This window comes from Azospirillum sp. A1-3 (assembly GCF_023806445.1).
Lineage (GTDB): Bacteria > Pseudomonadota > Alphaproteobacteria > Azospirillales > Azospirillaceae > Azospirillum.
Genome location: NZ_JAMSLU010000001.1, coordinates 277,501 through 391,444, shown reverse-complemented (window position 1 = coordinate 391,444; position 113,944 = coordinate 277,501). Strand labels below are relative to the sequence as shown.

Annotated in this window: 98 protein-coding genes, 5 tRNA genes, 2 rRNA genes and 1 riboswitch (2 of these 106 running past the window's edge); of the genes, 35 read left to right on the top strand and 70 right to left on the bottom strand. The window is 67.5% G+C overall.

Going from position 1 to position 113,944, the window contains the following annotated elements:
* The 20 genes from M5E06_RS01810 to M5E06_RS01715 form a co-directional block, all read right to left on the bottom strand.
* Positions 1-110, bottom strand: the beginning of a protein-coding gene (locus tag M5E06_RS01810; RefSeq protein ID WP_012973207.1) for a 50S ribosomal protein L23. The gene continues 208 nt to the left of window position 1, outside the view; 110 of the gene's 318 nt are visible here — the first part of the coding sequence; it begins with the start codon at positions 108-110; the stop codon falls past the left edge of the window.
* Positions 107-727: a 50S ribosomal protein L4 gene (gene rplD / locus M5E06_RS01805; protein ID WP_109154401.1), complete on the bottom strand. Its 621-nt coding sequence runs from the start codon at positions 725-727 to the stop codon at positions 107-109. Before rplD ends, M5E06_RS01810 begins: the two co-directional genes overlap by 4 nt.
* 5 nt (positions 728-732) lie before the next feature.
* A complete protein-coding gene (gene rplC / locus M5E06_RS01800; protein WP_044549480.1) occupies positions 733-1,443 on the bottom strand; it encodes a 50S ribosomal protein L3 in 711 nt (236 codons plus the stop codon).
* 60 nt (positions 1,444-1,503) lie between these two features.
* Complete coding sequence (gene rpsJ, locus M5E06_RS01795) at positions 1,504-1,812, bottom strand: 30S ribosomal protein S10 (protein WP_012973204.1); 309 nt, start codon at positions 1,810-1,812, stop codon at positions 1,504-1,506.
* Positions 1,813-2,348: 536 nt separating this feature from the next.
* Positions 2,349-3,539 (bottom strand): elongation factor Tu, encoded by a 1,191-nt coding sequence (gene tuf, locus M5E06_RS01790; protein ID WP_136705163.1) that lies wholly within the window; start codon positions 3,537-3,539, stop codon positions 2,349-2,351.
* 38 nt (positions 3,540-3,577) lie between these two features.
* Positions 3,578-5,650: an elongation factor G gene (gene fusA, locus M5E06_RS01785; protein ID WP_252136945.1), complete on the bottom strand. Its 2,073-nt coding sequence runs from the start codon at positions 5,648-5,650 to the stop codon at positions 3,578-3,580.
* A gap of 27 nt (positions 5,651-5,677) precedes the next feature.
* Positions 5,678-6,148, bottom strand: coding sequence for a 30S ribosomal protein S7 (gene rpsG / locus M5E06_RS01780; protein ID WP_012973202.1), 471 nt, complete (start codon positions 6,146-6,148; stop codon positions 5,678-5,680).
* 12 nt (positions 6,149-6,160) lie between these two features.
* The gene (gene rpsL, locus M5E06_RS01775) at positions 6,161-6,532 is read right to left on the bottom strand and encodes a 30S ribosomal protein S12 (RefSeq protein WP_012973201.1); all 372 of its coding nucleotides are present in this window, start codon (positions 6,530-6,532) and stop codon (positions 6,161-6,163) included.
* 323 nt (positions 6,533-6,855) lie between these two features.
* Positions 6,856-11,028: a DNA-directed RNA polymerase subunit beta' gene (rpoC, locus tag M5E06_RS01770; RefSeq protein ID WP_252136944.1), complete on the bottom strand. Its 4,173-nt coding sequence runs from the start codon at positions 11,026-11,028 to the stop codon at positions 6,856-6,858.
* Between the two features lie 100 nt (positions 11,029-11,128).
* A complete protein-coding gene (rpoB, locus tag M5E06_RS01765; protein ID WP_109150176.1) occupies positions 11,129-15,322 on the bottom strand; it encodes a DNA-directed RNA polymerase subunit beta in 4,194 nt (1,397 codons plus the stop codon).
* 248 nt (positions 15,323-15,570) lie between these two features.
* Positions 15,571-15,948 carry a 50S ribosomal protein L7/L12 gene (rplL, locus tag M5E06_RS01760; protein ID WP_014246882.1) on the bottom strand — a complete coding sequence of 126 codons (378 nt, stop codon included), beginning with the start codon at positions 15,946-15,948 and terminating at the stop codon, positions 15,571-15,573.
* Between the two features lie 73 nt (positions 15,949-16,021).
* The gene (rplJ, locus tag M5E06_RS01755) at positions 16,022-16,543 is read right to left on the bottom strand and encodes a 50S ribosomal protein L10 (RefSeq protein ID WP_109150177.1); all 522 of its coding nucleotides are present in this window, start codon (positions 16,541-16,543) and stop codon (positions 16,022-16,024) included.
* A gap of 306 nt (positions 16,544-16,849) precedes the next feature.
* Positions 16,850-17,563: a 50S ribosomal protein L1 gene (rplA, locus tag M5E06_RS01750; protein WP_109150178.1), complete on the bottom strand. Its 714-nt coding sequence runs from the start codon at positions 17,561-17,563 to the stop codon at positions 16,850-16,852.
* A gap of 4 nt (positions 17,564-17,567) precedes the next feature.
* Positions 17,568-18,002: a 50S ribosomal protein L11 gene (rplK, locus tag M5E06_RS01745; RefSeq protein ID WP_109150179.1), complete on the bottom strand. Its 435-nt coding sequence runs from the start codon at positions 18,000-18,002 to the stop codon at positions 17,568-17,570.
* Between the two features lie 160 nt (positions 18,003-18,162).
* Entirely contained in the window at positions 18,163-18,693 is a 531-nt protein-coding gene (gene nusG, locus M5E06_RS01740; protein ID WP_014246877.1) for a transcription termination/antitermination protein NusG, read from the bottom strand.
* A 3-nt stretch (positions 18,694-18,696) separates the two neighbouring features.
* The gene (gene secE, locus M5E06_RS01735) at positions 18,697-18,894 is read right to left on the bottom strand and encodes a preprotein translocase subunit SecE (RefSeq protein ID WP_014246876.1); all 198 of its coding nucleotides are present in this window, start codon (positions 18,892-18,894) and stop codon (positions 18,697-18,699) included.
* A gap of 72 nt (positions 18,895-18,966) precedes the next feature.
* Positions 18,967-19,042 (bottom strand) — tRNA-Trp (locus M5E06_RS01730).
* Positions 19,043-19,234: 192 nt separating this feature from the next.
* Positions 19,235-20,425 (bottom strand): elongation factor Tu, encoded by a 1,191-nt coding sequence (tuf, locus tag M5E06_RS01725; protein ID WP_136705163.1) that lies wholly within the window; start codon positions 20,423-20,425, stop codon positions 19,235-19,237.
* Between the two features lie 80 nt (positions 20,426-20,505).
* Positions 20,506-20,579: transfer RNA gene (locus tag M5E06_RS01720), tRNA-Gly, on the bottom strand.
* 64 nt (positions 20,580-20,643) lie between these two features.
* Positions 20,644-20,729 (bottom strand) — tRNA-Tyr (locus M5E06_RS01715).
* 132 nt (positions 20,730-20,861) lie between these two features.
* Between M5E06_RS01715 and rlmB the strand changes: the two genes are divergently transcribed.
* The 3 genes from rlmB (at position 20,862) to M5E06_RS01700 (ending at position 22,956) form a co-directional block, all read left to right on the top strand.
* Positions 20,862-21,797, top strand: a complete 936-nt coding sequence (gene rlmB / locus M5E06_RS01710; RefSeq protein ID WP_502801955.1) for a 23S rRNA (guanosine(2251)-2'-O)-methyltransferase RlmB — start codon at positions 20,862-20,864, stop codon at positions 21,795-21,797.
* Between the two features lie 83 nt (positions 21,798-21,880).
* Positions 21,881-21,956 (top strand) — tRNA-Thr (locus M5E06_RS01705).
* Between the two features lie 580 nt (positions 21,957-22,536).
* Complete coding sequence (locus M5E06_RS01700; protein WP_252136942.1) at positions 22,537-22,956, top strand: hypothetical protein; 420 nt, start codon at positions 22,537-22,539, stop codon at positions 22,954-22,956.
* A 174-nt stretch (positions 22,957-23,130) separates the two neighbouring features.
* On the opposite strand, the gene M5E06_RS01695 is transcribed toward M5E06_RS01700, so the two are convergent.
* Positions 23,131-24,330: an IS256 family transposase gene (locus M5E06_RS01695; protein WP_252136941.1), complete on the bottom strand. Its 1,200-nt coding sequence runs from the start codon at positions 24,328-24,330 to the stop codon at positions 23,131-23,133.
* Between the two features lie 401 nt (positions 24,331-24,731).
* Between M5E06_RS01695 and M5E06_RS01690 the strand changes: the two genes are divergently transcribed.
* On the top strand, positions 24,732-24,926 hold the full coding sequence (locus M5E06_RS01690; RefSeq protein WP_167393295.1) for a hypothetical protein: 195 nt from the start codon (positions 24,732-24,734) through the stop codon (positions 24,924-24,926).
* A 104-nt stretch (positions 24,927-25,030) separates the two neighbouring features.
* On the opposite strand, the gene M5E06_RS01685 is transcribed toward M5E06_RS01690, so the two are convergent.
* Positions 25,031-25,612, bottom strand: coding sequence for a polysaccharide biosynthesis/export family protein (locus tag M5E06_RS01685; protein WP_247870556.1), 582 nt, complete (start codon positions 25,610-25,612; stop codon positions 25,031-25,033).
* A gap of 372 nt (positions 25,613-25,984) precedes the next feature.
* Positions 25,985-27,253: an outer membrane beta-barrel protein gene (locus tag M5E06_RS01680; protein WP_252136940.1), complete on the bottom strand. Its 1,269-nt coding sequence runs from the start codon at positions 27,251-27,253 to the stop codon at positions 25,985-25,987.
* A gap of 416 nt (positions 27,254-27,669) precedes the next feature.
* Between M5E06_RS01680 and M5E06_RS01675 the strand changes: the two genes are divergently transcribed.
* The 6 genes from M5E06_RS01675 (at position 27,670) to M5E06_RS01650 (ending at position 33,549) form a co-directional block, all read left to right on the top strand.
* The gene (locus M5E06_RS01675; RefSeq protein WP_158281995.1) at positions 27,670-27,843 is read left to right on the top strand and encodes a hypothetical protein; all 174 of its coding nucleotides are present in this window, start codon (positions 27,670-27,672) and stop codon (positions 27,841-27,843) included.
* A gap of 368 nt (positions 27,844-28,211) precedes the next feature.
* Positions 28,212-28,652 (top strand): MarR family winged helix-turn-helix transcriptional regulator, encoded by a 441-nt coding sequence (locus M5E06_RS01670; RefSeq protein WP_109150105.1) that lies wholly within the window; start codon positions 28,212-28,214, stop codon positions 28,650-28,652.
* Between the two features lie 150 nt (positions 28,653-28,802).
* A complete protein-coding gene (locus M5E06_RS01665; protein WP_252136939.1) occupies positions 28,803-30,074 on the top strand; it encodes an ABC transporter substrate-binding protein in 1,272 nt (423 codons plus the stop codon).
* A gap of 147 nt (positions 30,075-30,221) precedes the next feature.
* Positions 30,222-32,069 carry an ABC transporter permease gene (locus M5E06_RS01660; protein ID WP_252136938.1) on the top strand — a complete coding sequence of 616 codons (1,848 nt, stop codon included), beginning with the start codon at positions 30,222-30,224 and terminating at the stop codon, positions 32,067-32,069.
* A complete protein-coding gene (locus tag M5E06_RS01655; RefSeq protein ID WP_502801954.1) occupies positions 32,066-32,839 on the top strand; it encodes an ABC transporter ATP-binding protein in 774 nt (257 codons plus the stop codon). The genes M5E06_RS01660 and M5E06_RS01655 overlap by 4 nt, the downstream gene beginning before the upstream one ends.
* Entirely contained in the window at positions 32,836-33,549 is a 714-nt protein-coding gene (locus tag M5E06_RS01650) for an ABC transporter ATP-binding protein (protein WP_252136937.1), read from the top strand. The genes M5E06_RS01655 and M5E06_RS01650 overlap by 4 nt, the downstream gene beginning before the upstream one ends.
* Before the next feature lie 19 nt (positions 33,550-33,568).
* Here the strand turns inward: M5E06_RS01650 and M5E06_RS01645 are convergent, their stop codons facing one another.
* From M5E06_RS01645 to M5E06_RS01615, 7 genes are all read right to left on the bottom strand, one after another.
* Positions 33,569-34,606, bottom strand: a complete 1,038-nt coding sequence (locus M5E06_RS01645; protein WP_252136936.1) for an ABC transporter substrate-binding protein — start codon at positions 34,604-34,606, stop codon at positions 33,569-33,571.
* Positions 34,607-34,657: 51 nt separating this feature from the next.
* Positions 34,658-35,482, bottom strand: a complete 825-nt coding sequence (locus M5E06_RS01640; protein WP_252136935.1) for an ABC transporter permease — start codon at positions 35,480-35,482, stop codon at positions 34,658-34,660.
* Positions 35,475-36,248 carry an ABC transporter ATP-binding protein gene (locus M5E06_RS01635; RefSeq protein ID WP_252136934.1) on the bottom strand — a complete coding sequence of 258 codons (774 nt, stop codon included), beginning with the start codon at positions 36,246-36,248 and terminating at the stop codon, positions 35,475-35,477. Before M5E06_RS01635 ends, M5E06_RS01640 begins: the two co-directional genes overlap by 8 nt.
* Positions 36,249-36,423: 175 nt before the next feature.
* Complete coding sequence (locus M5E06_RS01630; RefSeq protein WP_252136933.1) at positions 36,424-36,756, bottom strand: hypothetical protein; 333 nt, start codon at positions 36,754-36,756, stop codon at positions 36,424-36,426.
* A 68-nt stretch (positions 36,757-36,824) separates the two neighbouring features.
* Entirely contained in the window at positions 36,825-37,961 is a 1,137-nt protein-coding gene (locus tag M5E06_RS01625; RefSeq protein ID WP_252136932.1) for an ABC transporter permease, read from the bottom strand.
* A gap of 8 nt (positions 37,962-37,969) precedes the next feature.
* Complete coding sequence (locus tag M5E06_RS01620; RefSeq protein ID WP_252136931.1) at positions 37,970-38,833, bottom strand: ABC transporter permease; 864 nt, start codon at positions 38,831-38,833, stop codon at positions 37,970-37,972.
* A complete protein-coding gene (locus M5E06_RS01615; RefSeq protein WP_252138498.1) occupies positions 38,826-39,602 on the bottom strand; it encodes an ABC transporter ATP-binding protein in 777 nt (258 codons plus the stop codon). Before M5E06_RS01615 ends, M5E06_RS01620 begins: the two co-directional genes overlap by 8 nt.
* A gap of 671 nt (positions 39,603-40,273) precedes the next feature.
* Here M5E06_RS01615 and M5E06_RS01610 point away from each other — a divergent pair.
* On the top strand, positions 40,274-40,903 hold the full coding sequence (locus M5E06_RS01610; RefSeq protein ID WP_252136930.1) for a hypothetical protein: 630 nt from the start codon (positions 40,274-40,276) through the stop codon (positions 40,901-40,903).
* 24 nt (positions 40,904-40,927) lie between these two features.
* Here M5E06_RS01610 and M5E06_RS01605 read toward each other — a convergent pair whose 3' ends face one another.
* Positions 40,928-41,191 carry a DUF3126 family protein gene (locus M5E06_RS01605; RefSeq protein ID WP_085088058.1) on the bottom strand — a complete coding sequence of 88 codons (264 nt, stop codon included), beginning with the start codon at positions 41,189-41,191 and terminating at the stop codon, positions 40,928-40,930.
* Between the two features lie 293 nt (positions 41,192-41,484).
* Between M5E06_RS01605 and M5E06_RS01600 the strand changes: the two genes are divergently transcribed.
* Positions 41,485-43,164, top strand: a complete 1,680-nt coding sequence (locus M5E06_RS01600) for a caspase family protein (protein WP_252138497.1) — start codon at positions 41,485-41,487, stop codon at positions 43,162-43,164.
* 19 nt (positions 43,165-43,183) lie between these two features.
* On the opposite strand, the gene M5E06_RS01595 is transcribed toward M5E06_RS01600, so the two are convergent.
* Positions 43,184-45,658 carry an ankyrin repeat domain-containing protein gene (locus M5E06_RS01595; RefSeq protein ID WP_252136929.1) on the bottom strand — a complete coding sequence of 825 codons (2,475 nt, stop codon included), beginning with the start codon at positions 45,656-45,658 and terminating at the stop codon, positions 43,184-43,186.
* Positions 45,659-45,876: 218 nt separating this feature from the next.
* Between M5E06_RS01595 and M5E06_RS01590 the strand changes: the two genes are divergently transcribed.
* From M5E06_RS01590 to M5E06_RS01575, 4 genes are all read left to right on the top strand, one after another.
* Entirely contained in the window at positions 45,877-46,767 is an 891-nt protein-coding gene (locus tag M5E06_RS01590; RefSeq protein ID WP_252136928.1) for an ROK family protein, read from the top strand.
* Between the two features lie 193 nt (positions 46,768-46,960).
* Positions 46,961-47,185 carry a hypothetical protein gene (locus M5E06_RS01585; RefSeq protein WP_252136927.1) on the top strand — a complete coding sequence of 75 codons (225 nt, stop codon included), beginning with the start codon at positions 46,961-46,963 and terminating at the stop codon, positions 47,183-47,185.
* Between the two features lie 870 nt (positions 47,186-48,055).
* Positions 48,056-48,844, top strand: a complete 789-nt coding sequence (otsB, locus tag M5E06_RS01580) for a trehalose-phosphatase (RefSeq protein ID WP_252136926.1) — start codon at positions 48,056-48,058, stop codon at positions 48,842-48,844.
* Positions 48,845-49,048: 204 nt separating this feature from the next.
* A complete protein-coding gene (locus tag M5E06_RS01575) occupies positions 49,049-49,285 on the top strand; it encodes a hypothetical protein (RefSeq protein WP_252136925.1) in 237 nt (78 codons plus the stop codon).
* Between the two features lie 15 nt (positions 49,286-49,300).
* Here M5E06_RS01575 and M5E06_RS01570 read toward each other — a convergent pair whose 3' ends face one another.
* Both M5E06_RS01570 and prfB read right to left on the bottom strand, forming a co-directional pair.
* Positions 49,301-49,612 (bottom strand): peptidoglycan-binding domain-containing protein, encoded by a 312-nt coding sequence (locus tag M5E06_RS01570; protein ID WP_109150120.1) that lies wholly within the window; start codon positions 49,610-49,612, stop codon positions 49,301-49,303.
* Between the two features lie 127 nt (positions 49,613-49,739).
* Positions 49,740-50,871 (bottom strand): peptide chain release factor 2 gene (prfB, locus tag M5E06_RS01565; protein ID WP_108546617.1). Its coding sequence is split into 2 segments (ribosomal slippage): positions 49,740-50,801 and positions 50,803-50,871, totalling 1,131 coding nucleotides; the frame shifts between segments, so codons are not numbered across the junction.
* 360 nt (positions 50,872-51,231) lie between these two features.
* On the opposite strand from prfB, the gene M5E06_RS01560 reads away from it, so the two are divergent.
* Positions 51,232-52,668: an MBOAT family O-acyltransferase gene (locus tag M5E06_RS01560; protein ID WP_252136924.1), complete on the top strand. Its 1,437-nt coding sequence runs from the start codon at positions 51,232-51,234 to the stop codon at positions 52,666-52,668.
* A gap of 19 nt (positions 52,669-52,687) precedes the next feature.
* Complete coding sequence (locus M5E06_RS01555; protein ID WP_252136923.1) at positions 52,688-53,740, top strand: SGNH/GDSL hydrolase family protein; 1,053 nt, start codon at positions 52,688-52,690, stop codon at positions 53,738-53,740.
* Positions 53,741-53,810: 70 nt separating this feature from the next.
* On the opposite strand, the gene M5E06_RS01550 is transcribed toward M5E06_RS01555, so the two are convergent.
* Positions 53,811-56,348 carry a penicillin-binding protein 1A gene (locus M5E06_RS01550; RefSeq protein ID WP_252136922.1) on the bottom strand — a complete coding sequence of 846 codons (2,538 nt, stop codon included), beginning with the start codon at positions 56,346-56,348 and terminating at the stop codon, positions 53,811-53,813.
* A gap of 227 nt (positions 56,349-56,575) precedes the next feature.
* Positions 56,576-58,057, bottom strand: a complete 1,482-nt coding sequence (locus M5E06_RS01545) for an N-acetylmuramoyl-L-alanine amidase (protein WP_252136921.1) — start codon at positions 58,055-58,057, stop codon at positions 56,576-56,578.
* 677 nt (positions 58,058-58,734) lie between these two features.
* On the opposite strand from M5E06_RS01545, the gene M5E06_RS01540 reads away from it, so the two are divergent.
* Both M5E06_RS01540 and greB read left to right on the top strand, forming a co-directional pair.
* Complete coding sequence (locus tag M5E06_RS01540; RefSeq protein ID WP_252136920.1) at positions 58,735-61,770, top strand: Rne/Rng family ribonuclease; 3,036 nt, start codon at positions 58,735-58,737, stop codon at positions 61,768-61,770.
* A 102-nt stretch (positions 61,771-61,872) separates the two neighbouring features.
* Positions 61,873-62,424: a transcription elongation factor GreB gene (greB, locus tag M5E06_RS01535; RefSeq protein WP_252136919.1), complete on the top strand. Its 552-nt coding sequence runs from the start codon at positions 61,873-61,875 to the stop codon at positions 62,422-62,424.
* Between the two features lie 158 nt (positions 62,425-62,582).
* Here greB and thiC read toward each other — a convergent pair whose 3' ends face one another.
* The 15 genes from thiC to ffh all read right to left on the bottom strand — a co-directional run bounded on the left by thiC (position 62,583) and on the right by ffh (position 75,529).
* Positions 62,583-64,310 carry a phosphomethylpyrimidine synthase ThiC gene (thiC, locus tag M5E06_RS01530; RefSeq protein WP_252136918.1) on the bottom strand — a complete coding sequence of 576 codons (1,728 nt, stop codon included), beginning with the start codon at positions 64,308-64,310 and terminating at the stop codon, positions 62,583-62,585.
* 119 nt (positions 64,311-64,429) lie between these two features.
* A riboswitch (TPP riboswitch) is annotated at positions 64,430-64,563 on the bottom strand.
* 76 nt (positions 64,564-64,639) lie between these two features.
* Positions 64,640-65,626, bottom strand: coding sequence for a CorA family divalent cation transporter (locus tag M5E06_RS01525; protein WP_252136917.1), 987 nt, complete (start codon positions 65,624-65,626; stop codon positions 64,640-64,642).
* A 38-nt stretch (positions 65,627-65,664) separates the two neighbouring features.
* Positions 65,665-65,952 carry a hypothetical protein gene (locus M5E06_RS01520; protein WP_252136916.1) on the bottom strand — a complete coding sequence of 96 codons (288 nt, stop codon included), beginning with the start codon at positions 65,950-65,952 and terminating at the stop codon, positions 65,665-65,667.
* Between the two features lie 20 nt (positions 65,953-65,972).
* Entirely contained in the window at positions 65,973-66,872 is a 900-nt protein-coding gene (argB, locus tag M5E06_RS01515; RefSeq protein WP_085088015.1) for an acetylglutamate kinase, read from the bottom strand.
* Between the two features lie 82 nt (positions 66,873-66,954).
* Positions 66,955-68,241: a cation:proton antiporter domain-containing protein gene (locus tag M5E06_RS01510; protein WP_252136915.1), complete on the bottom strand. Its 1,287-nt coding sequence runs from the start codon at positions 68,239-68,241 to the stop codon at positions 66,955-66,957.
* A gap of 12 nt (positions 68,242-68,253) precedes the next feature.
* Positions 68,254-68,937: a ribosome biogenesis GTP-binding protein YihA/YsxC gene (gene yihA / locus M5E06_RS01505; protein WP_199230789.1), complete on the bottom strand. Its 684-nt coding sequence runs from the start codon at positions 68,935-68,937 to the stop codon at positions 68,254-68,256.
* Positions 68,938-69,050: 113 nt separating this feature from the next.
* Entirely contained in the window at positions 69,051-70,793 is a 1,743-nt protein-coding gene (gene yidC, locus M5E06_RS01500; RefSeq protein ID WP_252136914.1) for a membrane protein insertase YidC, read from the bottom strand.
* A 55-nt stretch (positions 70,794-70,848) separates the two neighbouring features.
* Positions 70,849-71,178, bottom strand: coding sequence for a membrane protein insertion efficiency factor YidD (gene yidD, locus M5E06_RS01495; protein WP_136705134.1), 330 nt, complete (start codon positions 71,176-71,178; stop codon positions 70,849-70,851).
* A 15-nt stretch (positions 71,179-71,193) separates the two neighbouring features.
* A complete protein-coding gene (gene rnpA, locus M5E06_RS01490) occupies positions 71,194-71,580 on the bottom strand; it encodes a ribonuclease P protein component (RefSeq protein ID WP_252136913.1) in 387 nt (128 codons plus the stop codon).
* 8 nt (positions 71,581-71,588) lie between these two features.
* The gene (gene rpmH, locus M5E06_RS01485) at positions 71,589-71,723 is read right to left on the bottom strand and encodes a 50S ribosomal protein L34 (protein ID WP_098740538.1); all 135 of its coding nucleotides are present in this window, start codon (positions 71,721-71,723) and stop codon (positions 71,589-71,591) included.
* 101 nt (positions 71,724-71,824) lie between these two features.
* The gene (rplS, locus tag M5E06_RS01480) at positions 71,825-72,220 is read right to left on the bottom strand and encodes a 50S ribosomal protein L19 (RefSeq protein WP_012973145.1); all 396 of its coding nucleotides are present in this window, start codon (positions 72,218-72,220) and stop codon (positions 71,825-71,827) included.
* Between the two features lie 41 nt (positions 72,221-72,261).
* Positions 72,262-73,008 (bottom strand): tRNA (guanosine(37)-N1)-methyltransferase TrmD, encoded by a 747-nt coding sequence (gene trmD, locus M5E06_RS01475; RefSeq protein ID WP_247870563.1) that lies wholly within the window; start codon positions 73,006-73,008, stop codon positions 72,262-72,264.
* 59 nt (positions 73,009-73,067) lie between these two features.
* On the bottom strand, positions 73,068-73,649 hold the full coding sequence (gene rimM / locus M5E06_RS01470) for a ribosome maturation factor RimM (protein ID WP_252136912.1): 582 nt from the start codon (positions 73,647-73,649) through the stop codon (positions 73,068-73,070).
* Positions 73,650-73,725: 76 nt separating this feature from the next.
* Positions 73,726-74,082, bottom strand: a complete 357-nt coding sequence (gene rpsP / locus M5E06_RS01465) for a 30S ribosomal protein S16 (protein ID WP_063633821.1) — start codon at positions 74,080-74,082, stop codon at positions 73,726-73,728.
* A 61-nt stretch (positions 74,083-74,143) separates the two neighbouring features.
* A complete protein-coding gene (gene ffh / locus M5E06_RS01460; protein ID WP_109075295.1) occupies positions 74,144-75,529 on the bottom strand; it encodes a signal recognition particle protein in 1,386 nt (461 codons plus the stop codon).
* Positions 75,530-75,862: 333 nt separating this feature from the next.
* Between ffh and M5E06_RS01455 the strand changes: the two genes are divergently transcribed.
* Positions 75,863-77,215, top strand: a complete 1,353-nt coding sequence (locus M5E06_RS01455; RefSeq protein WP_252136911.1) for a pentapeptide repeat-containing protein — start codon at positions 75,863-75,865, stop codon at positions 77,213-77,215.
* Between the two features lie 33 nt (positions 77,216-77,248).
* Here the strand turns inward: M5E06_RS01455 and M5E06_RS01450 are convergent, their stop codons facing one another.
* The 4 genes from M5E06_RS01450 to M5E06_RS01435 all read right to left on the bottom strand — a co-directional run bounded on the left by M5E06_RS01450 (position 77,249) and on the right by M5E06_RS01435 (position 81,732).
* Positions 77,249-77,893, bottom strand: a complete 645-nt coding sequence (locus M5E06_RS01450; RefSeq protein ID WP_252136910.1) for a hypothetical protein — start codon at positions 77,891-77,893, stop codon at positions 77,249-77,251.
* Between the two features lie 134 nt (positions 77,894-78,027).
* A complete protein-coding gene (locus M5E06_RS01445) occupies positions 78,028-78,660 on the bottom strand; it encodes a hypothetical protein (RefSeq protein ID WP_252136909.1) in 633 nt (210 codons plus the stop codon).
* Positions 78,661-78,691: 31 nt separating this feature from the next.
* Positions 78,692-80,020: a DUF2336 domain-containing protein gene (locus M5E06_RS01440; protein WP_109150138.1), complete on the bottom strand. Its 1,329-nt coding sequence runs from the start codon at positions 80,018-80,020 to the stop codon at positions 78,692-78,694.
* Positions 80,017-81,732 carry a sensor domain-containing diguanylate cyclase gene (locus M5E06_RS01435; RefSeq protein ID WP_252136908.1) on the bottom strand — a complete coding sequence of 572 codons (1,716 nt, stop codon included), beginning with the start codon at positions 81,730-81,732 and terminating at the stop codon, positions 80,017-80,019. The genes M5E06_RS01440 and M5E06_RS01435 overlap by 4 nt, the downstream gene beginning before the upstream one ends.
* Positions 81,733-81,969: 237 nt before the next feature.
* Between M5E06_RS01435 and M5E06_RS01430 the strand changes: the two genes are divergently transcribed.
* The 4 genes from M5E06_RS01430 (at position 81,970) to M5E06_RS01415 (ending at position 85,525) form a co-directional block, all read left to right on the top strand.
* On the top strand, positions 81,970-82,701 hold the full coding sequence (locus M5E06_RS01430; protein ID WP_109150140.1) for a pyrimidine 5'-nucleotidase: 732 nt from the start codon (positions 81,970-81,972) through the stop codon (positions 82,699-82,701).
* Between the two features lie 92 nt (positions 82,702-82,793).
* The gene (dapD, locus tag M5E06_RS01425) at positions 82,794-83,636 is read left to right on the top strand and encodes a 2,3,4,5-tetrahydropyridine-2,6-dicarboxylate N-succinyltransferase (protein ID WP_109150141.1); all 843 of its coding nucleotides are present in this window, start codon (positions 82,794-82,796) and stop codon (positions 83,634-83,636) included.
* A gap of 148 nt (positions 83,637-83,784) precedes the next feature.
* Positions 83,785-84,933, top strand: a complete 1,149-nt coding sequence (gene dapE, locus M5E06_RS01420; RefSeq protein WP_252136907.1) for a succinyl-diaminopimelate desuccinylase — start codon at positions 83,785-83,787, stop codon at positions 84,931-84,933.
* A gap of 16 nt (positions 84,934-84,949) precedes the next feature.
* A complete protein-coding gene (locus M5E06_RS01415) occupies positions 84,950-85,525 on the top strand; it encodes a hypothetical protein (RefSeq protein ID WP_252136906.1) in 576 nt (191 codons plus the stop codon).
* 170 nt (positions 85,526-85,695) lie between these two features.
* Here M5E06_RS01415 and cobT read toward each other — a convergent pair whose 3' ends face one another.
* Together cobT and M5E06_RS01405 are read right to left on the bottom strand one after the other, a co-directional pair.
* Positions 85,696-86,721, bottom strand: coding sequence for a nicotinate-nucleotide--dimethylbenzimidazole phosphoribosyltransferase (gene cobT / locus M5E06_RS01410; RefSeq protein ID WP_109150145.1), 1,026 nt, complete (start codon positions 86,719-86,721; stop codon positions 85,696-85,698).
* 113 nt (positions 86,722-86,834) lie between these two features.
* Entirely contained in the window at positions 86,835-87,881 is a 1,047-nt protein-coding gene (locus M5E06_RS01405) for a lysozyme family protein (RefSeq protein WP_252136905.1), read from the bottom strand.
* Positions 87,882-88,087: 206 nt separating this feature from the next.
* Between M5E06_RS01405 and M5E06_RS01400 the strand changes: the two genes are divergently transcribed.
* Complete coding sequence (locus tag M5E06_RS01400) at positions 88,088-89,884, top strand: acyl-CoA dehydrogenase (protein ID WP_109150147.1); 1,797 nt, start codon at positions 88,088-88,090, stop codon at positions 89,882-89,884.
* A 199-nt stretch (positions 89,885-90,083) separates the two neighbouring features.
* Positions 90,084-90,545 (top strand): GFA family protein, encoded by a 462-nt coding sequence (locus M5E06_RS01395; RefSeq protein ID WP_252136904.1) that lies wholly within the window; start codon positions 90,084-90,086, stop codon positions 90,543-90,545.
* A 9-nt stretch (positions 90,546-90,554) separates the two neighbouring features.
* Here the strand turns inward: M5E06_RS01395 and M5E06_RS01390 are convergent, their stop codons facing one another.
* The 9 genes from M5E06_RS01390 to ykgO form a co-directional block, all read right to left on the bottom strand.
* Entirely contained in the window at positions 90,555-91,871 is a 1,317-nt protein-coding gene (locus M5E06_RS01390; RefSeq protein ID WP_252136903.1) for a hydroxyacid-oxoacid transhydrogenase, read from the bottom strand.
* A gap of 81 nt (positions 91,872-91,952) precedes the next feature.
* Positions 91,953-94,709: a DUF2339 domain-containing protein gene (locus tag M5E06_RS01385; RefSeq protein WP_252136902.1), complete on the bottom strand. Its 2,757-nt coding sequence runs from the start codon at positions 94,707-94,709 to the stop codon at positions 91,953-91,955.
* A gap of 138 nt (positions 94,710-94,847) precedes the next feature.
* Positions 94,848-95,597, bottom strand: a complete 750-nt coding sequence (locus tag M5E06_RS01380; protein WP_252136901.1) for a DUF72 domain-containing protein — start codon at positions 95,595-95,597, stop codon at positions 94,848-94,850.
* Positions 95,597-96,577: a cation diffusion facilitator family transporter gene (locus M5E06_RS01375; RefSeq protein WP_252136900.1), complete on the bottom strand. Its 981-nt coding sequence runs from the start codon at positions 96,575-96,577 to the stop codon at positions 95,597-95,599. Before M5E06_RS01375 ends, M5E06_RS01380 begins: the two co-directional genes overlap by 1 nt.
* Before the next feature lie 226 nt (positions 96,578-96,803).
* Positions 96,804-97,511, bottom strand: a complete 708-nt coding sequence (gene pcsA / locus M5E06_RS01370) for a phosphatidylcholine synthase (protein WP_109075280.1) — start codon at positions 97,509-97,511, stop codon at positions 96,804-96,806.
* A 195-nt stretch (positions 97,512-97,706) separates the two neighbouring features.
* Positions 97,707-99,032: a glycolate oxidase subunit GlcF gene (gene glcF / locus M5E06_RS01365; RefSeq protein ID WP_252136899.1), complete on the bottom strand. Its 1,326-nt coding sequence runs from the start codon at positions 99,030-99,032 to the stop codon at positions 97,707-97,709.
* Positions 99,033-99,049: 17 nt separating this feature from the next.
* Positions 99,050-100,348 carry an FAD-binding protein gene (locus tag M5E06_RS01360; protein ID WP_252136898.1) on the bottom strand — a complete coding sequence of 433 codons (1,299 nt, stop codon included), beginning with the start codon at positions 100,346-100,348 and terminating at the stop codon, positions 99,050-99,052.
* Positions 100,349-100,364: 16 nt separating this feature from the next.
* Positions 100,365-101,852 (bottom strand): FAD-linked oxidase C-terminal domain-containing protein, encoded by a 1,488-nt coding sequence (locus M5E06_RS01355; protein WP_109150155.1) that lies wholly within the window; start codon positions 101,850-101,852, stop codon positions 100,365-100,367.
* Between the two features lie 206 nt (positions 101,853-102,058).
* Entirely contained in the window at positions 102,059-102,184 is a 126-nt protein-coding gene (gene ykgO, locus M5E06_RS01350) for a type B 50S ribosomal protein L36 (RefSeq protein ID WP_012973122.1), read from the bottom strand.
* A gap of 675 nt (positions 102,185-102,859) precedes the next feature.
* On the opposite strand from ykgO, the gene M5E06_RS01345 reads away from it, so the two are divergent.
* From M5E06_RS01345 to tyrS, 8 genes are all read left to right on the top strand, one after another.
* Positions 102,860-103,828, top strand: coding sequence for a tripartite tricarboxylate transporter substrate binding protein (locus M5E06_RS01345; protein ID WP_252136897.1), 969 nt, complete (start codon positions 102,860-102,862; stop codon positions 103,826-103,828).
* A 115-nt stretch (positions 103,829-103,943) separates the two neighbouring features.
* Entirely contained in the window at positions 103,944-104,645 is a 702-nt protein-coding gene (locus M5E06_RS01340; RefSeq protein ID WP_252136896.1) for a response regulator transcription factor, read from the top strand.
* Positions 104,642-106,081, top strand: a complete 1,440-nt coding sequence (locus M5E06_RS01335) for a sensor histidine kinase (protein WP_252136895.1) — start codon at positions 104,642-104,644, stop codon at positions 106,079-106,081. Before M5E06_RS01340 ends, M5E06_RS01335 begins: the two co-directional genes overlap by 4 nt.
* A 119-nt stretch (positions 106,082-106,200) precedes the next feature.
* Positions 106,201-106,419: a hypothetical protein gene (locus tag M5E06_RS01330; RefSeq protein WP_252136894.1), complete on the top strand. Its 219-nt coding sequence runs from the start codon at positions 106,201-106,203 to the stop codon at positions 106,417-106,419.
* 43 nt (positions 106,420-106,462) lie between these two features.
* Positions 106,463-107,023: a cytochrome b gene (locus M5E06_RS01325; RefSeq protein WP_252136893.1), complete on the top strand. Its 561-nt coding sequence runs from the start codon at positions 106,463-106,465 to the stop codon at positions 107,021-107,023.
* A 105-nt stretch (positions 107,024-107,128) separates the two neighbouring features.
* Positions 107,129-108,034 (top strand): RadC family protein, encoded by a 906-nt coding sequence (gene radC / locus M5E06_RS01320; RefSeq protein ID WP_502801953.1) that lies wholly within the window; start codon positions 107,129-107,131, stop codon positions 108,032-108,034.
* Positions 108,035-108,232: 198 nt separating this feature from the next.
* On the top strand, positions 108,233-108,826 hold the full coding sequence (locus M5E06_RS01315; protein WP_252136891.1) for a YcbK family protein: 594 nt from the start codon (positions 108,233-108,235) through the stop codon (positions 108,824-108,826).
* 233 nt (positions 108,827-109,059) lie between these two features.
* On the top strand, positions 109,060-110,307 hold the full coding sequence (gene tyrS / locus M5E06_RS01310) for a tyrosine--tRNA ligase (RefSeq protein ID WP_502801952.1): 1,248 nt from the start codon (positions 109,060-109,062) through the stop codon (positions 110,305-110,307).
* A 14-nt stretch (positions 110,308-110,321) separates the two neighbouring features.
* Here tyrS and M5E06_RS01305 read toward each other — a convergent pair whose 3' ends face one another.
* The 4 genes from M5E06_RS01305 to M5E06_RS01290 all read right to left on the bottom strand — a co-directional run.
* Positions 110,322-111,272: an MBL fold metallo-hydrolase gene (locus M5E06_RS01305; protein ID WP_252136889.1), complete on the bottom strand. Its 951-nt coding sequence runs from the start codon at positions 111,270-111,272 to the stop codon at positions 110,322-110,324.
* Between the two features lie 195 nt (positions 111,273-111,467).
* Positions 111,468-111,544, bottom strand: a tRNA-Met gene (locus M5E06_RS01300).
* 78 nt (positions 111,545-111,622) lie between these two features.
* Positions 111,623-111,738: ribosomal RNA gene (rrf, locus tag M5E06_RS01295) — 5S ribosomal RNA — on the bottom strand.
* Between the two features lie 131 nt (positions 111,739-111,869).
* A 23S ribosomal RNA gene (locus M5E06_RS01290) occupies positions 111,870-113,944 on the bottom strand (it continues 670 nt past the right edge of the window).

The following is a 113,944-nucleotide window of genomic DNA, read 5'->3' as shown; positions in this document are numbered from 1 at the left end:
GTGACCTGGTTGTGCTCCGACACCAACGTCGACTTCTCGGTGATGACGGGAGCGAGGATCAGGTCGTACATCCGCTCCTGGCTCACCGCAGGTTTCGACTGCTTGCTCATTTCAGGCGAGCCTCCAGTTGCTCGACCGCGTTGCGGGTCAGGACCAGCGTGTCGCGGCGGAGAATGTCGTAGACGTTCGCACCCTGCTCCGGCAGCACGTCGATCAGCGGGATGTTGCGCGAAGCCTTGGCGAAGTTCTCGTCCAGGTTCGAGCCATCGATGATCAGCGCCGAAGTCAGGCCGAGGGTGGCGAGACGGGCCGCCAGCTCCTTGGTCTTGTGCGTCTCGGCGGCCGCAGCCTCCAGGACGATCAGCTTGCCCTCGGCGGCCTTGGCCGACAGGGCGGTCTTGAGCGCCAGCTTGCGGACCTTCTTGGTCAGGTCGTGGGCGTGCGAACGCACCACCGGCCCGAAGATGGTCGCACCGCCGCGGAACTGCGGCGAACGGATGGAGCCCTGACGAGCTCGGCCGGTGCCCTTCTGCCCGTAGGGCTTCTTGGTCGTGCCGCTGATCTCGCTGATGCCCTTGGTCTTGTGGTTGCCGGAGCGGCGCTTGGCCAGCTGCCAGTTCACCATGCGAGCCAGCAGGTCGGTGCGGGCCGGCAGACCGAACACGGCGTCCGACAGCTCGATCTCGCCGACGGCTTCGTTGTTCAGATTCTTGATCGTGGCCTTCATGGCGCTCACTCCTGCGTCTCGGCCGGGGCTTCCGCCGCCGGAGCAGACTTGATGCCGGCCGGGAAGGGCAGGCCTTCCGGAGCCTTCTTCTTGACGGCGTCACGGATGCGCAGCCAACCGCCCTCGGCGCCGGGGACGGCACCCTTGAGCATGATCAGACCACGGGCTTCGTCGACGGCGACGACCTGCAGGTTCAGGACCGTAACCCGCTCGTCACCGAGATGACCGGCCATCTTCTTGTTCTTGAAGACCTTGCCGGGGTCCTGACGGTTACCCGTCGAACCGTGCGAACGGTGCGACACCGACACGCCGTGCGTGGCGCGCAGACCACCGAAGTTCCAGCGCTTCATCGCACCGGCAAAGCCCTTGCCGATGGAGGTGCCGGTGACGTCGACGTACTGGCCGGCGACGAAGTGGGCGGCCGACAGCTCGGCACCGACCTCGATCAGGGCATCGGCATCGACGCGGAACTCGACCAGCTTGCGCTTCGGTTCCACGCGCGCCTTGGCGAAATGCCCACGCTCAGGCTTGTTGACGTTCTTGACCTTGATGGCGCCCGCGCCGAGCTGGACGGCAGTGTAGCCATCCTTTTCCTCGGTGCGAACGGCGACGACCTGGCAGCTGTCGACTTTCAGCACAGTGACCGGAACATGCTGGCCGTCGTCCGTGAAGACGCGGGTCATGCCGACTTTCTGCGCGATCAAACCGGATCGCATTGTTCTTTATCTCCTGACCAGGGACATCCGCTTACCGGAGAGGTCCCTTACCAACCAAAATCAGAGCTTGATCTCGACGTCGACGCCGGCGGCGAGGTCGAGCTTCATCAGAGCATCCACGGTCTGCGGCGTCGGATCGACGATGTCGAGCAGGCGCTTGTGGGTGCGGATCTCGAACTGTTCGCGCGACTTCTTGTCGATGTGCGGCGAGCGGTTCACGGTGAACTTTTCGATGTGCGTCGGCAGGGGGATCGGGCCCCGCACGCGCGCGCCGGTCCGCTTGGCGGTGTTGACGATCTCGCTGGTCGACTGGTCGAGCACGCGATGATCGAACGCCTTCAGACGGATGCGGATGTTCTGGCTGTCCATGTCCAAACGTCCCTTGCACCTTCTAGCGATGACGCGGACGCGTCACCGGAACTCCACGAGCTGCTTTGGGGCTTCGCCGACAGCGCAAGGCCGCGCGCCGAACCACCGAAGCGGGGCCGACGGGCGACACTGTGACCCATGCGACGAGCCGATACGAAAAAGAACATCCCCCGCGGCGGATGCGCGAAGGGGATGTTCCGTTCAGCAGACGGCGCGCCTCACTGGGAGGCGCGCCGTGCCGTTCGTCTCGGGCTGCGTCTAGGCCGAAGCTGCCTACCACCAACCCAAAATCCAGAGGGCGTAATCTCTAGGCGTTCAGCGCCCGCGTGTCAATCCTGAATCTCCCCCCAGTCGGAGGAAGCTGGATCGACAGGCTGACGGTCCCGAATGCCGACGCCCGATGGCTAGAACCGGGCGGGCCGCCACCCTGCTTGCGCGGAGAAGACGGCCCGTCTCTTACAACCGGCGGCGGGATATTTCCTCGCCGCCCTACCCTTCCCTCCGGCGGTCACCCTGCGGCGACCGTCGGATGGTCATCACTCGACGATCTTGGCAACGACGCCGGCGCCGACGGTGCGGCCGCCTTCGCGGATGGCGAAGCGCAGGCCTTCGTCCATGGCGATCGGAGCGATCAGAGCCACGTCCATGGCGACGTTGTCGCCCGGCATCACCATCTCGACGCCTTCCGGCAGCGAGACCATGCCCGTCACGTCCGTCGTACGGAAGTAGAACTGCGGACGGTAGTTGGTGAAGAACGGGGTGTGACGGCCGCCCTCTTCCTTCGTCAGGATGTAGGCTTCGGCCTTGAACTTGGTGTGCGGGGTGATCGAACCCGGCTTGGCCAGAACCTGGCCGCGCTCGACGTCCTCGCGCTTGGTGCCGCGCAGCAGCGCGCCGATGTTGTCGCCAGCCTCACCCGAGTCGAGCAGCTTGCGGAACATCTCGACGCCGGTGACCGTGGTCTTCACCGTCGCCTTCAGGCCGACGATCTCAACTTCGTCACCGACCTTCACGATGCCGCGCTCGACACGGCCGGTCACCACGGTGCCGCGGCCCGAGATCGAGAACACGTCTTCGATCGGCATCAGGAACGGACGGTCCTTCGGACGCTCCGGCTGCGGGATGTACTCGTCAACCGTCTTCATCAGAGCCAGAACGGCGTCACGGCCGATCTCCGGCTGACGATCTTCCAGCGCGCACAGAGCCGAACCCTTGGTGATCGGAATGTCGTCGCCCGGGAACTGGTAGGAGGACAGCAGCTCGCGAACTTCCAGCTCGACCAGCTCCAGCAGCTCCGGATCGTCGACCATGTCGACCTTGTTCAAGAACACGACCAGCGCCGGAACGCCAACCTGGCGGGCCAGCAGGATGTGCTCGCGGGTCTGCGGCATCGGGCCGTCAGCGGCCGACACGACCAGGATCGCGCCGTCCATCTGGGCAGCGCCCGTGATCATGTTCTTCACGTAGTCGGCGTGGCCCGGGCAGTCGACGTGCGCGTAGTGGCGGTTCTGCGTCTCGTACTCGACGTGGGCCGTCGAGATCGTGATGCCGCGCGCCTTCTCTTCCGGCGCCTTGTCGATCTGGTCGTAAGCGGTGAAGGTGGCGCCGCCGGACTCCGCCAGCACCTTCGTGATCGCCGCCGTCAGCGACGTCTTGCCGTGGTCGACGTGGCCGATCGTGCCAACGTTGCAGTGCGGCTTGTTCCGCTCGAACTTTGCCTTCGCCATGGGGTGGTCTCTCCGTTTCTCAATCGTTCCAGCGGTCTTCAGGCCACCTTGGCGCGGACGCCGTCCGCGATGGCCTGTGGCACCGGCTCATAATGGTCGAACTGCATGCTGTACTGCGCGCGGCCCTGACTCATGGAGCGCAGGGAGTTCACATAGCCGAACATGGCCGCCAAGGGAACCAGTCCCGTGACGATTCGCGCGTTCCCGCGCTGGTCCATGCCGGTGATCTGTCCGCGGCGACCGTTCAGATCGCCGATGACGTCGCCCATATAGTCGTCCGGCGTGATGATTTCGACCCGCATCAGCGGTTCCAACAGCGCCGGAGCGGCTTTTGTCATGGCCTCGCGGAAGGCGGTCCGCGCCGCCAGTTCGAAGGCAAGCGGCGAGGAGTCGACGTCGTGCGCCTCGCCGCCGGTCAGGGTCGCCTTGACGTCGACCACCGGGTAACCGGCGACGACGCCGGCGTCCTTCGCGGCCTCCAGCCCCTTCTGCACACCGGCGACGAACTCGCGAGGCAACCCGGCGGCACGGTTCTCGAACACGAATCCGGCGCCGCGGTCGAGGGCCTCCAGCTTCAAGGTCACACGCGCGAATTGGGCGCGGTCGCCGGTCTGGCGCGCATGGACATGGTCGATTTCGGCCGAACGCAGCACGGTCTCGCGGTAGGCGACCTTGGGCGCGCCAACAGCGGCATCGACGCGGAACTCGCGCTTCATGCGGTCGACGATGATGTCGAGATGCAGTTCGCCCATGCCGCGAATGACGGTCTGGCCGCTTTCACGGTCGACGGAGACCTGAAGCGAGGGATCCTCGTGGCCGAGGCGGTTCAGCGCCGCCGCCATCTTCTCGTGGTCTGCGTCGGTGCGCGGCTCCACCACGATCTCGATCACCGGCTCCGGGACGTCCAGACGCTCCAGCACGATGGGCTTGCCTGGATCGCAGAGGGTATCGCCGGTCGCGGTGTGCTCCAGCCCAGCGAAGGCCACAATGTCGCCGGTGTGGGCGTGCTCGATGTCTTCCCGGCTGTTTGCGTGCATCAACAGCATGCGGCCGATCTTCTCGCGCTCACCCTTCACCGGGTTGAGCAGCGAATCGCCGACGCTCGCGGTGCCGGAATAGATGCGGCAGAAGGTGAGCGTCCCGACATAGGGGTCGTTCATCACCTTGAAGGCGAGGCCCGAGAACGGCGCGCTGTCGTTGGCCGCGCGTTCCTCCGAGCGGTCGCCGCCGACGGCATGGCCCGTCACCGCACCGATGTCGTTCGGCGCCGGCAGATAGTGGACCACCGCGTCGAGCATCGGCTGGATGCCCTTGTTGCGGAAGGCCGATCCGCAGAGCACCGGGACAACGGCATTGGAGATCGTGCCCTTGCGGATCAGCGCGCGCAGGGCATCGGGCGCAGGCTCCTCGCCGCGCTCCAGGTAGGCGGACATTGCCGCCTCATCGAGATCGAGCACGGCCTCCAGCAGCGCCTGACGGGCACTTGCGGCCGGTCCGGCCAGAGTCTCGGGAATGTCGGTATGTTCGAACTCGGCGCCGAGCGTCTCGGCCTTCCAGATCGTGGCGCGCATCGCGACCAGATCGACGACGCCGGAAAAGCCGGCCTCAACGCCGATGGGAAGCTGCAGGACCAGCGGCTTGACGCCCAGCCGGTCGGCCATCATGCCGACACAGCGGTCGAAATCCGCGCCGACACGGTCCATCTTATTGACGAAGGCCATGCGCGGCACGCCGTACTTGTCGGCCTGCCGCCACACGGTCTCGGTCTGGGGCTCGACACCCGCAACCGCGTCGAAGATGGCAACGGCGCCATCCAGGACACGCAAGGACCGCTCGACCTCGATGGTGAAATCCACGTGGCCGGGCGTGTCGATGATGTTGATGCGGTGGTCGCGCCAGAAACAGGTCGTTGCCGCCGAGGTGATGGTGATGCCCCGTTCCTGCTCCTGCTCCATCCAGTCCATGACGGCAGTGCCGTCATTGACCTCGCCCATGCGATAGGACTTGCCGGTATAGAACAGGATGCGCTCGGTCGTCGTCGTCTTGCCAGCATCGATGTGAGCCATGATGCCGATGTTGCGGTAACGGTCGAGGGCGTGCGAACGGGGCATGCAAAATCACCAGGACAGGCGTGAACCTTACCAGCGGTAGTGCGAGAACGCCTTGTTGGCTTCCGCCATGCGGTGCGTATCTTCGCGCTTCTTCACGGCGGTGCCGCGCTGGCTGGCTGCATCGAGCAGCTCACCCGACAGACGCTCGGTCATGGTGTTTTCCGAGCGGGCGCGGGCGGCGCTGATCAGCCAACGGATGGCGAGAGCCTGGGCGCGGTCCGAACGGACCTCGACCGGAACCTGATAGGTCGCACCACCGACGCGGCGGCTGCGGACTTCCAGGTGCGGCTTCACGTTGGCGAGGGCGTCGTGGAAGACCTGAACGGGATCGTTCTTGGTCTTGACCTCGATACGGCCCAGCGCACCATAGACGATGCCTTCGGCGGCCGACTTCTTGCCGTCCAGCATCAGGCAGTTCATGAACTTCGTCAGGACGCGGTCGCCGTACTTGGCGTCCGGCAGGACTTCACGCTTCTCGGCGCGATGACGACGGGACATCGTGAGTTCTCCTTACTTCGGACGCTTCGCGCCGTACTTCGAACGGCGCTGCTTACGATCCTTGACGCCCTGGGTATCCAGCGTGCCGCGAATGATGTGATAGCGAACGCCGGGAAGATCCTTCACACGACCGCCGCGGATCATGACCACCGAGTGTTCCTGGAGGTTGTGGCCCTCACCAGGGATGTAGCTCGTCACCTCGAAGCCGTTCGTCAGACGAACGCGGGCGACCTTACGGAGCGCCGAGTTCGGCTTCTTCGGGGTGGTGGTGTAAACGCGAGTGCAGACGCCACGCTTCTGCGGGCAAGCCTCCATCGCGGGAACCTTGTTGCGCGCGGCCAACGGCTCGCGCGGCTTACGGATCAACTGGTTGATCGTCGGCATATCTGCCCTTCATCCCTTCAAGATCACTCGGCCGGACGAGCCGGACGAAGCAAAAGCCCGCCTGCGAAACGTTGCCGTTCCGAGCGGGCTGAATGAGCGAAAGCCGATCGGAGGACTCCGATCGGCGGGATCGGTGGATTCAAGCGGACACACGGAGAGCCCCGGTGTCCTTTGAAGTTCGCGGACTTTAGGGAAAGGCCAACGGAGAGTCAAGGACGGTCTTGCGCCTTCGGAACGCACCTCATGACGACCGGCAGTGCCTAAAGAAAAGGGCGCGTCCCTTCCGGAACGCGCCCCCTCCCCAACTCAGTCGACCCGACAGATCAGGCCGCGGAGCTTTCCTCGCCCGGGGTCGGCAGGGCCGGAGTTTCCTCCGGAGCGCCGGCCTCCAAGGCCGCCTCGCGGTCACGCTCGGCGGCGATCAGCTTCAGGCGGTTCACCACGGAGCCAGTGCCGGCCGGGATCAGACGGCCGACGATGACGTTCTCCTTCAGGCCCTCCAGGTTGTCGACCTTGCCGCCGACGGCCGCTTCCGTGAGAACGCGGGTGGTTTCCTGGAACGACGCGGCCGAGATGAAGGAGCGCGTCTGCAGGCTGGCCTTGGTGATGCCCTGGAGAACCGGATGGCCGTGGGCCGGCTGCAGCCCCTCGGCAACCGTCTTCTCGTTCTCCTCGTCGAACTCCTGACGGTCGACCTGCTCGCCCACCAGGAAGGTGGTCTCGCCGGCGTCGGTGATCTCGACCTTCTGCAGCATCTGGCGAACGATCACCTCGATGTGCTTGTCGTTGATCTTCACGCCCTGCAGTCGATAGACGTCCTGGATTTCGTTGATCAGGTAGTCGGCCAAGGCCTCCACACCCATCACCGCCAGGATGTCGTGCGGCACCGGGTTGCCGTCCATCAGCAGATCGCCGCGTTCGACATAGTCACCCTCCTGCACGGAGATGTGCTTGCCCTTCGGGATCAGATACTCCTTCTCGTCGCCGGTCTCGTCGTTGCGGACAACGATGCGGCGCTTGGTCTTGTAGTCCTTACCGAATTCGACGCGACCGCTCATTTCCGAGATGATGGCGAAGTCCTTCGGACGACGCGCCTCGAACAGCTCGGCCACGCGCGGCAGACCACCGGTGATGTCGCGGGTCTTGGACGACTCGCGCGGGATACGCGCCAGCACGTCGCCGGCCCGGACCTCTGCACCGTTCTCCACCGACAGGATGGCGTCCACCGACATGAAGTAGCGGGCTTCCAGGCCGTTCGGCAGCGTGATCAGCTCGCCCCGATCGTCCACCAGCGCGATACGCGGCTTCAGATCGGCACCGCGCGGCTGCTGGCGCCAGTCGACCACCACCTTGGAGCTGATGCCCGTCGCCTCGTCCATCACCTCGCGCATGGAGATGCCTTCCACGAGGTCGATGTAGCGGGCGGTACCGGCGCGCTCGGTGATGATCGGCAGGGTGTAGGGGTCCCACTCGGCCAGCTTAGCGCCGCGCTCGACCTTAACACCCTCGTCCGCCAGCAGCTTGGCACCGTACGGCACGCGGTGACGCGCCCGCTCGCGGCCCTGCTCGTCGAGCAGGATCACTTCGGTGCTTCGGCCCATGACGACCGGGATGCCCGAGGAGTTCATGACGACGTTGCGGTTGTTGATCCGCACCGTCGCGTCGAACGCCGCCTCGATCTGGCTCTGCTCCGCACCGCGCTGCGCCGCACCACCGATGTGGAAGGTACGCATCGTCAGCTGGGTGCCCGGCTCGCCGATCGACTGCGCCGCGATGACGCCGACCGCCTCGCCGGTGTTGACCAGCGTGCCGCGGGCCAGATCACGGCCGTAGCACTTGGCGCAGACGCCGTCGCGGGTCTCACAGGTCAAGACCGAGCGGATCTTGACCGAGTCGATGCCCGACCGCTCGATGCGGTCGACCGTCGGCTCGTCGATCAGGCCGCCGTCCTCGACGATCAGCTCGCCGTTCAACGGGTCGATCACCGCCCCGACGACGGTGCGGCCGAGGATGCGGTCGCCCAGCGGGGAGATGACCTCGCCGCCGTCGATCACCGCCTTCACGGTGATGCCGCGCTCGGTGCCGCAATCATGCTCGACGATGATGGCGTCCTGCGCCACGTCGACCAGACGGCGGGTCAGGTAACCGGAGTTGGCCGTCTTCAAGGCGGTGTCGGCCAGACCCTTGCGGGCGCCGTGGGTGGAGTTGAAGTACTCCAGCACGGTCAGGCCTTCCTTAAAGTTCGAGATGATCGGCGTCTCGATGATCTCGCCCGACGGCTTGGCCATCAGGCCGCGCATGCCGGCCAGCTGACGGATCTGCGCGGCGGAACCACGCGCACCGGAGTGGGCCATCATGTACACCGAGTTGACGGGCTTGCCGGCTTCGGTGGTCGAGATCGCCTTCATCATCTCGGACGCGACCTTTTCGGTGCATTCCGACCAAACGTCGACGACTTTGTTGTACTTCTCGCCTTGCGTGATCAGGCCGTCGAGATACTGCTGCTCGAACTCCTTCACCCGCTCCTTCGACTCGTTGACCAGCTTCTCCTTGGCGGCGGGGATGACCATGTCGTCCTTGCCGAAGGAGATGCCGGCGCGGCAAGCGTGGCCGAAGCCTAGCTTCATCAGGCGATCGGCGAAAATCACCGTCTCCTTCTGACCGCAATGGCGGTAGACGGCGTCGATGACGTTGCCGACGTCCTTCTTGGTCAGGACGCGGTTGATCAGCGAGAACGGCACCTTCGGGTGACGCGGCAGCAGCTCCGACAGGAGCATGCGGCCCGGCGTCGTCTCGACGATGCTGATCAGCTCGTTGCCCTCGTCGTCAACGCCGACGTAGCGCGCCTTGATCTTCGCATGGATCGACAGGACCTTGGCGTTCAGCGCCTGCTCGATTTCCGAGACATTGGCGAACACCATGCCCTCGCCCTTCTCGCTCGGGCGATCCATGGAGATGTAGTAGATGCCGAGGACGATATCCTGCGACGGCACGATGATCGGCTTGCCGTTGGCGGGCGACAGGATGTTGTTGGTCGACATCATCAGGACGCGCGCTTCCAGCTGGGCCTCGAGGCTCAGGGGCACGTGCACGGCCATCTGGTCGCCGTCGAAGTCGGCGTTGAAGGCGGTGCAGACCAGCGGGTGCAGCTGGATCGCCTTGCCTTCGATCAGCGTCGGCTCGAACGCCTGGATGCCGAGACGGTGCAGCGTCGGCGCCCGGTTCAGCATCACCGGATGCTCGCGGATGACCTCTTCCAGGATGTCCCAGACCTCGGGACGTTCCTTTTCCACCATCCGCTTGGCGGCTTTGATGGTGGAGGCGAGGCCGTACAGCTCCAGCTTGGCGTAGATGAAGGGCTTGAACAGCTCCAGCGCCATCTTCTTCGGCAGGCCGCACTGGTGCAGCTTCAGCTCCGGACCGACGACGATGACCGAACGGCCGGAATAGTCGACGCGCTTGCCGAGCAGGTTCTGACGGAAGCGGCCCTGCTTGCCCTTCAGCATGTCGGACAGCGACTTCAGCGGACGCTTGTTGGCGCCGGTGATGACGCGGCCACGGCGGCCGTTGTCGAACAGAGCGTCGACGGCCTCCTGCAGCATGCGCTTCTCGTTGCGGACGATGATGTCCGGCGCCTTCAGCTCGATCAGCCGCTTCAGACGGTTGTTGCGGTTGATGACGCGGCGGTACAGGTCGTTCAGGTCGGACGTGGCGAAGCGGCCGCCGTCCAGCGGGACCAGCGGACGCAGTTCGGGCGGGATCACCGGAATGACTTCCAGGATCATCCACTCCGGACGCGACTGCGAGGCCAGGAAGGCGTCGATCAGCTTCAGGCGTTTGACCAGCTTCTTGCGCTTGGCTTCGGAGTTGGTGTCGCGCAGATCCTCACGGCAGCGCTTCTTCTCCTCGTCGAGGTCGAGCGCGGACAGCATGATGCGCAGCGCTTCGGCACCGATCGACGCGGTGAAGGCGTCCTCACCGTACTCGTCCTGGGCGTTCAGGTACTCTTCCTCGTTCAGCAGCGAATGCAGCTTCAGCGGGGTGAGGCCCGGCTCGATGACGACGTAGTTTTCGAAATAGAGGATGCGCTCCAGATCCTTGAGAGTCATGTCGAGCAGCAGGCCGATGCGGCTCGGCAGCGACTTCAGGAACCAGATGTGCGCGACGGGAGACGCCAGTTCGATATGGCCCATGCGCTCGCGCCGGACCTTCGACAGCGTGACCTCGACGCCGCACTTCTCGCAGATGATGCCGCGATACTTCATGCGCTTGTACTTGCCGCACAAGCACTCGTAGTCCTTGATCGGGCCGAAGATGCGGGCGCAGAACAGGCCGTCGCGCTCCGGCTTGAAGGTGCGATAGTTGATGGTTTCCGGCTTCTTGATCTCGCCGTAGGACCAGGACCGGATCCGCTCGGGGCTCGCGATCTGGATGCGGATCTGATCGAAGCTCTGCGGCCCCTGGACCTGGCCGAAAATGTTCATCAACTCATTCATGACCGTCTCCCGCTGGCATCGCCGCGTTGTCGGTTAAGGGCAGTGCATGACCCCGGAGCGGTGCTCGCACCGTTCCGGGGTTTGGTCACGTCAAATCGGCTCAGTAGGACCGCTGGTTCAGTTCGACGTTCAAGCCGAGCGAGCGCAGCTCCTTGACCAGCACGTTGAACGACTCCGGAATGCCGGCCTCGAAGTTGTCGTCGCCGCGGACGATGGCCTCGTAAACCTTGGTGCGGCCGGACACGTCGTCCGACTTCACCGTCAGCATTTCCTGCAGCGTGTAGGCGGCGCCGTAGGCTTCCAGCGCCCAGACCTCCATCTCACCGAAGCGCTGACCGCCGAACTGGGCCTTGCCACCCAGCGGCTGCTGCGTGACCAGCGAGTAGGGGCCGATCGACCGGGCGTGGATCTTGTCGTCCACCAGGTGGTGCAGCTTCAGCATGTAGATGTAGCCGACGGTGACCTTGCGGTCGAAAGTCTCGCCGGTCCGGCCATCCACCAGCGTCGACTGGCCCGACCGGTCAAAACCGGCACGCTCCAGATGGACGCAGATGTCCTCCTCGCGGGCGCCGTCGAAGACCGGCGTCGCGAAGGGCACGCCCTTGCGCAGGTTGCCGCCCAGCTCCAGCAGCTCGCCGTCGGTCATGTCGGCGATGTCCTCGTTGTAGGTCACCTCGCCGTACGCCGACTTCAGCGTGCTGCGCAGGGCCTCCAGCTGGGGAGCGCCTTCCGCCTTCTGGCGGATCGCCAGACGGTACTGGTCGACCGCGCGGCCGATCTGCTTGCCGAGACCCGAGGCCGCCCAACCGAGGTGGGTTTCCAGGATCTGACCGACGTTCATGCGCGACGGCACGCCCAGCGGGTTCAGCACCAGATCGACCGGGGTGCCGTCCTCGAGGTACGGCATGTCCTCCTGCGGGATGATGCGCGAGACGACGCCCTTGTTGCCGTGACGGCCGGCCATCTTGTCGCCCGGCTGCAGCTTGCGCTTCACCGCGACGAAGACCTTGACCATCTTCATGACGCCCGGCGGCAGCTCGTCACCGCGCTGCAGCTTGTCGACCTTGTTCTCGAAGCGGTCCTGCAGGGCCTTGATCGAGTCGTCGAACACCTTGGCGAGGTTCTCGACGGTCTCCATCACCTGCTCGTCGGCGATGGCGATCTGGCGCCACAGGCCCTTCGACAGGCCGGCCAGAACCTCTTCGGTCAGGACCGTGCCACCCTTCATGCCCTTCGGGCCCGACTGCGCGGTCTGGCCGAGCAGCACTTCCTTCAGGCGGGTGTAGAAGCTGCGCTCCAGAATGCCGCGCTCATCGTCGCGGTCCTTGGCCAGCTTCTCGATCTCGGCGCGTTCGATGGCGAGGGCGCGCTCGTCTTTGTCGACACCGCGGCGGCTGAACACACGGACCTCGACAATGGTGCCGACGACGCCCGGCGGCAGGCGCAGCGAGGTGTCGCGGACGTCGGAAGCCTTCTCGCCGAAGATGGCGCGCAGCAGCTTCTCTTCCGGCGTCATCGGGCTTTCGCCCTTCGGCGTCACCTTGCCGACCAGGATGTCGCCCGGACGGACCTCGGCGCCGATATAGACGATGCCGGCCTCGTCGAGGTTCTTCAGAGCTTCCTCACCCACGTTCGGAATGTCGCGGGTGATTTCCTCCTGGCCCAGCTTGGTGTCGCGGGCCATGACCTCGAACTCCTCGATGTGAATCGAGGTGAAGACGTCGTCCTTGACGATGCGCTCGTTGATGAGGATCGAGTCCTCGAAGTTGTAGCCGTTCCACGGCATGAACGCGACGAGCACGTTCCGGCCGAGCGCCAGCTCGCCGAGGTCGGTCGACGGACCGTCAGCCACGATGTCGCCGGCGTTCACCCGGTCACCAACCTTCACCAGCGGACGCTGGGTGATGCAGGTGTTCTGGTTGGAACGCTGGAACTTCAGCAGGTTGTAGATGTCGACGCCCGGCGCCGTGCTGTCCGAGCTGTCGGTGGCGCGGACGACGATGCGGGTGGCGTCGACCTGGTCGACGATGCCGGAACGCTTGGCGACGATGGTCACGCCGCTGTCGCGGGCAACGGTCGCCTCCATGCCGGTGCCGACCAGCGGCGCGTCGGCCTTCACCAACGGCACCGCCTGACGCTGCATGTTCGAGCCCATCAGCGCGCGGTTGGCGTCGTCGTTCTCCAGGAACGGGATCAGCGCCGCGGCGACGGACACCAGCTGCTTCGGCGACACGTCGATCAGGTCGATCGCCTCGGGCCGGAACATCAGGTATTCACCGCCCTGGCGGCAGGACACCAGATCGGCGGCGAAGCTGTTGTCGGGGTTCAGCTCGGCGTTCGCCTGGGCGACGACGTAGCGGCCCTCCTCCATCGCCGACAGATAGACCACCTCGTTGGTGACCTTGCCGTCGATGACCTTGCGGTAGGGGCTCTCGATGAAGCCGTACTGGTTCACGCGGGCGTAGGTCGCCAGCGAGTTGATCAGACCGATGTTCGGACCTTCCGGCGTCTCAATCGGGCAGATGCGGCCATAGTGCGTCGGGTGCACGTCGCGCACCTCGAAGCCGGCGCGCTCGCGGGTCAGACCGCCCGGGCCGAGAGCCGAGAGACGACGCTTGTGCGTGATCTCGGACAGCGGGTTGGTCTGGTCCATGAACTGCGACAGCTGCGACGAACCGAAGAACTCGCGCACGGCGGCGGCCGCCGGCTTCGCGTTGATCAGGTCGTGCGGCATCACCGTGTCGATCTCGACCGAGCTCATGCGCTCGCGGATCGCACGTTCCATGCGCAGCAGGCCGACGCGGTACTGGTTCTCCATCAGCTCGCCGACCGAGCGCACGCGGCGGTTGCCGAGATGGTCGATGTCGTCGATTTCGCCGCGGCCATCCTTCAGGTTCACCAGAACCTTCAGGATCTCCAGGATGTCCTCCTTGCGGAGAACGCGCATCTGGTCGTCCGTCTGGAAGTTCAGGCGGGCGTTCATCTTCACGCGGCCCACGGCCGACAGGTCGTAGCGCTCGCTGTCGAAGAACAGGCCCGAGAACAGCGCCTCGGCCGATTCCAGGGTCGGCGGCTCGCCCGGACGCATGACGCGGTAGATGTCGATCAGGGCATCTTCGCGGCTGGCGTTGCGGTCCGCATTCATGGTGTTGCGGATGTAGGCGCCGACGTTCAGATGGTCGATCGCCAGCACCGGCAGCTCATCGACGCCGGTCTTCTCCAGCTTGTCGAGGTCGCTCGCCGACAGCTCGTCACCGGCTTCGAACAGGACTTCGCCCGTGCGCTCGTTGATGATGTCGACGGCGAGGTAGCGGCCGGTCAGCTCCTCGGTGGAGACCTGCTGCTCGGTCAGGCCGGCCTCGACCAGCTTCTTGATGACGCGCGGGGTCATCTTGGTGCCGGCCTCGGCGACGATGGCGCCGGTGGAGGCGTCCACGAGGTCCGAAATCAGCTTGACGCCCTTCATCCGCTCGGCGCTGAACGGGGTCTTCCAACCGCCGGCCGAGCGCGTGTAGGTGATGGTGTCGTAGAAGTAGTTGAGGATCTCTTCCTTGGCCATGCCCTGCGCCTCGTAGGGCAGCAGGTCCTTGCGGTTGGCCTTGCGCTCGGCGCGCAGCGCCTCGGTCTCCGCGCCGTCCAGAGCAAACAGCAGCGTGGTGGCCGGCAGCTTGCGGCGGCGGTCGATGCGAACGTAGACGAGATCTTTGGCGTCGAACTCGAAGTCGAGCCAGGAACCGCGATAGGGAATGACGCGGGCGGCGAACAGATACTTGCCCGACGCGTGGGTCTTGCCCTTGTCATGGTCGAAGAAGACGCCCGGGCTACGGTGCATCTGCGAGACGATGACGCGTTCGGTGCCGTTGATGACGAAGGTGCCGTTGGCCGTCATCAGGGGCATGTCGCCCATGTAGACGTCCTGCTCCTTGATGTCGCGGATCGAACGGAGGCCGGTGTCCTCCTCGACGTCGAACACGGACAGGCGCAGGGTCACCTTCAGCGGGGCGGCGAAGGTCATGCCACGCTGTTGGCACTCCTCGACGTCGTACTTCGGCTGCTCAAGCTCGTACTTGACGAAATCCAGCACCGCGCGGTCGGAGAAGTCCTTGATCGGGAAGACCGACTTGAACACTTCCTGCAGGCCCAGGTTCGCCCGCTTTTCCGGGGCGATGTCCATTTGCAGGAAGTGGTCGTAGGAGCTGCGCTGCACCTCGATGAGGTTGGGCATCTGGGTGACTTCCGGGATGCGCCCGAAGCTCTTCCGAACACGTTTACGACCCGTAAAGGATTTGGCCATGGATGTCCCCAAACGTCTGTACGTGATGCGCGTTATACCGACCGTTCAACCGACCGCAGGGTCAAGCCGACTGGTGTCGACCGGTCCCGAGGGCGCCCGCGCGGGCCATCCCCATGATGGGGACGGAAAGAGCCGGGCCGGGCAAGCCCGGTCCGGCGGAAGGCAGAAAACGCCGTGCGGCGGCAGGTTCCCTGGGGAACCGACCGCCGTCCGGCGTGGAACTGTATGATCCGTAACGCAGCAAGGTCTTACTTAATATCGACCTTGGCGCCGGCCTCTTCAAGCTGCTTCTTGATCTTGGCGGCCTCGTCCTTCGTGGCGCCTTCCTTGACCGGCTTCGGAGCGCCCTCGACCAGGTCCTTGGCTTCCTTCAGGCCCAGGCCGGTGATCGCACGGACTTCCTTAATCACGTTGATCTTCTTGTCGCCGGCATCGGCGAGGATCACGGTGAACTCGGTCTGCTCTTCGGCCGGAGCGGCAGCGGCAGCGGCCGGGCCAGCGGCGGCAACGGCCACCGGAGCGGCGGCGGAGACGCCCCACTTCTCTTCGAGGAGCTTCGACAGCTCGGCGGCTTCCAGGACGGTCAGGGCCGACAGATCGTCGACGAGCTTCTGCAGATCAGCCATGTTACTACTCCAAACGACTTGAGTTCTGGGGATGGAAAAAAACGAGTGCGTCGAGCCGGCCTTGCGGGCCAGCTCAGGCTGCCTCGTCGTCCTTCTTCGCGTAGGCAGCAAGCACGCGGGCGACCTGGCCACCCGGAGCCTGGAGAACACCGGCGATACGGGTCGCCGGGGTCTGGATCATGCCCACGAGGCGGCCACGCAGTTCGTCCAGCGACGGGAGCGAGGCGAGGGCCTTGACCCCCTCCGCGTCCAGAATCTGGGTGCCGAGGCTGGCGCCGACGATCTTGAGCTTCTCGTTGGTCTTCGCGTAGTCGGCCACCACTTTGGCAGCCGCAACGGGATCCTTCGAGTAGGCGATCGCCGTCGGTCCCTTGAAGAGACCGTCCAGACCTTCGAACTGCGTCCCCTGAAGGGAACGACGGGCGAGCCGGTTCTTCGTCACTTTGAAGCTGGCGCCAGCAGCCCGAACCTTCGCACGCAGGTCGGTGACTTCCTTCACCGTCAGGCCCAGATGGTGGGTGACCACCACCAGGCCCGTGTCCTGGAGCTTCGATTGCAGAGCCGCGATCGTCGCTTCTTTTTGTGTACGATCCACGGATCGCCTCCTTGCACAGAGGTTTACATGAACCCCCTGCCCTTGCGGGCCGGAGGTCCGGCGAACCTGTCCCAGAAGTTCAAGCCGTTCCTGATCCGGTGGACCCGCCTTGACGGGGTCCGGAATGGTCAACGGGTTCAACTCCTGTCTGCGCCGGTGAATTTTAAGCCCTCACCTTCCGGAGAAGGGGCGGACACCTGCGGTCTCGGACAGGGGTGGGTGGGCGATCCGCAGAGGCAGGCCCCCTTGGATCATCCACCCGGTCGTCGCCGGCACCCGAAGGCACCGGCGGCGAAAGACGGTCGATTACGCCGCGGCGCCGGCTGCAGCCGACACGCTGGTGAGATCGAGCTTCAGGCCCGGACCCATCGTCGACGAGAGCGAGACCTTCAGCAGGTACTGGCCCTTGGCGCCGGTCGGCTTCGCACGGGTGATGGCATCGACGAAGGCGCGGATGTTCTGGACCAGCGCCTCTTCCGAGAAGCTGACCTTGCCGACGCCGGCGTGGACGATACCGGTCTTCTCCGCACGGAACTCCACCGCGCCGGCCTTGGCGGCCTTCACGGCGCCGGCCACGTCGGGGGTCACGGTGCCCAGCTTCGGGTTCGGCATCAGGCCGCGCGGGCCGAGGACCTTACCGAGCTTGCCGACCACGCCCATCATGTCGGGCGAGGCGATGCAGCGGTCGAAGTTGATGTTGCCGGCCAGGATCTGTTCGGCGAGATCGTCGCCGCCGACCACGTCGGCGCCGGCGGCCAGGGCCTCATCGACCTTGGCGCCACGGGCGAACACCGCCACGCGGACGGTCTTGCCGGTGCCGTTCGGCAGGTTCACGACGCCGCGGACCATCTGGTCGGCGTGGCGCGGATCGATGCCGAGGTTCATCGCGATTTCGATGGTCTCGTCGAACTTGGCCTTGGCGGCACCCTTGACCAGGGTGACGGCCTCTTCCAGCGAGTAGAAGTTGTCGCGGTTGACGCTCTTGTAGGCGTCGGTCAGACGCTTGCCCAGCTTCGCCATAGGATCAGCCCTCCACCACTTCGAGGCCCATCGAGCGGGCGGAACCGGCGATCATGGTCGCGGCGGCTTCGACGTCGTGCGCGTTCAGGTCGACCATCTTCTTCTGGGCGATCTCGCGGATCTGCGAGGTCGTGACCTGGCCGACGAAACCGCCCTTGCCGGGGGTCGTCGAGCCCTTGTCCTTGCCCGAAGCCTTCTTGAGGAAGTAGCTGACCGGCGGGGTCTTGGTCACGAAGGTGAAGGTGCGGTCGCCGTAAGCGGTGATGACCACGGGAATCGGCATGCCGACTTCCAGGTCCGCCGTCTTGGCGTTGAACGCCTTGCAGAACTCCATGATGTTCAGACCGCGCTGACCGAGCGCCGGACCGATGGGCGGCGACGGGTTCGCCTTGCCGGCCGGAACCTGCAGCTTGATGTAACCGACGATTTTCTTCGCCATCTCACAACCTCCTGGGACGACGCCTCACGCCTGTGACCGGATGGTCCGGCGCGGCGTCGCGGGGTTTTGCGGTTCGGCCATGGCGAGCCTCCCGCAACAGAATGGAGCCACCGATGCAAGCACCGGCAGCTCCGACACGAAAAACTGTGGAACCTTGCGCTTAGATCTTTTCGACCTGCGTGTATTCCAGTTCGACCGGCGTGGAGCGGCCGAAGATCGACACCGCCACCTTGAGGCGGGACTTCTCTTCGTCGACTTCCTCGACGACGCCATTGAACGAGGTGAAGGGACCGTCGCTCACTCGCACCTGCTCGCCCACCTCGAAGGTGATCGAGGGCTTGGGGCGCTCAAAGCCTTCCTGCACCTGATGGATGATCCGTTCGGCCTCCCGCTGGGAAATCGGCTGCGGCTTGCCGCCACCGCCCAGGAAGTCCGTAACCTTCGGCGTGTTCTTCACCAGCGACCAGGATTCGTCGGTGAGGTCCATCTTAACGAGGACATAGCCAGGGAAGAACTTGCGTTCCGTGTTGATCTTGGAACCCCGGCGCACTTCGACCACTTCTTCGGTCGGGACCAGGATTTCCTCGAACTTGTCTTCCAGACCCTTCTGAGCCGCTTTCTCGCGGATGGCCTGGGCGACCTTCTTTTCGAAACCCGAATAGACGTGAACGACGTACCAGCGCGCTGCCATGTCTTAGCCTCCCAGCCCAAGGATCAAGCGAACGGCAACCGCCAGCACCTGATCGACGACGAGGAAGAACAGGGCGGCGAGCACGACCATGACGAACACCATGGCGGTCGTGATGCCGGTTTCCTTGCGGGTCGGCCAGGTGACCCTGGCTACCTCGCGGCGGACCTCGCGCGCGAATTCTGCGGGATTGACTTTAGCCATCGTGCGAACCGTGCGAGCTCCGGAGCGACTGTGAGGGCGCCGCTTTTACCCTAAACCGTTATTGGGACGGGATGGCAGGAGTGGAGGGGATCGAACCCCCAACCCCCGGTTTTGGAGACCGGTGCTCTACCAATTGAGCTACACTCCTATCTCCGTCCGGCCACACCTTTCGGCGTGGGACGCCGCTTAAAGCATTCTTTCGGCGGCGGTGTCAAGGCCTTTCGGCCTGACTTTCGGAATAACTTTTTAGAACGGCTTTCCGGAAGCCCAACCGTACTCTTTAGCCAGATAGAACTCCCCCGCCGAACCGAAGCCCGGCGGGGGAGGCAGGCTTATAGCATCACTCGACGATCTTGGCAACGACGCCGGCGCCGACGGTGCGGCCGCCTTCGCGGATGGCGAAGCGCAGGCCTTCGTCCATGGCGATCGGGGCGATCAGAGCCACGTCCATGGCGACGTTGTCGCCCGGCATCACCATCTCGACGCCTTCCGGCAGCGAGACCATGCCCGTCACGTCCGTCGTACGGAAGTAGAACTGCGGACGGTAGTTGGTGAAGAACGGGGTGTGACGGCCGCCCTCTTCCTTCGTCAGGATGTAGGCTTCGGCCTTGAACTTGGTGTGCGGGGTGATCGAACCCGGCTTGGCCAGAACCTGGCCGCGCTCGACGTCCTCGCGCTTGGTGCCGCGCAGCAGCGCGCCGATGTTGTCGCCAGCCTCACCCGAGTCGAGCAGCTTGCGGAACATCTCGACGCCGGTGACCGTGGTCTTCACCGTCGCCTTCAGGCCGACGATCTCAACTTCGTCACCGACCTTCACGATGCCGCGCTCGACACGGCCGGTCACCACGGTGCCGCGGCCCGAGATCGAGAACACGTCTTCGATCGGCATCAGGAACGGACGGTCCTTCGGACGCTCCGGCTGCGGGATGTACTCGTCAACCGTCTTCATCAGAGCCAGAACGGCGTCACGGCCGATCTCCGGCTGACGATCTTCCAGCGCGCACAGAGCCGAACCCTTGGTGATCGGAATGTCGTCGCCCGGGAACTGGTAGGAGGACAGCAGCTCGCGAACTTCCAGCTCGACCAGCTCCAGCAGCTCCGGATCGTCGACCATGTCGACCTTGTTCAAGAACACGACCAGCGCCGGAACGCCAACCTGGCGGGCCAGCAGGATGTGCTCGCGGGTCTGCGGCATCGGGCCGTCAGCGGCCGACACGACCAGGATCGCGCCGTCCATCTGGGCAGCGCCCGTGATCATGTTCTTCACGTAGTCGGCGTGGCCCGGGCAGTCGACGTGCGCGTAGTGGCGGTTCTGCGTCTCGTACTCGACGTGGGCCGTCGAGATCGTGATGCCGCGCGCCTTCTCTTCCGGCGCCTTGTCGATCTGGTCGTAAGCGGTGAAGGTGGCGCCGCCGGACTCCGCCAGCACCTTCGTGATCGCCGCCGTCAGCGACGTCTTGCCGTGGTCGACGTGGCCGATCGTGCCAACGTTGCAGTGCGGCTTGTTCCGCTCAAACTTTGCCTTCGCCATCGCTTTGGTCTTTCGTTCCCGACGTTCCGGACGCACACAATGGCCCGGCCGAGATCCGTTTTCCGTGGCGCACGCGGGATTGGAGCGGGTGAGGGGAATCGAACCCCCGTCGTAAGCTTGGAAGGCTTCTGCTCTACCATTGAGCTACACCCGCCTAAGCATCCCGCCGGCGCGACCGTCCGGGGCAAACGCGATCACGGACAAGCCGTGGAAAGTAGTGGTGGAAGGGGCTGGATTCGAACCAGCGTACGCTAACGCGGGCAGATTTACAGTCTGCTGCCTTTAACCACTCGGCCACCCTTCCAGTCCGCGGCTTGGCAGTGCCCGCCGCGGAGTTCGGCAATATGCGAATTTTTCAGACCTTGTCAACACGGGTTAAGCGGTTCACACCAGAAAAAATTCGGCCGCGGTCCGCTGCGGCCCCCTCCCCTTCTTCGTGGGTATCATGACGCGCTCCAGACATCCCGGCTCCGGCCCCGCTTCCAGCCGTTCTTCCGAACGCAATGCCGACCACACCGCCGAGCGTTCCGGCGCCAAGGCGCAGCACGGGTCATCGCCGCGGCAGGACCAGGCGGACGACTCCGGGCGGGCCGGCCGGCGGCCGGCGAAGGGAGGGCGTCCGCCGGCCGCGCGTGGCGTGCTTCTCTATGGCCTGCACCCGGTCGCCGCCGCCTGGACGAACCCGGAGCGGCGCATCCACCGGCTGCTGGCGACCGACTCGGGCCGGGCAGCCCTGGAGCCGGCTTTCGCGGCGGCGCGCGCGTTGGGGCTGCAACGCCCAGAGGCTTCGCTGGTCGACCGCATGGAGCTTGAGCGGATGCTGCCGCCGGGCGCCGTCCACCAGGGCATCGTCGTCGACGCCTCTCCCCTGCCGGAGCTGGGCATCGAGGATTTGTGCAACGAGTTGGAGTCGGAGAAATCCGCGGTCATCGTCGCCCTCGACCAAGTGACGGATCCGCACAATGTCGGCGCCATCCTGCGGTCGGCCGCTGCCTTCGGCGCCCGCGCCGTGGTGGTGACCGAACGCCATGCGCCGGAAACCACGGGCGTGTTGGCGAAGAGTGCCTCGGGCGCACTTGAAGCGGTGCCGCTGATTCGCGTCACCAACCTCGCCCGCGCGCTGACCGACCTGCAGCAGAACGGCTTCTGGTCGGTCGGGCTTGCCGAATCGGGACAATCGACCCTGGCCAAGCTGGACCTGACGGGCAAGACCGTGCTGGTCATGGGGGCGGAGGGCAGCGGGTTGCGTCGGCTGACCATGGAGCGCTGCGACGCCATCGCCCGCCTTCCGACCGGTGGGCCGGTGGGCAGCCTCAACGTTTCCAATGCCGCTGCAGTGGCTCTGTACGAGGTCGCCCGCCTGCGCGAGTGACCGCGAAGTGGATCCGGTGCGGCCAAGTGCTTGTTTGCACGGAAAAGGGACGCTAAGGTGTGCCTCCGCCAAGCGACGGGCGCGCCGGATTAGCTCAGCTGGTAGAGCAGCTGATTTGTAATCAGAAGGTCACGGGTTCGATTCCTGTATCCGGCACCACTCTAAGGCCCTGGAAGGTAACGCCTTTCGGGGCTTTTCCACGTCCGAGGTACGCAACGTCGTTTTGCATCGGACCTGTGGCAGGTCCGCCGTGCGGCATTCTGGATCCGCAGGTCTTCAAGTGCGGTGCAGGTCCAACCGGCGCCTCCTAGAACCCGTCGGCAACATTCCCCCGGCGAGGCTGAAGCGCGCTGCTATGCTCAAACCGAGGCGGCCGCCATGGCGGCTTAACTCAACACAAATGGCCTCAAACGAACCCGGATCCGTTCAGTTCAGTTCAGTTCAGCTTGCCTGAGCCGCCCGCGTCTCGCAATCGCTCGTCGGCAGGTTTGAGAACGGCACATATAAGCCGGTAGGCGACGATACACACCGGATTCAGCGAGCCATTCAGCTGGCGAGTAAAGGCATGTCTCAGGCAGCGTCTTCCACGGCGGGCACAGGCCGCACGTGCGACTAAATGCTACAAGGCGGGGCTCGACAAAGAAAAGTTGCTTCACACACCTTCCCTCGGTTGCGTAGATCGCCTATGGCTCTCTCTGCCGTAGATGCTGATCGAGCGCCAAAGCCACAGGGGGGAAGTATGAAGAAGTCCGTGATCTTATCGCTGGCAGGGTCGATAGCCCTTGCCGGCTGCGGATCTGGGTCAAAGGATATTGCCACAGCTTATGCGTCGCCCGTCTCGTACCAGGGCTATACCTGTCAGCAGGTCGCGGCAGAGAGTGAGCGGATCGGACGCCGTGTGTCCGAATTGGCCGGTCGGATCGACAACCGGGCTGACAACGATAAGGTCGCTATGGGGGTTGGACTGGTGCTGTTCTGGCCGGCGCTGTTCTTCCTGAAAGGTGATGGCCCGGAAGCGACAGAGTACGCCCGATTGAAGGGCGAGCATGAAGCGCTTGAGAAAGTCGCGATCGAGAAGAATTGCACCCTTCCGCCACCACCGCAGCCGGCAGCCATTCAGGCATCTGCCACCCCGCAGCAGATAGCTCCGCAGAAGTGATTATGCGTCTCCGCACCGGCATTCATTAAGTGACGTGCTGGTGCGGAGAACGGCAGATAGCTGAAAACTAAACGACATTCGGTCGGAACACCCGAAGGGGTGTCGATCGTGTCCCTGGCCGTGGTGTAGGAGCGGAGAGGCGCTCATGGTCTCCGGGTGGTCTGGCCGGGATTGTCAGGCGGCCACAGCGGGCAGGCTGACGAGGGGATCATCGCCGAGTGGGGCGATGGTTTCCAGCGTCATGTAGCGCGCCCTCTGGACAGCCCATTCGTCGTTCTGTTCCAAGAGGATGGCACCAATGAGGCGCGTAATCGCCTCCTCGTTCGGAAATATGCCGACAACCTCGGTGCGTCGCTTGATCTCGCCGTTGAGACGTTCAATCGGGTTTGTCGAGTGGAGCTTGGCCCGATGCTCCTTGGGAAAGGTCATGAAGGCCAGGACGTCTTCCTCCGCCTCGTCCATCAGGTCGGCTAGCTTCGGCAGCTTTGGACGGACCTGATCAGCCACTTGCCGCCACTGCGTTCGGGCGGATGCCGCATCGTCCTGTGCGAAAGCAGTGGCGATGAAGGCCGCCACGACGCGCCGGCCGCTTTTGCCGGCATGGGCAAGCGCGGTCCTGGAGAAATGCACCCGGCACCTTTGCCACGTCGCCTGGAAGACGCGGGTGACCGCCGCCTTGATGCCGCCATGGGCGTCGGAGATCACCAGCTTGACGCCGCTCAGCCCCCGGCGTTTTAGCTTGCGCAGGAACTCGATCCAGAAGGTCTCGGCCTCCGACGGGCCGATGTCCATGCCCAGGACCTCGCGGCGGCCGTCGGTGTTGACCGCCACCGCGATGGTGACGGCCACCGAGACGATGCGCCCGTTCTGGCGGACCTTCACGTAGGTGGCGTCCAGCCACAGGTAGGGCCAATCGCCTTCGATGGGACGGCCAAGAAAGGTCTTCACCCGTTCGTCGATCTCCTCGCACAGCCGGCTGACCTGGCTCTTGGAGATGCCCGACATCCCCATGGCCTGGACCAGATCGTCGACCGAGCGGGTCGAGATGCCCTGGATGTAGGCCTCCTGGATCACCGCGGTGAGCGCCTTCTCGGCCATCCGCCGCGGCTCCAAAAAGCCGGGGAAGTAAGACCCCTTGCGCAGCTTGGGAATGCGCAACTCAACAGTGCCGGCGCGGGTCTCCCAGTCGCGATCCCGGTAGCCGTTACGCTGGACGAGCCGCTCGGCAGACCGCTCGCCATGACCGGCCCCGGTCAGGCCCTGCACCTCCAGTTCCATCAGCCGTTCGGCGGCGAAGCCGATCATCTCACGCAGAACATCGGCATCCGCGCCCTTCTCAAGCATCGCGCGAAGCGCCATCATCTCGTCGGTCATCGTGGTCACCCTCGGTCGAGGTTGTGTTGTGGTGACCAGACTCTACCGAAGAACCACGATGACCGCCCGCTGTGGATAACCGGCCCGCCTACGCCAGCCATGGGAGGGCGCTGCGGCGGGCCGGTTCCCCACAGCTCCTACACCACCCCGTGGGGCACGACCGGGGTGTCTCACGCCCGCTGGCACCACCGCCCGCTGTGGATGTACGGGCAAGGCCATGGCCGCCCCGGTGCCGCACTGACGGTATTGTCACCACGGAACCCTTGGACGGCAGCACGGTTGGAGGAGGCATTGGAATGCCCTCTGATACCAGCTTGTGCGAAAGGCCGATCATGACCAAGCCCCAGCGCCCCGAGTCGGGCGGTAACACGCCCACCACTCCCAGCGCGGAGGCCCATCGGATGCGCGCGGACATCGATCGCGGGCTGACCGGCGACAAGGTTCCGGCCACCGATCCCGCCGCCGCTCCGCTCGGCACCGACGACGAGGCGGCCGGCACCACCCCGCCGCACGGCATGTCGCGCGATCCCATCGTCCCCAAAGACCAGCGCATCCCGCCGGGCCAGAAGAAGGGCGGCGATACGCTCGACACCTGACCGCCTGATTGCAAGACGTCCAAAACGGCAAAAAGCCCGGCCGGGGATCCCGGTCGGGCTTTTTGTTGTCAGGCGTCCCGCTATCGACCCTCGGAGGCCTGGGCTCAGAAATAGCGCTCCGGCACGCGGACGACGTCGTCCGGCATCACCGAGGTGGTGATCGGAGCCTTGCGGATTTCCTTCTTGGGATCGGCGCCGCGGGTGATGAGGACGTAATCCTCCTTGGCGCGGTAGGTGTAGCCGCCGGCCATCGCCACGGCCGACAGGGCGGTCATGCCGTTGACATACTGGTACTGGCCGGGGTTGCGGACCTCGCCCAGGATGAAGAAGGGCCGGTGGTTCAGCACCTCGACGCTGACCTTCGGGTCCTTCACATAGCCGGCGGAGAGACGGGTGGTGATTTCCTTTTCAAGGTCGCGGGTGCTGCGGTCCTTGGCCGAGACTTCGCCGATCAGCGGCATGGCGACTTTGCCAGTGCCGTCCACGCGGAACTCACCGGACAGCTGTTCCTCACCGAACACGATGACGCGCAAGGCGTCGCCCGGGCCGAGATGGTACTCGCCGATCTGACCGGCGCTGGCGGTCTCCATCGGCGCGTCGTTGCCGGCACAGCCGACCATGGCAACGGCGAGCGCGGCCAACCCGATCCCCTGGCCCAGCGCACGGAACATATGACGTCGATTCATCCCTAAACCCTTTCCCTGGCTGGTGGATGCCTGCCGCAGCGCCGGTCCGGTCCTGATCACCGGTCCGGTTGGCCCGGATGGATGGAACGGCTCCTTGGAACCACCCATCCGCCGGCCGCCTTGCAGCGGCGCCCTTTGGTCACGCACCTGAATTCGGGTGGAGACTAGCAACTCGCAAGCGCTTGGGAAAAAGTGGAGAGGAATTACCGCCTTCGGATCCCCCCAATACATCGCTGCCGGCTACAAAAGCAGGCATAAGAAAAGGGCGCCCGTCATAGGACGGACGCCCTGCCCTGTTCAGCAAAACCTTTAGGACCTTCGGCCGGGACTTTCCCGGACGGACGATCCGGATTCGGCGGATTACAGCCGGGATTACATCTGAGCGCCGAGTCGCAGGTAGATCAGGTTGTCGCTGTACTCGGCCGCACTCAGGTTGGAGTTGCGCTTTTCATAGGTGTAGCCGCTGGTCAGATACAGATAGCGGTTCATCTGATAGGTGCCGCCGATGCTGGCCGTATAGACCTTGTCGTTGCGGTCGTTCCCGTTGAAGTCGTCCTGACGGTACTGCAGCCGGGCGTTCAGCACCAGCGAGCGCAGCAGTTCGTGATCGACACCCAGGGCGAAAAGGGTGCGGGTGTAGCTGGAGGCGGTGCCGAAGCCCGGGCTCGACGAGGTCTCGCGCACCTGGCGGCTGGCGGTGGCGCTGATGCCGGTCAGCTGGGTGACCGCCCAGTTCAGGCGCCCGCCGAAGGACAGGCCGCTGAAGTCCTCGAGCCGCGAGTCCTTGTAATTACGGACGAGGTAGCCGGCGAACAACTCGCCGGTGACCAGGCCGGTCAGCTCGCTGGCAACGCCGCCCACCACCTCGTACCCGTCCGAGTCGCGGTCGAGGCCGAAGGCGTCGCGGTCGTTCTTGTGGCGGGTCCAGGAATAGGTGCCCTGGACGAAGGCCTCATAGCCCTCGATGAACTCGTAGCCGACGCGGCCGACCGTCGCGTATTCCCAGCGGTCACGGTCGCCCTGGCGGGCGACGCCGCCGCCGATCAGGTCGACGTCGTCATAGGTGATGTACTGGGCCGACCCCGACACGCGGGCGCGCAGGCGGTTGAAGCGCTGGGTATAGCCGGCCTCGCCGCCGCTGGTGAAATACTTCACCGGCTCGGCATAGCCCTGCAGGCTGTTGATGTCGCCGCGGCCTTCGTGGTTGCGGCGGTGGAACAGCCGGGCGTCCAGCGCACCGCCCTTGTTCACGTCGTAACGCCCGTCGGCCTGCGCGGCATAGTCCGTGTAGTTCTCGCCGGAATGGTCGCTGTAGCGGCCGGTATCGGCAGAGGCGGAGAAGTTCAGCGCATGGGCCGCGAAGTCGGACTTGATGTCGATCCGCGGACGGACGGTCCAGATGACGTCGTCCTCGTGGTTGTCGCGGGTGGCGTAGACGTTGGTTTCATAGGTGGCGCCGGCTTCCACCCGCGGCAGGAACAGGAAGGAGCCGGCGCGGACGCCAAGCTGCTCCAGTTCCGGCCGGCGGCGCTCCAGCACGGTTTCGCCACGCTGCAGGTCGTCCTGGGCGGCGGCGGGAAGCGACGTCAGCCCGGTCGAGGCGAGAGCGAGGGCGAGGAGGGAAAGGGTGCTGGTCTTCATGGAGTCACCGCGCTTGGCTGGGTTCGGTCGGCTCTGGGTTCGGTCGGCCCGTCGGGCCGGGGCCGGCCCCTTGGTGGGACACGTCCGGGCACCGCCTTCCGGCGGGACCCGATGCGGACGCATCCTCGGCAAAGACACAACAAACCGTGCTCCTTCCGCAACAGTGAAGCCCGGCCGCCGCCGCTTTTGCCGGGTCCTGTGGTGTGGCCGCAACAAAAGCCCGGCAATGGGACAAGTGCGGCGGTGGCAATGATTCGATTGATTTCAGTCCATTTTTCAAATGGTCGTAAGATGAAGGTCATAGCCGCGGACCGACAGAACTGGCGAAGCTCCCCCACCCCTGCCCTGCCCCTACTTGGAACCGTCCGCCCCGCGCCGGGTTGTTCATGACGATTCCTGACCAGGAAAGGTGCCGTATGACACGCCGACTCGACACGCCGCCGTCGCCGCCCTCGACCAAGCGCCCGCCCGACGCCACCACCCCACCCTACACGCCGGGCGGGGTGACACCCCCCGATGGAGAGGGTCCGGCAAGTCCCGCGGAGAAGACCGCTCCGCCTGACAGCTATCCGCCCAAGCGGAAACCCTGACGAAGAAAAGGCGGTGAGAAGCGGCGGCGGCCGAAGCGTATCATAGCGGCGGCGTCATGAATCGGCGATCGGGTTCACCCGAATTGCGGCAGAAGCAGCGCTTGCCTTGTTTTCGAACTTGCGCCGCTTCTTTTGTTGCGCCGACGGTGACGTTCGCATTCCTGTGGCTCTATGACGCATCTGCGAAGGTTGCACTGCGGCCATTGCGTTTTCTACCCTTTCCATGAGGAACGCATAATGGATGCAACGGGTGGCAACAGGCGGCAAACGCCGGGCCACCTCTGCCCACGCAGCCGGGAGCGGCGGTCCGTGCCCGCCCCAGCCTTCACCCCGGACCGAAGGCGGGCGCGAACCACGGGCCCGTTGCCATGGACGACTTCGGACGACTGCCTCCCGACGACTACCAGTTGGCCGGCCAGGTTCACCACCGCCTCCGCCGCGCCCACCAGCGCTCGTCGGCGATCTTCATCGACCTGATCGGCGATTCGCTGCTGACCCCCACCCAATGGGCGGCCCTGGCCACCCTGTATGCCGAGGGTCCGCTGTCGCAGAACCAGCTCGGCCGACTGACCTACATGGATCCGGCGACCACGCAAGGCGTGATCCTGCGGCTGGTGGAGCGCAATCTGGTCGAACGCCAGCCCGACCCGCAGGACCGCCGCCGCACCAGCGTCCGCCTGACGCGGATCGGGCAGGCGCTGGTCGTCGACCTGATGGCGAACGCCGCCGCCGCCCACGAACGCACCCTGGAACCGCTGTCGGAGGAAGAGCGGGTGCAGTTCTTGGCCCTGTTGGCCCGCCTGATGTAGGCGGCATCGCCTGCTGGTTGGGAAAGGCCGAACGGGAAACCCCCGATCAGTCGGTGACTTTTGCGCGGGGTTTGCTATGAACGCGGTGTGTTGCGTCGCACCGCGACCCGGACACGCCGCTGGTCTCTCACGAACCGGGGTCCCCGCAGGATGAAGCACCGCCACCCGACCGCCTCGCCGACGGCGAAGTCCCTTCTTTCGGCCGCACTGTTTGCCGCGATCTCCGTCGTCGCGATCGCCACCGGTCCCGCCACTGCCCAATCCGCGAAGGAGCCGGTGAAGTTCAGCGGCGCGCCGGTGCGGGTGGGCGAGATCAACAGCTACACCGGCCTGCCCGCCTTCACCATTCCCTACCGCCAGGGCTGGCAGCTGGCGCTGGAGGAGATCAACGCCCAGGGTGGCGTGATCGGCTGCTGCGAACTGCAGGTCGTCTCGCGCGACGATGCCGGCAAGCCCGACGACGCGGTGCGCGTCGCGCAGGAGCTGGTGACGAACGAAGCGGTGGACGTGCTCGCCGGCACCTATTTCTCCCACATCGGGCTGGCCGTCGCCGATTTCGCCGCGCGCAACAAGGTGCCCTTCGTCGCGGCGGAGCCGCTGACCGATGCCATCACCTGGGCCAAGGGCAACCGCTACACCTTCCGCCTGCGCCCCAGCACCTACATGCAGGCGGCCATGCTGGTGGAGGAGGCGGCAAAGTTGCCGGCCAAGCGCTGGGCCACCGTCGCCCCCAACTATGAATATGGCCAGTCGGCGGTGGCGTGGTTCAAGCAGCTGCTGAAGGAAAAGCGCCCGGACGTCCAGTTCGTGGCGGAGCAGTGGCCGGCACAGGGCAAGCTGGAGGCCGGCCCCACCGTCCAGGCGCTGGCCGCCGCCAAGCCCGACGCCATCTTCAACGTCACCTTCGGCGCCGATCTCGCCAAGTTCGTGCGCGAGGGCGAGGGCCGTGGCCTGTTCCGCAACCGCAAGGTCGTCAGCCTGCTGACCGGCGAGCCGGAATATCTGGAGCCGATGAAGGATGAGGCGCCGGAAGGCTGGATCGTCACCGGCTATCCGTGGGACCAGATCGACACGCCCGCCCACAAGGCCTTCGTCGCCGCCTACACCGCGCGCTTCAAGGAATCACCCAAGGCGGGTTCCATCGTCGGCTACATCACCATGAAGGCGGTCGCCGCCGCGATCACCAAGGCCGGGTCCGCCAATGCGGAGCCGATCGTCGATGCGCTGGCCGGCCTGAGCATCGACAGCCCGGTCGGCCCGGTGACCTTCCGCGCCTCCGACCATCAGGCGACCATGGGCGCCTATGTCGGCACCACCACCGTCAAGGACGGTCGCGGCACCATGAAGGATTGGCACTACGCCGACGGCGCCAACTACCTGCCGCCCGACGACGTGGCGCGCAAGATGCGGCCGGCGGAGTGACGTTGTAGGCTTCGATTGCCCCCTCCCTAACCCTCCCCCACCTTCGGTGGGAGAGGGGACTGCCGCCGCTCTGCGACTGACTCCCTCTCCATCGAAGAGGGGGAGGGTTGGGGAGGGGGCAAGAGTCCGCACTGAAGTAACCTCTCCATGTCCTTCCTCCTCGTCCAGGCCCTCAGCGGGCTCGCGACCGCGGCGACGTTGTTCCTGGTGTCGTCGGGGCTGACCATCGTGTTCGGTGTGACGCGGATCGTGAATTTCGCGCACGGCTCCTTCTACATGGTCGGCGCCTATGCCGGCTGGTCGCTGATCGAGCGGTTCGGCGGCACGCCGGCCGGCTTCTGGGGCTCGGTCGCCGCCGCGGCGCTGATGATGGGAGCACTCGGCGCCGCGATGGAAATCGGGCTGCTGCGCCGGCTCTACCGCTCACCGGAGTTGTTCCAGCTGCTGGGCACCTTCGGCGTCGTGCTGGTGGTGCAGGACCTGACCGCCTGGGCCTGGGGGCCGGAGGATCTGCTGGGCCGCCGGGCGCCGGGGCTGAAGGGCTCCATCGACATGCTCGACCAGCCCTTCCCGCTCTACGACCTCGTGCTGATCGGACTCGGGCCGCTGGTGCTGGGGTTGTTGTGGCTGCTGTTCAACCGCACCCGCTGGGGCACGCTGGTGCGCGCGGCGACGCAGGACCGCGAGATGACCAGCGCGCTGGGCGTCGATCCGGCGCGGCTGTTCACCGGCGTGCTGTTCCTGGGCTGCGCGCTGGCCGGGCTGGGCGGCGCTCTGCAGGTCCCGCGTGAGGCGGTGACTCTGCAGATGGACATGGCCATCGTCGTCGAGGCCTTCGTCGTCGTCGTGGTCGGCGGCATGGGCAGCCTGACCGGCGCCTTCCTCGCCTCGCTGCTGATCGGGCAATTGCAGGCCTTCGGGATTCTGGTCTTTCCGCAGATCACGCTGGTGATCGTCTTCCTGTTCATGGCGGTGGTGCTGGTGCTGCGCCCGCATGGCCTGCTCGGCCGGGCCGACGAGGTGCCGCCGACGGCACCCGCCACTGTGACCGTGCCGCTGTCGTCCGGACGCCATGTCGGGGCCTGGGCACTGGCCCTGCTGGCGGTCATGGCCGCCGCACCGCTGGTCGCCGGCGATTACGCGCTGATCCTGCTGACCGAGGTGGTGATCCTCGCCCTGTTCGCCGCCAGCCTGCATCTGCTGATCGGGCTGGGCGGGCTGGTGTCCTTCGGCCATGCGGCGTGGTTCGGGTTGGGCGCCTACGGCTCGGCCCTGCTGGTCAAGCACATGGACGCGCCGATGCCGCTGGCACTGGCCGGCGCGCCGGTGCTGGCCGGGCTGGGGGCGCTGGTGGCGGGCTGGTTCTGCGTCCGGCGGTCGGGGCTCTATTTCGCCATGCTGACGCTGGCCTTCGCGCAGATCGTCTGGTCGATCGCCTTCCAATGGTATGCGGTGACCGGCGGCGACAACGGCATCCTCGGCGTTTGGCCGTCGGCCTGGGCGGCGGGCAAGGCGGCCTATTACTGGCTGACGCTGGCGCTGTGCGGCGGGGCGCTGTGGCTGCTGCGCCGGGCGGCCTTCGCCCCCTTCGGCTATGCGCTACGGGCCGGCCGCGACTCAGGGCTCCGCGCCGAGTCGGTGGGCATCGACGTGCGCCGCTTCCAGTGGATGGCCTTCGTGCTCGCCGGCGCGGCGGCTGGCCTGGCCGGCGGCCTCTACGCCTTCGCCAAGGGCAGCGTCTTCCCCACCCTGCTGGCGGTGCCGCAGTCGGTCGATGCGCTGGTGATGGTGCTGATGGGCGGCATCCAGACCGTCGCCGGACCGCTGGCCGGCGCGGCGGTCTTCCACCTGCTGGAGTCGGAGGTGATGAGCATGACCGACTGGTGGCGGCTGGTGCTGGGCCTAATCATCGTCGCGCTGGTGCTGGTCTTCCCCAAGGGCATCGTCGGCTTCCTGTCCGGCCTGCGTTCTAATTTCGGGCGGAGGCGGGCATGAGCGAGTTGCCCATGACCGAGTTGCCCATGAGCGAACTGGTGGTGCGTGACCTGCAACGCTCCTTCGGTGGAGTGCAGGCGGTGGGCGGCGTGTCCTTCACCCTGCGCTCCGGCGATCTGCTGGCGCTGATCGGACCGAACGGCGCGGGCAAGAGCACCTGCTTCAACCTCCTGAACGGGCAACTGCGGCCCGATTCGGGCTCGGTCAGACTGGACGGCACCGAACTGGTCGGTCTGCCGCCACGGCGCATCTGGGCGCTGGGCGTCGGCCGAACCTTTCAGATCACCGCGACCTTCGCCTCGATGACGGTGGCGGAGAATGTGCAGATGGTGCTGCTGTCGCGCGCCCGCCGCCTGTTCGGGCTGTGGCGCCCGGCCGCCGCGCAGTTCCGCGAGCCGGCGCTGGCCCTGCTGGACCGCGTCGGCATGGCGGCCCAGGCCGACCGCCCCTGCGGCGTGCTGGCCTATGGCGACGTCAAGCGGGTCGAGCTGGCGATGGCGCTGGCGAGCGAGCCGACCGTCCTGCTGATGGACGAGCCGACCGCCGGCATGGCCCCGGCGGAACGGCTCGCCCTGATGGCGCTGACGGCGGAGCTGGTGCGCGAGCGCAGCCTCGCGGTGCTGTTCACCGAGCATGACATGGATGCCGTCTTCGGCCACGCCACCCGCGTACTGGTGCTCGACCGCGGCCGGCTGATCGCGGAAGGCTCGCCGGATCAGGTGCGCGCCGACCCGCGCGTGCAATCCGTCTATCTGGGAGGCGAGGCGTGAGCGAACCGCTGCTGACGGTGGACGGCCTCCAGGCCTGGTACGGCCGCGCCCATATCCTCGACGGCATCGCCCTGACGGTGGGGCGGGGCGAGGTGGTGGCGCTGATGGGCCGCAACGGCGCCGGAAAGACCACCACGCTGAAGGCGATCATGGGGCTGGTGGAGCGGCACGCCGCGATCCTGCGCTTCGACGGCCGCGACCTGTCGGCCCTGCCCGCCCACCGCATCGCCCGGCTCGGCGTCGGCTATGTGCCGGAGGACCGCCGCATCTTCGCCGACCTGACGGTGGAGGAGAATCTGGAGGTCGGCCGCCAGCCGCCCCGCCCCGGCGCCCCGGCCTGGACTCCGGAGAAGCTGTTCGCTCTGTTCCCCAACCTCGCCGAGATGCGCGGCCGCCGCGGCACCCGGATGAGCGGCGGCGAGCAGCAGATGCTGACGCTGGCCCGCACGCTGATGGGCAACCCGTCGCTGCTGCTGCTCGACGAACCGTCGGAAGGGCTGGCGCCGCTGATCGTGAAGCAGATGGCCGACGCGGTGCGACGCCTGAAGGCCGAGGGGCTGTCGGTCCTGCTGTCCGAACAGAGCCTGTCCTTCGCCTCGGCCGTTGCCGACCGCGCCTGCGTCATCGAGACCGGCCGCCTGCGTTGGACCGGCACGATGACGGAGCTGATGGCGGATGAGGGGGTGAGGGCGGCGTATCTGGCGGTGTGACCGCCCCCTCCCCTTCTCGTCACTCCCCGGCGACGCTGAGGTCCATCACCGACTTCGGGTCCAGCGACTTGTCGACCTGGCCTTCCGACTGCCAGAACTTCACCTGATTGACCACGTCGTCCACCAGCAGGCGGGCCTGCGGATCGACATAGGGCAGGCCGGCGGCGACGATCTCCGGCTTCTGCTTGGTGGCGTCGGCGATGATGCCCAGCAACTCGTCATAGCCGGGACCCTTCACCAGCTTCCCCGAGGCGTCCTTGCCGTTGAAGGCGGTGTGGTATTCGGCCAGCGCGGTCTTGTAAGCGCGCATGAACTTCTCCACCAGCGGGCGGCGGTCCTTCATCGTCTTCGGCGCGGTGAACAGGGCGCCGAGCTGCCAGGGCGTCTCGTCGCCGACCCAGCCCAGGATCTTGCCGGCGCCGTCGGTCGCCAGCTGCCGCGACACGGTGGACGGCGCGATGATGGCGTCGACCTGCCCGCCCTTGAAGGCGGCGACCATCTTCGGCACGTCCTGCAGCGGCACCATGGTCACATCCTTGACCGTGAAGCCGTGCTTCTGCGCCAGCAGCCCGATCATGTAATGGAAGGTCGAGCCGACGGTGGTGATGGCGATCCGCTTGCCCTTCAGGTCGGCCGGCGTTTTCAGGCCGGCGTCATAGGCGGCGTTGGTCGCCATATAGGCGCTCAAGGGGAAGCCCGGCTCGTCGCGGCTCTGCGCGGCGATGATGGTGACGGCCCCCTTGGAGGCGAGGTTGTAGAAACCGGCGGTCAGGCCGGTGACGCCGAAATCCACATCGCCCGAAGCCACCGCGACCGGAACCTGCTGGGCCGAGGTGAACATCTTCAGATCGACGTCCAGCCCTTCCTTCTCGAAATAGCCCTTCGTCTTGGCGATGAAAATCGGCCCGGAGGAGGACAGGGCCAGCGCACCGACCGTCGCCTTCTCCAGCGGCTGCGCCAGAGCGGCGGACATCAGGGTACCGGCGGCGAAGGCTACCCCGGCAGTGGCGATCACGGCGCGCCGGGTGAGGCGGGCCACGGTCATGGCGGCGGTCATGGACGGAAATCCTCCCGAGGAATGGTTCAGGTTTCTTGTGAAGAATGCCGATCAGCGCCAGTTCAGCAGGCGCCGCTCAAGCTGCGACAGCACGGTGCCGATGGCGAGCCCCAGCAGCGACAGCACCAGCACGCCGGCCAGCAGCGTGTCGGTCTGCATCAGGTTGCCGGCCATCAGCACGAAGGCGCCGATGCCGTACTCCGCCCCGATCATCTCGGCGGCCACCACCAGGATCAGCGCGATCGACGCGGTGATGCGGAAGCCGGCCAGGATGCCCGGCAAGGCGCCCGGCAACACGATGGAGCGCAGGATCGATCCCCAGGGCAGGCCGAAGCTCTGCGCCATGCGGATCAGGTTGCGCGGCACCTGATCGATGGCGCTGTAGGTGGCGATGACGGTGGGGAAGAAGACGCCGAAGCCGATGGTGGCGAACTTCGACGGCTCGCCGATGCCGAACCACAGGATGAACAGCGGCAGCAGCGCGATCTTCGGGATCGGGAAGAAGGCCGACACCAGCGGCACCCCCACCGCGCGGGCGGTGGAGAAGATGCCCATGGCGAAGCCGACCAGCATGCCGCCCAGCGTGCCCATCACCCAGCCGACGGCGATGCGCGCCAGCGACGCCTTCAGGTTCAGCCAGAGCGAGCCGTCCGTCACCATGCCGGCCAGTGCATGGCCGACCGCGCTCGGCGGCGGCAGGAACAGGGGGCTGGCAAGGCCGAGGCGGCTCGCCCCCTCCCACACCGCGATCAGCACGGCGAAGGCGGCCAGCGCCGCCCAGGGATGGCGTTTTACGGTAAAACCGCCGCCGCGGAAACGGACGGGCTGGCCGATTGCGGCGGTGGCAGCGACTTTAGGGTTCAGGCTGTCAGGCACGGGCGATCTCCCGGTCGGCCATCTGGGCTTCGGCCTTCATCAGGTGCCACAGCCGGTCGCGCACTTCGGCCAGATGGGCCTGCGCCGACGGCTCCTGCCGGCGCTCGCGCGGCTCCTCGATGGTGACCAGTTCGCGGATGCGGCCGGGACGGCGGCTCAGCACGCAGACACGGTCGGCCAGTCGCAACGCCTCGTCCAGATTGTGGGTGACATAAAGCGCGGTGGTCTTCTCCCGCCGCCAAAGCTCCAGGAAATCGTCCATCAGCAGCTCGCGCGTCTGGGCGTCCAGCGCCGACAGCGGTTCGTCCAGCAACAGCATCGCCGGACGCACCGCCAGCGCACGGGCGATTCCGACCCGCTGGCGCATGCCGCCGGACAGCTGCTTGGGCAGGGCGTTGCGGAACTCCGACAGACCCATGCGGCGCAGACCGCTGTCGACACGCTCGCGCCGCTCGGCGGTGGAGAGCGGGTGATGCTCCAGCACCAGGGCAATGTTGTCCTCCACCGTGCGCCAGGGCAGCAGGGCGAAATCCTGGAAGATGAAGGTGATCGGGTTCAGGCAGCCGTCGGGCACCTCCCCCTCGACCCGGATGGTGCCGGAGGTCGGGGCGACGATGCCGCCGGCGATGCCGAGCAGCGTAGACTTTCCGCAGCCGCTGGGGCCGATCACGGCCAGGATTTCGCCCTCCGCCAGCGTCAGGTCGATGCCGTCCAGGACGGTCAGATCGTCATAGCGGTGGGTCAGATCGGAAACGAGTAGCCTCATCGCGCCCTTTTATGCCCGCATCTTCGTCGGCGGGATCCGATTGTTCGTTGAGCCCGCCACTATAGCGCGGCGTTCCTCCTCTGGAGAGGGGAAAGGCTTTCCGCATTCCAGCCATACGGCAGTATGGCAGTGGCCGGAAGACGTCAAGGCGCTGTCGGCTTCGCGACAGGCTTCGTCAGGCGATGCCCATCGCCGGACCACCGGCGGCCGGAAGCTCCAGCGCCCGCAAGGCGGTGGCACAGCGGCCGACCGCGGCCTCCGCCAGACCATGGCGCTCGCTCAGGCCCGCTTCGTCGAGTTCGTCGGGGGTCATCGCCTGCAACAGAACGCGCAAGGTGCGGACATAGGTGCGCAGAAGCGTGGCTTCCTCGGCATGATTGCCCAGCAATCCCGCCTGACCGGCGGCGTGCAAGGCGGCAAGCTCGCTGTCCAGCGACGCCGCAGCCATTTCTATGGCCTGGAGCGCCCGCGTCAGGCGGACATGCTTCAGAACGACGACGACGGCCATGCCCACCTCCCCTGCCCGCTGGAATGGCGGAATGAAAGCAATGGCCGTGCCAGCGCTGTCCGCGTGATTCAGCGCCGCCGCATCGACGGGTGCCACGCCGTCGTCGCCCGCTCCAGCAGCGCCAGCGCGCCATAAAGGCCGGAGCCGATCAGCGCCGCCACCGCGATGGTCGCCCACACGATGTCCAGGTTCATCCGCGCCACCTCGGTGGAGATGCGAAAACCCATGCCGACCACCGGTGTGCCGAAGAATTCGGCGACGATGGCGCCGATCAGCGCCAGGGTGGAGTTGATCTTCAACCCGTTGAACAGGAAGGGCAGCGCGTTCGGCAGCCGCAGTTTCACCAGCGTCCGACCATAGCCGGCGGCATAGCTGCGCATGAGGTCCAACTGGATGCGCTCCGAATTGCCGAGACCGGCCAGCGTGTTGATCAGCATCGGGAAGAAGGTCATGACGACGATGACCGCCGCCTTCGACTGCCAGTCGAAGCCGAACCACATCACCATGATCGGCGCGATGCCGACGACGGGAATGGCGCTGGCGAGATTGCCGAGCGGCAGCAATCCGCGGGCAAGAAAGGGCACCCGGTCGGCAAGGATTGCCACGAGGAAGCCCGCGCCGCAGCCCATCACATAGCCGCGCAGCACAGAGGTCAGCACCGTCTGGCGAAAATCATCCCACAGCACCGGCGCGTTGGCGGCCAGCGCCAAAGCGATGCGGCTGGGTGGCGGCAGCAGGATCGCCGGCACCTGGAAGCCGCGCACCAGCACCTCCCACCCCACCAGCAGGCCGAGCCCGAACAGTCCGGGCACGATGACGGAGCGGGTCCAGCCCGGCACCCCGGCCAGCACCCCCATCACCCGCCACAACAGCAGCGTCGCCGCCACCAGGAACAGCCACAGCCCCCAACCGGCCGACAGGTCCAATCCCTCTTTCAGCAAACGGAACGGCAGGAGCCAAGCCAGCGCCACGCCGGCCAGCTCCGCCCAGGCGCCCCAGACCCGCTTCGGCGCGGAGCGGCCCGCAATCACCGCCAGCACCACGCCGATCAGGAACAGCGGCGCCATGGTTCCGCCGAGCCAGCCGACGGGCACGCCGTTCAGTGACCCCAGCGACAGGACCAGCGCCACCAGCGCCGGCAGGATCACGGTAACCAGCCCCCAATCGGCGGCGCTGCGCAGGCTGGTGCGGTACGGGTTCGTCATAGCCTCGCTCATCGCGCACCCGCCCGGCCCAGCAGGACCAGTTCCAGCCCGCGCACCACCCCGATCAACGCCACCGACAGCAGCGAGGCCATGATCAGCGCCGCCCAGATCTGCACGGTCTGGCCATAATAGGACCCGGACAGCAGCCGCGCCCCCAGCCCGGCCTGCCCGCCGGTCGGCAGCTCGCCGACGATGGCGCCGACCACGCTGATGGCGACCGATACCTTGAGGCTGGCGAACAGGAAGGGCATGGACGCCGGAAGCCGCAGCGACCAGAAGGCGCGCATCCCGCTCGCCGAATAGGTCCGCATCAGGTCGAGCCACAGCGGATCGGCCGAGCGCAGCCCCTTCACCATCCCCACCGTGATCGGGAAGAAGCACAGATACATGCAGATCACCGCCTTCGGCAGCAGACCGGTCAGCCCGATGTTGCCGAGAATGACGACGATCATCGGTGCGATGGCGAGGATCGGGATGGTCTGCGATGCGATCACCCAGGGCAGCAGGCTGGCTTCCAGCGTGCGGGTGTAGACGATGCCGGCGGCCAGCAGAATGCCCAGAACCAGCCCCATCGCCAACCCGGTCAGCGCCGCCTCCGTCGTCACCCAGGTGTGGAACAGCAGGTTGCGCGGGCTGGTCGGCGCATAGCCGGTCAGCGACTTCCACAGTTCCACCACGACCTGATCGGGGGTGGGCAGGATCGGCCGCTTCATCGCATAGGCCTGGGCCAGCACGTCACCGAAGCCGGCAGGCTTGCCGGCGCGGGCCAGCGTCTCAGCCGCCTGCGGCCAGTTCAGCCACGCCGCCCCGACATACCACGCCGCCAGCAGGAGCAACGTCATCACCGTCACGGGAAGCGCGCGCTTAGTCATCGTAGCTGTGCCCTTCCTTCAGCCCCTCGCGCACGCGGTGGGCAATGGCGGCGAATTCCGGCGACTCGCGGATGTCCAGCGTGCGCTCACGCGGCAGCGAATCGCAGTCGATGACGTCGAGGATACGGCCGGGGCGCGGGCTCATGACAACGATGCGGGTGGAAAGGAACACCGCCTCGGCAATGGAATGGGTGACGAAGACGCAGGTCTTGCCGGTCGCCCGCCACAGCTGGGTCAGATGCAGGTTCAGATGGTCGCGCGTGATCTCGTCCAGCGCGCCGAACGGCTCGTCCATCAGCAGCAGGTCGGGCTGCAGGGCCAGAGCGCGGGCGATGGACACGCGCTGCTGCATGCCGCCCGACAGTTGCCAGGGGAACTTGCGCTCGAATCCGACCAAGCCGACGCGCTCAAGCTGTTCGCGGGCGCGCTGCTGACGTTCGGCCTTGGGAAGCCCCATGATCTCCAGCGGCAGCATCACATTGCGCTCCACCGTCCGCCACGGGTAAAGCGCCGGCGCCTGGAACACATACCCATAGAGCCGCTTCAGCCGCGCCTGCTCCGGCGTCATGCCTTCGATGGCGACATGGCCGGAGGTGGGCCGCTCCAGATCGGCGATCACCCGCAACAAGGTGGTCTTGCCGCAGCCGCTGGGACCGATCAGGGAGACGAAATCGCCCCGCGCGATGGTCAAATCGACCTCGCTGAGCGCCGTGACCGGCTTATCCGCCGTGGGATAGACCAGCGAAAGCCTGCGCGCCTCGACGACCACCGGGGACGCGGCCGAGGAAGCGGCCTGGTCCGAGCCTTGCCGAGAAGCAGTCGCCTCCCGGACATCGAGCGGATTGGGGAAGGTCACGGGCGGCGGTCCTTCACAGCTCGGATTTGGGGAGCGGACTTGACGGTTCGGTCAGAATCGTCCGTACCGCAAACTATCACCCCTCCGATTGAGGCGCCAGGGTTGCAAAAGCCCAGCCCTACTGCCTGAAGATATCAGAGTGCAACTTTAAGGGAAATTTTCGCCGAAGCGAGATTGGCATGCACATGCGCGCACGGTATTCTCGCGCCGCCTGACGCGCATCACGCGCGAAGGGCAACCGGAAGGAGGTGACGCGAGTGAGGAAATTCCTGAAGTGGCTTGGCCGCTTCTGGTTCAAGCTGAAGTTCGAGTTCGAAGCGGGCTTCAACACGGACCAGGACAGGTAAGCCAAAGATGGTGGGGCCGGGAAACCGGTCCCGCCATTCAGGAAGCGGCTCGCGTCACCTCCTGCCTCCGAGATTACCACGCCCCCCGCCATTTTCAAGGCACGGGCGAAGGGTGACACAAGCGCGACACGCTCCGCGGGTGCGGACCGTCCATCGAAGGGAGATGGGTGAAAGAACTGGACGGGCGGCACCATGCCGGAACAGGATCACGCCCCTTTACCGCAACACCCTTGAGACATGCCCGCCGCCAAGCCGCCCCCCAGCCTTGAGATCACGCGCGAGGACGGCGCGGCCGGTGCCGTGTTCGTGGCGACCCCGGTGCTGACCCCGGTAATCCGCACACGCTATCTGCTGATCGCGGGGCTTCTGGCCACCGGCTTCATCGCCGGGGCAGGTCTGGCGCCCGAGGAACTGGCCGGCATGCTGCAATGGCTGGCGGTCTTCTGCGCGGTTCCGGTGCTGCTGCTGTGGGTGGTGATGCTGACCGAGACGGTCCAGTGCCGGGCCGTGCGGCTGAGCGTGACGGCTCGCGGGCTGACGGTGGATGGTTCACGTATCCATGCGCATGAGACGATCCGCGATCTGGCGCTGTACCCGATGGTGGGCGGCAAGCCGCTGTTCGTCGCCTGGATCGATCCGGCGCACGACTACGGCCACAAGGCGGAGATGAACCTCGTCGCCGGCAACGTCGCGCCCAACGATGCGGTGAAGGCGGAATTGAAGGCGGCGGGCAGCCGCAACGTGCGGCTGGTCATGCACCGGCGCGGCGGGCACAAGGCGATCGTTCTGGTGCGCGGCCTGACCCTGTCGGGCGGGCAGACCCTGCTGGCCGCCCTGGCGGCGGAGCTTCGCGCTCACAGCCGCTAGGGCGTCAGGAAAAGACCGGCGTGATCAGCGGCGCGGAATGGCCGGCGGCTCCGGCAGATCCTCTTCCAGGATGACGACGTTCAGGGCATAGGACACCTCGCCCTCGTCCTCGTCACGATTCAGCGTGCCGAAGAACTCGCCATCCACCGTCACTTCGGCCGACTGGCCGGCCTTGGCCGGCGGCTCGATCACGATCTTCGGATTGCCCAGCGTCTTGCGCAGGTACATCTGCACGCGGGCGATTTCGGTGTCGGACATCCGGACGACGGACGGCTTGGCGGGCGGCATGGCGAACCTCGTTGTCTGCGAAGGAGCGTCATATAGGCGGCTTCGCCGCGAAGGGAAAGCGATACCTCGCCGGATCTCCTCCCTCTCGCCGGAGACCCGGCGCCTGCTCCGGCTCCGCCCATCGTCCACGCGGGGTAACGCCGGCACAGTCCGCCGCCCCGAAAGAGCGGGGTTCCCGACTGGTGGAAAAGGCTATGCTCCCGGCGGCGGTACGCAACCCGGCATCGGGCGGCGCATAGGATCATGCCCGTGCCGGAGGCTGCCGCGCAGACGAAGGATGGAACGCCGTGACGATGACCCCGACTGCAAGCAATGCCACCCGCCGCAAGACAGGAGGATGGAGGCGTCGCCTTGAAGCAACCGTCCTCACGGCGGCGTTGCTGGCCGCCCTGCCCTTCGGCGGCGCGCTGGCGGACAATGGAAAGCGTGTGGCGCTGGTCATCGACAATGGCCGCTACACGGCACTCGACGGCCGGTCGGACCAGGCTGCCGCCAATGCCTCGGCCATGGCGTCGGCCTTGCGCAACGCCGGCTTCTCGGTGACGCGGGCCGACAATGTCGGGCGGATCGCCATGGAATCGGCCCTGGAGCGCTTCCGCGAGGCGCTGTCCGGTGCCGACCTTGGCTTCGTCTATTACACCGGCCTCGCCGTCGGACTGGGGGAGCGGGAGTTCCTGCTGCCGGCCGACGCCGCGCCCACGGGTGCGGAGGACCTGCCGCGCGCCGCCCTGGACCTCGACACCGTGTTGAGCGACCTGCGGGACAGCGGACGCAAGGCGGTGGTGGTGATCGACCCCGGCATCGCCGAGGCGCTGGCCCAGCGGGTCGGCGGCGGCGCGCTGGGCACGCCGATCGAGGCGGACGGCCTGTTCGTCGTCTACGCCCACCGTCCGGGCGTGCCGCCGGCGCCGCCCAAGTCGGGCAAGGGTCCCGATCCCTTCACCGCCGCGCTGGCGCGCGAGATGGTCAAGCCCGGCGTCGCCTTCCGCGATTCGCTGGCCGAGGTGGCGCGCGCCGTCGCCGAACGCAGCGACGGCCGGCAACTGCCCTGGCTGCAGGACCGGCTGGGCAGCAATCTGGTGCTGGTGCCAGCCGTGGCATCGGCGCCCGCCAAACCGCCGGCCACCCCGCCAGCGGCGTCCACTCCCCCTCCGGCCAAGGAACCGCCGGCGGTGACCACCCCAAGCCTTCCGCCCGGCGAATATGAGATGGCGAAGGCGAGCACCCTGTTCGACCGGCCCGCCGTCGGTGCGCGCGGCGTCGCACAACTGTCGGCCGGCAGCATGGTGACCGTGTTGGAGGCTGTGCCGGAAGGAAGCTGGCTGCGCGTGCGCGATCCGGCCGGGCGGACCGGCTATCTCACCGCCGGCGTGCTGGCCACCCGCTGGGCCGACCCGTCGCCGCTCGCCGCCCGCACCCGTGGTCCGGTTGAGGCCGGCCCCTCCTTCAGCGATCCCGGCATGGAGCAAGGGATGGAGCCGCCAGCCACCGGCAATTCCGATCCGATCCGGACGGAGCAGCCGCGCAGTTTCCCGACCGCGCCGCCCGGCACCGGCTTCACTGTCCCGGACAGCCCGGCGGTGGAAGCGGAACAGCAGGCGATGCGCGCGCTGGGTGATGCCCGCACCGCCGCGGATCGGGCGCGCGGCCGTCCCGACAGCCGATACTGGAGCTACGGCTTCTCCGGCGGCGACCGTTACGAAGGAACCTGGGCGCAGCCATCCTCCGGTTCGGGGCTCGGCCGGCCGATCCGCCAGGGAGCGGGCGTCTACCACTTCGCCAACGGCCAGACCTATGAAGGGGAATGGTCGGGCGACCTGATGTCAGGCTATGGCGTGATGACCTTCACCGACGGCAGCCGGTTCGCCGGGCGCTTCCGCGATGGCCAGCCGGACGGGCCGGGTGTCTTCCACTACGCCAATGGCGGACAGAGCGCCGGCCTGTGGCGCGGCTCCGTCCGCCTGGACCAGTAAGACCACCGCCGAGCGGGGATCAGCGCGGCTTCAGCGCCTCCACCACCTGCACATGGCCCTGCAGCGCGCCCAGAGTCAGGGCGGAGTTGCCGTTGGCGTCCATGCGGTAGGGGTTGGCACCGCTGTCGAGCAGCAGCTTGGCCACCGCCTCGTGCCCGTTGTTGGCGGCGTACATCAGCGCCGACCAGCCATAGGCGGTGGTGCGGTCGACCATCACCCCATGCTGGATCAGCGTGCGCGCCACGTCCTGGTGGCCACGGGCGGCGGCGGCCATCAGTGCGGTTTTGCCGTCGCTGTTGGTGGTGTCGAGATCGGCGCCGCCGTCGGCCAGCGCGCGGACCACCGCATCATGCCCACCCCAGGCGGCGTACATCACCGCCGTGGCGCCGTCGGAGGTGCGCAGATCGGATCGGGCATGACGGTCCAGCAGCACCCGCACCGCGTCGGTCAGCCCCTGTTCGGCGGCGATCATCAGCAGGGTCTTGCCATTCTCCAGCCGCGTATCCGGACTGGCCCCGGCCTGCAGCGTGCGCGACAGCTCCGCCGGGTTGCGCAGCAGGGCCAGCACCGATTCGCGGTCGCCCAGCCCCGGAGTCGCCTTCACCGGCGCCGCGGAACTTCCGCCGCCGGTTCCGGACGCGGTGCCGGTCGCCGGACCGTTATAAGCCCGCTGCTCGCTCGCCGCACGGATGCGTTCGGCGAGATCGGGGCTGGCGGGCGAGATCATTTGCGCCCGTTCGTAGAAGCGCTTGGTCTCCGACCAGTCGCCGTCGCGCTCCGCCATCATCGCCCAGCGGCGATAGGTGTCCTCCATGGTGGTCAGCAGCTCCGCCACCTCGGGCGCCGACGGCGCGATCTGGCGGATGCGCTGCACCGTCTCGAAGGCGTTGTCGCCGGGCGGGGTCGTCAGGCGCTTGCCGGCGATCTGGCGGCGGGCCTGATCGACCATGCTGCGCACGCGCTGGGCCGTGTCGGCGTCGGGAACGGCGGCCTGCGGCACGGCGGGAACGGCAGGCGTGGCCGACGGGTCCTCCAGCGGCGGCAGCGAGGCCACACCCGGCGCGGCTTCCGCATTGCCCGGCGAGGCGGAGGGCTTGGCGGTGGCGGACGGCTGCGACTGGGCGGGCGGCAACGCTGCGGTCTCGACCGGTGCCGCCGCATTCGCAGTGGCGGTCGATGCGGGCGCCGCCGACTTCGTCACCGTCTGGGTGCCGCTCGCGGCCGGCTGCGCACTCTGGGCCGTCTGGGCCGGCGTCTTCTGAGCATCGGCCGTGGCGGCCGGACGCGGGGCGGGTGCCGTCGCGGCGGGGGCTGTCGAGGTCGGGGACGAAGCGGCGGGCGCCACAGGAACGGAGGATGCCGGCACCGACGGGACGGCACCGGGCGCGGCCGTGGCAGTATCGGCGGCAGCCTGCCGGCTGGCGGCCGAAGTCTCGCCACCGGTCAGGCCCAGCACCGTCCGCTCGACCGCATCGCGCGCGCGGACCCACCCCTCCTCCACCATCGCCAGCGCCCGGTCGGGGAAGGCGCCCGGCATTGCGGTGGCGATGGCGGCGCCTGCGGCTCCCAGCAGGACCAGGGTGGTCAGCGCCGCTCCGGCATAGAGCCCGGTCCGGCGCGGCGCCCGCATCGTCTGGCCCTGGCCGAAACCCGGGTACCCCCGGTCACGATAGTCGGCGACCGGCCCCTCGGCACCGGCCATCGGTCCGGGATCGCGGTCGCTCCACTCCTGATCGCCCGACCAGCGGGGATCCTGCGCCCGGTCTTCCTGCCGCTCACCCACCGACCAGTCGTTCGCGGGCGGAATCGCCGCCGACTGCGGCGGCGGCGCCAGGATCGGCACCGGACGCGGCGCCGGCGGCGATACGGCGGCATCCTGCGACTCGTCGGCGAAGCCCCCACCCGGCGACATCCGGTAGATCACGCCCATGTCGCGCAGCACATCCGTCAGTCCGGCCCGCGCCAAGGTTCCTTCCAGTTCGGGAGTGCCGCAGAGCAGCACCTGCATGAAGCGGCCGGACGGCGTTTCCGCCCGCGTCAGTTCGACCAGATCGCTCAGCACCGGCGGCGCCAGCACGGCGGCGTTGTCCACCGCCAGCAGCCCGGAGCCGGCAAGTTCCAGCCTTTCCTCCAGCGCGGCGATCAGGGCGTCGAAATCGACCTCGCCGCCCTCCTCCCCGGCGGCCAGATCGGGCAGCGCGCCGGTGCCGGCGGCGGCGACCAGATCCTCCAGCTCCGCGCCGAGCGACGCCGCGACCGGCAGTGCCATGGCGCCGTCCGCCTCGACATGCTCGACCAGTTGGCGGAACAGCGCGGGACGACCCGACCCGGCATCTCCCACCAGCACCAGCAGCCTCTTGCGGGCCAGAAAGGCGAGAACCAGTCCATCACGGATCTCGGCCGCCGTGGCGCCGGCGGATTCGGAAACGGGATCGTGGTGGCCCGGAGCGGCGCGCCGGGCGCGCGAAGTATGTTTCGGGGCAGAACGGTCCATGGACATCTCAAGACGCCGATCAGTGAAGGGTGCGCTCATGAGACTCTAGTGATGCCCCCCGCAAGCCCCGACGGGGCAAAGGGCGGTTACCCCCTCTCTTCCGGGGTGGGTGGATTGACCCTTCCGGCACGAAAGCATCCCTGGCCCGCCGATCGGGGGAGCGGTATAGGGTTGCCCCCGAAAATCGGTCATCTCCCACCATCCGGACGGCGGCAGGCATGCGACTCGGAATCGATTTGGGCGGCACCAAGATCGCTGCCGTGGCGCTGGATCGCGACGGCACGGAACTCGCCCGCCACCGCCGCCCGACCCCGCGCGGCTACGACGCCACGCTGGATGCGCTGACCGAGACGGTAGCCATTCTCGACCCGGCCGGAACGCGCGGCGTCGGCATCAGCCTTCCCGGCGTGGTCGATGCCGCCGCCGGACGGGTGCGCGCGGTGAACCTGCCCTGGCTGGAGGGCCGCCCCTTCGCCGAGGATGCGGCCCGGCGGATCGGCCGGCCGGTGCGGATCGCCAACGACGCCAACTGCTTCACCCTGTCGGAAGCGACCGACGGCGCGGCGGCCGGTGGCGCCTCGGTGGTGTTCGGCGTCATCCTCGGCACCGGGGTCGGCGGAGGCATCGTCATCGACGGGCGCATCCTGCCCGGCGCCAACGGGCTTGCCGGCGAATGGGGCCATGCGCCGCTTCCCTGGCGCGAGGAGGCCGACGGCCCGCCGGTGCCCTGCGGCTGCGGCAAGACCGGTTGCCTTGAGACGGTGCTGTGCGGCGCCGGTCTGACGCGCCTGCACCGCCATCTGACCGGCGAGACGCTGGACCCGCCGGAGATCGCCGCCCGCGCCCTGGCCGGCGATGCCGCCGCGGCCGGAACATTGGCCCGGCATGCCGACGCACTGGCCCGGGCGCTGGCCCCGGTGCTGAACCTGCTGGACCCGGACATGGTGGTGGTCGGCGGCGGCCTGTCCGCGCTGCCTGGCCTGTGCGAAGCGGTGACGCGGCGCTGGGGCGCCTGGACGCTGGCGGCCGAGCCGCGCACCCGGATGGCCGTTGCCCGCCATGGTGCCGAAAGCGGGATGCGCGGCGCCGCCCGCTTGTGGCCGGACTGAGCGTCACCACCTCTGCGACGGCGACCGCAACCAACGGTCACGGAGTGGCACGGGACTTGCGCATTCTCCGGTCGAACCGAACGGGGGTACGCCCATGATGCGGAAAAAAGTGGGGACGCGGGCTGCGGGCAACAGCGTCCATTTGCATTTTGCAAACCGGAACGCGACGCGGGCCGGAAAACCGGCAGCGCGTTTGCATTCTGCAAATAACCCTGATGCAAGTCAGGGCACCGGACGCCATCTGGAGCATGCCTGCGCCAGCCTGCAGAACGCGGCCGTCGAACTGGAGACGGTGCTGGCGAGACTGCCCGGCGACGAGCAGGCCGATCTGCATGAGGCGATCGGGTCGATCATGGAGACGCTGCAGTTGATCGCATCGACCCATGCCCGGCTGGAGCCGCCGATCGCTGCCGACTGACCCGCCGGTAAGCCGGCTGACGACCTGAAAGACGACATGAAAAAGGGCGGCCACACGGGCCGCCCTTTTCGTTCTTCCGACGGCAGTGGCCTGCTCAGTCGGTGATGGTCTGCCAGAAGAAGAAAGCGACGGCGAGGACCATGATGGCGATGTCCATGGGAACGACTCCTGTGGATGACGGCGGATAGGCGTTTCACGTCGATCTATACGACAGTTCGCCGGCCGGTGGCAGTGCTTCCGTTCCCCTGCGGCGGTTTTTCACCCCCCGGCCCAGCCTGACAGCCGATCCGCACAAAAAATTCCGCTGGACGGACAGCGTCCATGGTCCGGACAGCGCCCGAATCCGGAGCGCATCCACAGCCGCCAACCCCAACGGCCAGCTGCGGATGGCCGCCGCCAATCAGCGCAACTCTTTGTAAGCAAAGAATTTTCTTGCCCAGCCGAACCGCCGGCACCGATGGCCGACCACGCCCAAGCGGCGGCCCGTCCCCCTTAAACTGCGGATTCCAGATGGAAAACCGCAGCGCTATGACTTTTTTCAGGGGTTGCCTTCCCCGGGGGCTTTCTGGCAAGAAAAAGGCCGCTGAAGTCAGCGGCCTTGAGTTTAGGGAGGAAACGCCCAAGAAGGGCGAAGCAGCAATCGCTTGCTGCACTGCAACAGTATCAGAACCCGGGGGTCCTGCAACCCCCAAAGCCGGCCCCTGCGTGGGGCCGCAGCTTTTGGCGGGATCTGTTGCTGATCGGCCACATCGAGCCCGCTCCTAATTTCGGGCCTCCGGCCGTCTTCTCCTCCCGCCCGTTACTCACCTGCGGCGTGCCGGCTCCGGTCAGCCGCCGCATCCCGACAGGCAGCGGCGCGAGGAGCCAGCATTGACCCTCTTCCCCCCATCCGCTTTCACGGAATTCGACGCTTTCACCGCGGCACTGGACGGACGCACCCCCGCCCTGTTCCTCGACTATGACGGAACGCTGGCCGCCATCGCGCCACGCCCCGAATTGGCGGTGATGCCGGACGAGGCGCGCGCGGTGGTGCAGCGACTGTCGGCCCTCTGCCCGGTCGCCTTCGTCAGCGGGCGCGACCTGGATGACCTGACGGCGATGGTCGCGGTGGAGGGGCTGGTCTATGCCGGCAGCCACGGCTTCGACCTGCGCGGTCCGGACCTGCGCCAGCAGGTGGGGGTGGAGTATGTCCCCGACCTCGACACGGCCGAACGGCTTCTGCGTGACCGGCTCGGCGGCATCGCCGGCGCTCTGGTGGAGCGCAAGCGCTTCGCCATCGCCATCCACACCCGGCAGGTCGCCCCGCCCGACAAGCCGCAGGTCGGCGAAGCCGTCCGCACAGTGGCGGGAGCGCAACCGCGCCTGCGCATGACCGGCGGCAAGGAACTGTTCGAGCTTCGCCCCAACCTACCCTGGGACAAGGGCCGCGCGGTGGTCACCCTGCTGGAGACGCTGGGGCTGGAGGGAAACGGCACCCTGCCGATCTATCTCGGCGACGACGAGACGGACGAGGACGCCTTCCGCGCCCTGGCCGGCCGGGGAGTCGGTATCCGGGTGATGGAAAGCCCGGCCGAGACTGCCGCGACCTGGAGCCTGCACGATCCGGCGGAGGCCACGGCGTTCCTGGGGCGGCTGGCGGACTGGCTCGCGGAGGAGTGAGGTCGCTTCGGCCGCTGCCCCCTCCCCAACCCTCCCCCTCTTCGAGGGAGAGGGTGCCTTATGCGAAGCGGCGGCAGTCCCCTCTCCCACCGAAGGTGGGGGAGGGTTAGGGAGGGGGCATTCGCCAGCCGACGCCTTCCGCATTCACCAACCCTAAACCGTCAGCCCGCTATCCTGACCGTTCAACCAGCCGGACAGCGCGTCATGGACATCGGATCGGCCACATCTGCCACGCCCTACCGGCCACAGGCCAGCGCGCTCGACGGATTGCAGGACGCGCAGGCGCGGACCGATGCGGCGTCGGAGCAGATCGCGGCGGGCAACCTGGACCCGGCGGTGGTGCTGGACCTGACCTCCGCCCAAGTGGATTTCGCCGCGAACGCCAAGGTGCTCCAGGCGACGCAGGAGAACAGCCGCCGCCTGCTCGACATGCTGGCCTGAGACGATAAACCCGGATCAGCGCGGCTTGTTCGGGCCGTAAATCTTGGGTTGGCTGAAGTTCAGGTGGTCGAGAAGCCCCTGGGTGGCGCAGCCGTCGACCGGCAGTTTCGCCGCGCGCTGGTAGGAGCGGATCGCCGTGCGGGTGCGTGATCCCATCTTGCCGTCGACCGTTCCGGCGTTGAAGCCGTGCTCGTTCAACGCCTCCTGCGCGCCGGAGATGAAGGCTTGGCGCATCTCGTCCGGCAGATTGTCGGTCTCGCAGGCGGCAAAGGCCGGGGTCGCCAGCAGCATGGCGCCGCACAGGGCCGGAAGAAGAAGTCTGTTCATGGATCGGTTGCTCCAGATCGTTGGGGCCGCAGCCTGTTGAAACAGCCGAGCCCAGCCTTGCACTCCAGAATGCTGGGAATCAAAAAGGGCGGCCGCAAGCGACCGCCCTTTTTTTCGTTCCGACCCGTCAGCCCCCGGCGGCGTGCGCGTCGTCGCTCTGCCCCTTGATCCGGGAGGCGAGCGCCGCCTCCAGGAAGGGATCGAGCGCACCGTCCAGCACCGCCTGGCTCTGCGAGGTCTCCACCTCCGTCCGCAGATCCTTCACCATCTGGTAGGGGTGCAGGACATAGGAACGGATCTGGTGGCCCCAGCCGATGTCGGTCTTGGTGGCTTCCAGCGCGGCGGCGGCATCCTCGCGGATCTTCAGCTCGCGCTCGTACAGGCGGGCACGCAGCATGTCCCACGCCTTGGCGCGGTTCTTGTGCTGCGACCGTTCCTGCTGGCAGCTCACCACGATGTTCGTCGGGATGTGCGTGATGCGCACCGCCGAGTCGGTCTTGTTGATGTGCTGGCCGCCGGCGCCCGACGCACGGTAGGTGTCGATGCGGCAGTCCTTCTCGTTGATCTCAATGTCGATCTTGTCGTCGATCACCGGGGAAATCGAGACGGCGGCGAAGCTGGTCTGGCGCCGCGCCTGGCTGTCGAACGGGCTGATGCGCACCAGACGGTGCACGCCGGCCTCCGTCTTCAGCCAGCCATAGGCGTTGTGGCCCTTGATCTGCACGGTGGCCGACTTGATGCCGGCCTCTTCACCCGGCGTCTCGTCCAGCCATTCGGTCTTGTAGCCGTGCTGCTCCGCCCAGCGGGTGTACATGCGCATCAGCATCAGCGCCCAGTCTTGGGCCTCCGTGCCGCCGGCGCCGGCATTCACCTCGACGAAGCAGTCGTTGGCATCCGCCTCGCCCGACAGCAGGCTTTCGATCTGCAGCTTGTTGGCGCGGTCGCGCAGGCCGTAGAGCTGGGCCTCGGCATCGGCGACGACGGTGGCGTCCCCTTCCGCCTCGCCCATCTCGATCAGTTCCAGGCTGTCGGACAGGTCGCGCTCCAGCGCCCGATACCCGGCGACGGAGGTGTCGAGCTGGGTGCGCTCGCGCATGATGGTCTGGGCCCGCGTCGGGTCGTCCCAAAGCTTGGGATCCTCCGCGAGGTTGTTCAGTTCGTCGAGACGCCGCAGTGCATTGTCCCAGTCAAAGATGCCTCCTCAGCAGCGCCAGCGATTCTCTGATCTCGCCGGCGGCCGCTTCGATCTCGGCCCGCATGGCGGTGCCTCCTCGTCAGCCAGAGTTGAAGGGTTTGTCGGCTGCATATGTAGCCGCTCGTTCCCCGCCTTGCACCCTCTTAATGACCGCGGGCAGGCCAACCGGAAGCCCGCAATGGGAGGGCTTGCCACTTTCGTGTATGGCCCAGCCCCTGCTTGGAGGTCCTAACCGTTTGGGATCATCGGTCCGGCTCATTTCAGAGTACGTCCCAAATCCGGCCGCACAACCCTACCGCGGAGGCCGGGAATTCCCGAAATCGAGGTTATGGTCGGCGTCGTTCCGCGCCTTTTTTGCGCGTTTCCGCGCATGGCCATTCCTGCGCGGATGCAAGGACGCGCGACCACCTCTGCCGGGGGCACGATGAGCTTCACCAGCCTGAATTTCCTGCTGTTCATCACCGTGTTCAGCGCCGGCTTCATGGCGCTGGCCCGCACCCGCGCCTTCACCCCCTTCCTGCTGGTGGCGAGCTACATCTTCTACGGCTATTGGGACTACCGGTTCTGCGGCCTGCTGGCGCTCAGCACCTTCATCGACTTCTATTGCGGGTTGAAGATCGCCGATGCGCCCGACCGCAGCACCAAGAAGATGTATCTGTTCATCAGCCTGGGGGCCAACCTGGGCATGCTGTTCTTCTTCAAATACTACAACTTCTTCGCCGACAGCGCCGAGGTGGCACTTGCCTCGCTGGGGATCGAGATCGGGCGGCGGACGCTCGACATCCTGCTGCCGGTCGGCATCTCCTTCTACACCTTCCAGAATCTCAGCTACGGCATCGACCTCTACACCGGCGAGCTGAAGCAGCCGGAACGCTCGCTGGTGCGCTATGCCAGCTTCGTCGCCTTCTTCCCGCAGCTGGTGGCCGGCCCCATCGTGCGGGCACGCGACCTGCTGCCGCAAATCCAACAGCGCCCGCGCGACATCCCGTTCGAGGAGCGCTTCGCCGGGCTGGAAAAGGTGATCTGGGGCTATTTCCTGAAGATCGGGCTGGCCGACAACGCCGCGGTGGTGGTCGACGCCCGCTTCCACCAGCCGGAGTTCTTCAACGCGCTCCAGCATGTCATCGGGTTGATCTGCTTCTCGCTGCAGATCTACGGCGACTTCGCCGGCTATTCGCTGATCGCCATCGGGCTGGCGCAGATCTTCGGCTACACCATGTGCCAGAACTTCGCCCGGCCCTATTTCGCCACCGGCATGCGCGATTTCTGGCGGCGCTGGCACATCTCGCTGTCCACCTGGTTCCGCGACTACGTCTATGTGCCGATGGGCGGCAGCCGCACGCGCTGGCTGCGCATCCGCAACGTCGTCATCACCATGCTGATCTCCGGCCTGTGGCATGGCGCCAACTGGACCTTCGTCCTGTGGGGGGCGCTGCATGGCGGGTTGATGTTGGTGGAGGACGGCGCCCGCCGGCTAGCCGTGCTCAGCCCGGTGCGGCTCAGCGGTCCGGTGCTGGCCGCCGGGCGGCTGGTGATGATCGGGCTGGTCTTCGCCGTGGTGACGCTGACCTGGCTGCCCTTCCGCGCCGACAACCTGCACACGGTCTGGACCATCCTGGGCATCATCGCCGACGGCGATTTCGGGCTTCAGCAGGGCAACCAGCAGGCCAGCTCGCTTCTGCGCGTCGCCGTCACCGGCCTGATCGTGCTGATGGTCGACGCGATGATCGAGCGCGGGGCCGGCCGCCGCTACGCCGGGATGAATGTGGTGGCGCGGTCGATGGCCTGCTCCGCCCTGATCCTGGTGATGCTGCTGTTCGGCAGCTTCGCCAACCACGCCTTCATCTACTTCCAGTTCTGATCGGACGGAGCCCCCTCCCATGTATCGCCTTCTGGCTTGCATCGTACTGATCCTCGCCACCGTCACGGCGATGGACCGGGTCCTGGCGTCGGCGCTGGGCGGCCTGCTGCTGCGCTCCAGCGACCGTTTCATGGCGATCTACCGCCCGTTCGAACCGGAAGCCGAAAGGCCGGGCATCAAGCCGCCCGCCAAGCCGCCTGCCGACGAGGGACAGCAGCCGAGTCCCCTGCTGGTGAAGGCCGCCCTGAAAGCCGAGCCGCGCCCGGTTCGCGGGCCGGCCGACGTGCTGGTGCTCGGCAACTCGCGGGCGGACAACCATTTCCCCGTCTCCGCCCTGCAGGACATGACCTGTGGCCGGGCGCTGAATTTGGGAATGGGCGGGGCGCCGACCGTGCTGTCGGCCCTGCTGTGGGAGGATTACGTCGAACGCCACGGCGCGCCGCGCCTGCTGGTGCTGGAGCCGACAGGCGTGGTCGACAACCCGCACGACCTCGCCGACCTGCCGCTGCTGGCCTACTACTCGCCGCGCATCGACGCCTTCGTCCGGCAGGAGAACGAGGAGCTGTGGATGGCCAACCACGCCTTCCACCTGATGACCTTCAACAACAACCAGACCATGCGGCTGATCGCCGGTCTGGTGAAGCCCGCCGCCGACCGCACCCTGGTGGGCGCGATACCCGAACCGATGAAAATCCAACTCGCCGCCGCGCCGGAGGAGGTGATGACCGCCGCCGACGTCAACTGGCAGGCGCTGGACCACATCATCCGCAGCGCCCAGGCGCACGGCACCCGGGTGGCGGTGGTCATCACCCCCTATTTCCCGACCTATGCCGGCAAGCTGAGGAATTTCGACGCCTTCTTCGCCGAACTGAAAAGCCGCCTGCCCGCCGGCGTCACCGTGGTCGACGCCCGCCGAGCGGTGGACAAGGACGAGCTGTTCATGGACGCCCTGCACGTCAACGAGGACGGCGTACGCGCCATGTTCGCCGCACTGGAACCCGCCTTGCGCCCGCTCGGAACCTGCCCGGTGGACGCGCTGGCCTCGCTGTCGGCAGCGGGTTCGACGCACTGACCGCGACAGCATCGTTTCGTAGCGAATACAAAAAAGGGGCGTCCACAATGGGCGCCCCTCTTTCTTTGGCTCAATAAAGCCCGCCGGTTCCCAGCGTCGCCGCGGCCGGCGGGGCCGGCACGCCCGGCTGTTGCGAGCCGAAGCCGCCTGTGGCGTTCGGATCGCCCATCATAGCGCCGGAAGCCTGCGAGGAGCCGTCCAGAACCACCTGCGGCTGGTCGGGGTTGGGTTCGGTGCCCGGCAGGAAGGCTTCCCAGATGGCGCGGTTGTCGCCCGGCTGGGCCAACTGGCCGTTGGCCGGGTTGACGCGGACGAGGCGCAGGCCGGGTGGCACGCGGAACGGCGTCGCCGGCTTGTCCTTCAACGCCACCTGCATGACCTCCTTGAACACCGGCACCGCGGCAGACCCGCCGGTCTCGTGGCCGCCCAGCGATCGCGGCTGGTCGAAGCCGATGTAGGTGCCGACCACCAGATCGGGCGAGAAGCCCATGAACCAGGCGTCGTGGCTGTCGTTGGTGGTCCCGGTCTTGCCGGCCAGCGGCTTGCCCAGCGAGCGCAGCGCGGCCGCGGTGCCGCGCTGGACCACGCCTTCCAGGATCGAGACGATCTGGTAGGTCGTGCGCGGGTCGTTCACCTGCTCGCGGGTGTCGGGCACCGCCGGCACCGCCATTCCGTCCTTCCAGGCGACGTTGTTGCAGCCTTCGCAGGCGCGGTTGTCGTGGCGGAAGATGGTCTTGCCGTTCCGGTCCTGCACACGGTCGATGAAGGTCGGCACCACCCGCTTGCCGCCATTGTCCAGCATGGCGTAGGCGGTGGCGAGCCGCAGCACCGTCGTCTCGCCGGCACCCAGCGACATCGGCAGGTAGGGCTGCAGGTTGTCGACGATGCCGAACTTCTCGACCAGCGCCTTGACCTTGTCCATGCCGATCTGCTGGGCGAGGCGGACGGTCATGACGTTGCGCGACTTCTCGATGCCGACGCGCAGCGGGGTCGGGCCGTAGAATTCATGGCTGTAGTTCTCCGGCCGCCAGACCGGCTGCCCGCCACCCGGATCGAAGGAGAAGGGCGCGTCCATCACCAGCGACGACGGGGTGAAGCCCTGGTTCAGCGCCGTCAGATAGACGAAGGGCTTGAAGGACGAACCGGGCTGGCGCAGCGCCTGGGTGGCGCGGTTGAACACGCTCATGGCGGGGGAGAAGCCGCCGACCATCGCCAGCACACGGCCGGTGTGTGGATCGAGCGCGACGAGGCCGCCCTGCACCTGCGGGATCTGGCGCAGGGCGTAGCTGTTCGGCGGCAGTTCCTTGGGCGCGGACTTGTCGCCCTTCTTGGCCGGCTTCTCGTCTTCGTCCTTCGACGGGCCGCTCAGCGGCTCGACCAGCAGGACGTCGCCTAGCTTGGCGACGTCGGACGGCTTGCGGATCGCCGGGCCGGCGACGTCGCCATCCTTGGAGGCGCGGGCCCAGCGCAGTTCCGACAGCGGGATGCGGCCACGGGTGCCGTCTGCCAACCCGATGTCCAGCCCGTCCGACTGGTCGTCCTTCAGCACGACCGCCATCTTCCAGCCTTCCGACCCGGCGGGCGGCGGCATGGCGGCCAGCTTCTTCGGCCAGTTGTCGAAATTCTCCATCTTGGCCACCGGGCCACGCCAGCCATGGCGGCGGTCGTAGGCGATCAGTCCGTCGCGCAGCGCCTTGGTCGCGGTCGCCTGCAGCGTCGGGTCCATCGAGGCGCGGACCGACAGCCCGCCCTCATACAGCGCCTGCTCGCCGTAGAGCTTCACCAGTTCGCGCCGGACCTCCTCGGAGAAATACTCGGCGGTCACCACCTCCTGCTCGTCGCGCTTGCGGGTGACCAGCGGCCGGCCCTGGGCGGCCTTCGCCTCTTCCGGCGTGATGTAGCCGTCTTCCGCCATGCGACTGATCACCCAGTTGCGGCGGGCGACGGCGGCGTCATGCTGACGGTCCGGGTTGTAGTTGGAGGGCGCTTTGGGCAGAGCCGCCAGGAAGGCGACCTCCTCGATGCTCAACTCGTCCAGCGCCTTGTTGAAATAGTTCAGTGCCGCCGCCGCCACGCCGTAGGATCGGTTCCCCAGGAAGATCTCGTTGAGATACAGCTCCAGGATGCGATCCTTGCTGAAGGTCCGCTCGATGCGGATCGCCAGGATCGCCTCCTTGATCTTGCGGGCGAAGGAGACCTCGTTGGTCAGCAGCATGTTCTTTGCGACCTGCTGCGTGATCGTGCTGGCGCCGACCGGGCGGCGGTCGCGGCCGAAATTCTCGACGTTGGTCAGGATCGCACGCAGGATGCCGATCGGATCGACGCCCTGGTGGCCATAGAAATTCTTGTCCTCGGCCGCCATGAAGGCGTTCATGACCTGACGCGGCATGGCGTCGATCGGCACGAAGATGCGCCGTTCCGATGCGAATTCCGCCATCAGGCGCCCGTCGCCGGCATAGATGCGCGTGGTCACCGGCGGCTCGTAATTGGCCAGCTTGGTGTAATCGGGCAGGTCGTGGTCGTAATGCTCGAACAGGAAGACCAGCCCCCCGGCGCCGGCAAGAGCCAGCATCACGAAAGCCATCAGCAAAGACAGAAGAAGGCGCATGACCGATCCCGCAAGAGACGACGAACGGCGCGCCCGCGGTTCGGTTCCGATGGATCCGGATCGCAGGTGCGCCTGACAGGGCGGCGCATCCTACACCGCCGCGGTGCGAAGTGCCGCCCTCGTTCCCGTCATGTCAGGAAAATGTGACACGCAGAGGGCGCCCGCAAGAAGGCGCCGGCGCAAAGGGGGTATTCGGGCAGTCAGTATTCCGGCAGCCCGGCCGCGTTTCAGCTCCGTTGCGTGCCGTGCAGCCAGCGGAAATAGGCGTCGATGGTCCGGGCCAGCCCCTTGCCCAAGCGCTCGCGGTGGCCGGAGGAGGTCAGCAGCTTGATGTCCCGCTGGTTCGACAGGTATCCCATCTCGATCAGCGCCGACGGCACGTCGGGCGCGGTCAGCACGGCGAAGCCGGCCTGCCGGTGCGGCCGGTTGGGGATCAGCGGCACGTCGCGTCCGAGATTCTGCAGCGCCAGCGTGGCGAACCGCTTCGAATGGTTCATGGCGTCACGCTGGGCCAGATCGATCAGGATGTTGGCGACCAGCTTGTTCTCGCCCGACAGGTCGAGCCCGACCAGGGCGTCGGCCCGGTTCTCCTTGGCCGCCAGCATCTCCGCCTCGCGGTCGGACGCCTTGTCGGACAGGGTGTAGATCGACATGCCGCGCACGTCGCCGCTGCTGATGCTGTCGGCATGCAGCGAGATGAACAGGTCGGCGCCGGCCTCGCGCCCGATGGAGACGCGGTCGCGCAGGCGGATGAACACGTCGCTGTCGCGGGTCAGCTTCACCCGGTAGCGGCCGGTCGCCTCCAGCTGGCGCTTCACCTCCTTGGCGGTGGCGAGCGTGATGTCCTTCTCATAGATGCCGCCGACGCCGATGGCGCCGGGGTCCTGGCCGCCATGGCCGGGGTCGAGCACGATCAGCGGCTTTTCCGCCACCGTCGGCGGCTTGTTGTCCGGCAGCGGCGGGGCAACGGGCAGCGCGGCCGGGATCAGCTGGGCCGGCGGGATCGGCGGCAGCGGCGCGAAGGGCGGCGGGGCGGTGACGGCGGACGGGATGGTCGACTCGGGAGCGGCCGGCTGCGGGGCCGGAATCGCCATTGCCGACGCGACGATCGAACTCATCGTCAGCGGGCTTTTGGTCCCGAACTCTCCGACGGCGTCGTTCCCCGCCGTGGCGGCGGCAAGCTGCCGGAACTCCGCCGGGGTGGTCTTCTCCAGATCGAGCACGAGGCGCGGCTGGTGGCCATCCCGCGCCGGAATCATGTAGCCCTCGCGCAGCCGGGCCGGGCCGACCGTCTCGAAGGTCAGGCGCGTGCCGCGCGGGCCGCCCGCCGCATGGCGGTAGCGCGCGACCACCCCCTTGCCCTCCACCGGCAGCGCGCCGCCGGGCCAGATCAGGTCGGGCAGATCGATGATGACGCGGTAGGGATCGGCGGCCATCGACACGGTGAAGGACACCGTGTCGCTCAGCTCCAGCACGAAGCGGGTCTTGTCCGGATGGATGCCCAGCCTGGCATCGACCACCGCCGTGCGCGGCGGCGCCGACGGCAGGGCCGCGGTGGTCTGTGCCCGCGCAATGGCGACCGTCCCGAAGCCGATCAGCACCAGCGCCAGCAGAACCGGCAGAACCGCACCGAGAACGCGCATCGCCAGCCGATGGCGCGAAGCGGTGGCTGGAGCGGCGGCTGTGGTCGGGCTGGGCGGCCGTGGCATCGAGACTCCTCGGCGGCTGAAGGGGCACAAAACAAGGCAACGGACGCTCAGCTATAGCCTAGCCAATTCAACGCTCTCAACGCGGATCGTCAGAGCTTGAGTCAATTCCGGACGGGGGTGCCGTTCCTGCAACAGTGAGCGTGAGCGCGGCGGCGGCCATGTCGGGACGGGCTGCCATGGTGGAAGCACGCCCCTCCGCTTCCCCGCGACGAACTTGTTCGCCGAATCGGCGCATTTCCGCGTTGTGCAAGAGGGATCGCTTGTCTATGGTATCTTTGCGACAGACCGCAATTCGCCAGATTCGGGTCGGACTCCCAAGGTGAGCGCCGATTCGCTGATGCCGGGACCAACCTCCCAGGATCAGCCGATCGCCGGTCACGGGGCCGACCAAGGGGCTGCGGCGTCGCCCCCGACACCGCCTGTCCGGCCATCCGCGCCGGAGGGACGTCGCGGGGTGGCGCGTTCGGATTGGCGGTGAGAGGACGAAACCTCGAAGCTGGCTGTGGCCGCAAGGCGGCAGCCCGGCGCGTGTCGACCGGGCCGTCCTGGCTGCTCTCGTCAGCGCCGTTCGACGGTTCCGGTCCGTCGTGCCGTATGCTTCGCCCACAACAGACGCTGCGTCCAGGCGGCCCGACCGGTCGCGCGGGTTCCCTGGGTCGCGCCGTTGAGGACCGTATATGGCCAAGCGCATGCTGGTGGACGCCACGCACCCGGAAGAAACCCGGGTTGCCGTGGTCAATGGGAACCGGCTGGAAGAACTCGATTTCGAGATCGCCAGCCGCAAGCAGCTGAAGGGCAACATCTACCTGGCGAAGGTGACGCGGGTCGAGCCTTCGCTTCAGGCGGCCTTCGTGGAATATGGCGGGAACCGCCACGGCTTCCTCGCCTTCTCCGAAATCCATCCCGACTATTACCGCATTCCCATCGCCGACCGCGAGGCCCTGCTGGCCGAGGAGCGCCGGCTGGAAGAGCAGGCGGAAGCCCGGGCCGAGGCCGCCGCCGACGGCGCCGTGATGGGCGAGCCGATCCGCCCCGAGCAGATCGTCGAGGAATGGTCGCCGATGCCCTCCCCCATCGCGCCCGAGGCGTCGGATGAGGAAGACGGCGACGACAACGGCGAAGACACCGAGTCCGGTGACGAGCAGGCCGCCCAGACCGAGGGCGCCGCGCAGTCCGCCGACAGCCCCGACATGGTCGGCGGCGACGAGGATGAAGAGGCCGAGACCCAGCGCCGCCGTTCGCGCCCGCTGCGTTCCTACAAGATCCAGGAAGTGGTGAAGCGCCGGCAGGTCATGCTGGTGCAGGTGACGAAGGAGGAGCGCGGCAACAAGGGTGCGGCGCTGACCACCTACCTGTCGCTGCCCGGCCGCTACTGCGTCCTGATGCCCAACACCGGCCGCGGCGGCGGGATTTCCCGCAAGATCACCAACCCGGCCGACCGCAAGCGCCTGAAGGAAATCCTGTCGGACCTCGACATTCCCGATGGCATGGCGGTCATCCTGCGCACCGCCGGGCTGGAGCGTTCCAAGCCCGAGATCAAGCGCGACCTGGAATATCTCCTGCGCCTGTGGGACGACATCCGCGAACAGACGCTGAAGTCGTCGGCGCCCTGCCTCATCTATGAAGAGGCGAACCTGATCAAGCGGTCGATCCGCGATCTCTACGCCAACGACATCGACGAGATCTGGGTCGAGGGCGAGGCCGGCTTCCGCACGGCGCGCGAATTCATGGACATGCTGATGCCGGGCCACTCCCAGCGCGTCCAGCTGTACCGCGACAGCCAGATCCCGCTGTTCCACCGCTATCAGGTGGAAACGCAGATCGATGCCATCCACAGCCCGGTGGTGCAGCTGCGCTCCGGCGGCTACATCGTCATCAACCCGACCGAGGCGCTGGTCTCCATCGACGTCAACTCCGGCAAGTCGACCCGCGAGCGCAACATCGAGGAAACCGCCTACAAGACCAACCTGGAGGCCGCCGACGAGGTGGCGCGCCAGCTGCGTCTGCGCGATCTGGCCGGCCTGATCGTCATCGACTTCATCGACATGGAGGAGCCGCGGAACAACGCCGCCGTCGAGCGCCGCATGAAGGAGGCGATGAAGAACGACCGGGCACGCATCCAGCTCGGCCGCATCTCCGCCTTCGGCCTGCTGGAGCTGTCGCGCCAGCGTCTGCGTCCGTCGCTGCTGGAGACCAACTTCGAGCGCTGCCCGCACTGCTCGGGCACCGGCGTCGTCCGTTCGGTCGAATCCGCCTCGCTGCACGTCCTGCGCGCCATCGAGGAAGAGGGCATCCGCAAGCGGTCGGCGGAGATCACCATCTACGTGCCGACCTCCATCGCGCTCTACATCCTCAACCAGAAGCGCGGTGAACTGGCCAAGATCGAAGAGCGCCATGCCTTCAGTGTCATGGTCCAGGCCGACGATGCCCTGATCGCCCCGGACCACCGTCTGGAGCGCAACAAGGCCCGCCTGCCCGACGAGGAAGGCCCGCTGGTCAGCGCCGACCGCGTGATGGCCGAGACCGACCGCGCGCTCGCCGCCGAGCCGGTCCAGCCGGTGGAGGAGCCGGAAGCCGAGGTCGAAGCCGCCCAGGTCGAGGAGACCGCCGAGCGTGCCGAGACCAACGGCGATGGCAATGGCGAGGACCGCCGTCGTCGCCGTCGTCGTCGTCGCGGCCGTGGCCGTGACCGCGAGGAAGGCCGGGCCGAGGGCGACACCGCCGAGGGCGAGGGCGAGACGGAGGAAGCCGGTCAGGAGACCGAGGAGACCGTTCTGCCGATTGCCGCCGAGGCGATCCCCGGTGCCGCCATCTCCGAACCCGATGCCGACTCGGCTGAAGCCGAAGGCGAAGGCGACGACGAGGATGAGGACGGTGAGGACGAAACCGGCGCCGACGCCGGCGAGCGCAACGGCGAAGGCCGCAAGAAGCGCCGCCGCGGCAAGCGCGGTGGCCGTCGCCGGTCGCGCCGCGAGGGTGCGGAAGGCCTGGAGGGCGGCGAGGAGGCCGCTTCCGAGCAACCCGCCGCTCCGGTTCAGGCCATCCCGGCTCCGACCGAGGCGAGCGACCTCGACTGGATCCTGGCCGGCGATACGACCCCGGCGGTCGAGCAAGCTCCTGTTCCGGTGACCGCCACCGAGCCGCCGGTGACCGCTCCGGCTCCGACCGAAGCCGCCGCGGCAAAGGCTCCGGCCAAGAAGGCGTCGCGCAAGCGGAAGGCCGCTGCCGAGGCTCCGGCCGAGGCTGCCCCCGTGGCTGCCCCCATGGCCGCTCCGGCAGTTGCCGAAGCCCCGGCCAAGGGCCGCAAGCGCAAGGCCGCCGCTGCGGTCGAAGCGCCGGTGGAAGCCGCTGCCGAAGCCGCGCCGGCCAAGAAGGCCACGCGCAAGCGCAAGGCTGCCGCCGAAGCCCCGGTGGAGGCCGCTCCCGTGGCCGCTCCGGCCGCTGCCGAAGCCCCGGCCAAGGGCCGCAAGCGCAAGGCCGCTGCCGCCGCCGAAGCCCCGGCGGAGGTCGCGACCGACAAGGCTCCGGCCAAGAAGGCGTCGCGCAAGCGCAAGGCCGCTGCCGAGGCTCCGGCCGAGGCCGCGCCGGTCGCCGCCGCGCCGGCTCCGGTGCCTCAGCCCGCTCCGGCCGCCGAACCCGCCAACGAGCCGGCTCCCGCCGGTGACGAGGACGAGGCGAATGCCAAGCCGCGCCGCGGCTGGTGGAAGCGGTAAGCCCAACGGCCCAACCGGGACCTCTGGAACGGGAAAAGGCGCCGCAAGGCGCCTTTTCCTTTTCCCGGACGTTATCACCCCTGCCACAGGACAGGTCGGACCATGAGCAAGGCCTTCACCCGCGAGAACGACACGCCTGACGACGACGATCTCGACGATCCGGCACCGCTGCCGCAAGGCTTCAAGAACTACATGACTCCGCCGGGCTTCCAGCGCATGCAGGAGGAGTTGCGCCACCTGCTGCGGGTGGAGCGGCCGAAGGTGGTGGAGGTGGTGTCCTGGGCCGCCGGCAACGGCGACCGGTCTGAGAATGGCGATTATCTCTATGGCAAGAAGCGCCTGCGCGAGATCGACCGCCGCATCCGCTTCCTGAACAAGCGGCTGGAATCGGCGGTGGTGGTCAATCCGCAGGACCAGAAGAACCGCGAACAGGTCTTCTTCGGCGCCACCGTCACCTATGCCCGCGAGGATGGGTCGGAGAACACCATCACCATCGTCGGCGCCGACGAAGTCGACCCCGACCGCGGCCATGTCAGCTGGATCTCCCCCATCGCCCGCGCCCTGCTGAAAGCGCGGGTGGGTGATCTGGTCGACGTCCGTACGCCAGCGGGGATGGAACAGGTGGAGGTGTTGGGGATCAAGTACGCGGGGTGAGGAGTAGCTATGACGGATGCCCCCTCCCCATCCCTCCCCCGCTATCGCAGGAGAGGGGGTAGGACGCTTGCCAGTGTTGCCGATCCGCCGAAGCGGCGGAGTTCCCTCTCCCGCCAAAGGCGGGGGAGGGTTAGGGAGGGGGCATCAACGCCGAACCCTCACTCCGCCGCCGGCTGGTAGATTTCCCCGCCCGACTCGCGGAACTTCTGCGACATCTCGGCCATGCCGGACTCCGCGGCGTCGCGGATTTCCTGCGTGATCTTCATCGAACAGAATTTCGGCCCGCACATCGAACAGAAATGCGCGGTCTTGGCCCCCTCCGCCGGCAGGGTCTCGTCGTGGTAGGCCATCGCCGTGTCGGGGTCGAGCGACAGGGCGAACTGGTCGCGCCAGCGGAAGGAGAAGCGGGCGCGCGACATGGCGTCGTCGCGCAGCCGCGCCGCCGGGTGGCCCTTGGCGAGGTCGGCGGCATGGGCGGCGATTTTGTAGGCGATGACGCCGGCCTTCACGTCGTCGCGGTCCGGCAGGCCCAGATGCTCCTTCGGCGTGACGTAGCAGAGCATCGCCGTGCCGAACCAGCCGATCATCGCCGCACCGATGGCGCTGGTGATGTGGTCATAGCCCGGCGCGATGTCGGTCACCAACGGCCCGAGCGTGTAGAAGGGGGCCTCGCCGCACAGCGCCAACTGCTTCTCGACATTGTGCTTGATCTTGTGCATCGGCACATGGCCCGGCCCCTCGATCATCACCTGCACGTCGCGCGCCCAGGCGATCTTGGTCAGCTCGCCCAGCGTCTCCAGTTCGGCGAACTGCGCGGCGTCGTTGGCGTCGGCCTGGCTGCCCGGCCGCAGACCGTCGCCCATCGACAGCGCCACGTCATAGGCGCGGCAGATTTCGACAATGTCGGCGAAATGGTCGTAGAGGAAATTCTCGCGGTGATGCGCCAGACACCATTTGGCAATGATTGAGCCGCCGCGCGAGACGATGCCGGTCACCCGCTTGGCGGTCAGCGGGATATGGGCCAGCCGCAGTCCGGCGTGGATGGTGAAGTAATCGACGCCCTGCTCCGCCTGTTCGATCAGCGTGTCGCGGAACAGCTCCCAGGTCAGATCCTCGGCCTTGCCATTCACCTTCTCCAGCGCCTGATAGATCGGCACGGTGCCGATGGGAACCGGGGAGTTGCGCAGGATCCACTCGCGGGTCTGGTGGATGTCGGCACCGGTGGACAGGTCCATCACGGTGTCGGCGCCCCAGCGGATCGACCAGACCATCTTCTCAACCTCCTCCTCGATCGAGGAGGTCACGGCGGAATTGCCGATGTTGGCGTTGATCTTGGTCAGGAAATTGCGGCCGATGATCATCGGTTCCGACTCGGGGTGGTTGACGTTGGACGGGATGATCGCCCGCCCACGCGCCACCTCGTCACGCACGAATTCCGGGGTGATGAAGTCGGGGATCTCGGCACCGAAATCCTCGCCGTCGCGCGCGGCCTCCAGCGCGGCGGCGCGGCCGAGGTTCTCGCGGACGGCGATGTATTCCATCTCCGCAGTGACGATGCCGGCGCGGGCGTAGGCCATCTGGGTCACGGCCCCGCCGCCCTTGGCCCGCAGCACGCCGCTGTCGGTGGTCTCGACATCGCCACGCGCCAGGATCCAGTCGCGGCGGTGCTTGGCCAGCCCGGCCCGCACGTCGATGGCGACCGACTCGTCGGTGTAGGGGCCGGAAGCGTCATAGACGGTCAGCGGCGGCTCGCCGCCCGACAGCGCGATCTCGCGCAGGGCGACGCGCAGGTCGGGAAAGCGCGTGCCGGGCACATGGATTTTCCGCGACGACGGCAGCGGGCCGGTCGAGATGCGGATGGCGTTCTCGTTGAAGTCCTTGGGCATTGGGTTTCTCCGTCGGAGTTGGGCGGACAAACCCGGGACTGCGGACGGAGGTGCGGTATCTTCGTGCAGGCCGTTCCCCGGCATAGCGGAGCCGATACGGCCGGACGGGGGCGTGGTCGGCCCGTCACGAGGTCCCTCCCTTCGCCGGTATGACCCGGATCAGGTTCGAAGGGTCACCACGCTGCCGGCGACGCTTGGCGCCGTCTGGCCGTTGGTATCTCAGCCCCCTGTCGGGACCCCCCTGGAATGCGCCCATCCTGCCGACGACGGACGCGCCTGTCAAAAGGAAAGCGCTGCGGACGATCCGCCTGCCATATTGTGGAAACGCGCTACATCCAGCGTTTCGACCGCACATAGACCATCGGCAGCAACGCCGACAACAGCATCAGCCCCAGGGCGCTGGCATAGCCGAAGGGCGAGCCGCTGCCGGGCATGTCGGTGAAGTTCATGCCGCCGATGCTGGCGACCAGGGTCGGCGGATAAAGCAGAACGGTCAGCACCGACACGATCTTGACGATCTCGTTCTGCTCGACATTGATCTGTCCCAACGCCGTATCCAGCGCCAGCGCGACCTTGCCGGCCAGGAAACGGGCATACTGGTCGAGCCCGCGCAGGTCCTGCAGCGCGGTCTTGGCCCAGCGCCGCGTCGCCTTGCCGGAATTCCAGCCGTCGCCGCGCGCCAGGAAGTCGGTCATACGGGTAAGGCTGGCCAGACTGACCCGCGCCTTGCCGATCAGATGGCCGGCATGGCCGATGCGCTTCAGCGTCTGGGCATCATCGAGCGTCTCGCCACGGGACCGCAGCTTGCGCCCACGGAAATAGCGGCGGTTCAGCGCATCCAACTCCACCCCGGTCCGTCGCAACACGACGGAGGTGCGGTCGATCATCCCATCCACCAACGCCGCCAGCACCAATTCGCCACGGGCGGCCGAGATCTCGCCATGGGTGGCGCGGCGGCGGAAGGCAAGCAGCGCCTGCGGATCGATGTCGTGGATGGTCACCAGCCGCCGCCCGGCCAACACAAAGCTGACGGTGGCGATGCGCGGCTCGTCGGTATCGGCCCAGACCAGCGCGGTGACGGTCATGGTCAAGGCGCCGCCGGTCAAGCGCAGACGGCTCGACTCCTCGATCTCCGCCATCTGCTCGCGGGTGGGCAGGCCCGTTCCGATCAGCGCCTCCGCCCGTGCCAACTCTTCGGACGTCGGATTGATGAGGTCGAGCCACACGGCGGAATCGGGCAACGGCGCCGCCTCTTCCGCGGCAGCCTCCCTGACCCAGCGCAGCAGACCGCCGTCATTGACGAAGACATGCAGCAAGGCTGTGCTCCTTGCATGGTGCGCGCCGGCACGCGGCGTTACGTCAGCCGACCACCGCGTCGCGGCTTAACGGGTGGCGGCGCCCTCTCCCCGTCATCAAGGTCCAGTGCCGCGCCCTCGGCCTTCAGCGCCTGTTCCAGCTTGCGCCGGAAGGCGCCGCCATCCCGCTTGGCGTCGAGGAAATGGCCGACCGCCTCCTTCGCCGCGTCGCTGTCGTAGGGAACCTTGCCCAACGCCGCCAGCTTGGCGCGCTCCACCAGCTTCGGGTCCATCTTCTCGCGGATGGCCTTCATCTGGCGGAGCAAATCCTTGCGCAGGTCGGACATCAGTCCCCCATATTCCGGCGTCAGGCCTTGCCGATCAGGGTGCCGGCGCCGCCTTCGGTGAAGATCTCGAGCAGCAGCGCATGCGGCACGCGGCCATCCAGGATAACAGCGGCATCGACGCCCTGCTCCACCGCGCCGATGCAGGTCTCGATCTTCGGGATCATGCCGCCCGAGGCGGTACCGTCGGCGATGGCCTTGTGGGCATCCGCCAGCGACATCTTCTCGATCAGCTTCTTTTCCTTGTCGAGCACACCGGCGACGTCGGTCAGCAGGAAGAAGCGCGCCGCCTTCACCGCCGCCGCGACCGCACCGGCCGCCGTGTCGGCGTTGATGTTGTAGGTGTCGCCGTTCACGTCGAAGCCGACCGGCGCGATCACCGGGATGATGTCCGACTTGGCGAGAGCCTGCAGAATCTCCGGATTCACCTTGTAGGGCTCTCCGACGAAGCCCAGGTCCAGCACCCGCTCGATGTTGCTGTCGGGGTCGCGCTGCACGCGCTCCAGCCGGCGGGCGGTGATCAGGTTGCTGTCCTTGCCCGACAGGCCGACAGCGCGGCCGCCGGCGCTGTTGATGGCGGCGACGATCTGCTTGTTGATGGAGCCGGCCAGCACCATCTCGACCACCTCGACCGTCTCCTTGTCGGTGACGCGCAGGCCGTCGATGAAGCTGGACTTGATCTTCAGGCGCTCCAGCATCTGGCCGATCTGCGGCCCACCGCCGTGGACGACCACCGGGTTGATGCCGACCTGCTTCAGCAGCACGATATCGCGCGCGAACAGCTCCGCCAGACCGGCGTCGCCCATGGCGTGGCCGCCGTACTTGATGACGAAGGTGCTCCCGGCATAACGGCGCATGTAAGGCAGCGCTTCGGACAGGGTACGGGCCTTGGCGAGCCACTCGTCACGGGTGGGAGTCTGCACGGGAGGATGCCCTTTGTCGGGATGGAGTGTCGGGTCTCTTTAACGGAAAGGCCGGCCGGTTGCCTAGGGGGCAATTTAACGGTCACATACCCCCACGCCTGCCTCCCGCGGTCGCCGCCGCCGTACCGCCGGCCGGACGCCACAATCCGGCCAGCCGCGTCATCGGCTGCGTCAGCGCGGTGACCGCCACCGCCATCAGCACCATCGCCGAGAAACAGGGACCGGACAGCACGCCGGCTTCCAGCAGAACGGTCAGCACGATCACCTCCATCAGCCCCTTGCACGGCATCAGCGTGCCGAGCCTGAGCGCGTCCGGCCAGGACTCGCCGGTCCAGCGCGCGGGCAGAGTTGTGCCGGCCATCTTGCCGGCGAACGTGGCAAAGCTGGCGAGCGCGAACACCGTCCATTGCGCCGGGTCGTCCAGCGTCAAATTCACCTTCAGCCCGGTCAGCGTGAAGAAGAAGGGCAGCAGGATCAGCGTGGCGAAATGCTCCAGCCGGTCGAGGATGGCGGCGGCGTAGCGGCGCGGCATGGCGCTGCCTGCGATGAAGGCGCCCAGGATGTAATGCAGTCCGATCAATTCGGTCATCGCAGCCGAGGCCAGCAGCGCCACACAGGTCACCACCACCGCGGTGTCGCCCATCCGCCCATCCGGCGCCACCCGCTCCAGCAGTCGGTCCAGCAGCGGGCGCACGACCAGAACCGTCGCCCCGACATAGGCGAAGCCGAGCAGCCCGACTTTCGCGACAGCCCAAGGATCGCCGCCATCGGCCGTGGACCATGCCAGAACCGCGGTGATCAGCAGCCAAAGCAGCGCGTCATTCACCGCGGCATAGCCCAGCGCCAGACGCCCGACCCGGTCGCCGAGCAAATCCATCTCGCGCAGGATGGCGCCCAGTACCGGCAGGGCGGTGACGCCGACGCAGATGCCGAAGCCGGCGGCGAACAGGCCGGGGGTCGCATGCGGTCCGGTCATGCCGGGAAAGGCGCCGGCCAGCCACCAGCCCAAGGCGCCACCCAACAGGGTCGGCACCAGCATGCTGGACAGCGCCACGGTGGCGAAGGCCCCTCCCCGCCCGCGGAACTCGGCGGGATCGAGATGCAGGCCGGTGAGGAAGGCAAAGAAAACGACGGCCATCAGGGCCAGACCGGACAGCGGCGCCAGTGCCGTCGGCGCGAACAGAACGCCCCACAAATCCGGCACCAGCCGGCCGAGCAACGACGGCCCCAGCGCCACCCCGAACAGGATCTGGATGACCACCATCGGGGCGATGTGGCGCCCGCCGCCGAGCCGCCACAACAGAAACGGCCCGGCGATCAGCAGCAGGGCCTGCATCAGGAACAGCAGCGCGGGGGAAATGCCACCCACCGCCGCCGGCCCTTATTCGGCGGCCAGAGCGAGCGCTGCCAGGCTGGCGCGCAGCTCGGCGATGCCGGTGCCCTTCTCCGAACTGGTGACATGGATGTCGGGGAAGGCTGCCGGGTGCTTCTTCAGCCCCGCCTGGGTGTCGCGGCGGATCCTGTCCAGATCCGCGGCCTTCACCTTGTCCGCCTTGGTCAGCACGACGACGTAGGGCACCGCCGTGCGGTCCAGCATCTCCATGATCTCATGATCGTTGGGCTTCAGCCCATGACGCGAATCGATCAGCACCAGCGCCCGGCGCAAGGTGACGCGGCCACGCAGGAACCGGCGGACCATGTCGTTCCACGCCTCCACCTTCTCCTTCGATTCCTTGGCATAGCCGTAGCCGGGCATGTCCACCAGCTTCAGCCGGTCGCCGAGGTTGAAGAAGTTGAGCTGCTGCGTGCGGCCCGGCGTGTTGGAGGTGCGGGCCAGCGTCTTGCGCCCGGTCAGCGCGTTGACGAGGCTCGACTTGCCGACATTTGACCGTCCGGCGAAGGCGACCTCCGGCAGGTCGGCCTCCGGCAGCTGATTCAGCGCGTTGGCGCCCCAGACGAAGTCGCACTCCTTGGCGAACAGCAGCCGCCCGGCCTCCAGCGCGGCCTCGTCGAAGCCGGAAACGATGCTGGGGGTGTCGGGGGTCGGCGTGTCGGGGGTAGTCATGGCAAGCGCTCTCATTTTGATCGGCTAAAAACATACCGCCGGCAGAGGCCCGTCAAGGGTCTTTGCCGGCGGTACGTCTCAGACATTAGGCAGAGGGATCAATGCCTGACGGATCAGGCCTTCACGCCCATGCGCTTCATGATGGTCCACTGCTGCAGGACCGACAGCGTGTTGTTCCAGGCCCAGTAGATCACCAGACCGGCCGGGAAGCCGGCGAGCATGAAGGTGAAGACGATGGGCAGGAACTGGAACACCTTCTGCTGGACCGGGTCCGGCGGCGCCGGATTCATCTTCTGCTGGAACCACATGGTCACGCCCATGATCAGCGGCCACAGGCCGAGATGCAGCATGGTCGGCGGGCTCCACGGGATCAGGCCGAACAGCGTGAACAGGTTCGTCGGATCGGGCGAGGACAGGTCGTGGATCCAGCCGAAGAACGGCGCATGCCGCATTTCGATGGTCACGAACAGCACCTTGTAGAGCGAGAAGAACACCGGGATCTGGATCAGGATCGGCAGGCAGCCGGACACCGGGGAGACCTTCTCGCGCTTGTACAGCGCCATCAGCTCCTGGTTCATGCGCGCCTGATCGTCGCTGAACTTCTCGCGCAACTCCTGCATCTTGGGCTGCAGGGCCTTCATCTTGCTCATCGCCTGATAGGACTTGTTGGCGAGCGGGAAGAAGACGGCCTTGACGCAGACGGTCAGCACCAGGATGGCGATGCCGAAGTTGCCGATGACACGACCCAGGAAGTCCAGCGCGTAGAAGAACGGCTTGGTCAGGAAGTAGAACCAGCCGAAATCGATCGCGAGGTCGAAGTTCTTGATGTTCAGCTTCTCGGAGTAGCTGTCCAGCAGCTTCACCTGCTTGGCGCCGGCGAACAGGCGGCCGGTGTTCTCGACCGAGGCACCCGGCGCGACCGTGACCGGCGCACCCATGGTGTCGGTCTGGTAGCGGTCGGCGTTGGCGACCTGATTGTAGAGGAAGCGCGCGGTGACCTTCTCGTTCGGGTCGGGCACCAGCGACACCAGCCAATACTTGTCGGTAATGCCGATCCAACCGCCGGTCGTTTCCTTGGAGATGCTGCCGGCCTTGCGGACGTCGTCGTACTTCTCTTCGGTCAGCGAGCCGTTGAAGACACCGAGCGGGCCTTCATGCAGGATGTAATAGCCCGACGTGTGCGGCGTGCCGGTGCGCGACACCAGGCTGTAGGGCAGCAGCGTGACCGGGTTGGCGCCGGTGTTGCGGACCGACTGCGTCACCGTGAACATGAAGTCCGGGTCGACCGCGATCTTGCGCTCGAACACCAGCCCCTGGCCATTGTCCCAGGTCAGGGTCAGCGGCTTGTCCGGGGTCAGCGCGGTGCCGTCGGCGGTCCAGCGGGTGGTCGCGGTCGGGGTGGCGATGCCGGCGCCCTGCGGCACCCAGCCGAACTCGGCATAATAGGCGGCGGGCGTGCCGGCCGGGGCCAGCAGCACGATCTCCGGGCTCTTCGGGTCCGGCGTCTCGTGGTACTGCGCCAGCGTCAGGTCGTCGATGCGACCACCGACGAGGTTGACGGACCCGTGCAGGGCCGGCGTGTCGATCTTCACGCGGGTGCCGGCCGCCAGCTGCTCGGCGAGCAGCTCGGGGCGCTCCTTCGCGACCTCTGCCGTGCCAACGGAGGCCGTGCCCGGGGGCTGCTGGGCGGGCACGCCGGGGGCCGGCACCGGCACCGACTGCTCCGTCTGGGCGGCCTGCTGGGCGGCGAGTTGCTTCTGCTGCTCCACCCGCGGCTTTTCGTAGAAATACTGGAAGCCCAGAAGGATGGCGATCGACAGGGCAATCGCGATGATGAGGTTGCGTTGGTCGGTCATGGCGTCCCGGTTGCCGTGGGGCCTTTGGAAGAAGGGCGGCGTGTGCGCGGCCTTGTTACGGGTTTTCGCCGGGCTGGGCAACCGCCGCATGCCCTTTTTCCCGCAGACCACAGCGATGGGACGCCTGGGGCGCCCCCTGCGGAGCGGGATCGGGCACGGGATCCCATCCCGACCCGCCCCAGGGATGGCAACGCCCGAGCCGGCGCACGGTCAGCCATCCCCCCCGGATGGCTCCATGCTTTTCCAGCGATTCGATGGCGTAGCAGGAGCAGGTCGGCTGGAAACGGCAATGCCAGCCCACGAAGGGCGACAAGGTCCAGCGATAGAGATAAACGAGCGCGCGGAGCAGGTGCGCGAGCGGGCTGAGGCCGGCGATGCGAAACATGACGTCGCTGGCCTCCTACCCTTCCGCCTCGCGCCACAGGCCGAGGCGCTTCAACCCGGCGGCAAGGTCGCCGAGCAGGTCGGTCCACGGCCGCTCGGCCGTACCGCCGCGAGCGACCAGCACGAAGTCGTGGCCGGGCGCCGCATGAACGGTCAAAATCTGCCGCGCGGCCTCACGCAAACGGCGGCGGGCGCGATTGCGCACCACCGCGTTGCCGACCTTGCGGCTCGCCGTCAAACCGAAACGGATCGGCGGACCGCCGTTGGCGGGCCGCTGCTTGTCGTCGTGCCGGCGCACCTGGAGGATCAGGCCGGGAGCCACATGCTTGCGCCGTGTCCCGGCCACGGCCAGAAATTCCGGCCGCCGCATCAGGCGCCCGACCTCGTGGTCCGGCGCCGCCATCGCGGGGATCAGGCGCTCAGGACCTTGCGGCCGCGGGCGCGGCGACGGGCGATGACCTTGCGGCCGCCGACGGTCGACATGCGGTGGCGGAAGCCGTGGCGACGCTTACGCACGATTTTGGACGGCTGGAACGTGCGCTTCATGGCGCCTACTCCTTAAGCTTTGCTGATGGTGACGGGAAGAAGACGCCCAGCCGGATGGCCGGGCGCCGAACCTATGAACCTGAAACGAACCGGAAGGCGCCTTACTCGGCAGCCCGGCGGCCGTTGACCATGCCGCGGCCGGTGGTGCGCTCGGCGATGCGGGCGGCCTTGCCGCGCAGATCGCGCAGGTAGTACAGCTTGGCGCGGCGGACGGCGCCCTTGCGGACCAGCTCGATCGAGTCGATGCGCGGGGAGTACAGCGGGAACACGCGCTCCACGCCCTCGCCGTAGCTGATCTTGCGAACGGTGAAGGAGCTGTTCAGGCCGGCGTTCTTGCGGGCGATCACGACGCCCTCATAGGCCTGGACACGCTCGCGCGTGCCTTCGACGACCTTCACGTTCACGCGGACGGTATCGCCCGAGGAGAACTCCGGGATCGTCTTGCCACCGAGGGCCTTCTCGATCTGCTCCTGCTCAAGCTGCTGCAACAGGTTCATAGCACTACCCCTTTTCTATCGGCGCGCCTCGCGGCGGACCGTCACTCCGGTTTCGGGTCGCGCCGGCGAGCCTGCCGCCGACCCTTGTTCGTAACAGTTTCTGCCGGACGACTCGCCTGGTAGAGCGACCACAGGTCCGGCCGTCGGGCCTCCGTGATCTTCTCCGCCTCGGCTAGCCGCCAGGCCTTGACCTTTCCGTGGTGACCGGAGAGCAGAACCTCCGGCACCGCGCGTTCCACACCCTGCCCGTCGGTCCAGACCGCCGGCCGGGTGTAGTGGGGGTATTCGAGCAACCCCCGTTCGAAACTCTCTTCGCCCGCCGTCTCCACGTTGCCCATGACGCCGGGGAGCAAGCGCACCACGGCATCCATCAGGCTGAGCGCGGCGAGTTCCCCGCCGGACAGCACGAAATCCCCGAGGCTGACCTCTTCGAGGCCGTGCGCATCGAGGACCCGCTGGTCCACCCCTTCGTACCGGCCGCAGAGCAGCGTCACCACCGGGGTGGCGGCCAGCTCCTTGACCAGTTCCTGGTTCAGCACCCGTCCGCGAGGCGACAGATAGATCGCCCGGCCGCGTCCCGGTGCCCCCACAGGTCCCGCCGTCGCGGTCAAAGCCGCGTCCAGCACGTCGGGCCGCATGACCATGCCGGCCCCTCCGCCGAAGGGGGTGTCGTCGACGGAGCGGTGTTTATCGCGCGCGAACGAGCGAATGTCCACCGATTCCAGTGCCCAGACTCCATTTTCCAACGCCTTGCCGGCCAGCGAGTGGCCGAGCGGCCCCGGAAACATTTCCGGGAACAGCGTCAGAACCTTGGCCGTCCAGACCCGCGGTCCATCGGCGCCGTGATTCACGGCCCCTCCTCCCCGCGCTGGTCTCCGCCCTCTTCCCCCTCGCCCTCCTCCGCCTCGTCATCGGAACCCTCGCGGGCTTCGATCACGGCCGGAAGATCGACGACGACGCGACCGCCCCGGACATCGACCACCGGCACGCAGGCCTTGGAGAAGGGAAGCATCTCCAGCGGCCCGCCGGCGGTTCGGACTTCGAGCACGTCGCCGGCCCCGAAGTCATAAATCGCCTTTACCGTGCCGTAGACGGTTCCGTCGGCGAGTTCCGCACGCAGGCCGATCAGGTCGGCATGGTAGAACTCGTCCTCGTCCTCCGTCGCCGGCAGGGCGCCGCGGTCCACATAGAGCCGCACACCGGTCAGCGCCTGCGCCTGTTCGCGGCTGGTCACCCCGTCGACCTTGGCCAGGAAGTTGTCCTTGACCATGCCCTGGAGCGTCACCGTGAAGCGGCGGGCGCCGGCTTCGTCCGACAGCGGGCCATAGGTCATGATGTCGGCGGGTTCGGCGGTGAAGCTGCGCAGCTTCACCAGCCCCCGCACGCCGTGCGATCCCGCGAACTGGCCGACACAGATTTTGGCGGTCATCGTAGGAGCACCCGGCACGTCGTCACGACCTCAACCCTGCGGGCCAAGAGGCCCACCCTCAACCTCAGCCCCAAGGTCAGCCTTCTGCGGCAGCCGCGGCAGCGGCGGCCTCGGCCTTCAGACGCTCCTGCGCCTTGGCCTTCGGAGCCGACTTCTTCGGGGTCTCGCGGACGGCGGGCTTCTCGACCAGGCCGGCATTGGCCAGGAAGTGCACCACGCGGTCCGTCGGCTGGGCGCCGACCGACAGCCAATGCTTGGCGCGCTCGGCGTTCAGGATGATGCGCTGCTCGTGCTCGCGCGGCAGCATCGGGTTGTAGGTGCCGATCTTCTCGATGAAGCGGCCGTCACGCGGGCTGCGGGCGTCCGCGATGACGATCGAGTAGAACGGACGCTTCTTCGCACCACCGCGAGCCAGACGAATCTTCAGAGCCATTGGTCGAAACTTTCTCTTCTCAAGTCAAACAGGTATCAGGTGATTTCGTAAGGCGGTCAGGTCAGCCGAAAGGCCCCTTGCCGCCAAAGCCGCCGAGTCCCTTCGGCAGCAGGTTTCCGAGGCCGCCGCGCAGCATCCCCTTCTTTCCAAGCTTCTGCACCTGCTTCATCATTCCGCGCATGGTCTCGAACTGCTTCAGCAGCTTGTTGACCTCCTGCACCGAGGTGCCGGAACCGGCGGCGATGCGCTTGCGACGCGAAGCCTTGATGATGTCGGGGTTCTTGCGCTCCGCCTTGGTCATCGAGGAGATGATCGCCTCCTGGCGCTTGATCATCCCGTCGTCGACGTTGGCGTCCTTCAGCTGGTCCTTGATCTTGCCGATGCCCGGCAGCATCCCCATCAGGCCGGACATGCCGCCCATCTTGCGGAGCTGCTTCAGCTGCATCGCCATGTCGTCGAGGTCGAAGCCCTGGCCCTTCTCCATCTTGCGGGCGAGCTTTTCGGCTTCGTCCTTGTCGATGGTCTCGACGGCCTTCTCCACCAGCGACACCACGTCGCCCATGCCGAGGATACGGCCGGCGATGCGGTCGGGGTGGAAGGACTCCAGCGCGTCGATCTTTTCGCCGACGCCCAGCAGCTTGATCGGCTTGCCGGTGATCTGGCGCATCGACAGGGCGGCACCGCCACGGGCGTCGCCGTCGATGCGGGTCAGCACGATGCCGGTGATGCCGACCTTGTCGTTGAAGTTGGTGGCGACGGTGACGGCGTCCTGGCCGGTCATCGCGTCGGCGACCAGCAGCGTTTCCGCCGGCTTGGTCGCGTCGCGGACCGCCGCGACCTCCGCCATCAGCTCCTCGTCGATGGCGAGGCGGCCGGCGGTGTCGAGCATGACGACGTCGTAGCCTTCGAGACGGCCGGTCTCGATGGCGCGTTTGGCAATGGCGACCGGGTCCTGGCCCGGCACGATCGGCAGCGTCGCGACGCCGGTCTGCTCGCCGAGAACCTTCAGCTGTTCCTGCGCGGCCGGACGACGGACGTCCAGCGAGGCCATCAGGACCTTCTTGCGCTCCTTCGTCTTCAGACGGAGCGCGATCTTGGCGGTGCTGGTCGTCTTGCCCGAGCCCTGCAGGCCGACCATCAGGATCGGCACCGGGGCGGCGGCGTTCAGGTTGATGTCGGCGCCTTCGCCCAGCATCTCCACGAGGTTGTCGTGAACGATCTTGATGACCTGCTGGCCGGGGGTGACGGACTTCAGCACCTCCTGCCCGACGGCGCGTTCCTTCACCTGGGTGACGAACTGCTTGACGACGGGCAGCGCGACGTCGGCCTCCAGCATCGCCACGCGAACTTCGCGCAGTGCTGCGGAGACGTCCTCCTCGGTCAGCGCGCCACGGCGGCGCAGCTTGTCGAAGATGTCGCCCAGGCGTCCGGTCAGGCCTTCGAACATGCGTTACTCGTTCCCCAGTTCCGGGTCCAGCATCAGAGCCGCCACCCGCACAAGCACGAAAGCGCCAGTGCGCGAACCTCGCGGACTGGCGGAGATACCCGGCATGGGGCCGGGGTACCCGGTCTTTCGACTTGGCGGAAGACAGGTCGGCGGACCATAGAGAAGCCGGCACCACGAGTCAACCGTTGCAAGCGGCCCTCGGACTCCCGCCGAAGGTCGCCCTTGCGGGAGCGCGGTTATCGGTCGCAACCTTGTCACAGTCCGCAGACTCTTAACCAAATTTTGGCGACTCTTTCGGATTATGGGTTACCAAATAGAGAAGGTATGCCGGCGATGTCGTCCGCCCAGGGCTTCGGGTCCAACAGTCCGCGCACCAAGCTGACCCAGAGCCAGCTCAACGCGATCCTGTTGCGGCACCAGGCATTCCGTAAGAGCCAGCCCGGCGGCGTACGCGCCAACCTGAAGATGCGGGACCTGTCGCATCTCGACCTGTCCGGCATCGACCTGTCCGACGCCGATCTGTCGGGCGCCAAGCTGTTCAGCGCGCGGCTGACCGGCGCCAATCTTTCCAACGCCAACCTCTATGCCGCCGACTTGCGGCTCGCCAACCTTGAGAAGGCCGACCTGCGTCGGGCCGACCTGCGTGGCGCGTGCCTGCGCGGCGCGGTGTTGAGCGAGGCGACGCTGGTGGAGGTCGACCTGCGCGACGGCACGCTGCTGCATTACGATGCCAGCGGCGAGATGTACGCGCAGGAGTATGAGGATTCGGTTCTGACGTCGGAACTGACGGCGGCGACCATCCGCGGCGCCGACCTGTCGCGGGCGAAGATCGCCAACGCCTTCGTCATGCAGACCGACCTGACCGACGCCATCCTGCGCGGCACGAAGTTCATGCGGGCCAACCTGACCGGCTCCAACCTGACCGGCTGCGACCTGACCGACGCCGACCTGACGGAGGCGAACCTGTCGGGCGCCCGCTTGTCGGGGGCGGTGATGACCGGCTGCGCCATCAACCGCACCAACTTCAGCGGCGCCACCATGATCGGCGCCATCCTCGACGCCGCCCAGATGCGCTCGCCCAACCTGCAGGCGGCGGTTCTGGCCAAGACGCTGGAGAACCCGGAAGACGACCTGCGCGAGATGCTGATGGAGCATCTGAGCTGGATCGACAGCGGCGGCAAGGCCGGCAAGCGCGCCGACCTGTCGGCGCTGGACCTGTCGGGCCGCAAGCTGGACGGCATCAACCTGTCGGCGGCGATCCTGCAATGCATTGCGCTGCGCGGCGCCAACCTGTCGGGTGCGGCGATGGCGATAGCCGACCTGTCGTTGGCCGACATGCGCAAGGCCAACCTGTCGAAGGCCGATCTGCGTGGCGTGAATTTCGAGCGCGCCACCCTGACCGGTGCCGACCTGACCGGCGCCCAGCTCGGGCCCGTCCATATCCAGACGATGAGCGGCCACATCTGGCGCGCCAATCTGCAGCGCGCCCGGTTGGGCATGGCGCTGCTGTGCAAGGCGGACCTGCGCAAGGCCAACCTCGCCGGGGCAAATCTGGCCGGGGCGGACCTGACCGGCGCCGACCTCAGCGAGGCCGATCTGACCGGCGCCGACCTGACCGGGGCCGTGTTGGACGGCACCACGATGGATCAAGCGATCGTCGAGGAGACAATCGGGCTGGCCAGTTGAAGCGGTCGCCCCGGATCCAGGTCAGGATTCGGGTCAGACGGGGGAGCCGCCCCGCTTCGCCAGCCAGTCGCCGGAGCTGTAGACGCTGCGGACATGGTGGACCAGCAGGTTGCGGGCGTCGATCAACTGGCCCATCCGCTCGCGGCAGGCAACGATGCCGGTGTCGGGGTGATAGACCGGCGCCAGTTCGCGGAAACGCCGCCGCACCTGATCCTCGTCGAAACACCATTCATTGACGAAGCCGAACAGCTGCGCCGCGTCTCGCACTTCGGTGATCTGACCATCAAGCGGCTGGAAGGACAGGCGTTGCAGCGCGTGGGCCAGCGTCTTGTTGCGGTAGCCCAGCGTCTCCACCGCGGCTTCCAGCCGGCGCACGTCTTCGGCCGGCAGGATGCGGGCGCCCGGATCGGCGAGCGCAAGGGCGGCGGCCAGCGCCCTGCGGATCGCGGCGTCTTTGGCCTCGACACCCTCCACCTCCAGCACCGCTTCGCCGCCCGAGTCGCGCAACCCAGGATCGGCTGCCCCCTCCGGCGCCAGCAGCAGGGCGGCCGTCACGAGCGCCGACACCCCGACCCCGCGCAGGGCGGCAAGCTCCAGCACCGCGGCACGAAAATGCGCGCCGCAGGGCACGGTTCGGCCGAGAGCTTGCAAGGAACTGGACTCTTCCGGTGCGGTCATCGTCGGCGCCAACACTTGGTGGAAGCGGGCGCGAGTCTACGCAAACTCTTGAATCGCCGCAATCACGCGTATGGACGCGGCCAGACGGATTTCGCGCAGAAGGATTTGAGCCGGACGGAGTATCGCACCTGGGCTCAGTGCGTCCTCATCGCCCCCGGCTTGGCCGGCAGGCGGTTGAGCAACTCGTCGATATAGGCGGTCTCGTCCTTGCCGGACATAGCGGCGAAGCCCTTCAGCATCTGGCTGCCGAAGGAGAAGACGCTGGACAGGTCGATGCGCCACGCCCCGCCTTCGCGCACGAAGTCGGCCGGAACCAGCGCCGGCCGGTTGTCGACCATCAGCAGGCCCGATGCCCGGTCACCCTTGACCCGCACCGGCCCCAGCGCGCTGCGGGAGATGACGTTGGGGCCGAGCCAGCCCGCCTTCAGCGCATGGTTGGCGATGTCGCCGACCGACATGCGGCGCAGTTCGGACGGGCCGAGATAGCGGCGCAGGCCCATGGCGGCGAAGCGCTCGGCCGGCTCCAGCCGCTGCAGCGGCGCGTCACCGGGCTGGCGGGCGGCGTCACGCACCGACTCCAGCGCTTTGACCGAGTTGCGGGTGAGCAGCGGAATCACCGCCGACCCCCGCTTTTCGGCGAGCGCGCTGCGGGCGGCGTCAAAGGTCGCGGCGACCTCGCGCTCCTCCGGCGTTTCGCGCGGCGGGGCGGCAAAGCTGGTGGATGCTGCGATCAGGATGACGAAGAAGGCGAGGAAAGCGACACGCATGCCAGGGAAAACCCGAAAACGGTTGGAAACGTCACGCCTTTTCCTCGACGCCGAAGAATTCGAGCTGCCAGCGCATCTCTTCATCGGTCATCGGATAGTGCGTGCCGTCGCGAGCATTAAGCGCCGTTTTTGGCGGAATCTGGGCAAGCCGCAACTGGACCTGCCGGGCAAAGCGCATGGTCAGTCCGGCGCGCCACACCAGCGCGGTGACGGCGCGCGGCGCGTGGGTGGCGACGATGCGGTCGACCACCGGAAGCGGGATCTGCGACAGCTCCGCCAGCGCCGCCATGACGAAGCCGCGATCGCCCTCCACCATGGACCCCTCGATCAGCTTCTCGGTCAGCTTGCCTTCCTTGTTCAGGCGGGCCGCCTTGTCGCTGGGGCGTTCCACCGGCTTTTCCGGCCCGGCGGCACCGCCGACCGCCTCCTCGCCGAAATCGACCGGGCCAAGCGGCTGGCCGGGCGCGGTGCCGGCCGCCGCCTGCCCCACCCGCTGGCGCACCGCCTCCACCAGCCCGCGCGCCGCCGCAGGGTCGAGGTCGTCGCGGTCCTGCAGGACCTTCAGCAGATTGTCGGCGACGAAGCTGGCCAGCCGCGCCACCGCGCGCGCCGGCAGGCGCGGACGGCGGACCAGCGGCGAATGCCAGGGTTCGTGCTGCGGCGCCTGATCGAGGATGCGGTCGAGCGTCTCTTCGCGGATCTGGGCCGACGGGTTGCCGAGCAGCGCCGTCACCGCCGCCTCGTCGTCGGAGCGCGCGATGGCGTCGGCGACGGAGGCGGAGACGTTCTGCCGGCTGGCGATGGCGGTCATCGCGCCCCGCACCGGCCCCTTCATGATGATGTCGGTCAGATCCTCTTCGGTGAGGATCGGCGAATGCTGCAGGACCGGCGCGCAGACCGACAGCTCCACGTCGCGGGCCAGCCGGTTGATGACGCCGTGCGGAGCGTTGGGCAGGTCCTTCAGCGCCTCGGCCAGGATGCCGCGCACCTCGCTCGCCTGGTCGCGAGCCAGCGTTTCCAGGCATTCCACCGTCAGCCGCTCGATCTGGATCGCCTGATCGGCCGACAGCTCCGGCAGCAGACGGGCGATCTTCTGCGCCACCGCCTGCCGCACCATGACCTCGCGGTCCTTGGCCAGCAGCAGGTCGGCCTGCCGCGGCGTTCCGGCATTGGTGGCGATGGCGCGCCGCACCTCGGCCGCCGCGTCGGCGGCCAGGAAATACAGCAGCTCCGGCCGGGTCTTGGGATGCTCGGCGACCTTCCGGCGAACCGCCGGATCCTCGCTTTGCACCATCCGCTTGGCGGATTCGTAATCGGCGGGGTCGAGCGTCTCGGGACGCGGGGAGGCGGGCGGGGTCACGGGGCGGGCTCCGCGGCGGAAATGTCGGACGAAGATGCCTGGAAGACCGGCGCCAAGGCGTAATGGCCCTTGCCGCTCTTCTTGGCGTCGTACATGGCGGCATCGGCGCGGTCGGTCAACTCGCGCACCGTCTCGCCGCGGCCGGGGGTATGGACGGCGATGCCGATCGACAGGCCCAGCGGCTTCTCCGGGCTTGCCGACAGGTGGGCAAGATCCCGCATGCCGTTCAGCAGCCGATCGGCGACGATCCGCGCCTTCTCCTCGTCGGTGCGGCCCAGCCACAGCACGAACTCGTCGCCGCCCAGCCGTCCCGGCAAGTCGCCCGGCCGCACCCCGGTGGTCAGCAGCGTGCCGATGGCCTTCAGCACCGTGTCGCCCTGCTGGTGGCCGTGCAGGTCGTTGACCGCCTTGAAGTTGTCCAGGTCGACATAGAGCAGGGCCGACGGCCCGCTGTCCGGCCGCGAAATCGATTCCTCCAGCCGTTCGAAGAAGGTGCGGCGGTTGAACAGGCCGGTCAGCCCATCGCGCTCCGACAGGCGGCGCAGCCGCTCCTGATAGGCGAGATGGGCATGGGCGATACCGATATGGTCGGCCACGCCGGACATCAGTTGGCGGTCGTCGTCGTCCCAGGGCTCCGAATCACCGGCGCGCCAGACCAGCAGGGCGCCGTTCACCGCCTGCCGGTACTCGGTCCGCTCGCCGATCAGCTGCACGTGGCCCAGCCGGTCGGCCAACTGCCCTTCGCCATTGGCGATGCGGTCGAGCAGCGCGGTCCCGACCTCCGGCAACTCCGCGCCGAACTCCGCCACCAGCGACAGGGCGACACGACCCCCGCCCGCGGCGCTGCCGCCCCCCTCCTCCGCCCGGTAGATCCGGCAGCCGTCGGCGCTGAGCGCCCGCGCCGTCTCCGTGGCGGCCACCACCAGCGCTTCCGCGGCGTCGAGCCGGTCGCGCAGGGTGTGGACGATGTGGCCGAGCAGCCGTTCGCGATAACGGATGCGCGCCAGTTCGTTGGAGCGCAGCACCTGTTCGGTCACGTCGCGGCAGACGCCGCGGGCGCCGATCCAGTCGCCTTGCGGCCCGAACAGCGGCAGGGCGGAGGCGACGATGCAGGCCGGCGTGCCGTCGGCGCTCTTCAGCCACAGCTCGGACTGATCGACCGCGCGGCGGCAGTCGAAGGGCATCGGCAGGTCTTCCGCCTCCTCCAGCGCCAGGCTGCGCGGGTCGCGGCCGATCAGCGCGTCGGCCGGATAGCCCAGCGCGCCCTTGTGGCTGACGAAGACGAAGGTGCCGTCCGGTCCCGTTTCCCAGGCGAAGTCGGACGAGACCTCCACCAGATCCTTGTAGCGCCGGCGCGATTCGGTCAGCGTGTGGCGCAGCTGCCGTTCCAGCGTGTCGTCGCGGCCCAACAGCAGGAAGCCGCCGTCGGGCAGCGGCACGCCGGCCCATTCGACGATCATGATCCCGCGCAGCGATTCCACCGGCACCGAACGCAGTCCCGGCGCCACGCTTGACCCCGACAGCCAGTTGCGCAGTTCCGGCAGCCAGCGCGGATCGCTGTCCATCATGTCTTCCGCCTCGGCATTGGCTTCGGCGACGGCCAGCGTCGAATCCAGCCGCAGGGCCGGGCCGGGATACAGCGCGACCAGCGTCACGGGGCCGGTCGGACCGGCATTGGTGGCGGAAGTACCGGTGGTCAGGAGAAGGTCCACGGCGATCCCAGATCGGCGGGCCACGAGGCGGACGAGCCGCGCGGCGGGCGGGGTGAATAACCTTAGGCTGCAAACCGCTATAAGGTCCGGCCCATGCTACCTCTTTAGGGGTTAATCTTCAATCAACCAACGATACGGGGGAGCCCCCCTGACGGCGGATCGACCCAAGGGACCAACCGGTGCTGCGACCATGTGAAGCGCCTTGCGGCGGCACGCCGGCGGCCCCATTCTTGGGGAATGACCGTCCCGACCTCCCCCGCCGCTCCGGCGCCCGACTCCGCCACCGGATCCGCCGGCAATCCCCTTGCCGCGCTGCGCGACCGCGCCGTGTGGATCTTCGATCTCGACAACACGCTCTACCCGGCATCCTGCAACCTGTTCGCCCAGGTCGACCGCCGGATCAACGAGTTCATCGCCACCCATTTCAACATCGGCATGGACGAGGCGCGGGTGCGGCAGAAGCAGTTCTTCCGCGAATACGGCACCACGCTGCGCGGCCTGATGATGGAGCATGACGTCGATCCAGTCGCCTACATGGACTATGTCCACGACATCGACGTAACCGGCGTCCAGCCCTCCGCCCAGCTGGCCGACGCGCTCGCCCGGCTGCCCGGCCGCAAGATCATCTACACCAACGGCTCGGTCCGTCATGCCGAGAATGTCGCCGGCCGGCTGGGCATCCTCGACCGGTTCGAGGCGGTGTTCGACATCGCCGCCGGCGGTTTCGTGCCGAAGCCCGATCCCCGCCCCTACGCCACGCTGGTGGAACGCCACGGCGTCGACCCGGCCGACGCCTGCATGGTAGAGGACATCGCCCGCAACCTCGCCCCCGCCCACGCGCTGGGCATGACCACCGTTTGGGTCCGAGGCGAGAAGGAATACGAGAAGGCCGGTGTCGGCGCCGGGATCCACATCGACCACACCGTGGACGATCTGCCGAGTTGGCTGGCCGCGGTGGCGGGGGTTTAGGGCTTTTCCGCAGGCTTGGTGTTGTTGACAGCGGACGCGATGCGGCTCCATGGTGCCGTCCCTTGGACAATCGACAGCAGAACGACCGCGCCATGAGCCACGCCAGCCTGCAAGCCACCATCGACGCCGCCTGGGAAAACCGGGCCGATCTCACCACCGCCACCACCGGCCCCGTCCGCGACGCCGTGAACGCGGCGCTGGACGCGCTCGATGCCGGCGACCTGCGCGTCGCGGAGAAGACCGCGGACGGCTGGAAGGTCAACCAGTGGCTGAAGAAGGCGGTGCTGCTGTCCTTCCGCCTGAACGCCAACGAGATGATCCCCGGCGGCCCCGGCGGCTCGTCCTGGTTCGACAAGGTGCCGCCGAAGTTCGAAGGCTGGACCGAAGGCCAGTTCCAGAACGCCGGCTTCCGCGCCCTGCCCGGCGCCATCGCCCGCAAATCGTCCTATGTCGCCCCCGGCGTCATCCTGATGCCCAGCTTCGTCAATGTCGGCGCCTATGTCGACAGCGGCACCATGGTCGACACCTGGGTCACCGTCGGCTCCTGCGCCCAGATCGGCAAGAACGTCCACCTGTCGGGCGGCGTCGGCATCGGCGGCGTGCTGGAGCCGCTGCAGGCCGACCCGGTCATCATCGAGGACAACTGCTTCATCGGCGCCCGTTCGGAGATCGTCGAGGGCGTGATCGTCGAGGAAGGCGCCGTCATCTCCATGGGCTGCTACATCGGCGCCTCGACCAAGATCATCGACCGCCACACCGGCGAGGTCTTCATGGGCCGCATCCCGGCCTATTCGGTCGTCGTCCCCGGCTCGCTGCCCGGCAAGCCGCTGCCGGACGGCACTCCCGGCCCGAGCCTGTACTGCTGCGTCATCATCAAGCGCGTCGACGAAAAGACCCGCTCGAAGACGGCGATCAACGACCTGCTGCGGGATTGATCGGCAGGCCGTTCAACCCGTTCCCCCGTCACCCCCGCGAAGGCGGGGGTCCAGGCTTGGCATCGCAGCACTCCGGCCCCTGCACCTGGATCCCCGCCTTCGCGGGGATGACGACCGGCGGAGGCCGGGCCGGTTGGAAAAGAGCCGCATGACCATCGACCCCGTCGCCCTTGCCCAGGACCTGATCCGCTGCCCCAGCGTCACGCCGCGCGATGACGGCGCATTGGGCGTGCTGGAGGCGGCGCTGACGCCGATGGGCTTCACCTGCCACCGCCTGCGCTTCCAGCAGGAAGGGACGGAGCCGGTGGAGAACCTCTATGCCCGGCTCGGCACCGAGGGTCCGAACTTCTGCTTCGCCGGCCACACCGACGTGGTGCCGCCGGGCGACAAGGGCTGGACCGTCGATCCTTTCGCTGGCGAGGTGATGGGCGGGCGCCTGTTCGGCCGCGGCGCGGTTGACATGAAGGGCGCCATCGCCGCCTTCGTCGCCGCCGTGTCGCGCCGGCTGCAGGACGGGCCGCCCGCCGGCTCCATCAGCCTGCTGATCACCGGCGACGAGGAAGGGGTGGCGATCAACGGCACCCGTAAGGTTCTGGACTGGTTGGCGGAGCGCGGCGAGCGCATCGACGCCTGCGTGGTGGGGGAGCCGACCAACCCCAAGGCGCTGGGCGACATGATCAAGATCGGCCGCCGCGGCAGCCTGAGCGGCTTCCTGACCGTGTTCGGCGCGCAGGGCCACGTCGCCTATCCGCATCTGGCCGACAACCCGCTGCCGCGGCTGGTCCGCATGCTGGCCGCCATCACCGAACACCCGATGGACGAGGGAACGGCGCATTTCCAGCCCTCCACCCTGGCGTTGACCACCATCGACGTCGGCAACAAGGCGACCAACGTCATCCCGGCACAGGGCAAGGCGACCTTCAACATCCGCTTCAACGACGCCCACACCCCGGCCAGCATCGAGGCATGGCTGCGCCAAACCTTCGACGCCGTCGGCGGCGCCTATGAGCTGGAGGTCTATTGCTCCGGCGACAGCTTCGTCACCCCGCCCGGCCCGCTGACCGAGCTGGTGGCGGAGGCGGTGGAGGGCGTGACCGGGCGCCGGCCGGAATATTCGACCACCGGCGGCACGTCGGACGCCCGCTTCATCAAGAATGTCTGCCCGGTGGTTGAGTTCGGGCTGGTCGGCCAGACCATGCACAAGGTGGACGAATATTGTTCGGTGGAGGATCTGCGCCAGCTGACCGCCATCTACGAATCGATCCTGAAGGGCGTGTTCGCGCGCCTTGCCGGGTGAGAAGCCTGACCGGGACATGACGATGCCGCTGACCACCCCCGCCATCCTGTCCGCCCTGACCGGCGCGTGGCGGCTGGCCCGTTTCGACCGGACGGGGATGGAGTTCTTCGACCGCACGCCGGACGGCGCGCTGAACTCCTTCTACGCCGCGCTGGTGGTGCTGCCGGCCTATGCGCTGCTGCTGGCGATCCGGCTATGGGACCAGCTGGACGGCACGCCGATCCTGCAGCTGGTGACGGTGGAGGGCATCGCCTATGTCGTCAGCTGGACCGCTTTCCCGCTGGCCCTGTTCCGCATCGCATCGCTGATGGGCAAGGAGCAGCTCTATCCCGGCGCGCTGACCGCCTACAACTGGTCGGCGGTGGTGCAGATGATGATCTACCTGCCGGCCATCGTGCTGTCCGCCACCGGCCTGCTGCCATCGGGGGTGTCCGAAGCGCTGGTCTTCGGCGTGATGATGGCGATGCTGACCTACCAGTGGTTCGTCCTGCGCACCGCCCTGTCGCTGCCGGGGTTGGCCGCCGCGGCGCTGGTGATGCTGGACCTGTTCCTGTCGGCGGCGATCAGCGATCTGGCGGATGGGATGCTGTGAGGCTCTGATTTGCCATCGGCTTTGCCCCCACCCCATCCCTCCCCCGCTTCGCGGGAGAGGGGGCAAGATGCTTGTCGGCGTGACGCAAACGCCAGAGTGGCGGCAGTCCCCTCTCCCGCCAAAGGCGGGGGAGGGTTAGGGAGGGGGCAAAAGGCCCCTACTCCCCGCAATCACCCCTGCGTGCTGACGCCCGCTTCGGCGAAGGTCGCCATGCCGGCGTGGCAGGCGACGGCGGACTTCACGATGTTGATCGCCAGCGCCGCACCGGATCCCTCGCCCAGCCGCATGCCGAGATCGAGCAGCGGCTCCTTGCCGATGGCCTGCATCAGGCGGGTGTGGCCCGGCTCGACCGAGCGGTGGGCCACCATGCAGTGGTCGAGCGCGCGGCGGTCGGCCTTGTAGAGCACGGCGGCGGCGGCGGTGCAGGCGAAGCCGTCGAGCAGAACCGGAACGCGGGCGACGCGGGCGGCCAGGATGGCGCCGGCGATGGCGGCGAACTCGTAGCCGCCCAGGCAGCGCAGCGCCTCGAACGGGTCGTTCTTGGCCTGCGGGTTGGCGGCGACGCCGGCCTCCACCGCGGCGATCTTGCGGGCGAGGCCCTCGTCGTCGATGCCGGTGCCGCGGCCGGTCCAGTCGGCCGCCTCGCCGCCGAAGAGGGCGAGGCAGAGGGCCGCCGCCGAGGTCGAGTTGGCGATGCCCATCTCGCCCAGCGACAGCAGCTGGACGCCCATCTCCACCGCCATCATGCCGTAGGCCATGGTGCGGCAGCAGTCCTCCTCACCCATGGCCGGGCCCTGGGTGAAGTCGGCGGTCGGGTTGTCCAGGTCGAGCTCGTAGACGCGGAGGTCGGCGTCGGCCACTTCGCAGAGCTGGTTGACCGCGGCGCCGCCATTCTGGAAGTTGGCGACCATCTGCACCGTCACATCGGCCGGGAAGGCCGAAACGCCGCGGGCGGCCACGCCGTGGTTGCCGGCGAAGACGGCGACACGGGGACGGCGCGCCTCGGCCGGGTGCTGGCCCTGCCACGTCGCCATCCACTGAGCGATCTCCTCCAGCCGGCCGAGGGAGCCCGCAGGCTTGGTCAGCTGCCGTTCGCGCTGGAGGGCCGCGGTGCCGGCCTCCAGGTCGGGGCCGGGCAGGTTGCGCACGAGCGCGCGGATTTCCTCGAAGGTGACGGCGGGCTGCTGGTTGCTCATGATCGGTCCTGAGGGGTGAGCGCCAAAAAACGGCGCGACCTTGCACCCATCCGACCGTCAAGTCAAAGCGCCAGAGTAGGGCATTTTGACCCCACCCCGCCCAGTTGACAGCTTTACGCCGCCTTGGCGACCCCGTCGGTCCCGGCGGCACCCGCGGTGGCCGAGGCGACCGGCGTCGCCGATTCGGACCCGACGATGCGGCCAAGCCCGAGCCCGAAGCCCATGGCGACGCCGGTGCCCGCCGTCTGGTCGGTGCGTACCGGCTCGTCACGCATGCGGCGGTGGTCCTTGTCGCGCAGGCGGGCCGGGCGGCCGCTGACGCTGTCGACCTCGTCCGGAGTCTCCAGGGCGTTCAGCGCCAGCACCTGATAGATCGACAGCGGCGTGCCGTTCAGCGACTTGGCCGGCGCCATCGGCACCTGGGTGGTGAAGCCGTCGGGCATGTCCTGCTTGCGCACCGCGTCGTTGACCACCTGGGCCGGGGCGAAGTTGGCCAGCGGGTTCTCCGAGAATTTGGTGGCGAAGCGGTCGTAGATCTCCTTCAGAGACTTCGCCTTGCCGGTGGCCTTGTCGTAGAAGACGTTCTTGTTGGCCGCCGCCGCGTCGGGGAAGACGTCGCGGGCGGTGCGGCCGGGATTCTCCTGCATCGCGTTCAGGAACTTCGACGCGCCGCCGGCCCCGAGGAAATGCGCCAGATACAGCTCGGTCGAGCCGATCTTGCCGTCCACCGTCTCCTCCAGATACTCCTTGTTGTCGCGGGTGTATTCCGCGGCCATCAGGGCCGACGCGGTCGGGTCCTTGCGCAGCTCCAGGATCTCCTTCTTCATCGCCGGGTCAGCGACATAGGGCCGGCCGTCGCCGCGAGTCTGGATGGCGCTGGCGTATTTGCCATAGCCATGGTCGGCGCCATGGTCCTTCATCGTCTGCAGCCAGGTGCTGTCGATGAACTGGTAGAGCCCGGTCGCCGAGGAGGAGGAGGACTTTATGTCCGTGCGATAGCCGCTCTCCACGGCAGCTTTTTCCATGAGGTAGGAAAAATCGACCCCCGTCTTCGCGCTGGCATTGCGCACGGCGGCCTCCACATTGGCCGGGCCACGGGTGGCCCCTGCGGCCTGGGTGGCTGCGTTGCTGAGGTTGCCGAGGGCGGAAGCGTAGGTCATGGGTCGATCCCCGTGTGATGGCCCCGATGGGAGGCGCTCACTTCCATGCAGACACCGTGCCAAACGGACAGAGGCTTGATGACGCCGCGGAGCGGGCCTAGCCTTGTCATGACGCGGCATCCCGCCCTCTCGCCAAGCGCCATCCGATGCTGTATGTTAACGTATAGGTAAACCAAACAATCTTGCTCTGGGAGACTCGCCCCGCCATGACCTACACCGCTCCGGTCGACGATCTGCGCTTCGTCCTGAACGAGGTGGTGGGCCTCGACGCCATCGCCGCCCTGCCCCATTGCGACAGCGCCGCCCCCGATCTGGTCGACGCCATCCTGGAAGAGGCCGGCAAATTCGCCTCCGGCGTGCTCGCTCCGCTGAACCGGGTCGGCGACAAGGAAGGGGCGAAGCTGGAGAACGGCGTCGTCCGCACCGCCACCGGCTGGAAGGAGGCCTATGGCCAGTTCACCGAGGCCGGCTGGAACAGCCTGCCCTTCGAACCAGAGTATGGCGGGCAGGGCCTGCCCTGGACGGTCGCCTTCGCGGTGAACGAGATGTGGCAGGCCGCCAACCTGTCCTTCGGCCTGTGCCCGCTGCTGACCCAGGGCGCGGTGGATCTGCTGACCGAGCATGCGAGCGCGGAGCAGAAGGCGGTCTATCTGTCGAAGATGATCTCCGGCGAATGGACCGGGACGATGAACCTGACCGAACCGCAGGCCGGCAGCGACCTTGCCGCGGTGCGGACCAAGGCGGTGCGGGCCGGGGACGGCAGCTATCGCATCACCGGCCAGAAGATCTTCATCACCTATGGCGAGCATGACCTGACGGAGAACATCGTCCATCTGGTGCTGGCCCGCCTGCCCGACGCCCCGGCCGGCATCAAGGGCATCAGCCTGTTCATCGTGCCGAAGTTCCTGCCCAAGCCGGACGGCACGCCGGGCGAGCGCAACGACCTGCGCTGCGCCAGCCTGGAGCACAAGCTGGGCATCATGGCCAGCCCGACCGCGGTGATGGCCTATGGCGACGACGAGGGCGCCATCGGCTACCTCGTCGGCGAGGAGAACCGCGGCATCGAATACATGTTCACGATGATGAACAACGCCCGCCTCGGCGTCGGCATCCAGGGCGTGGCGATCGCCGAGCGCGCCTATCAGCAGGCCCGCGACTACGCCAAGGCCCGTGTGCAGAGCAAGGATCTGGCCGATCCCAAGGGCTCCGGCGTCGCCATCATCAAGCATCCGGACGTGCGCCGCATGCTGCTGGACATGCGCGCCAAGACCGAGGCTGCCCGTGCGCTGGCGCTCTATGCCGGCACGCAGCTGGACATCTCCCGCCACCACGAGGATCCGGCGGTGCGCGCCGCGGCCACGGCGCGGGTCGATGTGCTGACCCCGATCGTCAAGGCATGGTCCACCGACATCGGCTGCGAGGTGGCCTCGACCGGCGTGCAGATCCATGGCGGCATGGGCTTCATCGAGGAGACCGGCGCCGCCCAGCATTACCGCGATGCCCGCATCACCCCGATCTATGAGGGCACCAACGGCATCCACGGCAACGACCTGACCTTCCGCAAGACCGGCCGCGACAAGGGCGCGGCGGCAAGAGCCTTCGTCGCCGACATGCGGGCGACGGTGGAGGAACTGGGCTCGGCCCCCGGCGACGATCTGGCGGTGATCCGCACCGAGCTGTCGTCCGGACTGGACGCGCTGGACAAGGCCATCGACTGGATGGTCGCGACCCAGGCGGAAGGCGACCTGCAAGGGGCGGCGGCCGGCGCGGTGGCGTATCTGAAGCTGTGGGGCAATGTGGCCGGCGGCTGGATGCTGGCTCGCTCGGCGATGAAGGCGATGGAGGGCATGCGCCAGCCCGGCGCCAACGCGTCCTTCCTGGAAACCAAGCTGATCGTCGCGCGCTTCTACGCCGAGCAGGTGTTGGCCACCGCCCCCGCCCTGCTGCCGACCATCGCCAGCGCCCGCAACACGGTGATGGCGCTGAGCGAAGAGCAGTTCTGACCAATGTGTCCGGCCCCTCTCTCCAGCTGGGAGAGGGGCTTTCCCTGCGTTGCCCGCCCCTAATCCTTCCGTCGCCTCTCGACAGCCCCGATTTTTCGGGGAGCTTTGTTATCGCCTATCGAATGAGCATGGTCCTAATGGCCAACTGAACATCCTTGTTATCGGTGATAGCGTCACATCGTTCGCATCACCAACAAAGATGAAGTCGAAAGCCATGACAAGCATGGAGACCGAGACACAGACTCATTCGGGACGCTGCTTCTGCGGTGCGGTGGAGGTGGAGGTCACCGGATCGCCGGAGGCCATGGGCTATTGCCACTGCCGGTCCTGCCGCTCCTGGTCCGGCGGTCCGGTCAATGCCTTCACCCTGTGGAAGCCGGACGCGGTGCGCGTGACCGCGGGCGCCGAGCATCTCGCGACGTTTCAGAAGACGCCGCTCAGCCAGCGTCAGTATTGCGCGAAGTGCGGCGGGCATCTGATGACCAATCACCCGCCGCTCGGCCTCGTGGACGTTTTCTCCGCGACCTTACCGACCCTGACTTTCACCCCCGCCGTTCACGTCAACTATGCCGAGACCGTACTGCCCATGCGGGATGGCCTGCCAAAGCTGAAGGACTTCCCGGCGGAGTTTGGCGGTTCCGGCGAAACGATGGCGGAATAGCGGCTTCGCTCACCAGTAGCGCATCGCATCCGCGTACAGCCCACGCAGGTCGTCCTCCGACACCGGGCGCGGGGCGATGGTCAGCAGGCGTTGCTGGGCGGCGGCGCCCTTGACCAGACCCGGAATGTCGGCCTCGCCATAGCCCAGCGCCGACAACCCGTTCGGCAGGCCGGTGGCGCGCATCATCGAAATCAGCCGGGTCGCCAGCAACTCGCCGCCATCTTCCGGCGAGGCGCCGCGCGTGTCCGCCCCCAGCGCCTCGGCGGCGCGCAGATGGGCCTCCGGAGCCGCCGGGCCGGTGAAGCGGAAGGCGGCGGGGGCGTTCAGCACCACCGAGATGCCGTGCGGCACCATTGGGTCCACCGTCTCGTAGCCCGTCGCGGTGAAGCTGTGGTTCATCCCGGCCACCGAATAGGACATGGCGTGCGGGATGTGCACCCCGGCATTGCCGAAGGCCAGACCGGCCAGCGTCGCCGCAAACATCAGCGCGTCGCGCGCTTCCAGGCAGTCGGGGTCGTTGACCGCCCGTTCCAGCCATTGCCCACCCAGCCGGATTGCCTGCAGGCTGCCGATGTCCGACCACGGGTTGGCGCCCTGGTAGGGCGGACGCGCCGTCGGCGACTCCGGTTTCGGGCGGGAGCGGAAGGGGCGCGCTGTGTGGCTCTCGATGGCGTGGGTCAGCACGTCGAAGCCGGTGGCGGCGATGGCGCCGGGCGGCAGGCTGTCGATGGTGCGCGGATCGACGACCGCAAGATTCGGCCGCAGGTAGCGCGACGAGATGCCGGTCTTCACCTGCTTTTCCACATGGTCGAAGATGGCGACGCCGGTGGTCTCGCTGCCGGTGCCGCAGGTGGTCGGGCAGGCGATGTGCGGCTTGACCGGACCGGGGACCGGGATGCCCTCCCCCAGCGGCTTGTTGACGTAGGCGAGGAAGTCGGCCGGATAGGTCGCATAGAGGTTCGCCGCCTTGGCGGTGTCGATCACCGATCCGCCGCCGATCGAGACATAGCCGTCGAAGCCGCCATCCCGCGCGAAATCGGCGGCGTCGAGGAAGGACGCGCTGGTCGGCTCCACCCGGCAGCGGTCATAGACCACCGGATCCATGCCGGCCCGCTTCAGCCCATCGAGCGCCATGGCGAAGGGCGCGGTTGCGGCAACCCGCGGGTCGGTGAACAGCGCCACCCGCGTCATGCCCAGCGACAGCGCGTCGCCGCCCAGCTCGGCCAGCATGCCGGGGCCGAACTTCATCCGCGCCGCTTCGACGGTAAAGCCCTCCTCGCCGTCGGGCAGGATGGGATAGGCGTTGCCGTGCGTGTCGCTTGCCATGAGCGCTGCTCCTCCGGTTGCACGGGCCGGGTTTGCCCCGGCCCATCCTTGCCCGTATGGGAGCGTCCCGCGCCCGGCCTGTCAATGCGTCCGTTGGTCCAACAGATTGTCGGTGGGTGGGAGCGGCGACTCCGGTGTCCCACCGGCCGGCGGCGGGCGCAGCAGCCGCTGATAGAGCCAGCCGGTGCCGACCAGACAGAGGCCGAGGCCGAGGAAGGAGGCGACGCGATACATCCCCTCCAGGTCGGACATGTCGCTCAGGAACACCTTGGCGACCACCGCCAGCACGAGAATAAGCCCGGCATGGCGCATCCAGCCCCAGCCGAAGCGGATGCCCGCCACCAGCATCGCCACCGCGAACAGCAGGAAGCCGGCGGAATAGCTGTACCATTCGGCGTCCGACACCCCGTAGCCAGCCAGGACCGGCCCCTGGAAGGCGTGGCGGATCTCCAGCGCCAGATTGGTGGCGATCAGCAGCAGCGGCAGAACCGGAGCGGCGCTGCGCAGGCTGCGCGACGGCGGCGGGTCGTACCACAGATAGACCAGCCCCAGCACGGCCGGCGCGCCATAGGCCAGCAGCAGCCGGTTGACCACCGGCCAGGTGCCGACCCATTCGAAATTCCACAGCGGGTTCAGCGCGGTCAGATGCAGGAAGACGACGTTGAAGGCGGCCAGCAGCACCAGCAGGCGCCGTCCCCACACCGCGACGGGCCGCGCGCTCCACCGCCGGTCGGCCGCCAGCAGCAGGGCGAGGCCGAGCCAGGACAGGGTGTGCAGCGCCACCTCCGCCAGGGTGGACGGCGCCTCCTCCAGGCTGCCGGACATCCAGCGGTGGATGCCCAGCGACAGCATCAGGGTGGTGAAGATCAGGGCGCCGGCCTCCAGCACCATCACCACCAGATCGTCGCCCGTTCCATCCGGCGCAGACCGCATCCAGCGCGCCGCCGCCAGGAAGCCCAGCGCCGGCAGGCCATAGCCGTAGGCGATCCAGCCATAGCCTTCGTAATCCAGCACATACGGATTGACCGCCAGCCGCACCAGCACGGCGACCGCCACCAGCAGGGTGACGCCGCGCAGCTCGCGCAGATTCAGCTGCTGCTCCAGCCATGCCAGCACCGGCACCTGCATCGCCAGCGCGACCGTCAGCCACGCCTCCTGCAAGACCATGGTGGCGCCAAGCGCAATGGCGCCGGTGGCTCCGGCGGCGAAGGCGGCGAGCCCCAGCGAGGCGCCCGGACGGTGGCGGTGGCGGGCCAGCGGCGTGGTGGCGCCGACCAGCAGGCCGGCAAGCCCCAGCGCGGCGGCCGGCCAGCCGATGGCGGTCTCCGGCGGTGCCACCACGGCATAGGCCAGCGTCAGCAGGGCCAGCGGCACCAGCGCCGATAGCGACGCCCACGGGGCGGCCCGCCGCGCATCCCACAGGGCGATGAAGCCGCCGATGCCGAACAAGGCGGCAAATCCGCCGGCCACCCACAGGAAATGCGCGACCGCCGCCGGATAGCCGGCGGGATCGACGACGATCAGCGGCTGGCCGTCCGCATTCAGCGGCGGCGGGCTGGCGGGGACATAGGGCAGGCTCCAGGGCGCCAGCGACAGCAGCACGGTCAGCGCGGCAATCCAGGCGACCCCGGCGATCCGCTCCGTCCGCCGGCCGGCGACCATCGCCAGCAGGGCGAACAGGCCGAGCGCGATCAGCGACACCGAGCCGTGGTCGTCGATCCAGGTGACGGCGGCGACCAGCAGGCCGAACAGCCGCATCGCCATCATCGCCAGCCGGTCGGCGGGGTGGCGCTGCTTGCGCCGGATCCAGTCGGGCAAGGCCCGGCGCCAGCCGGTGGTGGGGGCGGGCTCGGGCGGAGTCTGGTCCAGCACGCCCAGCACCGCCGGCACCAGGAACAGCGCCGAGGTCAACAGCAGGTAGATGCCGGTCGGCAGCGCGTCGCCGCTGCGCCAGGGGTCGATCAGCCAGAGCAGCGGCCACAGCGCCGCACCGGTCAGCGCCCCCCAGCCGAGCCAGCGCCAGCCGCGATACAGCACCACCGCCATCCCCGCCCCGTTCAGGGCCAGCAGATAGGCGAACAGGCCCCAGGCGTCGGGATTGTCCGTCGACACCAGAAGGGGAGAGACATAGCCGGCCAGCAGCCCCAAAGCCGCGATGAGCGGCCCCTGCAGCAGCGACAGCCCGATGCCGATCAGCGACAGGGCGGCCAGCAGTGCGAAGGCGACCAGCGGTGCGAACAGGCCGAACAGGGCGAAGCCGCCATAGACGCTGATGAAGGCGGTGAACAGGCCGGCGGCGGTCAGGGCCGGCGGCACGTAATCCGGCTGCAGGGCGGCGACAGCACGCTGCATCGGCCGGCGGCGCAGCCACTCGCCCCCCACCATCAGTCCGAAGCCGGCGAGCAGCCCGAGCGCGACGCGGACGCTCGGCCCGAGCCAGCCGTGATCGACCGACAGCTTGATGAAGAAGGCCGCCGCCAGCGCCATGGTGCCGCCGCCGAGCCAGATCAGCCATCGCGAGGCCAGCGATTCCTCCAACTCGCGCCAACCCGCCCGCGGCGGGGCCGGAGCGGCGGGTTCCGGTGGCGGAGGGGCCGCCGTTTCTTCCGCTTCGGACGCGAAGACCGGTTCGCCGATCTCCTCCTCGGGAAGCGCTTCGACCTCGGGGACCGGCACCTCGGCGGGAGCGGCCTCGGCGGAAGAGAGCGGCAGCGCGCCGGTCAGCGCCTTGTCCAGCCTGCCGCGCAGGAGAGCGATTTCAGCCGCCTGTGCCTTCAACCGCCGGTCCAACCGGTGGGTGATGAAGCCGAAGATCAGCAGTAGAACGACGAACTCCATGACCGCACCGCCTGCACGACGTTGCCCCTCTATCGGGGGCGTTTTGCCGCAGCATAGCCTTGCAACAATGCACTGTCTCGGTCGTGCTGGAGGCTCCCACCAAAGGAGAGTCCGCCGATAATCGAGAGTTCGTCGGACCTACGTGCGGGGCGGTTCCATTCCCAGCCGCGCCATCGTCGCCAGCGCGTCGTCGACGGCGTGGAAATCGGCGGTGTTGTCGAAGACGCACCAGACCGGCCGCAGCGCCGCCTCCGCCAAAAACCTCTCGGCCAGCGCGTCCAGCACCGCCGGCTCGTACGCGGAGCGGTAGATCACCGGCGACCCGTGCAGCCGCCAGTACCGCAGCCCGTCCCAACCGCCCGGCTCGCCGGCTCCCGGCACCGGCGCGGGATCGGCGGCGACGCGGGCAACGCGGTGGGCGACCAGCAGCGACTCGGCCGCGTCGGTGAACCAGGAGGCGTGGCGCGGCTCGCACACCACGTCGCCGTCGAAGCGGGCGCGCAGAAGCGCGAAGAAATCCTCCGCCACCCCACGGTCGAACCGCAGGCTGGGCGGCAGTTGCACCAGCAACGGACCGAAGCGGTCGCCCAGCATCCCCGCCTCCGCCAAAAAGCGGTCCAGCGCCGCCTCCGTGCCGACCAGCCGAGCCTCGTGGCTGATCGCCTTGGGCAGCTTCACCGCGAAGCGGAAGCCGAGCGGGGTGGAGGCCGCCCAGCGCGCCCAGGTCTCCGGCTTGTGCGGACGGTAGAAGCTGCTGTTCACCTCCGTCATCGGCATGACGCGGGCGGTGCGTTCCAGATGGGTGCCCTCGACCGGGAAGGCCGGGGCCGAGAGCTTCGGGATGCTCCAGCCGGCGGTGCCGATGCGGATCGGGTGGGCCGTCGCCATCACTCGGCGGGAAGCCCCTGCGCCGGGGCGGCTCCGTCATCCGCCTGCCGGCCATCTTCCTGCCGGCCCCGGCGAGCGCGCAGCGACTCGGCCTCGACGAAGATGCGCCGGATGATCGGGTATTGGCTGCGGATGCGGCTTTCCAGCGTGCAGACGGCGTCCTCCACCTCGCGGGCGTTCAGGCTGTCCTGGAACTCCACCGACAGGTTCAGCAGCACGTCGTCGGGGCCCATATGCATGGTCAGCACATCGAGCGGGCGCTTCACCCGCGCCTCCTCGCCGACGATGCGGCGGATGCCCTCGACGATGCGGCGGTCGGCCGACTCGCCGATCAGCAGCCCCTTCGACTCGTAGGCGAGCAGCGCAGCGACGATGGCCAGCACGACGCCGATGGCGATGGAGGCATAGGCGTCGTAGATGGGATTGCCGGTCACTTCGCCCAGATAGAGGCCGATGCCGGCCAGCAGCAGGCCGACCAGCGCCGCCGTATCCTCCAGCAGCACGACGAAGACCGACGGATTCTTCGAGCGGTGGAGCGCCGACAGGATGCCGACGCCGCTCTGGGTGCGTCGGAACTCGCGCAGCGCGACGAACCAGGAGAAGCCCTCGAACAGCACGGCGAAGCCCAACACGGCGAAATTCACCCAGGGGCTTTCCACCGGCTCCGGGTTGGACAGGGCGTGCCAGCCGTCATAGACGGACAGGCCGGCACCGATGCCGAACAGCAGCACGGCGACCACGAAGGACCAGAAATACACCTCGCGCCCATGGCCGAAGGGATGCTGCGGGGTCGGCGGACGGCGGGCGCGGCGGATGCCGTAGAGCAGCAGCAACTGGTTGCCGCTGTCGACGACGGAATGGATCGCCTCGCTGAACATGGCGGCGCTGCCGGTCATCGCGCTGGCGACGAACTTGGTCAGCGCAATCATCAGATTGCCGCCGAGCGCGGCGAGCACGACCTTGGTGGAGCCTTCGGCCAAAGCGGGAACCCTTCGCTGGAGCGGATGCCGGACTGCCCATGAGCAACGTCCGCCGGCCGTCCCGGTTCCCTGAGAATCCCCTCTCCCCCCCCCCGGGGAGAGGGTTAGGGTGAGGGGGATGCATGGCGGGGATCAGTCAGAATGCCGGCGCTCCGGATTCCCGATACAGCCACGCCGCGGTTCCCCCTCACCCCGACCCTCTCCCCGGGGGGAGAGGGAGATTTCATCAGGGACCGCGCAGGGTCCGCCAGGCGCAGACCGCGGCGTAATAGACGGAGGTCGCCAGCCACAGGCCGAACAGCCAGCCCGGTCGCGCCGGCTCCAGCACCACCAGCGCGATGCAGCAGAGCAGCCAGACCGTGGTGACGCCGATGTTCAGCGGCATCAGCGCCTTGACGCGGAAGGGATGCAGGAACTTGACCGTGGTGAAGGTCAGCAGCCCCAGCGCCACCACCACCGCCGCATTGAACCAGGGGCTGAGGTCGAGCAGCCACAGATAGAGGGCGACAACGTTCCAGATCGCCGGGAAGCCGACGAAATAATTGTCGCCGCTCTTCATCCCGACATTGGCGAAGCAATAGAGCGCGGTCAGCAGGACCCAGGCGGCCAGCGCGATGCTGATCAGCCCCTCCGGCAGAAGGCCGAAGCGGTGCATGAACACCGCCGGCACGACGACATAGGTCAGGTAGTCGATCACGAGGTCCAGCGCCGACCCGTCGATGCCCGGCAGCACCTGCTTGACCGAGACGCGGCGGGCCAGCGTGCCGTCGACGCCGTCGACGACCAGCGCGATGCCCAGCCACATCAGGCACAGCTTGGCGTCGCCCGCCGCCGCCGCCAGCAGACCGAGCAGCCCCAGCACGGCGCCGCTGGCCGTGAAGATGTGAACGCCCCAAGCCGACAGGCGTTGGGTGATTCCGTAGGCGGCGCTCATGCTGATGTTTTCCGTGGGTGGCAAGGACAAGGTGATGACCTGAACGGGGCGGGGATGGGAGGATGGGCGGAGAAGCGGGCGGATTTTCTGACACAGATGAACTTAGATAAACACAGAATTGTGGGGGTACGGAACCCCCGGCTCCGCCCACGCTGACGTGCGCCCCGGTCCTTGCCGCCCTCCCCGCCTTGCCGCTCAGGCCGCCCGTGCGCCACCCTGGCGGAAGGCGGCGCGGCCGGCCAGCGCGTCGGGCATCGGGCCGCCGGTCGCCCAATCCAGCAACTCCACCGTGTGGACCACCGGCAGTCCTGTGCCCGACGCGATCTGGGTGATGCAGCCGAGATTGCCGGCCGCCACCGCCTGGGCCTGCGTGCTTTCGATGGCGGCGACCTTGCGGTCGCGCAACTCCCCCGCCAGTTCCGGCTGCAGCATGTTGTAGGTGCCGGCCGACCCGCAGCAGAGATGGGCGTCCGGAATCTCCTTCACCAGGAAGCCGGCGGCACGCAGCAGGGCGCGCGGCGGCTCCTTGATGCGCTGGCCATGCTGCATCGAACAGGCGGAGTGGTAGGCGACCGCCTGCCCCGTCTCCACCACCGGCCGGGCCAGCCCGATCTCGTCCATCAGTTCGGTGACATCCTTCGCCAGCGACGCCACCCGCGCCGCCTTGGCGGCATAGGCGGAGTCCTCGCGGAACATGTGGCCGTAATCCTTGACGCTGGTGCCGCAGCCCGATGCGTTGATGACGATGGCGTCCAGCCCCTCGCCCTCGATCTCCTTCGTCCAGGCGTCGATGGTCTTCTTCGCGGCGGCGTGGGCGAGGTCCTCCTTGCCCATGTGGTGCGTCAAGGCGCCGCAGCAGTCGGCGCCCTTGGACACCACCACCTCCACCCCGTGGCGGGTCAGCAGGCGGATGGTCGCCTCGTTGATCTGCGGCGCCAGCACCTGCTGGGCGCAGCCGATCAGCAGGGCCACCCGCTTCTTGCGCGCCCCCTCGGCCGGATGGGTGCCGGGCCGGTCGCTGTAGCTCGGCGCCGGGACGCTGGACGGGGTCAGCGACAGCATGGCCGACAGCCGCTTCGGCAGCATGACGCGGAACGGCCGGCCGAGCGAGGCGCCAAGCAGGGCCATCCGGAACAGCCGCGGGTTGGGCAGCACCCGCGCCAGCAGGTCGCGCACCGCCCGGTCGGCCGGCGGGCGGGTATAGGTCGCCTCGATATGGGCGCGGGCATGATCGACCAGATGCATGTAATGGACGCCCGACGGGCAGGTCGTCATGCAGGACAGGCAGGACAGACAGCGGTCGATGTGCTTGACCGTGGTGTCGGGCGGCGGGCCGCCCTTCTCCAGCATGTCCTTGATCTGGTAGATGCGGCCACGCGGGCTGTCCAGCTCGTCACCCAGGATGGTGTAGGTCGGACAGGTCGCGGTGCAGAAGCCACAATGCACGCATTTGCGCAGGATCTGGTCCGATTCGCGGATCGCGGCATCGGCCAGTTGGGCCAGCGAGAAGTTCGTTTGCATCGAGATCGGTCTTCCCGTTACAGCCCCGCATACATGCGGCCGGGGTTGAGGATGCCCTTGGGGTCGAAGCTTTCCTTGACCCGGCGGCTCAGCGCCATCAGCGGCTCGGGCAAGGGCTGGAACACGTCCGTCGCCGCGCGCACCGCCTCGGGCGCCCGCACCAGCGTGGCGTGGCCGCCGGCGGAGAGCGCGGTGCGGATGGTTGCCGCCGAGTCGGGCGGCGCCGTCACCCAGACCAGCCCGCCGCCCCAGTCATAGAAGACCTCGACGTCGAGCGTCCGACGGATTGCCTCGACGGTGGCGGGGCCGGCCGAGGGGGGAACGGAGAGTTTCCAGAGGTGGGAGGTGTCGCTGCGCTTGCCCCCTCCCCGACCCTCCCCCGCTGGCGCGGTGGAGGGAGATTGGGGCGTCATCGGCAAGGCCCCCTCTCCCGCCGAAGGCGGGGGAGGGTTGGGGAGGGGGCCATCGGCGACCACTTCCCCCAACCCCACCCCATCCCTCACCTCGCGCCAGACAGCCAGCGAGTCGTCACGCCCCAGCACCCCATCGGCCCGAAGCTCTTCGCGCAGCATGGTGACGCGCGCGGCGACCGAGGGGCCGAAGCCCTCCAGCCGCACCAGCGTCACCGCTCCGGCCGCTCCCGCCACCTCGGACACACCCGACCGCGCGGCGGTCCCCGCCGGCAGATGGGCGGCGCCCGACACCTCGTAAGGGCTGCGCAGCGCGCGGTCGAGCATCGCCACCGCCGCCGCATCATCCAGCCCGAACAGCAGCAGAGTCGCGGTGTCCTCCGGCGCCGGCAGCACCTTGACCGTAATCTCGGTCAGCGCGGTCAGCGTGCCGAAGGAGCCCGCCATCAGCTTCGGGACGTCATAGCCGGTGACGTTCTTCACCACCTTGCCGCCGCCCTTGTAGGCCTCGGCCCGGCCGCTGACGCCGGCGATCCCCAGCGTGTGATCGCGGGCCGACCCGGCGGAGATGCGGCGCGGACCGGCCAGCCCGCTTGCGACCAGACCGCCCAAGGTTCCTCCTTCCGGCGGCTCGAAGGCCAGATGCTGCCCACGGTCGGACAGCATGGCGCGGATGGTGTCCATCGGCGTGCCGGCCAGCGCGGTCAGCACCAGCTCCTCCGGCTCATAGGCGATGACGCCCGACAGGCCCGACAGGTCGAGCACGTGGCCGGCCTGCACCGGGCGGCCCAGCCCGCGGCGGCTGCCGCTGCCGAGGATTTCCAGCGGCTCGCCGGCCGACAGAGCCCAGCGCACCGCGTCGGTCACCTGCGCGGCGGTCTCCGGCTTCAATGTGGTGATGGTCATGACGGACAGCGGCCCTTCAGAAGCGCGGGATGTCGGGGAAGCGCAGTTCCCCCTGGTGGACATGCAGCCGGCCAAGCTCGGCGCAGCGGTGCAGCGTCGGGAAGACCTTGCCGGGGTTCAGCAGACCGTCGGGATCGAAGGCGCATTTCAGCCGCTGCTGCTGCTGGAGGTCGGCCTCGTCGAACTGGTCGGTCATCAGGTCGCGCTTCTCGACGCCGACCCCATGCTCGCCGGTCAGCACGCCGCCGACCTCGACGCACAGGCGCAGGATGTCGTTGCCGAACTCCTCCGCCGCCTCCAGCTCGCCCGGCTTGTTGGCATCATAGAGGATCAGCGGGTGCAGGTTGCCGTCGCCGGCATGGAAGACGTTGGCGACCCGCAGGCCGCAGCGGTCCGACATCTCCTGCATCCGTTGCAGCACCAGCGGCAGCGCCTTGCGCGGGATGGTGCCGTCCATGCAGTAGTAATCGGGGCTGATCCGCCCCACCGCCGGGAAGGCGGCCTTGCGCCCGGCCCAGAAGGCCAGCCGCTCCTCCTCGCTGGTCGACACGCGGGCATAGCAGGCGCCCTTGTCGCGGGCGATGGCCTCCACCCGGTCGATCAGGTGGTCGACCTCCGCCGCCGGGCCGTCCAGCTCGACGATCAGCAGCGCCTCGACGTCCAGCGGGTAGCCGGCATGGACGAAGGCCTCCGCCGCGTGGATGGCGGGGCGGTCCATCATTTCCATGCCGCCGGGGATGATGCCGGCGGCGATGATCGCCGCCACGCAGTCGCCACCCTGCTCGCTGGTCGGGAAGCCCAGCAGCACGGCGCGGGCGGTCGCCGGCTTCTTCAATATGCGCACCGTGACCTCGGTCACCACGCCCAGCAGCCCCTCCGACCCGGTGATGATTCCCATCAGGTCGTAACCGCCGGCGTCCAGATGCTTGCCGCCCAGCCGGATGACGGTGCCGTCCATCAGCACCATTTCCAGCCCCAGCACATTGTTGGTGGTCAGCCCGTATTTCAGGCAGTGCACGCCGCCGGAATTCTCGGCGATGTTGCCGCCGATGGTGCAGGCGATCTGGCTGGACGGATCGGGGGCGTAATAGAAGCCCTCATGCGCGACCGCGTTGGAGATGCCGAGATTGGTCACCCCCGGCTGCACGGTGACGCAGCGGTTGGCATAGTCGATGTCGAGGATGCGCTTGAACTTGCCCATCCCCAGCAGCACGCCGTCGGCCAGCGGCAGCGCCCCGCCGGACAGCGAGGTGCCGGCGCCGCGCGGCACCACCTTCACCCCCATCGCCTTGCAGGCCTTCAGGACCTGCGACACCTGCTCCACCGTGCTGGGCAGCACGGCGACCATCGGCAGCTGGCGGAAGGCGGTCAGGCCGTCGCACTCATAGGCGCGCAGCTCGTTCTCGTCGACGATGACGCCTTCGCCGGGAACGATGGCGCGCAGCGCCTCCACGATCTCCCGGCGGCGGGCGATCACCCCGCTGTCCGGCACCGGCATCTTCATGGCGGGCGGTCCTTATCCCGTTGCGGCGAACTCGTCCGCCACACGTACCATCCGCCGGGATCCTAATACAAGCCGATGCCGCTCATGATCGGGAGGCCCAAAACGCAAGAGCCGCACCCGAAGGCGCGGCTCTTGCGTAAACACCCGATGACGGAGAGGCTGGGCGCGATGCCCTGCCTCGCAGTCGATCGACCCTTGCGGATCGATCAGCCCTGGCGGGCCTTGAAACGGGGGTTCTGCTTGTTGATGACGTAGACGCGGCCCTTGCGGCGGATCACGCGGCAGGCCTTATGGCGCGTCTTCATCGACTTCAGGGAGTTGACGATTTTCATGATGCTGTTCCTGAACGCTCGGCGGCTCGATTGAAGGCGCGCACCATAGTGCGGTGCCCACCAACTGTCAACGCCCGGGAATGGCCCGGAATGCCGTCCTTTTCCATCGGCCTGCCGCCGCCCGTTCCGCCGTCCGCGGCCCATCCGGCGCCACAGCCGCGAGTACCGATGAATGCATCGCACATCACAGGCCGATAAAGATTTCATCGCCCTCCCGAATAAAGGGAAAAAACCTGGCGACAAGACGCCAAAGCATATCGGACGCCTGCAACTCTGCGTTAAGGCCCATCGGCGGCCGGGAGGCGGAAGACGACTGTCCGCCGACGATTCTCGACTTCCCGCCGCCGAGAGAGGAAAAGCAAAATCTTCGGACTTCCACGGCATATCTGCAGTACACATTTGGATTTTCCCATCCCGGCTATCAATCATACCCGATTTTCTGCGGTGTATTGACGCGATGACGCGAAGCCATATGCTTCAGCATTGAAGGATTGTTCTTGCTGAATTAGGAACAATCCCAGATATTCCGCGGCAGCCGGACCGTCGCCATGCGCGATTACAGCGAACCCGCCGGAATGGCTGCCGTTTTGTACCGAATCGGCCCGGATGCCGCCCCTTGCCGCACGGCAAGCCGCCTCCGGCCCGCCCGCACGGTGCATTGTCGAAGGGGGGACCATGACGTTCTGGAAAGCTCTGACCCTGGCATCCGTGGCCGGCGCTCTGTTCCTGTCGGCGACGCATGCCCGGGCGGCCTATCCGGAGAAGCCGATCACGATGATCGTCGCATTCGGCACGGGCGGCGGCACCGATCTGCTGGTCCGTACGCTGGTACCCTTTCTTGAACGGCATCTGGGCAACGGCGCCCGGATCGAGGTGGTGAACAAGCCCGGCGCCGGCGGCGAGATCGGCTTCGCCGCCATCGCCGACGCTGCTCCCGACGGCTACACCATCGGCGCCATCAACTCGCCCAACGTCAACGCCATCCCGATCGAACGCCAGGCCCGCTATTCGCTGGACCGGCTCGACCCGCTCTACAATCTGGTGGACGATCCCGGCGCCTTTGCGGTCCACCAGGACAGCCCGTTCCGCTCGCTGGCCGACGTCGCCGCCTTCGCCAAAGCCAACCCCGACAGCGTGACGGTCGGCACCACCGGCATCGGGTCCGACGACCATCTGGCGATGCTGATGTTCCAGCGCCAGGCCGGCGTGACCTTCACCCATGTGCCCTTCCAGGGCGCCGCCGCCAACGAAGCGGCTTTGGCCAACAAGAAGATCATGCTGAGCGGCGTGAACATGGGCGAGGCGATGCAGTACAAGAAGAAGGACCGCATCCGCATCCTGGGCGTGATGACCGAGCAGCGGCAGCCGCAGGCGCCGGACATCCCCACCTTCACGGAGCAGGGCTTTTCCACACTGATGTCGTCGCTGCGCGGCTTCGCCGCCCCGCGGGGGCTGCCGCCCGAGGTGCGGGCAAGGCTGGTCGACGCCCTGGCCGGTACCGCCGACGATCCGGCGTTCCAGGCCAGGATGAAGGAGTTGTATCAGCCTCTCCGCCTGCTGCCTCCCGACCAGTACGCCGCCGAACTGACCAGATCGACCAAGGACCTGCGCGACCTGTGGGCCACCGCCCCCTGGCTGAGGTGAGCGCCGGACAGCTCCACCGCCCGCCCCTGTCCTTGTAGGGCCTTGCTTGCAGTCGCCGGGCAAAAGGCGGAAAGTCGCGGCCACCGCATCCCGCCCACGGTTCCGGAATTTCCCCTTGCGGCTGCTGCTGATCGAAGACAACCGCCGGCTGGCGTCCCTGACCGCCGAGGGGCTGCGCAAGGCCGGATTCGCCGTCGACCTCGTCCACAGCGCGGAGGATGCGTCGGCCGCCCTGGCGGTCGCCGGTTTCGACGCCGTCCTGCTCGACCTCGGCCTGCCCGACGCCGACGGGCTGACCCTGCTGTCGGCGCTGCGGGCGCGGGCCGACACCACCCCGGTGCTGATCTTGACCGCCCGCGATGGGGTGGACGACCGGGTCAGGGGCCTGAACCTGGGGGCCGACGACTATCTGCTGAAGCCCTTCGCGCTGGAGGAGCTGGTGGCCCGCATCCGCGCCCTGCTGCGCCGGCCGGGAGCGGCGCTGGGCATGGTGCTGCAGCAGGGCAACGTCGCCTTCGATTCGGCCGCCCGGCTGGCGACCGTCGCCGGCCGGCCGCTGGACCTCAGCCGGCGCGAGCTTGACGCGCTGGAGCTGCTGCTGCGGCGCGCCGGCCGGGTGGTGTCGAAGGCGGCGCTGGAAAACGGCCTCTACGGCTTCGGCGACGAGGTCGGGTCGAACGCGGTCGAGGTGCTGATCCACCGGCTGCGCAAGCGGCTGCAGGCCGCCGGTGCGACGGCCGGCGTCCAGACCTTGCGCGGCATCGGCTATATCCTGACCGAAGCCCCGGCGGAGGTGGGCGGGGAGAGCGGAGAATGAGCGCTGGCACGACTGAAAGCCGCCCGCCATCCCTGCTGGCGGCCATCGCCCGCTGGCTGGTGCTGGTCACGCTGCTGGCGGTCGCCACCACGGCGCTGCTGCTCTATGTCGAGTTCAAGGGCACCCACGACCGCATGCGCCAGCGGACCCTGTCCGGCGTCGCCCGCGTCATCGAGAAGGCGATTCGCGGGCCTGACGACCAGAAGAAGGACGGCCGGCTGAACACCGACCTGCCCGAGTCGGTGCGCGCGATGCTGCGGGTGAATGCCGCCTCCTTCGCCGTGGTCGATGGGGACGACCGGCTGCTGCTCGGCTCCGACGGGGTGGACGGCCCACTCGACCCCAGCGCGACGGACCGGCCGCGCAACGTCTTCCGCGTGCCGGCGCAGAATGGCGAACCGCCGCTCTATGGGCTCAGCCACCGCATCACCGTCGGCGGCCAGCCCTATTGGATCCAGGTGGCCTCCGCCGAGGAGGAGCTGCACATCGAATGGCTGCTGGAGGAGTTCGTCGAGCATTTCGGCTGGATCTGGCTGCCCTTCGCCCTGGTGCTGATCCTGGTCAACCTCGTCATCATCCATCGCGGCCTCCGCCCCCTGCGCCGCGCGTCGGCCCGCGCCGCCGCCATCGGGCCGGACAGCGTGTCGGAACGGCTGCCGGAACAGGGCATGCCGCGCGAGGTCCTGCCCCTGGTCCGCGCGGTCAACCAGGCGCTGGACCGGCTGGAGGCCGGCTACGAGGCGCAACGCGGCTTCATCGCCGACGCCGCGCACGAGCTGCGCACGCCGCTGGCGGTGCTGGACGCCCATCTGGCGCTGATCGGCACCCCCGGCGCCCCGATCCGCGAGGATGTCGCCGGCATGGCCCGGCTGGTGGACCAGCTGCTCGATCTGGCCCGGTTGGACGCCCTGCGCATCGCCCCCGACGATATGGTCGATCTGGCCCGGCTGGCGGTGGAGGTCTCGGCCCACCTCGCCCCACTGGCGCTCGGGCAGGGGCGCCTGATCGAGGTGGTCGGCGACGACCGGCCGCTGCCGGTGCGCGGCGCTCATGACCCGCTGTTCCGCGCCCTGCGCAATCTGGTGGAAAACGCCGTCTGCCATGCCCCCGCCGGCAGGACGGTCAGCGTCGAGCTGGCGGTTTCGGCCGCCGGCGAGCCGGTGCTGCGGGTGATCGACCGCGGCCCCGGCATTCCGCCGGACCTGCGCGCCCATGTGTTCGAACGCTTCTGGCAGGGCGGCCGCGACCGCGCCGACGGCTCAAAAGGTGCCGGGTTGGGCCTGTCCATCGTCGCCCGCACGATGGCGGCCCATGGCGGCAGCGTCTCGGTCGAGGACACCCCCGGCGGCGGCGCCAGCTTCACCCTGCACTTTCCGCCTATGCAGCGGCGAACCGACGCAGGACGCCCGATCCCGGCTGCCTCCGGCGCCCCGTAAGCCACATGTAAGCTTGGCAGGATAGACCGGTGGGGACTGCCCCTCCCCAGCCGCGCCGGCATGACCGGCCCCGGCCCCTCACCGCTCTTGTCCCACCGCTCTTGCCAGGATGACCGCCGATGCTGTCCGCCATGTCCTCCGCCACCCTGCCGTCGATGCCGTCGCCGCTGCAGAGCCGTCCCGCTTCCACGCCGGCCCCCACCGGGATCGACAGCGACGGCGACCGGGACAACGACACGACCGAGAGCGCCGCCGCCAAGGCCGCCGAGTCGCGCGGGTCCGCTCCCAGCCTGCCCGCCGACCCCAACCGCGGCCGCACCCTGAACATCACCGCCTGAATGGAGGCGCGATCAACGCCGCCCTTCCACAGGAGTCCGTCCGATGCCCAACACCTACAGCGCAACCCAGAAAACCCTGCACTGGCTGATCGCCCTTCTGATCGTCGGCGTCTATCTGCTGACCTTCGGCGAGGACTTCTATGAACGCGGTCATCCGATGCGCGCCACGATCTGGTGGCTGCACATCTCCTTCGGCCTGTTGCTGTTGGGGCTGGTGCTGGCGCGGATCGGGCTGCGCTTCACCCGCGGCACGCCCGCCCTGCCGCCGGAGATGACGCCGGTCGAACGCGGCGCCTCCCAGGCCGTCCATCTCGGGCTCTACCTCCTGATGCTGGGCATCCCGCTGGTCGGCGTGGTGCTGACCTGGCTGCGCGGCGACACGCTGTCCTTCTTCGGCCTGTTCACCATCCCCTCCCCGGTCGAGGCGGACCGCACGCTGGGCCGCTCGGTGAAGGAGATCCACGAGCTCGGCGCCAACCTGATCCTGGCGCTCGCCGCGGTTCATGCGGCGGCGGCCCTGTGGCACCACTTCGTCCGCCGCGACAACGTCCTGACCCGCATGTTGCCCGGCCGGGGCAGCGAACAGCACGGCCTCGCCGACTGAACCGAGGGCGACCCACGGCTTTCCCCATCCGCGCGAGCGCGACCCCTGTGCGCTCGCGCGATCAGACGCTATAGTCGTCTCCATACACATGCATGGCGATGACCGATGGCAGGACGCAGGACGGCAGGACAAGCTTCGGGGGGACGCGGCCGGAGTGCCCGCGGAACGGCGGGCAAGGACGGCGGCGCGCAGATGGACGATGCCGGCCAGAGCGCCGGCCTCCTGCCCTTCCCGGACCTGCTGTCGTCCCCGACCGATGCCACCACCGACGTCTTGCCCACCACCACAGACGGCGGGACGGAGGACGGAGCGGAGGACGGCGATCCCCATTACCTCGACCACCGCAACCGGCTGCGCCGCCGCTTCCTCGACCGCGGCGCCGACGCGCTGGAGGATTACGAGCTGCTGGAGATGGTGCTGTTCGCCGCCAGCCCGCGGCGCGACGTGAAGCCGCTGGCAAAGCTGCTGATCCGCACCTTCGGCGACCTGTGGGGGGTGGTCAACGCTCCGCCCGAACGGCTGCGCGGCCTGAAGGCGGAGGGCGTGTCGCTCGGCACCGACAACGCCGTCGCCACCGTGCGGATCGTCGGGGCGGCGGCCCTGCGCGCCCTGCAGCAGCGGGTGATCGACCGGCCGGTTCTCGCCTCCTGGCAGGCGCTGATCGATTATTGCGCCGCCGCCATGGCGCATGAACCGACGGAGCAGTTCCGCCTGCTGTTCCTCGACCGCAAGAACAAGCTGATCGCCGACGAGGTGCAGCAGCGCGGCACCATCGACCACACCCCCGTCTACCCGCGCGAGGTGGTGAAGCGGGCGCTGGAGCTGTCGGCCGCCGCCGTGATCCTCGTCCATAACCACCCCTCCGGCGACCCAACCCCCAGCCGCGCCGATGTCGAGATGACCAAGGAGATCGTCCGTGCCGGCAACGCCGTCGGTCTCGTCGTCCACGACCATCTGGTGATCGGCAAGGGCGGCCGCCACACCAGCTTCAAGGCGCAACGCCTGCTGTGAAAGCCCGGCTCTCCCGCTTCCCCCTTCTCCCGCTTCCCATGCAGCCGCGCCATGCGCCGCCACTTTGCATTTGCGAATCGGTCGCCATTTTGTTGACCTGACGGTGCCCCGCCGAAGGAATCGACTGACCGCATGTGCTCCTCGCCCTTATCCTTGAAGCGCCGCAGCCTGTTGATCGGGTGCGGAGCGCTGGTTCTGATGTCCGACCGCGCTCTGGCCGCCCCCGCCGCGCCGCGCCGTCTCAGCCTGAAGAACCAGAACACCGGCGAATCCTTCGACGGCCCCTATCGCGACGCCTCCGGCCCGCTGCCCGACGCGATGGCCGATCTCGCCAAGTTCCTGCGCGACCACCGCGCCAACAAGGAAGGGCCGGTCGACGTCGGCACGCTCGACTTCTTGGCCGACATCCTGGAGGCGGTGGGCCAGTCCAAGGCGACCATCCTATCGGCCTTCCGCACGCCGGAAACCAACGCCATGCTCGCCGCCCGCAGCCTGGGTGTGGCGGAGCACAGCCAGCATCTGCTGGGCCGCGCCCTGGATGTCACCCTGTCGTCGCGCCTACCCGACGCGCACCGCAGCGCGCTGGACCTCAAACGCGGCGGCGTCGGCTGGTATCCACGCTCGCATTTCCTGCACATCGACACCGGCCCGCTGCGCAGCTGGGAAATGTTCGGCCAGAATCTGGACGGGCTGTTCGCCCCCGGCGCCCGCAGCCCCCGCCTGCGCAGCGTGTCGCAGCGCATGCAGCTCCACCGCGCGCTTGCCCGCCGCCAGATGCTCGGGCGCCGGTGAGCGGGGACCTGCATTGACCTGATGGGGGTGGATCTTTCCGGCATCCCCAGGTAGGACTGCCGCCATGACCGACCGCATCGCCCTCACTGCCCCGATGTATTATCCGCCGCTCGCATAGCGCGGCGTCGATCGGTCATACCCGAAACCATGCCGTCGCAAGTCCGGCGGCCATGGTTCTCTCCCCATACAGAGACAGTCTCCGGACGGCCCGGCCAACCGTAGAGATGTCTCATATGCCGACCAGTTCCAATGCCGCCGACTTCCTGCACATCCTGCGGGAGCGCGGCTTCCTCCACCAATGCAGCGACCCGGCCGACGACCTGTCGGGCCTCGCCGCCGCGGCGCCGGGCGGGGCGCTGGCCGCCTATGTCGGCTTCGACGCCACAGCGGCAAGCCTGCATGTCGGGCATCTGCTGTCGATCATGGCGCTGCGCTGGCTTCAGCGCACCGGCAACCGCCCGATCGTGCTGATCGGCGGCGGCACCACCAGGATCGGCGATCCCAGCTTCCGCGACACCACGCGACCGATGCTGGACGACGCCCAGATCGCCGTCAATGCCGCCGGTCTACGCGGTGTCTTCGGCCAATACCTGACCTTCGGGGACGGTCCGACGGATGCCATGATGGTCGACAACGCCGATTGGCTGGACGGGCTCGACTACGTGCCCTTCCTGCGCGATGTCGGCCGCCATTTCACCATCAACCGCATGCTGAGCTTCGAGTCGGTGCGCCAGCGGATGGAGCGCGAACAGCCGCTGACCTTCCTGGAGTTCAACTACATGATCCTCCAGGCCTATGATTTCCTGGAGCTGTCGCGGCGCCACGGCTGCCTGCTGCAGATGGGCGGATCGGACCAGTGGGGCAACATCGTCAACGGCATCGAGCTGGCCCGCCGGGTCGACCGGCGCGAGCTGTTCGGCCTGACCACGCCTCTGCTGACCACCGCGTCGGGCACCAAGATGGGCAAGACCGCCGGCGGTGCGGTGTGGCTGAACGCCGACGCGCTGAGGCCCTTCGACTTCTGGCAGTTCTGGCGCAACACCGAGGATGCCGACGTCGGCCGCTTCCTGCGCCTGTTCACCGAATTGCCGCTGGACGAGATCGCCCGGCTGGAGCGGCTGGAAGGCGCCGAGATCAACGAGGCGAAGATCATCCTGGCGACGGAGGCCACCCGCCTGTGCCATGGCGCGGCCAAGGCAGACCGGGCAGCCTCCGCCGCCGGCAGCCCCTTCGCCCCCGATGGCGACGTCCTGCCGGAGGTCACTCTGCGGCTTGCGGAGGGGACCAACGGCGTGCCGCTGGTCGATGCGCTGGTGGCGGCCGGCCTGTCGGCCTCCAAGGGCGCGGCGCGCCGCCTGATCCGCGAGGGCGGCGCCCGTCTGGACGGCCAGCCGGTGACGGACGAGGCCTCGACGCTCACCGCACCGGCCGTCCTGTCGGCCGGCCGCAAGCGCCATGTCCGCCTGATCCTTACCCCCTGACCGGAGGCGTGGCGTCAGCTCTCCAGCTGACGCCACATCTCCATGTCGCGCTCGGCGGTCCAGATGCGGGGATCGACGTGGCCGGTCGCCTCGTCATAAGCGCGGGTGACGTTGAAGGGCATGCAGTGGTCGAAGATCACCCACTGGCTGAACTTCGGCTTCAGCGCGGCGTAGGTGTCCTTGTAGATGGCCCGCAGGTCCTTGCCCTGGGCCACGCCCTGCTTGACCAGTTCGAACAGCTCGCTGGTGAAGGCGCGGGTGCCGCGCAGCCCCTCCTGCACCTGCTCCGCCGTGGTCAGGGCGGCGCCGCGACCGGGCACCAGCTTTTCGGGCTTCAGCGCAGCGATGGCGTCGAGCGTCGCCGGCCAGTTGGTGAAATAGGCGTCGCCGCAATAGGGGGTGGCGCCATATTCGACGAGGTCGCCGGAGAACAGGATCTTCTGCTGCGGCAGCCACACCACCGTGTCGCCCTTGCTGTGGCCACGGCCGAGTTGCAGCAACTGCACCTCCAGTGATCCAAGCCACATCGTCATGTGGCCGCGGAAGGTGATGGTCGGCCAAGTCAGGCCGGGCACCGATTCAACGGCGCGGAACAGGCGAGGGAAGCGGCCGATCTCGCTCGCCATGTCGGCCTCGCCGCGCTCGACGATCAGGTCGCGGGTGTCCTCGCTGGCGATGATCTGTTCCGGCGCATAGCCCGACGCGCCCAGAACGCGCACCGCATGGTAATGCGACAGAACGACATGGCGGATCGGCTTGTCGGTGACCTCGCGGATGCGGCGGATAACGTCCTGAGCCATCACCGGAGTCGCCTGGGTGTCGATCACCATCACCGCATCGTCACCGATGACGATACCGGTGTTGGGATCGCCCTCCGCCGTGTAGGCATAGGCGTTGTCCGACAGCTTGTCGAAGCTGACGGTCTTCTCGTCCAGGTCGGCGTGCGAGGCGAAGTTCTTGGACATCCGGTTTCTCCACAGACGCGGCCGACGCCCCCAACCCTCAAGGTGGCGCGACCATCATTGATCGGTTGGGCCAACCATATCGTTGCATCTGAAACCATGCAATGCGTTTGCGGGGCTGGAATGGCGCCTGTACCGCTGGAGACCATGAACAGCAAAGAGCCCGCTCTCCTTGCGGAGGCGGGCTCTTTGCTGATTTGGTTGCGGGGGCAGGATTTGAACCTGCGGCCTTCAGGTTATGAGCCTGACGAGCTACCGGGCTGCTCCACCCCGCGGATGTTCTTGATATGGGCTGATGGATGGTGAAGATGCAAGCTTATGCTTTGGTGTTTGGCGTCTCTTGAGCCTGAGTGACCTGGCGGCGACCTACTCTCCCACGTCTTAAGACGCAGTACCATTGGCGCGGAGGCTTTTCACGGCCGAGTTCGGGATGGGATCGGGTGTTTGACACCTCGCCATGACCACCAGGTCACCAAGGCTCAAGACCGACGCTTTATCCGAAGCATGTGCTTGTTCAGTGCAAGTGAGGTGAGGAGTATCGAACTGGCGGTGTTGCGTCAAGCAGGCTTGCTGCTGCGCATGGCGCGGTTGTGTGGGGGTGAGATCAAGCCGATCGAGCGATTAGTAAGGCTTAGCTTCGAGCATTGCTGCCCGTCCACATGCCTCCTATCGACGTGATGGTCTGTCACGGCTCTCAAGGGAGCTCTGGTTTAGAGGTGGGTTTCCCGCTTAGATGCTTTCAGCGGTTATCCCGTCCATACTTAGCTACCCGGCCATGCCACTGGCGTGACAACCGGTGCACCAGAGGTATGTCCATCCCGGTCCTCTCGTACTAGGGACAGATCCTCGCAAAACTCCGACACCCACGGCAGATAGGGACCGAACTGTCTCACGACGTTCTAAACCCAGCTCACGTACCACTTTAATCGGCGAACAGCCGAACCCTTGGGACCTGCTCCAGCCCCAGGATGTGATGAGCCGACATCGAGGTGCCAAACGACTCCGTCGATATGGACTCTTGGGAGTCATCAGCCTGTTATCCCCGGCGTACCTTTTATCCGTTGAGCGATGGCCCGTCCACGTGGAGCCACCGGATCACTATGGCCGACTTTCGTCTCTGCTCGACTTGTCAGTCTTGCAGTCAGGCGGGCTTATGCCATTGCACTCGACGAGCGATTTCCGACCGCTCTGAGCCCACCATCGCGCGCCTCCGTTACACTTTGGGAGGCGACCGCCCCAGTCAAACTACCCGCCATGCAGGGTCCCGGACCCGGGTAACGGGCCACGGTTAGATGCCAGAGACTTCAAGGGTGGTATTTCAAGGATGGCTCCACACGAGCTGGCGCCCATGCTTCCAAGCCTCCCACCTATCCTACACATGAAGTCCCTAGCACCACTGCAAAGCTGTAGTAAAGGTGCACGGGGTCTTTCCGTCTGACCGCGGGAACTCCGCATCTTCACGGAGAGTTCAATTTCGCTGAGTTGGTGTTGGAGACAGCGGGGAAGTCGTTACGCCATTCGTGCAGGTCGGAACTTACCCGACAAGGAATTTCGCTACCTTAGGACCGTTATAGTTACGGCCGCCGTTTACCGGGGCTTCAATTCAAGGCTTGCACCTCTCCTCTTAACCTTCCGGCACCGGGCAGGCGTCAGACCCTATACGTCGCCTTGTGTGGCTTCGCAGAGCCCTGTGTTTTTAGTAAACAGTCGCTACCCCCTGGTCTGTGCCCCCCGCCATGGCTTGCGCCACAACGGGGCCCTCTTCTTCCGAAGTTACGAGGGCAATTTGCCGAGTTCCTTCAACACCATTCTCTCAAGCGCCTGGGTATACTCTACCAGTCCACCTGTGTCGGTTTGGGGTACGGTCTATACGGCGGGGCTATTTCCTGGAACCGGTCCACAGCATGTCCAATCCGATAAGGACATACACGCTTTCCGATCCGTCACCTCCGCCAGGCCCACGAATATTAACGTGGTTCCCATCGACTACGCCTTTCGGCCTCGCCTTAGGGGCCGGCTCACCCTGCGTGGATTAACCTTGCGCAGGAACCCTTGGACTTTCGGCGACAGTGTTTCTCACACTGTTTGTCGCTACTCATGTCAGCATTCTCACTTCCGATACCTCCAGGCGGCCTCACGGACACCCTTCGCAGGCTTACGGAACGCTCCGCTACCACGTGATCGAAGATCACATCCGCAGCTTCGGTACACGGCTTGAGCCCCGATACATTTTCGGCGCAGGCCGGCTTAACTAGACCAGTGAGCTATTACGCTTTCTTTAAAGGATGGCTGCTTCTAAGCCAACCTCCTGGTTGTCATGGCCTTCCCACATCCTTTCCCACTTAGCCGTGATTTGGGGACCTTAGCTGGCGGTCTGGGCTGTTTCCCTCTCGACGATGGACCTTAGCACCCACCGTCTGTCTGCCGGACTGCACTCTGCGGTATTCGGAGTTTGGTTAGGTTTGGTAAGGCTCGCGCCCCCCTAGCCCATCCAGTGCTCTACCCCCGCAGGTGATATCCGACGCGCTACCTAAATAGCTTTCGCGGAGAACCAGCTATTTCCTGATTTGATTGGCCTTTCACCCCTAGCCACAGGTCATCTCCGACTTTTTCAACAGGCGTGAGTTCGGTCCTCCAGTGCGTGTTACCGCACCTTCAACCTGCCCATGGCTAGA

Excerpts from the sequence above, each read along its gene's own strand:
- M5E06_RS01590 (WP_252136928.1), top strand. The coding sequence starts at position 45,877 with ATGCGACTCGGAATCGATTTGGGCGGCACCAAGATCGCTGCCGTGGCG.
- M5E06_RS01700 (WP_252136942.1), top strand. The coding sequence starts at position 22,537 with ATGAAGAAGTCCGTGATCTTATCGCTGGCAGGGTCGATAGCCCTTGCC.
- rnpA (WP_252136913.1), bottom strand. The coding sequence starts at position 71,580 with ATGGCGGCGCCGGACCACGAGGTCGGGCGCCTGATGCGGCGGCCGGAA.
- yidD (WP_136705134.1), bottom strand. The coding sequence starts at position 71,178 with ATGTTTCGCATCGCCGGCCTCAGCCCGCTCGCGCACCTGCTCCGCGCG.
- rplD (WP_109154401.1), bottom strand. The coding sequence starts at position 727 with ATGAAGGCCACGATCAAGAATCTGAACAACGAAGCCGTCGGCGAGATC.
- M5E06_RS01395 (WP_252136904.1), top strand. The coding sequence starts at position 90,084 with ATGAAGTCGAAAGCCATGACAAGCATGGAGACCGAGACACAGACTCAT.
- M5E06_RS01390 (WP_252136903.1), bottom strand. The coding sequence starts at position 91,871 with ATGGCAAGCGACACGCACGGCAACGCCTATCCCATCCTGCCCGACGGC.
- rpsG (WP_012973202.1), bottom strand. The coding sequence starts at position 6,148 with ATGTCCCGTCGTCATCGCGCCGAGAAGCGTGAAGTCCTGCCGGACGCC.
- M5E06_RS01355 (WP_109150155.1), bottom strand. The coding sequence starts at position 101,852 with ATGAAGATGCCGGTGCCGGACAGCGGGGTGATCGCCCGCCGCCGGGAG.
- rpsP (WP_063633821.1), bottom strand. The coding sequence starts at position 74,082 with ATGGCTCTGAAGATTCGTCTGGCTCGCGGTGGTGCGAAGAAGCGTCCG.
- rplA (WP_109150178.1), bottom strand. The coding sequence starts at position 17,563 with ATGGCGAAGCTGGGCAAGCGTCTGACCGACGCCTACAAGAGCGTCAAC.
- M5E06_RS01430 (WP_109150140.1), top strand. The coding sequence starts at position 81,970 with ATGACCGTCCCGACCTCCCCCGCCGCTCCGGCGCCCGACTCCGCCACC.
- M5E06_RS01595 (WP_252136929.1), bottom strand. The coding sequence starts at position 45,658 with ATGGACCGTTCTGCCCCGAAACATACTTCGCGCGCCCGGCGCGCCGCT.
- trmD (WP_247870563.1), bottom strand. The coding sequence starts at position 73,008 with ATGTTTCCGGGGCCGCTCGGCCACTCGCTGGCCGGCAAGGCGTTGGAA.
- thiC (WP_252136918.1), bottom strand. The coding sequence starts at position 64,310 with ATGCCCAAGGACTTCAACGAGAACGCCATCCGCATCTCGACCGGCCCG.
- M5E06_RS01605 (WP_085088058.1), bottom strand. The coding sequence starts at position 41,191 with ATGCCGCCCGCCAAGCCGTCCGTCGTCCGGATGTCCGACACCGAAATC.
- rpmH (WP_098740538.1), bottom strand. The coding sequence starts at position 71,723 with ATGAAGCGCACGTTCCAGCCGTCCAAAATCGTGCGTAAGCGTCGCCAC.
- yidC (WP_252136914.1), bottom strand. The coding sequence starts at position 70,793 with ATGACCGACCAACGCAACCTCATCATCGCGATTGCCCTGTCGATCGCC.
- M5E06_RS01305 (WP_252136889.1), bottom strand. The coding sequence starts at position 111,272 with ATGTCCAAGAACTTCGCCTCGCACGCCGACCTGGACGAGAAGACCGTC.
- M5E06_RS01380 (WP_252136901.1), bottom strand. The coding sequence starts at position 95,597 with ATGGCGACGGCCCACCCGATCCGCATCGGCACCGCCGGCTGGAGCATC.
- M5E06_RS01665 (WP_252136939.1), top strand. The coding sequence starts at position 28,803 with ATGAAGCACCGCCACCCGACCGCCTCGCCGACGGCGAAGTCCCTTCTT.
- rplS (WP_012973145.1), bottom strand. The coding sequence starts at position 72,220 with ATGAACCTGTTGCAGCAGCTTGAGCAGGAGCAGATCGAGAAGGCCCTC.
- radC (WP_502801953.1), top strand. The coding sequence starts at position 107,129 with ATGGCAGGACGCAGGACGGCAGGACAAGCTTCGGGGGGACGCGGCCGG.
- M5E06_RS01610 (WP_252136930.1), top strand. The coding sequence starts at position 40,274 with ATGCCCGCCGCCAAGCCGCCCCCCAGCCTTGAGATCACGCGCGAGGAC.
- glcF (WP_252136899.1), bottom strand. The coding sequence starts at position 99,032 with ATGCAAACGAACTTCTCGCTGGCCCAACTGGCCGATGCCGCGATCCGC.
- secE (WP_014246876.1), bottom strand. The coding sequence starts at position 18,894 with ATGGCTAAAGTCAATCCCGCAGAATTCGCGCGCGAGGTCCGCCGCGAG.
- rplL (WP_014246882.1), bottom strand. The coding sequence starts at position 15,948 with ATGGCTGATCTGCAGAAGCTCGTCGACGATCTGTCGGCCCTGACCGTC.
- M5E06_RS01630 (WP_252136933.1), bottom strand. The coding sequence starts at position 36,756 with ATGGCCGTCGTCGTCGTTCTGAAGCATGTCCGCCTGACGCGGGCGCTC.
- rimM (WP_252136912.1), bottom strand. The coding sequence starts at position 73,649 with ATGACCGCCAAAATCTGTGTCGGCCAGTTCGCGGGATCGCACGGCGTG.
- M5E06_RS01680 (WP_252136940.1), bottom strand. The coding sequence starts at position 27,253 with ATGAAGACCAGCACCCTTTCCCTCCTCGCCCTCGCTCTCGCCTCGACC.
- M5E06_RS01360 (WP_252136898.1), bottom strand. The coding sequence starts at position 100,348 with ATGACCATCACCACATTGAAGCCGGAGACCGCCGCGCAGGTGACCGAC.
- M5E06_RS01520 (WP_252136916.1), bottom strand. The coding sequence starts at position 65,952 with ATGTCCGACCTGCGCAAGGATTTGCTCCGCCAGATGAAGGCCATCCGC.
- M5E06_RS01625 (WP_252136932.1), bottom strand. The coding sequence starts at position 37,961 with ATGACGAACCCGTACCGCACCAGCCTGCGCAGCGCCGCCGATTGGGGG.
- ffh (WP_109075295.1), bottom strand. The coding sequence starts at position 75,529 with ATGTTCGAAGGCCTGACCGGACGCCTGGGCGACATCTTCGACAAGCTG.
- tuf (WP_136705163.1), bottom strand. The coding sequence starts at position 20,425 with ATGGCGAAGGCAAAGTTTGAGCGGAACAAGCCGCACTGCAACGTTGGC.
- M5E06_RS01540 (WP_252136920.1), top strand. The coding sequence starts at position 58,735 with ATGGCCAAGCGCATGCTGGTGGACGCCACGCACCCGGAAGAAACCCGG.
- greB (WP_252136919.1), top strand. The coding sequence starts at position 61,873 with ATGAGCAAGGCCTTCACCCGCGAGAACGACACGCCTGACGACGACGAT.
- M5E06_RS01345 (WP_252136897.1), top strand. The coding sequence starts at position 102,860 with ATGACGTTCTGGAAAGCTCTGACCCTGGCATCCGTGGCCGGCGCTCTG.
- rpoC (WP_252136944.1), bottom strand. The coding sequence starts at position 11,028 with ATGAATGAGTTGATGAACATTTTCGGCCAGGTCCAGGGGCCGCAGAGC.
- M5E06_RS01400 (WP_109150147.1), top strand. The coding sequence starts at position 88,088 with ATGACCTACACCGCTCCGGTCGACGATCTGCGCTTCGTCCTGAACGAG.
- M5E06_RS01550 (WP_252136922.1), bottom strand. The coding sequence starts at position 56,348 with ATGCGCCTTCTTCTGTCTTTGCTGATGGCTTTCGTGATGCTGGCTCTT.
- M5E06_RS01690 (WP_167393295.1), top strand. The coding sequence starts at position 24,732 with ATGCGCGCGGACATCGATCGCGGGCTGACCGGCGACAAGGTTCCGGCC.
- dapE (WP_252136907.1), top strand. The coding sequence starts at position 83,785 with ATGACCATCGACCCCGTCGCCCTTGCCCAGGACCTGATCCGCTGCCCC.
- nusG (WP_014246877.1), bottom strand. The coding sequence starts at position 18,693 with ATGGCAGCGCGCTGGTACGTCGTTCACGTCTATTCGGGTTTCGAAAAG.
- tyrS (WP_502801952.1), top strand. The coding sequence starts at position 109,060 with ATGCCGACCAGTTCCAATGCCGCCGACTTCCTGCACATCCTGCGGGAG.
- M5E06_RS01450 (WP_252136910.1), bottom strand. The coding sequence starts at position 77,893 with ATGACCGCACCGGAAGAGTCCAGTTCCTTGCAAGCTCTCGGCCGAACC.
- M5E06_RS01445 (WP_252136909.1), bottom strand. The coding sequence starts at position 78,660 with ATGCGTGTCGCTTTCCTCGCCTTCTTCGTCATCCTGATCGCAGCATCC.
- M5E06_RS01330 (WP_252136894.1), top strand. The coding sequence starts at position 106,201 with ATGCTGTCCGCCATGTCCTCCGCCACCCTGCCGTCGATGCCGTCGCCG.
- dapD (WP_109150141.1), top strand. The coding sequence starts at position 82,794 with ATGAGCCACGCCAGCCTGCAAGCCACCATCGACGCCGCCTGGGAAAAC.
- M5E06_RS01555 (WP_252136923.1), top strand. The coding sequence starts at position 52,688 with ATGTATCGCCTTCTGGCTTGCATCGTACTGATCCTCGCCACCGTCACG.
- M5E06_RS01675 (WP_158281995.1), top strand. The coding sequence starts at position 27,670 with ATGACACGCCGACTCGACACGCCGCCGTCGCCGCCCTCGACCAAGCGC.
- rpsJ (WP_012973204.1), bottom strand. The coding sequence starts at position 1,812 with ATGGACAGCCAGAACATCCGCATCCGTCTGAAGGCGTTCGATCATCGC.
- rplK (WP_109150179.1), bottom strand. The coding sequence starts at position 18,002 with ATGGCGAAGAAAATCGTCGGTTACATCAAGCTGCAGGTTCCGGCCGGC.
- M5E06_RS01545 (WP_252136921.1), bottom strand. The coding sequence starts at position 58,057 with ATGCCACGGCCGCCCAGCCCGACCACAGCCGCCGCTCCAGCCACCGCT.
- cobT (WP_109150145.1), bottom strand. The coding sequence starts at position 86,721 with ATGAGCAACCAGCAGCCCGCCGTCACCTTCGAGGAAATCCGCGCGCTC.
- rpsL (WP_012973201.1), bottom strand. The coding sequence starts at position 6,532 with ATGCCGACGATCAACCAGTTGATCCGTAAGCCGCGCGAGCCGTTGGCC.
- fusA (WP_252136945.1), bottom strand. The coding sequence starts at position 5,650 with ATGCCCCGTTCGCACGCCCTCGACCGTTACCGCAACATCGGCATCATG.
- M5E06_RS01385 (WP_252136902.1), bottom strand. The coding sequence starts at position 94,709 with ATGGAGTTCGTCGTTCTACTGCTGATCTTCGGCTTCATCACCCACCGG.
- M5E06_RS01660 (WP_252136938.1), top strand. The coding sequence starts at position 30,222 with ATGTCCTTCCTCCTCGTCCAGGCCCTCAGCGGGCTCGCGACCGCGGCG.
- M5E06_RS01620 (WP_252136931.1), bottom strand. The coding sequence starts at position 38,833 with ATGACTAAGCGCGCGCTTCCCGTGACGGTGATGACGTTGCTCCTGCTG.
- M5E06_RS01335 (WP_252136895.1), top strand. The coding sequence starts at position 104,642 with ATGAGCGCTGGCACGACTGAAAGCCGCCCGCCATCCCTGCTGGCGGCC.
- M5E06_RS01600 (WP_252138497.1), top strand. The coding sequence starts at position 41,485 with ATGACCCCGACTGCAAGCAATGCCACCCGCCGCAAGACAGGAGGATGG.
- M5E06_RS01695 (WP_252136941.1), bottom strand. The coding sequence starts at position 24,330 with ATGACCGACGAGATGATGGCGCTTCGCGCGATGCTTGAGAAGGGCGCG.
- pcsA (WP_109075280.1), bottom strand. The coding sequence starts at position 97,511 with ATGAGCGCCGCCTACGGAATCACCCAACGCCTGTCGGCTTGGGGCGTT.
- tuf (WP_136705163.1), bottom strand. The coding sequence starts at position 3,539 with ATGGCGAAGGCAAAGTTCGAGCGGAACAAGCCGCACTGCAACGTTGGC.
- M5E06_RS01325 (WP_252136893.1), top strand. The coding sequence starts at position 106,463 with ATGCCCAACACCTACAGCGCAACCCAGAAAACCCTGCACTGGCTGATC.
- ykgO (WP_012973122.1), bottom strand. The coding sequence starts at position 102,184 with ATGAAAATCGTCAACTCCCTGAAGTCGATGAAGACGCGCCATAAGGCC.
- rpoB (WP_109150176.1), bottom strand. The coding sequence starts at position 15,322 with ATGGCCAAATCCTTTACGGGTCGTAAACGTGTTCGGAAGAGCTTCGGG.
- M5E06_RS01415 (WP_252136906.1), top strand. The coding sequence starts at position 84,950 with ATGACGATGCCGCTGACCACCCCCGCCATCCTGTCCGCCCTGACCGGC.
- M5E06_RS01315 (WP_252136891.1), top strand. The coding sequence starts at position 108,233 with ATGTCCGACCGCGCTCTGGCCGCCCCCGCCGCGCCGCGCCGTCTCAGC.
- M5E06_RS01575 (WP_252136925.1), top strand. The coding sequence starts at position 49,049 with ATGGACATCGGATCGGCCACATCTGCCACGCCCTACCGGCCACAGGCC.
- M5E06_RS01570 (WP_109150120.1), bottom strand. The coding sequence starts at position 49,612 with ATGAACAGACTTCTTCTTCCGGCCCTGTGCGGCGCCATGCTGCTGGCG.
- M5E06_RS01560 (WP_252136924.1), top strand. The coding sequence starts at position 51,232 with ATGAGCTTCACCAGCCTGAATTTCCTGCTGTTCATCACCGTGTTCAGC.
- M5E06_RS01670 (WP_109150105.1), top strand. The coding sequence starts at position 28,212 with ATGGACGACTTCGGACGACTGCCTCCCGACGACTACCAGTTGGCCGGC.
- yihA (WP_199230789.1), bottom strand. The coding sequence starts at position 68,937 with ATGACTACCCCCGACACGCCGACCCCCGACACCCCCAGCATCGTTTCC.
- M5E06_RS01655 (WP_502801954.1), top strand. The coding sequence starts at position 32,066 with ATGAGCGAGTTGCCCATGACCGAGTTGCCCATGAGCGAACTGGTGGTG.
- M5E06_RS01645 (WP_252136936.1), bottom strand. The coding sequence starts at position 34,606 with ATGACCGCCGCCATGACCGTGGCCCGCCTCACCCGGCGCGCCGTGATC.
- M5E06_RS01685 (WP_247870556.1), bottom strand. The coding sequence starts at position 25,612 with ATGAATCGACGTCATATGTTCCGTGCGCTGGGCCAGGGGATCGGGTTG.
- M5E06_RS01405 (WP_252136905.1), bottom strand. The coding sequence starts at position 87,881 with ATGACCTACGCTTCCGCCCTCGGCAACCTCAGCAACGCAGCCACCCAG.
- M5E06_RS01635 (WP_252136934.1), bottom strand. The coding sequence starts at position 36,248 with ATGAGGCTACTCGTTTCCGATCTGACCCACCGCTATGACGATCTGACC.
- M5E06_RS01455 (WP_252136911.1), top strand. The coding sequence starts at position 75,863 with ATGTCGTCCGCCCAGGGCTTCGGGTCCAACAGTCCGCGCACCAAGCTG.
- rplC (WP_044549480.1), bottom strand. The coding sequence starts at position 1,443 with ATGCGATCCGGTTTGATCGCGCAGAAAGTCGGCATGACCCGCGTCTTC.